The organism is Leucobacter sp. PH1c (genome assembly GCF_000633415.1).
Classification (GTDB): Bacteria; Actinomycetota; Actinomycetes; order Actinomycetales; family Microbacteriaceae; genus Leucobacter.
Genome location: NZ_AYMV01000022.1, coordinates 1 through 115,343, shown reverse-complemented (window position 1 = coordinate 115,343; position 115,343 = coordinate 1). Strand labels below are relative to the sequence as shown.

The 115,343-nt window shown below is 70.4% G+C and carries 86 protein-coding genes and 1 tRNA gene; 57 read left to right on the top strand and 30 right to left on the bottom strand.

From position 1 onward, the window contains the following. Positions 1-14 precede the first annotated feature (14 nt). The 12 genes from U874_RS0108445 (at position 15) to U874_RS0108390 (ending at position 10,984) form a co-directional block, all read left to right on the top strand. Positions 15-1,166 carry a pyridoxal phosphate-dependent aminotransferase gene (locus U874_RS0108445; protein WP_051582850.1) on the top strand — a complete coding sequence of 384 codons (1,152 nt, stop codon included), beginning with the start codon at positions 15-17 and terminating at the stop codon, positions 1,164-1,166. 69 nt (positions 1,167-1,235) lie between these two features. Beyond that, a complete protein-coding gene (locus U874_RS0108440; protein WP_025134102.1) occupies positions 1,236-2,060 on the top strand; it encodes an ABC transporter substrate-binding protein in 825 nt (274 codons plus the stop codon). Positions 2,061-2,127: 67 nt separating this feature from the next. Next, complete coding sequence (locus tag U874_RS0108435) at positions 2,128-2,901, top strand: amino acid ABC transporter permease (RefSeq protein ID WP_025134101.1); 774 nt, start codon at positions 2,128-2,130, stop codon at positions 2,899-2,901. Next, complete coding sequence (locus tag U874_RS0108430; RefSeq protein ID WP_025134100.1) at positions 2,898-3,650, top strand: amino acid ABC transporter ATP-binding protein; 753 nt, start codon at positions 2,898-2,900, stop codon at positions 3,648-3,650. The genes U874_RS0108435 and U874_RS0108430 overlap by 4 nt, the downstream gene beginning before the upstream one ends. 87 nt (positions 3,651-3,737) lie before the next feature. Continuing rightward, complete coding sequence (locus tag U874_RS0108425; RefSeq protein ID WP_025134099.1) at positions 3,738-4,478, top strand: HpcH/HpaI aldolase/citrate lyase family protein; 741 nt, start codon at positions 3,738-3,740, stop codon at positions 4,476-4,478. 104 nt (positions 4,479-4,582) lie between these two features. After that, entirely contained in the window at positions 4,583-5,599 is a 1,017-nt protein-coding gene (locus tag U874_RS0108420) for a (R,R)-butanediol dehydrogenase (RefSeq protein WP_025134098.1), read from the top strand. Between the two features lie 28 nt (positions 5,600-5,627). After that, positions 5,628-6,377, top strand: a complete 750-nt coding sequence (locus U874_RS0108415; RefSeq protein ID WP_025134097.1) for an SDR family oxidoreductase — start codon at positions 5,628-5,630, stop codon at positions 6,375-6,377. After that, positions 6,374-6,994 carry a bifunctional 4-hydroxy-2-oxoglutarate aldolase/2-dehydro-3-deoxy-phosphogluconate aldolase gene (locus U874_RS0108410; protein WP_051582853.1) on the top strand — a complete coding sequence of 207 codons (621 nt, stop codon included), beginning with the start codon at positions 6,374-6,376 and terminating at the stop codon, positions 6,992-6,994. Before U874_RS0108415 ends, U874_RS0108410 begins: the two co-directional genes overlap by 4 nt. After that, positions 6,991-7,941: a sugar kinase gene (locus U874_RS0108405; protein WP_025134095.1), complete on the top strand. Its 951-nt coding sequence runs from the start codon at positions 6,991-6,993 to the stop codon at positions 7,939-7,941. The genes U874_RS0108410 and U874_RS0108405 overlap by 4 nt, the downstream gene beginning before the upstream one ends. A gap of 46 nt (positions 7,942-7,987) precedes the next feature. Continuing rightward, positions 7,988-9,202, top strand: coding sequence for a fumarylacetoacetate hydrolase family protein (locus U874_RS0108400; RefSeq protein WP_025134094.1), 1,215 nt, complete (start codon positions 7,988-7,990; stop codon positions 9,200-9,202). 97 nt (positions 9,203-9,299) lie between these two features. Then, a complete protein-coding gene (locus U874_RS0108395) occupies positions 9,300-10,223 on the top strand; it encodes a fumarylacetoacetate hydrolase family protein (protein ID WP_025134093.1) in 924 nt (307 codons plus the stop codon). Continuing rightward, on the top strand, positions 10,220-10,984 hold the full coding sequence (locus U874_RS0108390) for an SDR family NAD(P)-dependent oxidoreductase (RefSeq protein WP_232755889.1): 765 nt from the start codon (positions 10,220-10,222) through the stop codon (positions 10,982-10,984). Before U874_RS0108395 ends, U874_RS0108390 begins: the two co-directional genes overlap by 4 nt. Positions 10,985-10,995: 11 nt before the next feature. On the opposite strand, the gene U874_RS0108385 is transcribed toward U874_RS0108390, so the two are convergent. The 3 genes from U874_RS0108385 to U874_RS0108375 all read right to left on the bottom strand — a co-directional run bounded on the left by U874_RS0108385 (position 10,996) and on the right by U874_RS0108375 (position 13,434). Continuing rightward, entirely contained in the window at positions 10,996-11,688 is a 693-nt protein-coding gene (locus tag U874_RS0108385) for a CE1759 family FMN reductase (RefSeq protein WP_025134091.1), read from the bottom strand. Positions 11,689-11,731: 43 nt separating this feature from the next. Further along, entirely contained in the window at positions 11,732-12,184 is a 453-nt protein-coding gene (locus U874_RS0108380; RefSeq protein ID WP_025134090.1) for a MarR family winged helix-turn-helix transcriptional regulator, read from the bottom strand. A 65-nt stretch (positions 12,185-12,249) separates the two neighbouring features. Continuing rightward, positions 12,250-13,434 carry a CE1758 family FMN-dependent luciferase-like monooxygenase gene (locus U874_RS0108375; protein WP_025134089.1) on the bottom strand — a complete coding sequence of 395 codons (1,185 nt, stop codon included), beginning with the start codon at positions 13,432-13,434 and terminating at the stop codon, positions 12,250-12,252. Between the two features lie 129 nt (positions 13,435-13,563). Here U874_RS0108375 and U874_RS0108370 point away from each other — a divergent pair, with 129 nt between their 5' ends. Continuing rightward, positions 13,564-14,268: an ATP-binding cassette domain-containing protein gene (locus tag U874_RS0108370; RefSeq protein WP_025134088.1), complete on the top strand. Its 705-nt coding sequence runs from the start codon at positions 13,564-13,566 to the stop codon at positions 14,266-14,268. A 38-nt stretch (positions 14,269-14,306) separates the two neighbouring features. Next, a complete protein-coding gene (locus U874_RS0108365) occupies positions 14,307-16,664 on the top strand; it encodes a YhgE/Pip domain-containing protein (protein ID WP_025134087.1) in 2,358 nt (785 codons plus the stop codon). A gap of 79 nt (positions 16,665-16,743) precedes the next feature. On the opposite strand, the gene U874_RS0108360 is transcribed toward U874_RS0108365, so the two are convergent. Next, positions 16,744-18,033: an MFS transporter gene (locus U874_RS0108360; protein WP_025134086.1), complete on the bottom strand. Its 1,290-nt coding sequence runs from the start codon at positions 18,031-18,033 to the stop codon at positions 16,744-16,746. A gap of 17 nt (positions 18,034-18,050) precedes the next feature. After that, positions 18,051-19,283: a M20 family metallopeptidase gene (locus U874_RS0108355; protein WP_025134085.1), complete on the bottom strand. Its 1,233-nt coding sequence runs from the start codon at positions 19,281-19,283 to the stop codon at positions 18,051-18,053. A gap of 108 nt (positions 19,284-19,391) precedes the next feature. Between U874_RS0108355 and U874_RS0108350 the strand changes: the two genes are divergently transcribed. Beyond that, positions 19,392-20,441: an Lrp/AsnC family transcriptional regulator gene (locus U874_RS0108350; RefSeq protein ID WP_025134084.1), complete on the top strand. Its 1,050-nt coding sequence runs from the start codon at positions 19,392-19,394 to the stop codon at positions 20,439-20,441. Positions 20,442-20,455: 14 nt separating this feature from the next. Next, positions 20,456-21,016: a TetR/AcrR family transcriptional regulator gene (locus U874_RS0108345; protein ID WP_025134083.1), complete on the top strand. Its 561-nt coding sequence runs from the start codon at positions 20,456-20,458 to the stop codon at positions 21,014-21,016. A 67-nt stretch (positions 21,017-21,083) separates the two neighbouring features. Here the strand turns inward: U874_RS0108345 and U874_RS0108340 are convergent, their stop codons facing one another. Next, complete coding sequence (locus U874_RS0108340; RefSeq protein WP_025134082.1) at positions 21,084-22,286, bottom strand: pyridoxal phosphate-dependent aminotransferase; 1,203 nt, start codon at positions 22,284-22,286, stop codon at positions 21,084-21,086. Positions 22,287-22,460: 174 nt separating this feature from the next. Between U874_RS0108340 and U874_RS14795 the strand changes: the two genes are divergently transcribed. The 13 genes from U874_RS14795 (at position 22,461) to U874_RS15895 (ending at position 42,255) form a co-directional block, all read left to right on the top strand. Further along, the gene (locus U874_RS14795; protein ID WP_025134081.1) at positions 22,461-24,872 is read left to right on the top strand and encodes a chitobiase/beta-hexosaminidase C-terminal domain-containing protein; all 2,412 of its coding nucleotides are present in this window, start codon (positions 22,461-22,463) and stop codon (positions 24,870-24,872) included. Positions 24,873-25,046: 174 nt separating this feature from the next. Continuing rightward, positions 25,047-25,119: transfer RNA gene (locus tag U874_RS0108330), tRNA-Trp, on the top strand. Positions 25,120-25,172: 53 nt separating this feature from the next. Then, positions 25,173-25,445, top strand: a complete 273-nt coding sequence (gene secE, locus U874_RS0108325) for a preprotein translocase subunit SecE (RefSeq protein ID WP_025134080.1) — start codon at positions 25,173-25,175, stop codon at positions 25,443-25,445. A 60-nt stretch (positions 25,446-25,505) separates the two neighbouring features. Continuing rightward, positions 25,506-26,327, top strand: a complete 822-nt coding sequence (gene nusG, locus U874_RS0108320; RefSeq protein ID WP_025134079.1) for a transcription termination/antitermination protein NusG — start codon at positions 25,506-25,508, stop codon at positions 26,325-26,327. Positions 26,328-26,516: 189 nt separating this feature from the next. After that, positions 26,517-26,945 (top strand): 50S ribosomal protein L11, encoded by a 429-nt coding sequence (gene rplK, locus U874_RS0108315; protein ID WP_025134078.1) that lies wholly within the window; start codon positions 26,517-26,519, stop codon positions 26,943-26,945. A gap of 11 nt (positions 26,946-26,956) precedes the next feature. Then, a complete protein-coding gene (rplA, locus tag U874_RS0108310; protein ID WP_025134077.1) occupies positions 26,957-27,646 on the top strand; it encodes a 50S ribosomal protein L1 in 690 nt (229 codons plus the stop codon). Between the two features lie 163 nt (positions 27,647-27,809). After that, complete coding sequence (locus tag U874_RS0108305) at positions 27,810-28,928, top strand: serine/threonine-protein kinase (protein WP_025134076.1); 1,119 nt, start codon at positions 27,810-27,812, stop codon at positions 28,926-28,928. Positions 28,929-28,969: 41 nt separating this feature from the next. Further along, a complete protein-coding gene (locus tag U874_RS15540; RefSeq protein WP_025134075.1) occupies positions 28,970-35,014 on the top strand; it encodes an Ig-like domain-containing protein in 6,045 nt (2,014 codons plus the stop codon). Between the two features lie 61 nt (positions 35,015-35,075). After that, positions 35,076-36,233, top strand: coding sequence for a MoxR family ATPase (locus tag U874_RS0108295; RefSeq protein ID WP_025134074.1), 1,158 nt, complete (start codon positions 35,076-35,078; stop codon positions 36,231-36,233). After that, the gene (locus tag U874_RS0108290; protein WP_025134073.1) at positions 36,230-37,492 is read left to right on the top strand and encodes a DUF58 domain-containing protein; all 1,263 of its coding nucleotides are present in this window, start codon (positions 36,230-36,232) and stop codon (positions 37,490-37,492) included. The genes U874_RS0108295 and U874_RS0108290 overlap by 4 nt, the downstream gene beginning before the upstream one ends. 104 nt (positions 37,493-37,596) lie before the next feature. Then, the gene (locus U874_RS0108285; protein ID WP_025134072.1) at positions 37,597-40,044 is read left to right on the top strand and encodes a transglutaminase domain-containing protein; all 2,448 of its coding nucleotides are present in this window, start codon (positions 37,597-37,599) and stop codon (positions 40,042-40,044) included. Beyond that, positions 40,041-40,619 carry a hypothetical protein gene (locus U874_RS0108280; protein WP_025134071.1) on the top strand — a complete coding sequence of 193 codons (579 nt, stop codon included), beginning with the start codon at positions 40,041-40,043 and terminating at the stop codon, positions 40,617-40,619. The genes U874_RS0108285 and U874_RS0108280 overlap by 4 nt, the downstream gene beginning before the upstream one ends. Before the next feature lie 136 nt (positions 40,620-40,755). After that, complete coding sequence (locus U874_RS15895; RefSeq protein WP_025134070.1) at positions 40,756-42,255, top strand: DUF5684 domain-containing protein; 1,500 nt, start codon at positions 40,756-40,758, stop codon at positions 42,253-42,255. Positions 42,256-42,468: 213 nt separating this feature from the next. Here U874_RS15895 and U874_RS0108270 read toward each other — a convergent pair whose 3' ends face one another. Beyond that, positions 42,469-46,041: a proline dehydrogenase family protein gene (locus tag U874_RS0108270; RefSeq protein ID WP_025134069.1), complete on the bottom strand. Its 3,573-nt coding sequence runs from the start codon at positions 46,039-46,041 to the stop codon at positions 42,469-42,471. A 152-nt stretch (positions 46,042-46,193) separates the two neighbouring features. Between U874_RS0108270 and U874_RS0108265 the strand changes: the two genes are divergently transcribed. Both U874_RS0108265 and U874_RS0108260 read left to right on the top strand, forming a co-directional pair. Then, a complete protein-coding gene (locus tag U874_RS0108265) occupies positions 46,194-47,102 on the top strand; it encodes a LysR family transcriptional regulator (RefSeq protein WP_025134068.1) in 909 nt (302 codons plus the stop codon). A 91-nt stretch (positions 47,103-47,193) separates the two neighbouring features. Then, positions 47,194-47,898, top strand: a complete 705-nt coding sequence (locus U874_RS0108260; protein ID WP_025134067.1) for an endonuclease/exonuclease/phosphatase family protein — start codon at positions 47,194-47,196, stop codon at positions 47,896-47,898. Between the two features lie 24 nt (positions 47,899-47,922). Here U874_RS0108260 and U874_RS0108255 read toward each other — a convergent pair whose 3' ends face one another. Both U874_RS0108255 and U874_RS0108250 read right to left on the bottom strand, forming a co-directional pair. Continuing rightward, entirely contained in the window at positions 47,923-48,687 is a 765-nt protein-coding gene (locus U874_RS0108255; RefSeq protein ID WP_025134066.1) for an HAD family hydrolase, read from the bottom strand. 31 nt (positions 48,688-48,718) lie between these two features. Beyond that, positions 48,719-49,564, bottom strand: coding sequence for a GntR family transcriptional regulator (locus tag U874_RS0108250; protein ID WP_025134065.1), 846 nt, complete (start codon positions 49,562-49,564; stop codon positions 48,719-48,721). Between the two features lie 165 nt (positions 49,565-49,729). Here U874_RS0108250 and U874_RS0108245 point away from each other — a divergent pair, with 165 nt between their 5' ends. From U874_RS0108245 to phnE, 4 genes are all read left to right on the top strand, one after another. Further along, on the top strand, positions 49,730-50,890 hold the full coding sequence (locus tag U874_RS0108245; RefSeq protein WP_025134064.1) for a TIGR03364 family FAD-dependent oxidoreductase: 1,161 nt from the start codon (positions 49,730-49,732) through the stop codon (positions 50,888-50,890). Between the two features lie 105 nt (positions 50,891-50,995). After that, a complete protein-coding gene (locus tag U874_RS0108240; protein ID WP_025134063.1) occupies positions 50,996-51,904 on the top strand; it encodes a phosphate/phosphite/phosphonate ABC transporter substrate-binding protein in 909 nt (302 codons plus the stop codon). After that, positions 51,904-52,728, top strand: coding sequence for a phosphonate ABC transporter ATP-binding protein (locus tag U874_RS0108235; RefSeq protein WP_232755888.1), 825 nt, complete (start codon positions 51,904-51,906; stop codon positions 52,726-52,728). The genes U874_RS0108240 and U874_RS0108235 overlap by 1 nt, the downstream gene beginning before the upstream one ends. Positions 52,729-52,745: 17 nt before the next feature. After that, complete coding sequence (gene phnE / locus U874_RS0108230) at positions 52,746-53,600, top strand: phosphonate ABC transporter, permease protein PhnE (RefSeq protein WP_025134061.1); 855 nt, start codon at positions 52,746-52,748, stop codon at positions 53,598-53,600. 16 nt (positions 53,601-53,616) lie between these two features. On the opposite strand, the gene U874_RS0108225 is transcribed toward phnE, so the two are convergent. Then, positions 53,617-54,183, bottom strand: a complete 567-nt coding sequence (locus U874_RS0108225) for a MarR family winged helix-turn-helix transcriptional regulator (protein WP_029988013.1) — start codon at positions 54,181-54,183, stop codon at positions 53,617-53,619. Positions 54,184-54,193: 10 nt separating this feature from the next. Continuing rightward, positions 54,194-55,888, bottom strand: coding sequence for a DHA2 family efflux MFS transporter permease subunit (locus tag U874_RS0108220; protein WP_081809948.1), 1,695 nt, complete (start codon positions 55,886-55,888; stop codon positions 54,194-54,196). A 160-nt stretch (positions 55,889-56,048) separates the two neighbouring features. On the opposite strand from U874_RS0108220, the gene U874_RS0108215 reads away from it, so the two are divergent. Next, positions 56,049-57,197 carry a 5-(carboxyamino)imidazole ribonucleotide synthase gene (locus tag U874_RS0108215; protein ID WP_025134060.1) on the top strand — a complete coding sequence of 383 codons (1,149 nt, stop codon included), beginning with the start codon at positions 56,049-56,051 and terminating at the stop codon, positions 57,195-57,197. A 36-nt stretch (positions 57,198-57,233) separates the two neighbouring features. Continuing rightward, positions 57,234-57,767 (top strand): 5-(carboxyamino)imidazole ribonucleotide mutase, encoded by a 534-nt coding sequence (purE, locus tag U874_RS0108210; RefSeq protein WP_025134059.1) that lies wholly within the window; start codon positions 57,234-57,236, stop codon positions 57,765-57,767. Between the two features lie 12 nt (positions 57,768-57,779). On the opposite strand, the gene U874_RS0108205 is transcribed toward purE, so the two are convergent. Further along, complete coding sequence (locus U874_RS0108205) at positions 57,780-58,898, bottom strand: mannosyltransferase (protein WP_025134058.1); 1,119 nt, start codon at positions 58,896-58,898, stop codon at positions 57,780-57,782. A gap of 238 nt (positions 58,899-59,136) precedes the next feature. Here U874_RS0108205 and galE point away from each other — a divergent pair, with 238 nt between their 5' ends. The 7 genes from galE (at position 59,137) to U874_RS15120 (ending at position 70,908) form a co-directional block, all read left to right on the top strand. Further along, positions 59,137-60,150: a UDP-glucose 4-epimerase GalE gene (gene galE / locus U874_RS0108200; protein WP_025134057.1), complete on the top strand. Its 1,014-nt coding sequence runs from the start codon at positions 59,137-59,139 to the stop codon at positions 60,148-60,150. Next, positions 60,147-61,538, top strand: a complete 1,392-nt coding sequence (locus U874_RS0108195; protein WP_025134056.1) for an LCP family protein — start codon at positions 60,147-60,149, stop codon at positions 61,536-61,538. The genes galE and U874_RS0108195 overlap by 4 nt, the downstream gene beginning before the upstream one ends. A gap of 79 nt (positions 61,539-61,617) precedes the next feature. Continuing rightward, positions 61,618-62,619 (top strand): glycosyltransferase, encoded by a 1,002-nt coding sequence (locus tag U874_RS0108190; protein ID WP_025134055.1) that lies wholly within the window; start codon positions 61,618-61,620, stop codon positions 62,617-62,619. Between the two features lie 52 nt (positions 62,620-62,671). Further along, the gene (locus tag U874_RS14790) at positions 62,672-64,498 is read left to right on the top strand and encodes a hypothetical protein (RefSeq protein WP_025134054.1); all 1,827 of its coding nucleotides are present in this window, start codon (positions 62,672-62,674) and stop codon (positions 64,496-64,498) included. A 116-nt stretch (positions 64,499-64,614) separates the two neighbouring features. Then, entirely contained in the window at positions 64,615-65,484 is an 870-nt protein-coding gene (locus U874_RS0108180; protein WP_029988010.1) for a glycosyltransferase, read from the top strand. 605 nt (positions 65,485-66,089) lie between these two features. Beyond that, positions 66,090-69,071, top strand: coding sequence for an FG-GAP-like repeat-containing protein (locus tag U874_RS14785; protein WP_025134052.1), 2,982 nt, complete (start codon positions 66,090-66,092; stop codon positions 69,069-69,071). Positions 69,072-69,150: 79 nt separating this feature from the next. Then, positions 69,151-70,908 carry an S-layer homology domain-containing protein gene (locus U874_RS15120; RefSeq protein ID WP_081809946.1) on the top strand — a complete coding sequence of 586 codons (1,758 nt, stop codon included), beginning with the start codon at positions 69,151-69,153 and terminating at the stop codon, positions 70,906-70,908. A 75-nt stretch (positions 70,909-70,983) separates the two neighbouring features. On the opposite strand, the gene U874_RS0108165 is transcribed toward U874_RS15120, so the two are convergent. Then, entirely contained in the window at positions 70,984-73,635 is a 2,652-nt protein-coding gene (locus tag U874_RS0108165) for a CDP-glycerol glycerophosphotransferase family protein (RefSeq protein ID WP_025134050.1), read from the bottom strand. A gap of 192 nt (positions 73,636-73,827) precedes the next feature. Here U874_RS0108165 and U874_RS14780 point away from each other — a divergent pair, with 192 nt between their 5' ends. Next, the gene (locus U874_RS14780; protein WP_025134049.1) at positions 73,828-76,956 is read left to right on the top strand and encodes a polysaccharide pyruvyl transferase family protein; all 3,129 of its coding nucleotides are present in this window, start codon (positions 73,828-73,830) and stop codon (positions 76,954-76,956) included. Between the two features lie 31 nt (positions 76,957-76,987). Here the strand turns inward: U874_RS14780 and U874_RS0108155 are convergent, their stop codons facing one another. The 8 genes from U874_RS0108155 to U874_RS0108120 all read right to left on the bottom strand — a co-directional run bounded on the left by U874_RS0108155 (position 76,988) and on the right by U874_RS0108120 (position 89,072). Then, complete coding sequence (locus U874_RS0108155; protein WP_025134048.1) at positions 76,988-80,710, bottom strand: glycosyltransferase; 3,723 nt, start codon at positions 80,708-80,710, stop codon at positions 76,988-76,990. A gap of 47 nt (positions 80,711-80,757) precedes the next feature. Beyond that, positions 80,758-81,885 (bottom strand): ABC transporter ATP-binding protein, encoded by a 1,128-nt coding sequence (locus U874_RS0108150; protein WP_025134047.1) that lies wholly within the window; start codon positions 81,883-81,885, stop codon positions 80,758-80,760. Next, positions 81,869-82,735 carry an ABC transporter permease gene (locus U874_RS0108145; protein ID WP_025134046.1) on the bottom strand — a complete coding sequence of 289 codons (867 nt, stop codon included), beginning with the start codon at positions 82,733-82,735 and terminating at the stop codon, positions 81,869-81,871. The genes U874_RS0108150 and U874_RS0108145 overlap by 17 nt, the downstream gene beginning before the upstream one ends. Positions 82,736-82,846: 111 nt before the next feature. Next, positions 82,847-85,087, bottom strand: a complete 2,241-nt coding sequence (locus U874_RS0108140) for a CDP-glycerol glycerophosphotransferase family protein (RefSeq protein WP_025134045.1) — start codon at positions 85,085-85,087, stop codon at positions 82,847-82,849. A gap of 111 nt (positions 85,088-85,198) precedes the next feature. Beyond that, the gene (locus tag U874_RS0108135; RefSeq protein WP_025134044.1) at positions 85,199-85,927 is read right to left on the bottom strand and encodes a DapH/DapD/GlmU-related protein; all 729 of its coding nucleotides are present in this window, start codon (positions 85,925-85,927) and stop codon (positions 85,199-85,201) included. Positions 85,928-86,000: 73 nt separating this feature from the next. Then, positions 86,001-87,977, bottom strand: coding sequence for a DUF6541 family protein (locus U874_RS0108130; protein WP_025134043.1), 1,977 nt, complete (start codon positions 87,975-87,977; stop codon positions 86,001-86,003). After that, on the bottom strand, positions 87,977-88,363 hold the full coding sequence (locus U874_RS0108125) for a DUF2304 domain-containing protein (protein WP_025134042.1): 387 nt from the start codon (positions 88,361-88,363) through the stop codon (positions 87,977-87,979). Before U874_RS0108125 ends, U874_RS0108130 begins: the two co-directional genes overlap by 1 nt. Before the next feature lie 13 nt (positions 88,364-88,376). Continuing rightward, positions 88,377-89,072: a glycosyltransferase family 2 protein gene (locus tag U874_RS0108120; RefSeq protein ID WP_025134041.1), complete on the bottom strand. Its 696-nt coding sequence runs from the start codon at positions 89,070-89,072 to the stop codon at positions 88,377-88,379. A gap of 57 nt (positions 89,073-89,129) precedes the next feature. On the opposite strand from U874_RS0108120, the gene U874_RS0108115 reads away from it, so the two are divergent. Beyond that, positions 89,130-90,242 (top strand): DegT/DnrJ/EryC1/StrS aminotransferase family protein, encoded by a 1,113-nt coding sequence (locus U874_RS0108115; protein WP_025134040.1) that lies wholly within the window; start codon positions 89,130-89,132, stop codon positions 90,240-90,242. Positions 90,243-90,293: 51 nt separating this feature from the next. After that, positions 90,294-92,108 (top strand): ABC transporter ATP-binding protein, encoded by a 1,815-nt coding sequence (locus U874_RS0108110; RefSeq protein WP_232755887.1) that lies wholly within the window; start codon positions 90,294-90,296, stop codon positions 92,106-92,108. 12 nt (positions 92,109-92,120) lie between these two features. Here U874_RS0108110 and U874_RS0108105 read toward each other — a convergent pair whose 3' ends face one another. The 6 genes from U874_RS0108105 to U874_RS14270 all read right to left on the bottom strand — a co-directional run bounded on the left by U874_RS0108105 (position 92,121) and on the right by U874_RS14270 (position 99,123). After that, the gene (locus U874_RS0108105) at positions 92,121-93,206 is read right to left on the bottom strand and encodes a glycosyltransferase (RefSeq protein WP_025134038.1); all 1,086 of its coding nucleotides are present in this window, start codon (positions 93,204-93,206) and stop codon (positions 92,121-92,123) included. Between the two features lie 21 nt (positions 93,207-93,227). Next, positions 93,228-94,301 (bottom strand): glycosyltransferase family 2 protein, encoded by a 1,074-nt coding sequence (locus tag U874_RS0108100; protein ID WP_025134037.1) that lies wholly within the window; start codon positions 94,299-94,301, stop codon positions 93,228-93,230. Between the two features lie 29 nt (positions 94,302-94,330). After that, the gene (locus U874_RS0108095) at positions 94,331-95,476 is read right to left on the bottom strand and encodes a hypothetical protein (RefSeq protein ID WP_198525834.1); all 1,146 of its coding nucleotides are present in this window, start codon (positions 95,474-95,476) and stop codon (positions 94,331-94,333) included. 74 nt (positions 95,477-95,550) lie between these two features. After that, positions 95,551-96,717: a glycosyltransferase gene (locus U874_RS0108090; protein WP_025134035.1), complete on the bottom strand. Its 1,167-nt coding sequence runs from the start codon at positions 96,715-96,717 to the stop codon at positions 95,551-95,553. A gap of 2 nt (positions 96,718-96,719) precedes the next feature. Continuing rightward, the gene (locus tag U874_RS0108085; protein ID WP_025134034.1) at positions 96,720-97,892 is read right to left on the bottom strand and encodes a glycosyltransferase; all 1,173 of its coding nucleotides are present in this window, start codon (positions 97,890-97,892) and stop codon (positions 96,720-96,722) included. After that, positions 97,876-99,123 (bottom strand): hypothetical protein, encoded by a 1,248-nt coding sequence (locus U874_RS14270; protein ID WP_025134033.1) that lies wholly within the window; start codon positions 99,121-99,123, stop codon positions 97,876-97,878. Before U874_RS14270 ends, U874_RS0108085 begins: the two co-directional genes overlap by 17 nt. 158 nt (positions 99,124-99,281) lie before the next feature. On the opposite strand from U874_RS14270, the gene U874_RS0108075 reads away from it, so the two are divergent. Beyond that, positions 99,282-100,238 (top strand): Gfo/Idh/MocA family protein, encoded by a 957-nt coding sequence (locus U874_RS0108075; RefSeq protein ID WP_025134032.1) that lies wholly within the window; start codon positions 99,282-99,284, stop codon positions 100,236-100,238. A gap of 543 nt (positions 100,239-100,781) precedes the next feature. Here the strand turns inward: U874_RS0108075 and U874_RS0108070 are convergent. Continuing rightward, positions 100,782-100,988 (bottom strand): DUF6752 domain-containing protein, encoded by a 207-nt coding sequence (locus tag U874_RS0108070; protein ID WP_025134031.1) that lies wholly within the window; start codon positions 100,986-100,988, stop codon positions 100,782-100,784. A 10-nt stretch (positions 100,989-100,998) separates the two neighbouring features. After that, a complete protein-coding gene (locus tag U874_RS0108065) occupies positions 100,999-102,591 on the bottom strand; it encodes a class I SAM-dependent methyltransferase (RefSeq protein ID WP_025134030.1) in 1,593 nt (530 codons plus the stop codon). A gap of 90 nt (positions 102,592-102,681) precedes the next feature. Between U874_RS0108065 and glf the strand changes: the two genes are divergently transcribed. The 7 genes from glf to U874_RS15920 all read left to right on the top strand — a co-directional run bounded on the left by glf (position 102,682) and on the right by U874_RS15920 (position 108,236). Then, positions 102,682-103,821 carry a UDP-galactopyranose mutase gene (glf, locus tag U874_RS0108060; protein WP_029987995.1) on the top strand — a complete coding sequence of 380 codons (1,140 nt, stop codon included), beginning with the start codon at positions 102,682-102,684 and terminating at the stop codon, positions 103,819-103,821. A 158-nt stretch (positions 103,822-103,979) separates the two neighbouring features. Further along, positions 103,980-104,417, top strand: a complete 438-nt coding sequence (locus U874_RS0108055) for a hypothetical protein (RefSeq protein WP_025134028.1) — start codon at positions 103,980-103,982, stop codon at positions 104,415-104,417. Continuing rightward, complete coding sequence (locus U874_RS0108050; RefSeq protein WP_157834236.1) at positions 104,414-104,911, top strand: hypothetical protein; 498 nt, start codon at positions 104,414-104,416, stop codon at positions 104,909-104,911. The genes U874_RS0108055 and U874_RS0108050 overlap by 4 nt, the downstream gene beginning before the upstream one ends. A 23-nt stretch (positions 104,912-104,934) precedes the next feature. After that, a complete protein-coding gene (locus tag U874_RS0108045) occupies positions 104,935-105,759 on the top strand; it encodes a hypothetical protein (RefSeq protein WP_157834235.1) in 825 nt (274 codons plus the stop codon). After that, the gene (locus U874_RS0108040) at positions 105,756-106,436 is read left to right on the top strand and encodes an ABC transporter ATP-binding protein (RefSeq protein WP_025134025.1); all 681 of its coding nucleotides are present in this window, start codon (positions 105,756-105,758) and stop codon (positions 106,434-106,436) included. The genes U874_RS0108045 and U874_RS0108040 overlap by 4 nt, the downstream gene beginning before the upstream one ends. Next, positions 106,433-107,575, top strand: coding sequence for an FtsX-like permease family protein (locus U874_RS0108035; protein ID WP_025134024.1), 1,143 nt, complete (start codon positions 106,433-106,435; stop codon positions 107,573-107,575). Before U874_RS0108040 ends, U874_RS0108035 begins: the two co-directional genes overlap by 4 nt. A gap of 91 nt (positions 107,576-107,666) precedes the next feature. Continuing rightward, positions 107,667-108,236, top strand: a complete 570-nt coding sequence (locus U874_RS15920; RefSeq protein ID WP_157834234.1) for a sigma-70 family RNA polymerase sigma factor — start codon at positions 107,667-107,669, stop codon at positions 108,234-108,236. On the opposite strand, the gene U874_RS0108030 is transcribed toward U874_RS15920, so the two are convergent. Next, positions 108,233-109,798, bottom strand: coding sequence for a sodium:alanine symporter family protein (locus tag U874_RS0108030; protein WP_025134023.1), 1,566 nt, complete (start codon positions 109,796-109,798; stop codon positions 108,233-108,235). The two genes, U874_RS15920 and U874_RS0108030, sit on opposite strands and share 4 nt — an antisense overlap. A 607-nt stretch (positions 109,799-110,405) precedes the next feature. On the opposite strand from U874_RS0108030, the gene U874_RS14775 reads away from it, so the two are divergent. Beyond that, positions 110,406-112,691, top strand: a complete 2,286-nt coding sequence (locus tag U874_RS14775; protein WP_051582848.1) for an S-layer homology domain-containing protein — start codon at positions 110,406-110,408, stop codon at positions 112,689-112,691. A gap of 427 nt (positions 112,692-113,118) precedes the next feature. Continuing rightward, positions 113,119-115,290, top strand: coding sequence for an S-layer homology domain-containing protein (locus U874_RS14770; RefSeq protein WP_025134020.1), 2,172 nt, complete (start codon positions 113,119-113,121; stop codon positions 115,288-115,290). Positions 115,291-115,343 lie beyond the last annotated feature (53 nt).

Below are 115,343 nucleotides of genomic sequence, written 5' to 3'. Positions count from 1 at the left end.
CATCAGAGTGGTCAATGTCGAAGCTTGCTCGCGACTATCCTGCGTCCGCCATCCGCGCGATGTTCGAGCGCGTCGCTGCGTACGACGGCGTGACGAAGCTCACCGTCGGCGAGCCCGACTTCGACACTCCCGAGCACATCGTCGAGGCGGCCATCGCTTCGCTCCGCGCCGGCGAGACCCGCTACAGCGCGAACGCGGGGATCCCGGAGTTCCGCTCGGCCATCGCCCGTCACTACGGGGAACGCTGGGGCCGCGAGCTCGACGAGCGCAACGTCATGGTTGCGGTCGGCGGGATGGAGGCGCTCCTCCTCGCGCTCAGCGTCGTCCTCGACCGCGGCGACGACATCCTCGTCCCGGATCCGGCGTACCCGAACTACCACGGCCAGATCCACATGCTCGGCGCGCGCGCCATCCGGGTCCCGCTCTCCGCTGCCGCGGGCTTCCGCCTCACCGCAGCGGACGTCGAGGCCCGGCTGACCCCGAACACCCGCGCGGTGCTCGTCAACTCCCCGTCGAACCCCCTCGGGGTGATGATCGCCGAGGACGAGCTCCGCGCGCTCGCCCGCCTCGCGGACGAGCGGAACTTCGTGCTCATCTCGGACGAGGTCTACGACCGGATCGTCTACGACGGGCGCCGTCACCTCTCGGTTGCGGCGATCGATCCGGCGTTCGACCGCTTCCTCATCGTGAACTCGCTCTCGAAGAGCTTCGCGATGACCGGGTGGCGCAGCGGCTTCGTCGTCGGCCCCGCGTCGCTCATCGAGCCGATGCCGCGCATGCAGGAGGGCATCACCTCGTGCCTCCCGGTGTTCATCCAGCGCGCCGGGATCGCGGCGCTCGAGGGGCCGGAGTCGGCCACGCAGCGGATGGTCGACGCGTACGAGCGCCGCCGCGATCTGGTGGTCGCGGGCATCCGGGCGACTCCGGGGCTCGACTGCATCGTTCCCGAGGGCGCGTTCTACCTCTTCGCCGATATCCGGGGCACCGGCCGCGGGAGCGACGAGTTCGCGAACGGGCTGCTCGAAGAGCAGCGCGTCGCGGTCATCCCCGGCACCGCGTTCGGTGAGAGCGGCGAAGGGTTCATCCGGATCTCCTTCGCGGCGAACGAGGCGACCATCCAGGACGCGCTCGCGGGCATCGGCGCGTACGCCGCCGAACTCGGCTAGCCCGCAGCTTTTCACTCCCATCCAGCACGCGCTCATCGGAGAGCGCGCACACCAGAAAAGAGAACACACATGAAGAATCGGAAGATGATCGCAGCGATCGGCATCGTCGCCGCCGCCGCGCTCGGCCTCATCGGCTGCTCGAACGCCGGCGGCGGCTCGGGCGATGCCGCTGCGGGCAACGAGCTCAACCTGCTCACCCCGGGCGAGCTTCGGATCGGCATGGACACGGTGTCGAAGCCGTTCGCCTACGCCGAGGGCGACGAGTTCAAGGGCTTCGATGTCGAGCTCATGACCCACATGGCCGAATCGCTCGACCTCACCCCTGAGTTCGTCGGCATGGAGTTCGCATCGCTGCTCCCCAACGTCGTCAACGGGCAGCTCGATACGGTGTCGTCCGCCGTGTCGATCAACGAGGAGCGCAAGAAGACCGTCGACTTCAGCGACGGCTACTTCATCGCGTACTACACCGTCATGACGACCCCCGGCACGGGGATCACCGACCAGGCGTCGCTCGCGGGGAAGAAAGTCGGCGTGCTCCAGGGCACGTTCCAGGACAAGTGGGCGACCGAGCACTTTACGGGCGCCGAGATCGTCCGGTTCACGGATCACAACCTCACCTTCGCCGCGCTGAAGAACGGCACGATCGATGCCCAGTTCTTCGATCTCGCCGTCGCGAACGACTACATCGCGGAGAACCCGGGCATGGAGCTCGAGCTCGCCTTCGACGTCCCGGCCGAGGACTCGCCCCACGGCTTCCCCGTGAAGAAGGGCAACGACGCACTGCGCGAGGCGCTCAACACCGCGCTCGCCGAGGCGATCGCGGACGGGACGTATCAGGAGCTCTTCGAGCAGTACTTCCCCGGTCAGCCGCTCGCGGAGAAGTTCCAGCCGTAGTCCGGGCGCCGGGTGACGGCGGGCCCGCGCCCGTCGTCACCCGGACCGACCGATTCCAGGAGGAATCATGAACGACTTCATCGACTCATTCTTCAACAGCGAGGTGATCTTCACCGCGCTGCCGTCGATCCTCGCGTACGGGCTGTGGAACACCCTCATCCTCGCCCTCACCTCGACCGCGATCGGCGTCGTCATCGGCCTCGTGCTCGCGGTGTTCGGCGTGAGCCGCAGCTGGATCCTCCGCGCGATCGCGCGGGTCTACACCGATGTGCTGCGCGGTCTGCCGGCGATCCTCACGATCCTGCTCGTCGGCCTCAGCCTCGCCGCCCCGCTCCGCGGAGTCACGGGCGGCAACCCGTACTTCCTCGCGATCTTCGCGCTCAGCCTCATCGCGGGCGCCTACATCGGCGAGATCTTCCGCGGCGGCATCCTCGCGATCGACAAGGGCCAGATGGAGGCGAGCCGCGCGCTCGGCATGTCCTACGGTGCCTCCATGCGGCTCGTCGTCGTCCCGCAGGCCGCGCGCCAGGTCCTGCCGAGCCTCGTGAACCAGTTCATCTCGATCGTCAAGGACACCTCGCTCGTCTACATCCTCGGCCTCATCACCACCCAGCGCGACCTGTTCCGGGTAGGGCAGGACACCGCGGTGCAGACCGGCAACCTGTCTCCGCTCGTGCTCGCGGGGCTGTTCTACCTGGTGATCACGGTCCCGCTCACCCACCTCGTGAACTTCATCGATCATCGGCTCCGGAATGGAAAGCCCGCCAAGAAGGTCCTCGATCCCGAGCAGGATCTCCGCACCGCCGCCGTCGACATCAAGGGAGAGGAGCCCGTTCGATGAACGCGCGCACCACCACCGCCCCGAACGATCTCGCGATCGAGCTCGTCGGGCTGCAGAAGAGCTTCGGGCACGTCGAGGTGCTCACCGACATCAACCTCGGGGTCCGCCCCGGCGAGACCGTCTGCATCATCGGCCCGTCGGGCAGTGGGAAATCGACCGTGCTGCGCTGCATGAACCGGCTCGAAGAGCCGAGCGGCGGTGTCGTGAAGCTCCAGGGCGAGGACGTATCGGGCGGCAACGTCGACCAGCTCCGCCGCCGCGTCGGCATGGTGTTCCAGCACTTCAACCTCTTCCCGCACAAGTCGGTCCTCGACAACATCGTGCTCCCGCTGCGCCAGGTGCGGCGGATGGGGAAGGCCGAGGCCACCGAGCTCGCGCTCGCGCGTCTCGCCGACGTCGGGCTCCGGGAGCGCGCGGACGCGCGCCCGGCGAGCCTCTCCGGCGGGCAGAAGCAGCGCGTCGCGATCGCCCGCGCGCTCGCCATGGAGCCCGAGGTGATGCTGTTCGACGAGGCAACGAGCGCGCTCGATCCCGAGCTCGTGAAGGGCGTTCTCGCGCTCATGACGTCGCTCGCCGAATCGGGGATGACGATGGTCGTCGTGACCCACGAGATGGGTTTCGCTCGCACGGTGGCCGATCGCGTCGTCTTCATGGACAAGGGCGTCGTCGTCGAGGAAGGCACGCCCGAGGAGATCTTCGACCGGCCCCGCACGCATCGGCTCCGCACCTTCCTGAGCCAGGTCCTATAGCGACCGAACTCCTCCCGCTCCGGCCCCGGGGCGGAGCGCCAGCGCCCGGCTCCGGGCGCGCACCACCACAACGAAGTGAGGACGAACATGACGACGACGGCCCCCCGATTCGGCGCGTGGATCGCGCTCCCCTCGGCGATCGCCGCGGAGCAGATCGCGCGAGAGGCGTTTGACTACGTCTGCATCGACGGGCAGCACGGCCTCCTCGGCTACGCGGAGACGCGTGACGCGCTCGTCGCGATCACCGCGGGCGGGGGCACCCCGTTCGTGCGTGTCGTCGCGAACCGGGCCGAGGAGATCGGGCGCATGCTCGATGCGGGCGCGCGCGGGATCATCGTCCCGCTCATCGACAGCGTCGCCGACGCCGAAGCCGCGGTCCGCGCAGCGCGCTACCCGGTCTCCGGGGGCGGTCGCTCCTGGGGGCCGGCGCGGGCGGGGGAGCACGCCACGGGTAGCCCCGCGCGCATCGATGGCGGCGTGACGCTGCTCGTGATGATCGAGACCCGCGCCGCGCTCGCGGAGGTCGAGACGATCCTCGACGTCCCGGGCGTGGACGGCGTCTACGTCGGACCGTACGACCTCTCGCTCGCGCTCGGCGCGAGCGCACCGTTCGAGGACGCGATCCTGCCCGCGCTCGACGCGGCGATCGAGCGGATCCGCGTCGCGGCGGAGACCCGCGGCAAGATCGCCGGGATCCACTGCGCCGACGGCAGCACGGCGGCCCGGCGCGCACGCGAGGGCTTCACGTTCGTCACCGCGGCCACCGATCTGCTCGCGCTCCGCTCGGGCCTCCGGAGCGAGCTCACCGCGGCTCGGGCGGGCGCCTGAGCGCCGAGGGCGCCCGAGCCCCGACCGGGGGCTCGCCCCGCACGACGGGAACCGCGGCCGGTTCCCGTGAGACACCAGACACTGCACCACAAAGGAGAACACGCATGCGTTCAGCGCGCTATCAGGGGGCACGGGACTTCCGTGTCGAGGAAATCGAAGCGGCGGCACCCGCTGCGGGCGAGGTGCAGATCAGGGTCGCGTACGCCGGCATCTGCGGCACCGATCTCCACATCTTCCACGGCCACATGGATGCCCGGGTGACCGCCCCGCAGGCCATCGGACACGAGATGAGCGGCACGGTCGCCGCACTCGGCGACGGCGTCACTGGGCTCGTGATCGGACAGCCGGTGACGGTGATGCCGCTCGCGCCCTGCAACGATTGCCCGGCCTGCCGCGCTGGCCACTCCCACATCTGCCAGAACCTCGACTTCATCGGGATCGAGACGCCCGGCGCGCTGCAGGAGCTCTGGACCGTGCCCGCGCACGCGGTCGTCCCGCTCGACCCGTCGCTCTCGCTGGCGCACGCCGCGCTCATCGAGCCGCTCGCCGTCGCGTGCCACGACGTGCGTCGCGCGCGACTCGCCTCCGGGGAGTTCGCGGTGATCATCGGCGGCGGCCCCATCGGGCAGCTCATCGCCCTCGTCGCCCAGGCGACGGGCGCCCGCGTCGTGCTCTTCGAGCCCAACGCTGAGCGGCGCGCGGTATCCGCAGAGCTCGGCATCGAGGCCGTCGACCCGCTCGCGCTCGATCCCGTCGCTCTCGTCGAGGAGCGCACCGGCGGAGCGGGGGCCGACGTCGTCTTCGAAGTGGCCGGTGTCGCACCGACGGCTCTCCAGAGCGTCGAGTTCGCCCGGGTGCGTGGCCGGATCGTCATCGTCGCCATCCACCCGAACCCCGTGCCGATGAACCTGCACCGCATGTTCTGGCGCGAACTCGAGATCCTCGGCGCACGCGTGTACGAGCGAGCGGACTTCGAGCGGGCCGCCGCCCTCCTCACGGCGGGGGAGATGCCCGTCGACACACTCATCACCGAGATCATCCCGCTCGAGCGCGTGCAGCAGGCCTTTGAGCGCCTCGAGCGCGCAGATGCGATGAAGCTGCTCGTCGCGGTCGCCGAGTAGCGGCACACCACCACAGGAGAGAACTGACATGAACCCCTTTGATCTGAGCGGCACCGTTGCCGTCGTCACCGGAGCGCGGCGCGGGATCGGGCGCGGCATCGCTGAAGCGCTCGCGGCGGCCGGCGCCGACATCATCGCGGCGTCGAGCCAGCAGGAATCGGGAGGCGGTGCGGTCGGCGACGCGGTGCGCGCGCTCGGCCGCAGCTTCACCGGGCACGCCGTCGACTTCACGGACCGTACCGCAGTGCGCGAGTTCGGCGAGACGGTGGCCGGAGCAGACATCCTCGTGAACAACGCCGGGACGATCCGCCGCGCTCCCGCCGCGGAGCACCCCGTCGAGTGGTGGGACGAAGTGATCCAGGTGAATCTCTCGGCGCAGTTCCTGCTGAGCCAGATCGTGGGCCGCGGCATGCTGGAGCGCGGCGCGGGCCGGGTGATCTTTACCGCGAGCCTGCTGAGCTTCCAGGGCGGCATCAACGTTCCGGGCTATACCGCGGCGAAATCCGGGGTGGCGGGCCTCGTCGCCGCCCTGAGTAACGAGTGGGTGGGGCGTGGCGTCACCGTCAACGGCATCGCGCCCGGCTACATCGCCACGGACAACACCGAGGCGCTGCGGGAGGACCCCGAGCGCTCGCGCGCCATCCTCGAGCGCATTCCGGCTGGCCGCTGGGGGACGCCGGCCGATCTCGGCGGCGCCGCGGTGTTCCTCGCGAGCCCGGCCGCGGCCTACGTCTCGGGGACGATCCTCCCCGTCGACGGCGGATGGCTCGCGCGATGACACCGCTCTCGGAGCAGCGGATCATCCCGCTCGCCGTGCCGGAGACGCCGGCCGAGGTCGACGCGCTTGGCACGGGGCTCTCTGCCGGCGGCATCGGAGCCGTCGAGATCGGCCTGCGGCACCCGGCGGCGCTCGACGCCGTGCGCGGCCTTGCCGCCGACGGACGCCTCCTCGTGGGCGCCGGGACGGTGCGCTCGGCGGCGCAGGCGGACGCCGCCGCCTTGGCGGGGGCCGCCTTCCTCGTCTCGCCCGGCCTCTCCGCGGACGTCGTGCGCCGCGCGGCCGAGCTCGACCTGCCGATCATCCCGGGGGTGGCCTCGGCGAGCGACATCATGCGCGCGGTCGATCTCGGCGTGCGCGTCGTGAAGCTGTTCCCCGCGCACCTCCTCGGGGGACTCGCCGCCCTCGACGCCTTCCACGCCGTGTTCCCCGACGTGCGCTTCGTGCCGAGCGGCGGGGTCTCGCAGGACACGCTCGCGGAGTACCTCGCGCACCCCGCGGTCGCCGCCGTGAGCGGCAGCTGGATCACCTCGGAGCGCGTGCTCGCGGGCGGTGCGGCCGCCGTCGCCGCCGCCGCGCGCCGCGCCGCCGCGACCGTCGACGAGGCAGCGCGATGAGCGCGCCGCTCCTCGTGACGGTCGGCGAGTGCCTCGGCCTGGTGAGCGGAGTCGGCGCAGGCGGGCTCGCCTACGGCACGCAGGCGGAGATCAGCTTCGGCGGCGCGGAGGGGAACGTCGCGATCTGCGCGAGCCGGCAGGGGGCGCGCGTCGCCTGGGTCGGCCGGATCGGCGAGGACCCGTTCGGCGATCGCATCGTGCGCACGCTCCGCGGCGAGGGCGTCGAGGTGCACGCCGTGCGCGACCCGAGTCGCTTCACCGCGATGATGCTCAAGGAGCGCACCGGAGCGGGCGCCACCCGGGTGAGCTACCTTCGTCACGGCGCCGCGGGCAGCGGGATCACTCCGGCGGATCTTCCCGGAGCACTCCTCGCAGCGGCGAGCGTGCTGCATGTCACGGGGATCTCGGCCGGGCTGAGCGACAGTTCGCACGAGACGGTGCGCGCGGCCGTCGCCGCCGCGCGATCCGCGGATGCGGCCGTGTCCTTCGACGTCAACCACCGGAGCAAGCTCTGGGACGCCGCGGATGCGGCGGCGAGCTATCGCGCGCTCGCGGCCGCCGCGGACATCGTCTTCGCCGGCGAGGACGAAGCCGAGATCCTCGTGGGGCGGGGGACGGTTCCCGAACTCGCCGCCCGGCTCGCGGCGCTCGGGCCCCGCGAGGTCATCGTAAAGCGCGGAGAGCGCGGCGCCTACGCGCTCGTCGACGGCGCCGTGCACGTCGAGCCGGCGGTGCCCGTGCGCGCCGTCGACACGGTCGGGGCGGGCGACGCCTTCGTTGGCGCCTACCTGACGGCGCGCATGCGCGGCGCCTCGCTCGCGGAGCGCATGGCCGCGGCCAGCGCGAGCGGTGCCGCAGCCTGCCTGCGCACCGGCGACTGGGAGGCCATGCCGAATCGCGACCAGCTGCGCCAGCTGCGCGGCGGGGGCGACCCGGTCGAACGGTAACCGCGCGGGTCGGCATCGGCCGCCCGCGCACGGAAGGAGAACACACATGAACGCACACGCTCCCGCAGCCGCGCTGCTCCCGGACGACGCCGAACGGGCGACGCTCATCGGCCGGATCTGGGATCCGGAGGTGCGCGCCGCCCGCGTCGTCGCGGTGCACGGGGCGCGGCTCGTCGATCTGAGCGAGCGGGTGGACTCGCTCGCCACGCTCATCGACCGCCCGGACGCCCGGGAGCTCGTGCGCGCTGCTGTGGCCGACCCCGAAGCGCTGAGCTGGGACCTTGACGCCGTGGTCGCCACGAGCACCGACGACGCCGGGCCGCACGCACCGCACCTGCTCGCCCCCGTCGATCTGCAGGTCGTGAAGGCGTGCGGCGTCACCTTCGTCGACTCGATGATCGAGCGGCTGATCGAGGAGCGCTGCGCCGGGAACCCGGATCGTGCGGCGGAGATGCGCGAGCGCGTCACCTCCGCGATCGGCGGCAGCCTCGCCGAGCTCCAGCCGGGGTCCCCCGCCGCGGCCGAGGCGAAGGCGGTGCTCACGGAGCAGGGCATCTGGTCGGCCTACCTCGAGGTGGGGATCGGACCGGACCCCGAGGTGTTCTCCAAGGCGCCGGTTCTCGCCTCCGTCGGCTACGGCGCCGCGGTCGGGGTGCCCGAGTTCTCCTCCTGGAACAACCCGGAGCCGGAGCTCGTGCTCGTGGTCGACTCGCGCGGCGAGATCCGCGGCGCGACCCTCGGCAACGACGTGAATCTGCGTGACGTCGAGGGGCGCAGCGCGCTGCTGCTCGGGAAGGCCAAGGACAACAACGCCTCGAGCGCGATCGGGCCGTTCGTGCGGCTCTTCGACGCGCACTTTACGCTGGAATCGGTCCGGGACGAGGAGATCTCGCTCCGCGTCGAGGGGGCGGACGGATACGTCATGACCGGGGTGAACTCGGTCGGGCGGATCAGCCGGCCCTTCGAGGAGCTCGTCGCTGCGACGCACGGGGAGCACCACCAGTACCCCGACGGCTTCGTGCTGTTCACGGGCACGCTCTTCGCACCGACGGAGGACCGTGGCGAAGCGGGGCTCGGCTTCACCCACGCCTACGGCGACCGGGTGCGCATCTCGAGCCCGCAGCTCGGCACACTGCTCAACACGGTGCGCCGCATGGACGAGCTTGCCCCTTGGACCTGGGGCATCCGCGAACACATCCAGGGCCAGCAGCGGATCGACCGCGCACGCGCCGAGCGCCGGGAATCGGCGGCGGCGCGCTGAGTCGCGCGGCCGTCGGCCCGACCCGAGACCGGCAGCGTCCCTGCCGGTCCGCTCACCGCATGAGCACGCTCACTGAACGATTGAAGGAGAGAGAACGATGAAGTTTGCACACCTCGGCCCGGTCGGCGCCGAGATCCCGGTCCTCGTGGACGACGAGGCCAGCTACGACCTCCGGGGGCTCACCCCGGCGATCACCGGAGCGTTCCTGGAGGCGGGCGGCCTCGCGGCGGCGGCGGCGGCCCACGCGGCGGGTGAGCTCCCCGTGCTCGCGGACGCGGACGCGCTGCGCGTCGGCGCCCCGATCGCCCGCCCGAGCGCCGTGATCTGCGTTGGCATGAACTACGCGGCGCACGCCGCAGAATCGGGCTCGGCCCCGCCCGAGCGCATCGTGATGTTCCAGAAGACGCCGAACACGGTGGTCGGGCCATACGACGACGTCACGATCCCGCCCGGCAGCGAGAAGACGGACTGGGAGGTGGAGCTCGGGATCGTCATCGGGAAACGTGCGAGCTACCTCCCGGATCGCGCGGCGGCCGCCGCGCACATCGCGGGCTACGTGCTCGTGAACGACCTCTCCGAGCGCAGCTGGCAGATCGAGGAGTCGGGCGGACAGTGGGGCAAGGGTAAGTCCGGCCCCGGGTTCTCTCCGACCGGTCCCTGGCTGGTGCCGGCCGACGCGGTCGACCCCGGAGCCCTCCGACTGCGCAGCTTCGTGAACGGCGAGCCCCGGCAGGACTCGAGCACGGCGGACATGATCTTCGACGTCGCGACGATCGTGCACGATCTGAGCCAGTACCTCGTCCTCGAGCCGGGAGATCTCGTCCTCACGGGCACGCCGCAGGGCGTCGCGCTCTCGGGCAACTTCCCGTACCTCCGCGCGGGCGACGTGATCGACCTCGAGATCGCGGGGCTGGGCTCGCAGCGCCAGCGCTGCGTCGCCTACGGCGGGACCACCGCGGACGCCGACCGTGCTGACGCCGACCGTGCGGACGCTGCCGAGGCGAACGGGGCCGCATCGTGAGCGGCCAGGGTCTGCCCTTCGCGGGCCTCGTCGCGATCGTCACGGGCGGCGGATCGGGCATCGGAGCAGCCGTGGTGCGCCGACTTGTCGACGCGGGGGCGAGCGTTGCCGTGTTCGACCTCCGCATCGATGCGGTCGCGGAGCCCGTGCTGGGCTGCGCGGTGGACATCGGCGACGACGCGAGCGTCCGCGCAGGAATCGCCGCGGTCGCCGAGCGCTTCGGGCGGATCGATATCGTGATCAACAATGCCGGCGCCGGTGCGCAGGGCACGATCGAGACGAACGACGACGCCGAGTGGCATCGCGTCTACGACATCAACGTGCTCGGGCTCGTGCGCGTCTCGCGTGCGGCACTGCCCTGGCTGCGCGAGTCGCCCGCCGCCGCGATCGTCAACGTGGGGTCGATCGCGGCGACTGCCGGGCTGCCGGACCGCGCGCTGTACGGCGCGACGAAGGGGGCGGTGCAGGCCCTGTCGCTGCAGATGGCGGCCGACCACCTGCGCGAGGGGATCCGGGTGAACTGTGTGAACCCGGGGACCGCGGACACCCCCTGGGTGCAGCGGCTGCTCGGCTCGGCGGCGGATCCCGTTGCCGAGCGCGCCGCGCTCGAGCGGCGGCAGCCGCACGGGCGGCTCGTCGCGCCGGAGGAAGTGGCCGAGGCGATCGTCTACCTCGCGAGTCCGCTCGCGGGCTCCACGACCGGCGCGGCCATCGCGGTGGACGGGGGCATGCAGGGTCTCCGGCTGCGCCCGCTCGGGTAGATCGGGCCCCGCTACCGTCCGCCCGTGGCGAGCCGCATCAGATCCGAGTCGAGGGTGATCCCGAGCTCGGTGCCGCCGGCGCTGCCGTAGGAGTGCTGGTACGCGTTCCACGTCTCCTCGCGGACGGCGGTGCGGAAGCCCCCGGCCACGAGGGCGACGAGCTCGGCTGCGGCGCGCTCGATCCGGGTGCCGAAATCACTGTGGTTCCAGTCGTCGGGAGCGGCGAAGAGCGCGGTGGGCACGGTCACCGTGCGCAGGTAGGCGAACAGGCCGCGCATCTGGTCGTCGACCACGAGGGCGTGGCGCGCGCTGCCCGCGGTCGCCGCGAGCACGACCGGCGTGCCGATCAGCAGGTCGTTGTCGAGCACCTGGAAGAAGCTCGTGAACAGCCCGCTCGCCCCGGCCTTGTAGACGGGGGTCGACGCGATGATCGCGTCGGCGTCGCGCATGATGTCGCTCGCCTCCTGGAGGGCGGGCGAGATGTGCTGGGAGACCATCGCCGTGGTGACGTCGGCCGCGAGGACACGCAGGTCGACCATGCGGATCTGCACGGCGATCCCCTGCCGCTCGGCGAGCGCTGCGGCCTTGTCGGCGACGCGGCGCGCGAGCATCGTCGTGGTGGACGGGTCGCTCGTGCCGGCGCTGACGATCGCGATCGACGCGGTGCGGGCGGCGGGGGTTCCGCCGTCGAAGGGGGCGTTCATGGTCGTGCGTTCCTTTCGGGTCTGTGGGGGTGTGGTGCCGCGGTCAGGCGGCCGGCGGGGCGACGAGCTTGCGCGTGAGGCGCGCGAGCTCGTGCATCTCGTCCGGGGTGAGTCGGGCGCCCACCTCGCGGGCGACGCTCTTCGCGTGGGCGCGGCCGATCTCGCGCTGCACGCGAGCACCGTCCGCGGTGAGGGAGACCCGCACGGCGCGGCCGTCCTGCTCGTCGGCGGCGCGCGCGAGGAGCCCCCGGCCGGTGAGCCGATCGATCATGCGCGAGAGCGCGGGCTGGCTCAGCAGCACGTTGCTCTGAATCTCGCAGATCCGCATCGGCTCACCGTGCTTCGCGAGCGTGTAGAGCACGTCGTACTCGCGGACACTCGCCTCCTCCCAGATGCTCTCGGCCCCGAAGCGGCCCATGAGCGTGGCGTGCGCCGTCATCAGTGCCTCCCAGGTCTCATTGCTGAGTCGGATGTCTGCGCGGGGTGCGGTGCTCATCGGGCTGCTCTTTCGTGATGGGGTGAGTGGGAGTGGCGGGTCGGGCCTGGGCGGCGGCCCCCAGCCTAGAGGCCGAAGGCAGAGCCGGGCTTCGCGGCCGAGTCCTGGTAGGGCGAGCCGCCCGTGACGTTGTCGCCGCGGTTCGCGTTGGGCCGGGGCTGACGGGGCTCGGCGTCGCCGTACTTCGCGCGCACGAGGCTCTCGTGGCTCGGCGACTCGGGCACCTCGGGATCCCGGCGGGCGGCCGTCTCGGCGCGGAGCACGGGGAGCACCTCCGAGCCGAGCAGATCGAGCTGCTCGAGCACGGTCTTGAGCGGCAGGCCGGCGTGGTCGACGAGGAACATCTGGCGCTGGTAGTCGCCGAACGTCTCGCGGAAGGAGAGCGTCTTGTCGATGATCTCCTGCGGGCTACCGACCGTGAGCGGGGTCTGCTGCGTGAAGTCCTCCATGCTCGGGCCGTGGCCGTACACGGGGGCCTCGTTGAAGTAGGGGCGGAACTGCGCCGCGGCGTCCTGCGAATTCTTCGCGACGAAGGCCTGGCCGCCGAGGCCGACGATCGCCTGCTTCTGCGTGCCGTGGCCGTAGTGCTCGAAGCGCTCCCGGTAGAAGCGCACGAGGCGGAGGAAGTGCTCCGACGGGGCGAAGAGGTGGTTCGCGAAGAAGCCGTCGCCGTAGTAGGCGGCCTGCTCGGCGATCTCGGGGGTGCGGATCGAGCCGTGCCACACGAAGGGGGGCACGTCGTCGAGGGGGCGGGGCGTCGACGTGAAGCCCTGCAGCGGGGTGCGGAAGTTGCCCTCGAAGTCAACCACGTCCTCGCGCCAGAGGCGGTGGAGCAGGTTGTAGTTCTCGAGCGCGAGGGGGAGCGCCGAACGGATGTCCTTGCCGAACCAGGGGTACACGGGCGCGGTGTTGCCGCGGCCGAGCATGAGGTCCATGCGGCCCTTCGCGAGGTGCTGCAGCATCGCGTACTCCTCGGCGATGCGCACGGGGTCGTTCGTGGTGATGAGCGTCGTGCTCGTCGAGAGCTTCAGTGTTGTCGTCTGCGCAGCGATGTACGCGAGGAAGGTGGTGGGGCTCGAGGAGAAGAACGGCGGGTTGTGGTGCTCGCCCACCGCGAAGACGTCGAAGCCGACCGCTTCGGCGTGGACGGCGATCTGGGCGAGGCCGTCGATGCGCTCTGCCTCGCTCGGCGTCGTGCCGCTGACGGGGTCGCGGGTGACGTCGCTGACCGAGAAGATCCCAAATTCCATGATGCCTGCCTCCAGTTATATGCGCTTGCATGTAAATGTAACACGGGCCGCCGGGATCTATTCCCGAGTTGACGATTCCCATTTCTCGATTTAGACTGACTAGTCAGTTTAGAAATGCGAAGGAAGACCGTGACCACACAGCACGCCGCCCCCACCTCAGCGATCGGCGCCCCCGGCGCGAGCCGCCCGCCCGTCGTGGTGCTCCGCGACGCCCTGGTGAAGGGCGAGCACGGGCCGGTGTTCGGGCCGCTCACCGCGTCGAGCGATCGGCCCATCACCGTGATCCTCGGCGTGCGCGGCAGCGGCCGCACCTCCCTGCTCCTCAGCCTGTCCGGGCGCATGCGCCTCCACGAGGGGCGCGTCGAGACGCTCGGCTCCGAGCGGCTCGCTGAGATCCGGCGCCGCTCCGGGATCGCCGGCTTCGAGGCGATCGACGCGCTCGAGCCCGCCGTGACCGTCGGCGACATCCTCCGGGAGCGGCTCTCGTGGGCGCTGCCCTGGTACCGGCGCGTGCCGCGGATCACGCAGGACCTCGCCGAGGACCTGCTCGAGCCCGCCTTCGGGGCGCTCCAGCTGCCGCCCATCGGCACGCTCGTCCGCGACCTCGACACTGCCTCGGAGCAGCTGCTCCGGATCGGCCTCGCCCTCCTCGAGGAGCCCGAGCTGCTCGTGCTCGACGACTTCGACGCGCTCCGCGATCCCGCGGACCGCGACCTCGTCGCCGAGCGGCTCCTCGCCCTCGCCGAGCGCGGCATCCGGAGCGTGCTCGCAACGAGCGACCCCGGCGACATCGAGCGCTTCGCGGCCCTCGATCCCGCCGTGATCGCCCTCTAAGCCTCACCGACACACACGAAGAGAACGAAGACCGAACCATGTCACTGTTCACCCGCGGCACCGAGCTGCAACGATTCCGCCGGGGGATGCTGCCGAAGATCTCCCTGGCCGTCCTCCTGGTCATCCCGCTCATCTACGGCGCCCTCTACCTCTGGGCGTTCTGGGCGCCGACCGACAACATGAACCACCTGCCCGTCGCGGTCGTGAACCTCGACGAGCCTGCCGAGAAGCCGGACGGCGAGCTGCTCACCGCGGGAGACGACGTGCTCGACGAGCTGCAGGCCGGGAAGGATCTCGACTGGAAGCCGCTCGGGGCGGAGGACGCCGCGACCGCCGTTGCCGACGGCGACGTGTACTTCTCGGTCACGATCCCGAGCGACTTCTCGAGGACGCTCGCGGGGCTGCAGGACGACCCGCGCGCGGGCACCCTCGAGGTGCAGTACAACGACAACAACTCCTTCCTCGCCTCGACCCTCGGGAAGCAGGCCATGGTGCAGCTCCGCGACGCGGTCGCCGAGACGACCACGCGGACCGCGGCCGAGCAGGTGCTCGTCGGCGTCGAGAAGCTGAGCGACGGCACGCGCGATGCCGCGGACGCCGCAGCCACCCTCGAATCGGGCACGAAGCAGGTCTCCGAGGGCACGCAGAAGCTGAGCGCCGGGCTTGGCGAGCTGGCCGACGGGACGGCGCAGATCGTCGAGAAGTCGCCCGAGCTCGTGAGCGGGACGCAGCAGCTGGCCGGCGGACTCGGTACCGCGCGCACCGGCAGCGCCGCGCTCGCCGACGGCAACGCGGCGCTCGCCGCGGGCGCCGGGGAAGCCGCGGAGAAGTCCGGCCAGCTGAGCGCCGGCCTGGGACAGCTCAGCGCCGGCGCGGGCGAGCTCTCCGCGAGCCTCGAACAGCTGAGCGATGGAACGGTCGCGCTGAGCAGCGGTGCGGGTGACCTCGCCGCTGGCGCTGACGCGCTCGCGGCCGGCGCGGGCCAGCTCGCGGCGGGCACGGCCACCGCGTCTCAGGGCGCAGCGAGCCTCGCCGAGAACGCCGGGGCGCTCGCCTCCGGCTCGGCCCAGGTCTCGGGTGGCCTCGGCGCCATCGCAGGCTTCGCCGCGGCGCACCCGGACGCCACGATCGCAGACCTCGAAGCGGCGCTCGCGCAGAACGGCACCTCGCTCGCGGCGGTCTCCGCCGCGGCGCAGCAGGTGTCGGCCGGCGCCGGGCAGCTCGCCGAGGGGGCGGGCCAGCTCTCGGCCGGCATCGCGGGAGCGGACACCGGGGCGCAGACCCTCGCTGGGAAGAGCGGCGAGCTCGCGGGCGGTGCGCACACGCTCGCCGACAAGACGGTGACGCTGCGCGACAGCACCGCGCTCATCTCCTCCGGCGCGGGCACGCTCGCCGAGAAGTCGGCCGTCGCGCGCGACGGCGGCGGACAGCTGGCCGCGGGCCTCGGCACGCTCGCCGACGGCACGCAGACCGCCGCGACCGGGAGCTCCGAGCTCGCCGCGGGCGTCGCGCAGGCCGCGGACGGCGCGAACCGCCTCGCGGACGGTGCCGGACAGCTCGCCGCGGGCGCGACGCAGCTGAACGACGGCGCACAGGAGGCGAGCTCGAAGTCGGGCGAGCTTGCGACGGGCGCGAAGCGGGTCACCGAGGGATCGGGCACCTTCGCGGACGCCCTCGCCGAGGGCGCGGCGGAGGCCCCCGAGTTCAGCGACGGGCAGACCGTGAAGATCGCCGAGACGATGGCCAAGCCCGTCGCGCTCGACGAGTCGACCGAGAACGCGGTGCAGGGCTTCGGCGAGGGCTTCGCCCCCTTCTTCATCGCGCTCGCCTCCTTCGTCGGGGCGCTCATCACCTGGCTGATCCTGCGCCCGCTGCCGCGGCGCCCGCTCGCCTCGAACGTCTCGGGCCTCCGCTCCGTGCTCGCAGGCTTCTGGCCGGCGGCCCTCATCGGGCTCGGCCAGGTGGTCATCATGATGCTCGTGCTGGTCTACGGCATCGGCATGCAGCCCGCGCACTGGGTGGGGATGGCGGCGTTCATGCTGCTCGTCACCCTCGCGTTCCTCGCGCTGCAGCAGATGTTCATCGCCGTGCTGGGAACGGCCGCGGGCCGCGTGGTGAGCCTCGTGCTCCTCATGCTGCAGCTCTCCTCCTCGGGCGGCACGTACCCCGTCGAGACCACGCCGAAGTTCTTCCAGATCCTGCACCCGTTCATGCCGGCCTCCTACGTGGTCGACGGGCTGCGGCAGCTGATCGGCGGGGGCATCGACGGGCGCTTCTGGGCGGCGCTCGCGGTGATGGCCGCGGTGTTCGTCGTCTCCCTCGCCATCAGCGCGATCGCCGCGCGGCGGCAGAAGGTCTGGACCATCTCCCGGCTCCACCCGAGCCTCGCGATCTGACTGCGAGCTCGACACGACGCGGGCGGCGCCCCGGACTCCTCGTCCGGGGCGCCGCCCGCGTTGCGTGGGTGCGGTCAGCCTAGAGCTCGCGCCCCTTCGTCTCGGGGAGCAGGAAGATGGCGGTCGCCGCGGAGATGAGGAGCAGGACGACGCTGTAGAGCGAGAACAGCCACGGCTGCCCGAGCTCCGCGCCGAACCAGGTCTGCAGATAGGGCGCCGTCCCGCCGAAGAGGGCGACCGCGATGCTGTAGGGCACGGCGGTGCCGACGGTGCGGATGTGCGTGGGGAAGAGCTCCGCGAACACGGCAGGCAGGATCGACATGGTGCCGGCGAGGAAGACGAGCACGACGGCCGTCGAGACGAACAGCGTCCACGGCTCCGCCGACATGAGCCCCTGCATCGGGAAGTACAGCGCGGCCGTTCCGAGCAGGCTGATCGCGAGCACCCGCTTCCGGCCGATCCGGTCGGAGAGCCTGCCCCAGAGCGGCAGCACGGCGATGAAGACGATGATGCCGCCGGCGCCGGCCCAGAGCGCGGCGCTCGGATCCATGCCGAGCGTCGCGGTGGCCACGGCGGGCGCGGTGACGCCCCAGACGTAGAAGGAGACGGTCGCGCCCAGGGTGAGGAGGATCACGAGCAGCGCCGCCCGCCGCGGCGGGAGGAGCGGCTCGGGGCGCGTCGCGGTGAGGGTCTGCACGCGGCCGGTCTCGAAGGACTCGGTCTCGTGCATGCCGATCCGCATGACGAGGACGAAGAGCCCCATCGCGGCCGCGACGATGAACGGCACGCGCCAGCCCCACGCCTGCATCGCCTCGGGGCTCATCACGCCCGTGAGCACGGCGCCGAAGAGCGTGGCGCAGAGGATGCCCGTCGTTCCGGAGACGTAAATCAGCGAGGACCAGAGACCGCGCTTGCGCGGTGCGGCGATCTCGGAGAGGTAGGTCTGCGCCGCGGGCATCTCGCCGCCGTGCGCGAGGCCCTGCACGAGCCGGGCGAGCAGGAGCAGCGCGGCCGACCAGGCGCCGATCGCGGCGTGCGTCGGGATGAGGCCGATGAGGAGGCTACCGAGCGAGGCGGCGCCGACCGCGAGGATGAGCGAGGTCTTCCGGCCCGAGCGGTCCGAGATCAGGCCGAACAGCAGCCCGCCGAGGGGGCGCGCGAGGAAGCCGACCGCGAAGATCGCGAAGGTCTGCAGGAGCGAGGAGATCGGGTTCTCCGCGTCGAAGAGCTGCGCGGCGATGAACGGTGCGAACGTGGCGTAGATCTGCCAGTCGAACCACTCGAGCGCGTTGCCGAAGCTCGTGGCGAAGACGGTGCGGAATTGGGATCGCTGCGGTGCGACCCGCGGCGCGGATGTCGTGGTGGTCATGGTGTCCTTCGGTGAGGTCACGCGCGGTCGTTGCGCGTGAGCGGGTGGGTGGGCGCGCCGTCGGCGCCGCTCAGCTCGGCGAGGCGGCGGAGCGCGAACTCCGCCGCGAGCGCGGCGCCGTCGCCGAGCACGGCGTCGTCGTACGCGGCCTGCGGGGAGTGGTTGTAGCCGCTCCCCGCAGCGGGGGTCGCATCGACGAAGACGAAGACGCCGGGCACCTCGGCGAGCACCTCGGCGAAGTCCTCCGAGGCGGTCTTCGGGTGGGGCAGCTCCTCGATCGCGTCGGCGCCGAAGCGGGCGCGGGCTGCGGCGATCGCGGTCGCCGTGTTCTCCGCATCGTTCACGAGCGGCGGGAACTCGGTGCGGAACTCGACCTCGGCCTCCTGCCCGTGCGCGGCGGCCACGCCGCGTGCGACGGCGGGGAGCACCTCGGCCGCGCGGGCCTGGCCGGCGTGCGAGAAGCTGCGCACGGTCGCGTGGAGCTCCGCGCTGTCCGGGATGATGTTCCGTGCCGTGCCGGCGTGCACCTCGCCGATCGTGACGACGACGGGGTCGAGCGCGTCGAAGCGGCGCGTCGTGGCGCTCTGGAGCGCCAGGATCGTCTCGGCGGCCGTCGGCACAGGGTCGCTCGCCAGCTGCGGGGCGGAGCCGTGGCCGCCCCGCCCGACGACGCGGACGCTGAGCGCCGCGGCCGCGGCCATCGCGGTGCCGGAGCGGACGCCGAAACGAGCGGGGCGCGGGTCGCCGGTGAACACGTGCAGGGCGAAGGCGGCTCCGACGCGGGGACCCGCGGCGTCGAGGACCCCCTCGTCGAGCATCAGGCGGGCGCCACCCCAGCCCTCCTCGCCGGGCTGGAACATGAGCACGACGTCGCCGCGCAGCTCGTCGCGCCGAGCGCTCAGCTCCCGGACCGCGCCGACGAGCATCGCCATGTGGAGGTCGTGGCCGCAGGCGTGCATCGCACCGGGCACGGCCGAGCGGGGATCCGCCGCGGGGTCCTCGCTCACGGGGAGCGCGTCCATGTCCGCGCGGAGGAGCACGGCGGGCGCCTGCGCCGGCCGCTCGGGGTGCGTGCCGCGGAGCACGGCGGTGATCGAAGAGCTCGCCGCGCCGAGGGAGACCTCGAGGGGGAGGTCCGCGATCTCATCGAGCAGGCGGCGCTGGGTGCGCGGCAGCGCGAGGCCGATCTCGGGCTCGGCGTGCAGCTCACGGCGCAGCCGGACAAGGGCGGCCTGATCAACGTGGGTCATTCGTGCTCCATTGCAGCAGGGCGGCGGCCGCTCGGTACGCAGCCGCATCGCAGTCAGTCTGATCGTTCGACACTTGCGCCCGCAGAAAAAGCAGGTTTCAATCAAGGAATGCGGGAAATTACAGGAATCGATCATCTCCATGATCCCTCCCTCCTCGACGACGAGGACCTGCGGCTCGTGCACGCGCTGCAACTCGCGCCCCGTGCCTCGTGGACGAGCCTGGCCCCGATCCTCGGTGTGCACAGCACGACGCTCGCGGCCCGCTGGCGACGTCTGAGCGAGGCGGGGATCGCCTGGATCGCGGCCCACCCGCTCGCCACGCGGCTCTGCCCCGTGACCGCGTTCATCGAGGTGCTCTGCGCCATGTCCGAGCGCGAGGCCGTGATCCGCGAGCTCTCGGCGATCCCCGACGTCGTCTCCCTCGACATCTCCGCGCGGCACCGCGACCTGCTCCTCACTGTCTCGGCCGCGTCGCTCGCGCAGCTCACCGAGCACACGCTCGCCCAGATCGCGGCGGTGCCCGGGGTCGAGCACATGGAGACCGCGTTCAGCACCCGGATGCACGTGATCGCGGACAGCTGGTCCATGCGCGCGCTCAGCGCTGAGCAGGCGCGCCGCGTCGCGCAGCTGCACCCGCGACCCCGCCCGGACGGCACGCCCCCGCGAGTGAGCCGCGCCGTGCTGCGCGCGCTCGCGCTCGACGGCCGCGCCTCGGCCGCCGACATCGCGCGTGGCCTCGGCATGAGCGAGCCGACGGTGCGCCGTCAGATCCGCGCGGCGATCGAGCACGGGCTCATCCACTTCCGCTGCGAGCTCGCCCAGGGCGTCACCGGCACCCCCGTGACCGCGCAGTGGTTCGCCTCAGTCCCGGCGACCGAGCACGAGGAGCTCGCTCGCCGCGTGGCCCAGATCCCCGGGGTGCGGCTCTGCGCCTCGACGACGGGCCGCACGAACATCCTCATCGCGGTCTGGCTCCGCTCCGTCGCCGAGGTGCCGCGCGTGGAGGAAGCGCTCGTGGGCGCCGTGCCCGGGCTGGTGATCCGCGAGAGCGCGATCGCGCTACGCATCGTGAAGCGCGTCGGCTGGCTGCTGGGCGACGGCGGCCGCGCCACGGGCGAGGTGATCGCGCCCTCGTGGGGGCACGCAGGGCCCGAGTAGGGGAAGATGGAGGTATGGCCCGCGTCAACACCAAACTGCTCATCACCGAGGCCGCGGTCCGCGTCGCCGCGCAGCACGGGATCAGCGGTGCATCCATGGATCAGATCGCGGAGGCCGCGGGCGTCGCGAAGGGCAGCCTGTACTACAACTTCGCCTCGAAGGACGCGATCTTCGAAGAGGTGATCCGCGACGGCTTCGCCCGTCTCGCCGCCGCGATCGACGAGGCGCGGGACTCTGTCCCCGCGGCCGAGGCGCCGCGCGCCGTCGCCGCGGCGACGCTCGAGACGCTGCGCAGCAATCTCGATCTCGCGAAGCTCATGGCCTCCGAGGTGTTCCGCACGGATCGCCCCTGGGCCGACACCATGACGCTCGCCCGGGGCTCGGTCACCGTGCGATTCCGCGACGTGCTGCGCGCCGCGCGCGAGGCGAACGGCGATCCCGCTGCGGCGGAGACCACCGAGACTGCGGGCGCCGCGTTCTTCGGCGCGCTCGCGGGCGCCTGCCTCGACTGGTTGCTCTTCCGGAAGGACCAGCCCGTCGAGCTCGTGCTCGACCAGGTGCTCGTCGCCTTCTGAGCGAATGACAGCGGCGGCGGCTCCCGGGAGGGAACCGCCGCCGCTGTCGTCGTGCTGAGCCGCGCGCCTACTCGGAGAGCAGCGCCTGGATCCGCTGCACGCCCTCGAGGATCGCGTCGTCGCCGAGCGCGTAGCTGAAGCGCAGGTAGCCGGAGGGGCCGAACGCCTCGCCGGGGACCGCCGCGACCTCCGCGTGCTCGAGGATCAGGTCCGCGAGCTCGAGCGAGGTGGTCGGGGTCACGCCGCGGACGGGCTTGCCGAGCGCCGCGGTGACGTCGACGTACGCGTAGAAGGCGCCCTCGGGGGTGGGGCACACGAAGCCGGGAACCTTGTTCAGCTCGCCGACGATGAGCTTGCGGCGGCGATCGAACGCGAGACGCATCTCCTCGATCGGCTCCTGCGGGCCCGTGAGCGCCGCGATGGCCGCGCGCTGCGCGATGTTGTTGATGTTCGAGGTGAGGTGCGACTGGAGGTTGGCGGCACCCTTGATGACGTCGGCGGGGCCGAGCATCCAGCCGAGGCGCCAGCCGGTCATCGCGTACGTCTTGGCCACGCCGTTCACGAGGATCGCACGATCCTGCAGGGCGGGGGTCGCCTCGACGATCGAGACCGCGCGGACCCCGTCGTAGGTGAGGTTCTGGTAGATCTCGTCGGCGATGACCCACAGGCCGTTGGCTTCGGCCCAATCGCCGATCGCCTGCGTCTCCTCCGGGGTGTACACCGCGCCCGTCGGGTTCGAGGGCGAAACGAAGAGCAGCACCTTCGTGCGCTCGGTGCGGGCGGCCTCGAGCTGCTCGACGGTCACCTTGTAGCCCTGCTCGGAGCCGGCGAAGACCTCGACGGGCACGCCGTCCGCGAGCTGGATTGCCTCGGGGTACGTGGTCCAGTAGGGGGCGGGGAGCAGCACTTCGTCGCCCGGATCGAGGAGCGCCTGGAAGGCCTGGTAGACGGCCTGCTTGCCGCCGTTCGTGACGATCACCTGCGAGGGATCGATCGCCCAGCCCGAATCGCGCGCGGTCTTTGCGGCGATGGCCTGCTTCAGCTCGGGCAGACCGGCCGCCGCGGTGTAGCGGAAATTCTTGGGATCGTCGAGGGCGGCGCGCGCCGCGTCGACGATGTGCGAGGGGGTCGCGAAATCAGGCTCGCCCGCGGCGTAGCTGATGACGGGGCGGCCCTCGGCCTGGAGTGCCTTCGCCTTGGCGTCGACCTTGAGCGTGGCAGACTCGGCGATGGCGGCGAGCTTCTTTGACAGACGAGAGTTGGTGGTCACGCGCACCAGTCTAGGCCGTGCAGCGGTCCCTCGGGGAATGCGCGCGAGCCGACGAGTGAATCCGGAGTGAAGCGGAGTTCATGCAGCTTTCACGCCGCCGCCAAAGCGCCGTCATCCTGTATCGACAACTTGGGCTGAGGCGTGCCTATCTCGGGCACCGGAGGAGAGGAATCCATGTCCAAGAGAAGGATCGTCGCGCTCGCGCTGGGCGGCGTCGCACTGCTCGGCGCGCAGGCGGTACTCCCGCCCGCCGTCGCGGCCCACGCCGCCCCGCGGACCGAGCTCGCGCCGCCCACCGCGAGCCACGAGAGCGGCCGCTACGTCGGCCCGCAGGCCGTGACGCTGGCCGCCGCCGAGGGGACCGAGATCCGCTACACGCTCGACGGCACGCACCCGACGCGCAGCAGCGCGCTCGCGACGGGCCCGATCCTGGTCGAGCGGACCGCGAACCTCACCGCGGTGGCGTTCACCGACCGCGCCGAGAGCCTCCCGCTGATCCGCGGGATTCTTGTCAAGACAGCGGAGGAGCCGCTCGCCCAGTTCGCCGTGATGAGCGACATCCACCTCTCCACGGGGACGGGCCCCGCGATGGCGAAGTGGGACGGGTACTTCGACACGCTGCGGCGGATCGCGCCGCGGCCGGACGCGCTCATCTCGAACGGCGACCAGATCAACGACAACTTCTTTAACTCGGCGGCGGACCACCAGTTCCCCCGCGCGATGCTCGAGCGGAACCTCGCGCGCACCGGGATGACGGACACGCAGGTGATGCTGTCGTTCGGCAACCACGACGACTACGTGACGCGCATGGCCGAGCAGTATCCGGACGACTGGTTCCCCGGCACGACGGGGTACTACGAGTCGACCATCGGCGAGTTCCCCGCGTTCGTCGTCAACACGGAGGCCTGGAACGCGACGCAGGCGGAGTGGCTGTACGGCAGGCTCGCGGCGCTGAGCGCCGACCCGGCCACGGAGGGCCTGCCCGTCTTCGTCTTCGGGCACCGCCCGATCCCCGCGACGGTGTGGGACGGGGCGCAGGCGTCGAACGGCGGCCTGAAGTCGAGCCTCAGCGACTTCCCGCAGGTCGTCTACTTCTCGGGCCACTCGCACCTGAACATCACCGACGAGCGCTCGATCCACCAGCAGGACTTCACCTCCGTGAACGAGGGGTCCATGTCCTACGGCGAGAACGACGGGAAGTTCCAGATCTTCGGGCCCGGGCTCGCGCGCGACGCCACCATCCCGACCGCGCAGTCCGTGGTGGTCGACGTGTACGGCGATCGGATCGAGATCGACCGGATCAACTACGCGGCGGACCCCGGGCGGACGTACACGGACGACGGGGCGTGGGCCTTCCAGGAGAACCCGCCGTTCGCGTCCTCCGGCTCGCTCGCCGGACCGAGCTGGGTGATCGCGCGCGGCGCGACCCCCGCGGAGACGAAGGCGCGGTTCACCTACACTCAGGCGAACCGCAATGCGGTGGCGCCTGAGTGGGGTGAGGAGCCGCCGAGCGTGCGCCAGACCGAGGACGGTCCCGTGCTGCGCCTGCCGCAGGCGGGGGACGACCAGTTCACCGCGGAGTACACGCTCACCGTGACCGACGTGGAGACCGGGCAGGTCACCGAGCTGGTCCCCGCGAACGGGCGCATCTACTCGGACTACGTCGTGGCGCCGAAGCCGGCGGTGCTCGACATCCCGCTCGCGGTGCGCGCGGGCAACGCAGTGGGGCGGCCGATCGACCGGACGCTCACCCTCGGGCGCGAGTACGAGGCGGTGCTCGTCGCCTACGACTCGTATCAGAACCGGAGCGCGCCGCTGAGCTTCCGCTTCGTCGCAGGCGCCCTGGACGAGCGCGCCCTGGCGGCTGCCGAGAGCCGCGCCGAGGCGGTGCTGGCGCAGCTGGACCGGGTGCTCGGCGCGACCGCGCCTGCTGAGGACGAGGACTACGCCGTGGCGATTGCGGATCGGGCGGCGGCCGAGGCCGCCGCCGCGGCGCTCCGAGCGCAGCTGGAGAGCGAACCGGCCACGCAGGACGCCGTGGACGAACTCGCGTGGGCTCTCGCGGACGGTGCGGCCGAGGTCGAGCAGCAGCTGATCGCCGTCGACCGCGGGCCCCTCCGGGCTGCGATCGGCGAGGTCGAGGCCGCGCTCCCGGCGGAGCGGGCGGAGCGGACGGAGCGAGCGGGTGCCGCGGAGGCCGGGGGCGCCGCGGGCGCCGAGCGCGCGCTCCGCGTCGAGCTGGGGGAGGCCAGGGAGCTCCGCGACACCCTGAACGTGCCGCAGGCGCAGCTCGATACCGCAACCGCCGACCTGCGCACCGCCCTCGCCGCCTGGCAGGACGCTGATGGCGGTGAGCAGCCCGGCACGGGTGGGCCCGGTGATACGGGCGGCACCGACGGGACGGGTGAGCCCGGCGGCACGGGGGGATCGAGCGACTCCGGCGGCTCGGGATCCGCGGGTTCCGCGGCCACGGCCGCGCTCGCGCAGACCGGCGCCTCCGGGGCGCCCGCGCTCGCCGTCGCCTGCGCGCTGCTCCTCGCGGGCGCCGCGGCCCTCGGGCTCCGGCTGCGGAAGCGCCGGGCGTAGCGCCCCGCTGCCGCGGCGTTCCGGAGCCCGGGCGCGCCGGAACGCCGCGGCCCCAGTTCGACAACCCGCCCGGGATCCCGTAAGGTGGTCCTCGGTAGTTGACTTCTGCCATACTTTCCTATGCCTGAAGGTTTCGGCCTCTCGGGAATGGAAGTTCGGCAAGTCAGTTTCCATAGGGCGGTGGCTCAATTGGTAGAGCAGCGGTCTCCAAAACCGCAGGTTGCAGGTTCGAGTCCTGTCCGCCCTGCCGCACTCGTCCGGCGCTTCGGCGCCGGACGAGTCTATTGAAAGGAACGGCGAGTGAGCACCAGTGAAGTTGAGGAGAGCGGCGGCGCAGCCGAGCGCGCTACCAGCGACCGCGCTGCCAAGCGCAACTGGTTCAGCCGGATCGTGCTCTTCATCCAGCAGGTCATCGCCGAGCTGAAGAAGGTCGTGACGCCGACCCGCAAGGAGCTCGTCAACTTCACGATCGTCGTGATCGCCTTCGTGGTCATCATGATGGCGCTGGTGTGGGCCCTGGATCAGGTCTTCGGCTTCATCACCGTCTTTATCTTCGGGACGCCGCTCGGCTAGTCGCGCGAGACGCGCTACTCCCGGCCCCGATTTGGTCAGTACAGAAAGCAAGAGCAGCAGATGACGAGCGAGACGAGCAACACCCCCGAGGCCGACCTCGACGCGGCCCTCGATGCGCTGGCGCACACCGCCGACCCCGTCGTCGACGCAGCCGTAGAGGACGCCCTCGACATCGACTCCGTGGAGGAGGCCGAGGCGGCCGCTTCCGCGATCGTCGACGAGGAGACCGAGGACGGCGCTGCCGAGGACGCCGAGGCGGAGACCGCCGAGGATCCCTACAAGGCCTTCAAGAAGGACCTGCGTCGCCGCCCGGGCAAGTGGTTCGTGATCCACACCTACGCGGGCTACGAGCGCAAGGTGAAGTCGAACCTGTGGAACCGTCGCGAGACGATGGGCGCGGTCGACGACATCTACGAGATCCAGGTCCCCATGGAAGAGGTCATGGAGGTCAAGAACGGTCAGCGCAAGATGGTGACGCGCGTGCGCATCCCCGGCTACGTGCTCGTTCGCATGAACCTCACCGAGACCACCTGGTCCGTCGTGCGCCACACCCCCGGCGTGACTGGCTTCGTGGGCAACGCCCACAACCCGGTGCCGCTGCGCATCAACGAGGCGTTCGAGATGCTGAAGAGCACCGTCGAGCTCGAGCCGGCCGCGACCGCCAAGGGCAAGGCCGCCGCGAACGCCGCCGCGCAGGGCAACGTCGAGATCGACTTCGAGATCGGCGAGACGATCACGATCAAGTCCGGCTCCTTCGAGGGGCTTCCCGGCACGATCAGCGAGATCAACCCGGCCGCGGGCAAGCTCACCGTCCTCGTCTCGCTCTTCGAGCGCGAGACGCCGGTCGAGCTCGGCTTCGACCAGGTCACCAAGATGGTCTGATCCGGCTCCCGGATCGAGAACGGGCCCCGCGCTTCGGCGCGGGGCCCGTTTTTCGTTCTCCCCGCGTGCAGAATCCTCGCGCGTGGGGTACGATTGTGAAGTTGTGCGTTCGCGCATAGCCACACCGCGTCCGGATCGGCCGGAACTGCGGGAGAGCGGGGCAACCCGTTCGTAGGAAAGGAAACAATCATGGCAAAGGCCAAGAAGGTTACCGGTCTGATCAAGCTTCAGATCGCTGCCGGCGCCGCCAACCCGGCACCCCCCGTGGGTCCCGCGCTGGGTCAGCACGGCGTCAACATCATGGAATTCTGCAAGGCGTACAACGCTGCAACGGAGTCCCAGCGCGGCAACATCGTCCCGGTGGAGATCACCGTGTACGAGGACCGCTCGTTCACCTTCGTCCTGAAGACCCCGCCCGCCGCCGAGCTCCTCAAGAAGGCTGCTGGCGTGCAGAAGGGCTCCGGCACCCCGCACACCGTCAAGGTGGCGAAGGTGACGGCTGAGCAGGTTCGCCAGATCGCCGAGCAGAAGCAGGCTGATCTCAACGCGAACGACCTCGACGCTGCGTCGAAGATCATCGCGGGCACCGCTCGCTCCATGGGCATCACGGTCGAGTAAGGGTACTGAAGATGGCACAGAAGTCGAAGGCGTACCGCGCCGCTGCCGAGAAGATCCAGGCAGACAAGTTCTACGCTCCCGCCGAGGCAGTCGCCCTGGCGAAGGAGACCGGTTCCACCAAGACCGACTCGACCGTTGAGGTCGCCGTCAAGCTCGGTGTGGATCCCCGCAAGGCAGACCAGATGGTGCGCGGCACCGTCAGCCTGCCCCACGGCACGGGCAAGACCGCCCGCGTCATCGTGTTCGCAGTGGGCCCCGCGGCCGAGGCAGCGATCGCTGCCGGCGCCGACGAGGTCGGCGGCGACGAGCTGATTGAGAAGGTGGCCGCAGGCTACACCGACTTCGATTCGGCCGTGTCGACCCCCGAGCTCATGGGCAAGGTCGGCCGTCTCGGTAAGGTGCTCGGTCCCCGTGGCCTCATGCCCAACCCGAAGACCGGCACCGTCACCCCGGACCCGGCCAAGGCCGTGACCGACATCAAGGGCGGCAAGATCGAGTTCCGCGTCGACAAGCACGCCAACGTGCACTTCATCGTTGGCAAGGCCTCCTTCACGGCTGAGCAGCTCTCGGACAACATCACGTCCGTGCTCGACGAGATCTCGCGTCTCAAGCCGTCGTCGGCCAAGGGCAAGTACGTGATCAAGGGCGCCGTCTCGACGACCTTCGGTCCCGGCATCCCGCTGGACGTCTCGGGCCTCTAAGCCCGTACGCCGGTCGGCGCTCCGCGTCGGCCTTCCGCACACCCCCGCTCCGTTCGGAGCGGGGGTGTGCGTCGTTTGGGGGTGTTCCGCTCGGATCTTCTATCATTGAGGGCATGACGAGCACCCCGGCGCAGCACCCCCTCTCCGGGGCCCGGGGATAGCCGTGGCCGGTGAGCGCACGCCCACCCGACCGGTGATCCCGGGGTTCAGCTACGTGCGTCCGCTCGGTTCGGGCGGCTTCGCCCAGGTCTACCTCTACGAGCAGGACTTCCCGCGGCGCGAGGTCGCCGTGAAGGTGCTCGACGCCGCGCCGGCGCAGCGCGCCTCGTTCGAGCGCGAGGCGGATGCCATGGCCGCGCTCAGCAGCCACCCGTCCATCGTGTCGATCTTCCAGGCGGGCGTCTCGCTCGCGGGGCAGCCGTTCCTCGTGATGGAGTTCTGCCCGGCCTCGCTCGGCGCACTCACGAAGCGGCGCCCGGCACAGCTCCACGAGGTGCTCGACGCGGGCGTGCGGCTCGCGGGCGCGCTGGAGACGGCGCACCGCGCCGGTGTGCTGCACCGCGACATCAAACCGGCGAACGTGCTCCTCACCTCGCTCGGGAAGCCCGCCCTCTCGGACTTCGGGATCGCGGGCGGCCACGCGGCCCTCGGCGAGGGAGTACCCACGGGGCCCGTCCCCGCAGACGAGGTCGCGATGTCCGTGCCGTGGTCCGCGCCTGAGGTCGTGGGGCTCGAGACCCGGGGCAGCGTGGCGAGCGAGGTCTGGGCGCTCGGCGCAACGCTGTTCTCGTTCGCGGCGGGCATCTCCCCGTTCGAGGACGACGTACGGGAGCGCAACACCCGCACGCTGCTCATCGAGCGCATCAGCCGGGCGCGGGTGCGCCCCATTCCGGGCGCGCAGGGCTACGAGCCGTTCGACGCCGTGCTCGCGCGCGCGATGCGGCGGAACCCGGCCGAGCGCTTCCCCACGATGGCCGAGTTCGGCGCCGCGCTGCAGGAGGTGCAGCGCGGCTACGGCTACGACGTGACGCCGCTCGAGGTGGTCGCGCAGGCCTGGACCCCCGAGACAGGTGCCATTCCCGTCGGCGTGCGCGGGCCCGTGGTGAGCGCGGTGCCGAGCCGCCGCACGCGGGCCGAGCTGCGCGACGCCGATTCCGACGGCGTCGTCGTGGAGCGCGTGCACTCCACGCGGCGAGCCGCCCTCATCGGCGCGGGCGTAGCCCTCGCAGCCGTCGCGGTGGTGGCCGGCGGGCTCTGGGCCTGGCTGGGCGGCGGCGGGTGACCGCCGCGAGGCGGGGGTGGCAGACGCGGCAGGGGCATCGCGTGTCGCGTCGGCGCTGGTGGGCGTGGGGCGCCGCCGGCGTCGCGACGGCGCTCATCGCGACCGTGGCGATCGTTTCGGGCGGCTACGACGCGCGCGACGTGCCGCGCGTGGAGCCGGGCGTGTGGGTCGCGCGCGACACGGGACAGTACGGCCGGGTGAATACGGACACGGGCGAGCTCGACACGGTGCGCTCGGCGGTCGAGCCGAGCGGCGTGGTGCAGGCCGGTGCGAGCGCGGTCGTGCTCACGAACGGCACGGGCGAGGCCTGGGCGGTGGATCCCGCGTCGCCGCGCGACCTCGGGGGTCGTGAGCGCGGCACCGGAGCGCAGGACGCCGCTGCGGATGCGGACGGGGGCGCGGCGGGCGACGCGGAAGCCGCCGTGGACACGGGCGCGGGGGCCGGCGGAGACGCGAGCAGCGGAGTCCGCATGCCCGAGGGTGCGCGCGAAGTGGTCACGGCCGGGCGCTTCATCGCCGTCCGCACCGAGCGTGGGGCCGTACTCGCGGGGGAGCTGACGGGCGAGGCGCTCGGAGCGGTGCCCGACACCGAGGAGCTCGAACGGCGCATTGCCGCGCTCGCTCCCGTGGGAGCGGATGCTCCCGGGGCGGACGGAACGGACGCGGCGGACGGATCGGACGAATCCGGCGCATCTGACGCGAGCGATCCCGAGGGCGCCGGATCCGCCGACGGGGGCAACGACGGCGCCCGCGCGCTCGACGCGGCGGCCATCGCGCTCGCCGAGGACGGCACGCTCGCCGTGTACTCGGCGGGCACGCACACCGTGCGCCGCTTCGACGTCGTCCGCGGAACGGAACGCGGCGCCGCGGCGGAGCTCCCCGGCGAGGCGGCCGCCGCGCCGCAGCTCGCGCTCGTTGGCGCAGACTGGGTGCTGCTCGATGCCGCCGACGGCAGGCTCCTCCGTGCCGGCGCCGCGCCCGTGACGATCGAGGCCGAGGGGGCGCCGCTCCTGCAGTCGAGCAGCACCGACCGCGCGGTCGCGGGAACCGGATCCGCCGCAGGCGCGGTTGCGCGCGATGCGGCGCTCATCGCGGACCAGGGTGGGCTCCTCGCGGTCGCTCCGGGAGGGGAGCCCGAGCGGATCGCGAGCACCGAGGGCACCCCGGTGCGCCCCGCCCAGGTCGCGGGTGAGCGCTATGCCGCCTGGCTCGGCCAGGGCTCGGGTGCGCTCTGGCGCAGCGGGAGCGGCGAGATGCTGCCCCTCCAGTTCGACGACGCCGTGGGCGAGGCCAGCGATCTCGCGCCGGTGATCCAGAGCAACGGTTCCCGCGCGGTGCTCAGCGAACCGCGCACGGGCATGCTTTGGACGCTGCCGGACGGCGCGCTGATCCCGCTCTCGCAGTGGAGCCTCGCCGATCCGCCGCAGGAGCAGCGCGGCGCCGTCGCGGTCGAGGAGGTCACCGAGCAGGTGCCGCCCACGGCCGTCGACATCTCGTTCGGCGCCCGCCCGGGAGCGCCCACGCCGCTCCCCGTCCTGCTCAACGACTTCGACGCGAACGTGCGCGACGTCCTCACGATCGTGCCGCAGTCGCTCGCCGATGCGCCGCTGCCCGAATCCTTCGGCACGGTCGAACTGCTGCCGGATCGCCAATCGCTCGTGCTGCAGCCCGCGCCCGGCGCGCACGGCAGCGCCTCGTTCACCTACCGCATCACCGATGGTGCGCTCGAGTCCGCCGCCGCGACCGTCACGATCCGCATCGCCGACGACGCTGAGAACGAGCCGCCCGCCTGGTGCCCGGTCGAGGGGTGCCAGCGCGAGTGGGGCGTCCCCGCGATCGTGCCGGGCGGCACGCTCGTCGCGCCGCTGCTCGAGGGCTGGGTCGATCCGGAGGGCGACGTGATGACCCTCGCGGGTGTCGCGCCGGTGCGCGCGGAGGACCCGGTGCGCGCCATCGTCACCGCCGACGGCAGCCTTGCGGTGCGGCACACGGACGCGAACGCCGGCCCCGCCGACATCGCGCTGCGCGTGACGGTGCGCGACAGCCGCGGCGCCGAGGCGGAGCGGGAGCTCGTGCTCCCGGTGCGGGCCGACGCCGCCCCCGTCGTGACGGGGACGGCTGCGACGATCGGGGTCGACGCAGCTGCGACGCTGCGCCCGCTCGACCGGGTCGCCGGGGGATCCGGTGCGTTCACCCTCGTCGACGCCGCCCCGCTCGGCGGCTCCGCCGTCGCCGTACCGCACCCCGTCGCCGGCACGATCGAGGTCACCGCGACCGAGCCGGGCGTCTCGAACTTCGCGGTCACGGTGCGCGACGCGGTGACCGGCCTCGAGACGACTGGCACGCTGCGGGTCACTGCCGTCGCGGGCGGGCCCGAACTCGTTCTCCCGCCGCTCCGCGCGTACGTGCGCCCGCTCGCGGACTCGACGGTCGAGGTGCTCGACGCGATCCCGGGCGCCGCGGCGCAGGCGCTCGCCGTGCGCAGCGCGGCGGTCGTCGACGGGGATCTGCGCGCCGAGGTCGTCGAGCACTCCCGCGTCCGCGTCGCGGGCAGCACGGCCGACGGGGCTCCCGGCCGCATCGGCGCCGCCGAGATCGCGGTCTCCGACGGCTCGGCGACCGCGCGAGGCAGGCTCACGGTGTTCCAGGTGCCCGAGACGAGCGGTTCGGGGGTGATCGCCGTGGGCGACGCCGCGACGGTGCGCGCGGGCTCGACGGTCGACATCCGGGTGCTCGACAACGACGTCGCACCGCCCGGCGAACGCCTCCTGCTCGATCCGGAAGTCACCTCCTCCGGGGCTCCGGGGGAGCTCGCGTTCGCCGCGGGCGGCACGCTCCGCTACGTCGCCCCGCGCGAGCCGGGCACCTACCGGGTCGGCTACACCGCCTACGCGGCGAGCGCCCCCGAGCTCAGCGACTCCGGCGAGGCGGTCATCACGGTCGTGGCTGCCGGACCGAACCGGGATCCCCAGCCCGGTGCGGTGACGGCGCGTGTCGCCCCCGGCGGGTCCACGACCGTGCGGGTGCCGCTCACGGGCGTCGATCCGGACGGCGACCGCGTGCGCCTCCGCAGCGTCGACCCCGGCGCGGACCCGCGCATCGCCGTCACGCTCGACCCGAGCGGCACGGGGTTCGAGGTCCGTGCGTCGGCGGCGGCCGAGCCCGGCACGAGCCGCGTCAGCTACGAGGTGAGCGATGGCCGTGGCGGGGTCGGAGCGGGGACGCTCCACGTCGTCGTGACGGGCGAGGCGGGCGGCCCGCCCACCGCGATGACGGATCAGGTGCGCCTCGTGCCTGGCGGATCCACCGTGATCCAGCCGCTCGACAACGACGTGGACCCCGCGGGCGGCGAGCTCGTGCTCGAATCCGTCGTGCCGAACACGACGGCGGCCCCTGAGAGCGCCGAGTACCGTGCACTCGCGGCGGCGATCGATGACTCGGAGCTGCGCCGCGGCCGGATCGGGATCAGCGCGGGCGAGGAGCTCGGCACCGTCTCCTACCGCTACACCGTGCGCTCGAAGCTCAGCTCGAGCACGGCTGAGGGGCTCATCGTGGTGCAGACCTCGGAGCGCGTCGGGGCGCAGGCCCCGGCCGTCCGCGACACCGTGCTCAGCGCACAGGACCGGGCGGAATTCAGCGGCGGTGGCGTCGACGTGCTCTCGGGCAAGGTGCGCTGGCCCGGCGGGGACCCCGCAGCGCTCACGCTCTCCCTCTGGGACGGGCAGCGCGGCGAGTACCGTGTGTCCGGATCCCGGATCAGCGGCGACTACGACCCGGACGGCGGGCTCGTCGTGTTCCGCGTGAGCGGAACCGACGCGAACGGAACCGACGTGTCGAGCTACGGCTTCCTCGTGATCCCCCCGCTCGACGAGCTCCGGCTCACGCTCCGCGCCGATCTCAGCCCGCTCGTGGTCGACGAGGGCGGCCGCGTCACGGCGGAGCTCGGCGATCTCGTGAGCGCCGGGCGCGAGGACCGCGTCGAGCTGCGGCAGGGGACCTTCGCGACCGGCCGCTCCGGGGCAAGCTGCGCCGCGGACGGTGCGCGCACGATCCGCTACGACGCCGGCCGCGGCGGCCCCTGGGCGGACACGTGCCGCATCGAGGTGCGGCTCGAGGGCCAGGAGCGCTGGACCACCCTGCCCGTGCCGGTGCGCGTCGTGCCGAGCGAGCCGACGGCGGAGCTGCGCCCCCTCGCCCGGACCGTCGCCCCGGGCGCGACCGCGACGATCGAGCTCGCCGACATGGTCGACTGGCAGGGCGCGACGGGTGCGCGCCCCGAGCTCCGCTTCGCCGTCGCGGGCGGGGGCGAGACCTTCGAGGTCGCCGCGGACGGCGCGCGCGTGCGCGTCACCGCCCGCGCCGATGCCCGCGCCGGTGCCCAGGAGACGGTCACGGTCACCGCGACCGGCGCGGGGGAGAGCCGCGCGCCGCTCACACTGCAGGTGGGCGAGAGCCCCCGGGACCTCCCGCGCGGCGCGACGGTCGCGCTGCGCTGCACGGTCGGCGAGGCCTGCGCGGCGGATCTCGTCGGCGTCGGCGGCGAATACGATCCCTTCGCCGGGAAGCCCGGCGGCGGCCTCACGGTGACCGCGATCGACGGCGGCGCATGCACGCTCGCCCGTTTCGCGGTCGCCGGAGAGCGCCGCGCGACGGTGAGCTGGCCGGGCTCGGGCGGCCCCGGCGGTACCTGCTCGGTCGGCTTCACGGTGCGCGACGCGCAGGGCAGGATCGGCTCCGGCACGATCGCCCTCGATGCGCAGGGCCTCCCGGACGCACCCGCGAGCATCACCCAGACCGGCTTCACCGCGACGAGCGCCTCGTTCCGCGTGGTCCTCGGGGGACGGCAGGCCCACCCCGAGGTGACGGGCGTCGAGGTGCAGGGCGCCGGGGCGCCCCGCTGCGCTCCCGCGGGTGCCGCCGCGTTCGACTGCGAGGTCACGGGGCTCACGAGCGGTGAGCGGCACAGCTTCACGGCCCGCGCGCGCAACGCGGTCGGCGAGTCGAGCCCGTCGAGTGCGATCACGGCGTGGGCGTACCGCGCCCCCGAGCAGCCGACCATCAGCGCCGTCTCGCTGCCCGACGCGGCGAACACGGACCAGGCGCGCGGCGGGCTGCGCGTCACCGCGGCGGGCTCCGCCGACACTCGCGAACTCCGGGTGAGCGTCGGCGGCGCGGACGCCGGCGTGATCTCCGGCTCCCGCGGCTCCGTCGACCTGCGCGGCCTTCCCGTCGGCGGTGCGACGGTGACGGTGACGCCGGTGACGGCGCACGAGCTGCCACCCGTTCCCGGCGGCTCGGCGACCGGCGCCTCCGCCCGCACGGACGCCCGCGTGATCGGAGCGCCGCCGCTGAGCGGTGCGAGCCTCGCGAGCGCCGAGGGGTCGACGAGCGCGACCGTGACCGCGCTCGGCGCGGGCGCGCACGCCGGCGAGGCCGTCACACTGAGCTACGCCGTCGCCCCGCGCGGATCCGCGCCCGACTGCGTGAGCGGGGGATCCGCGAGCGCGGAGTTCAGCGGCCTGACGCGCGGCGCCTGGTTCCGCGGAGCGGCCTGCGCGCGCAGCGAGTACGGCGTGAGCTCGGCGGTGTCCGACGAGATCCAGATCGGCGGGGCCATCCCCGCTCCCCGCGTGAGCTACGCGGTCGCGACCGCGCCGAGCGGCGACGCCGGCCGGGCGAGCTACGAGCTCCTCGGTGCGCCCGCCGTGGAGGGGCAGCTGAGTGGGGCCACCCTCCGCTACCAGCCCGGCGGCACGGCAGAGCTGCCCGCCGACCCGAACGACGGGACCCCCATCACCGTGCAGCAGTGCCTCGGCGAGCAGTGCTCGGCCGCGGTGCCCGTCGCGTGGAGCGGTGCCCCGCGCCCCGTGCTCGTCACCGCGAACGGCAGCTGCGTCGACCCCGCAGCGCTCGGCGATCCCGGGGCCGGAGCGCGCGCGGTGACCGTTTCGGGCGCCGCCGCCGGGAGCGCGGGCTTCGCGCTCGGCGCGCCTGACGGGGGAACCGTGCCGCTCACGGTGAGCTGGAGCGGGGACTTCGGCGGACTCGCCCCGGCAACGCTCCAGGTGCCGGTGTGCAGCCCGTGATCCCGCCCCCACAGCTCCGCCCGCTCACCCCCATCCGCCCGCTCCGACCCATCGAGGACTCATGAACGCTTCGCCCCAGGACCCGCAGCCCGGCCCCGTCGCCGACGACGATCCGACGCTCGTTCCGGCGACGCCTGCAGCCGCCGCGGCGCCTGCAGCCTCCGCGGCGCCCGGAGCACCGGGAGCGACGGCTGCACCCGCGGGAACCGGGGCGCTCCCGGCTCCCGGCGCGGCGACCGTTCCGGCCGGCGCCGACGCGCTCCGTCCGGAGCAGGCCCGCTGGGTGCAGCAGGTGTTCCACGCCTGCGCCGACGCGCTCGGCGGAGTGATCCAGGGCAAGCGCCGCGTCATCGAGCTCGTGCTCGCGAGCGCATTCGCGGGCGGGCACGTGCTCCTCGAAGACGTGCCGGGCACCGGGAAGACCGCCCTCGCGCGGGCGCTCGCCGCAGCGATCCAGGGCACGTCCTCGCGGATCCAGTTCACCCCCGACCTCCTCCCGGGCGACGTGACGGGCATCTCCGTGTTCGACCAGCGCGCGGGCGTCTTCGAGTTCCACGCTGGCCCGATCTTCGCGAACGTCGTGCTCGCGGACGAGATCAACCGCGCGAGCCCGAAGACGCAGTCCGCGCTGCTCGAGGTGATGGAGGAATCGCGCGTGACGATCGACGGCGTCTCCCACGATGTGGGCTCCCCGTTCCTCGTGATCGCGACGCAGAACCCCGTCGAGCAGGCCGGCACCTACCGGCTGCCCGAGGCGCAGCTCGACCGCTTTATGATCAAGACGTCGATCGGGTACCCGGACGCGGCGGCGATGCTGCGGATCCTGCAGCAGCACCGGGGCGCGCAGGCCCCGCTTGAGCCCGTCGTGACGACGGCGATGGTGGCGCAGGCGCAGGCGCTCGTCGACCGGGTGCACGTGAGCCCGCTCGTCGCCGACTACGCGGTGCAGCTCGTCGAGGCCACCCGCCGCGCCCGCGAGGTGCGCCTCGGGGCGAGTGTGCGCGGCGCCCTCGCGCTCGTGCGCCTCGCGACCGCCTGGGCCGCCGCGGCCGGGCGCAACTACGTCACCCCCGACGACGTGCGCGACCTCGCGCTGCCCGTTCTCGCCCACCGTCTCGTGCTCGAGCCCGAGGCGGAGTTCGACGGCGTGACCGCAGAGCAGGTGGTCGGCCAGGTGCTCCTCGACGTCCCCGTCCCGCAGGAGAACGGCACCGCGTGACCCTTCCCACCGACCCCGCTCCGAGCGCGCCCGCCCGCGCGGCGACCGCCGTGCGCGCGGCCGCCGTGCGTGCCGCGCGGGCGACCACGCCCGCCGGTCGCTTCGTGCTGCTCGGCGGCGCGGCCGCCGCGGCGCTCGGGCTGGCGCTCGGCTGGGTCGAGGCGTGGACGCTCGCGATCGCCGCTGCCGTGCTGCTGCTCGTCGCGCTGCCGTTCCTCCTCGGGGGCCGGGCCTACCGGGTCGAGCTGCAGGCGCCGCGCTCGCGGGTCGTCGCGGGCGGCTCGGTGGAGCTGAGCGTCGAGGTGGCCAACGCGAGCCGCACCCCCGCGCTCCCCGCGACGGCCGAGCTCCCCGTCGGCCCCGCTCTCCGCGAGCTCCCGGTTCCGCTCCTCGCCCCCGGGGGCGCGGTCGCGCTGCCGCTCGCCGTGCCGACGCCGGAGCGCGGAGTGATCGAGGTCGGCCCGCTCGCCCTCACGCGGCGCGATCCGCTCGGGCTACTGCGGCGCGAGCTCAGCTGGCCCGACCGCACCCGCATCCACGTGCACCCCGTGACCACCCCGCTGCCGCCGAGCAGCGCGGGGCTCGTGCGAGATCTGGAGGGCAGCGCGAGCCGCCGGCTGAGCGACGCCGATCTCTCCTTCCACGCCGTGCGCGAGTACGCCGCGGGCGATGCGCGCCGGCACATCCACTGGCGCTCGACCGCGAAGACGGGAACGCTCATGGTGCGCCAGTACGAGGAGTCGCAGACCGCGCGCATCGCGGTGCTCTTCGACGGTCGCGCCGACGAGTACGCGAGCGCCGAGGAATTCGAACTCGGGGTGAGCGTGGCCGCCTCCTTCGCCCTGCACGCGGTGCGCGAGGGACGCGAGCGCCTCATCGGGAGCCAGTGGGCGGCCGGCCGCCCGCGGGCCGCGGTCGCCGGCCTCAGCGAGCTCCCGAGCGGCACGATCCCGCAGCTCCTCGATGCCTGGTCGGAACTCCGCGCCGCTGAGTCGGGGGTACGGATCGAGCAGCTCGCCCGCGGCCTCGCGGAGTCCGGGCGCGAGCTGTCCCTCGTGGTCCTCGTGACGGGCTCGCGACCCGACCCCCAGCGGCTCGCCCGCGCGGCGATGCCCTTCGCGGGCGACGTCGCGGTGCTCACGGTCCGCTGTGAGCGGCTCGCCGATCCCGCGGTGCACCGGAGAGACCGCGGCGCCTTGCTCACGGTCGGCGCCCTGCAGGACGCACCGCAGCTGCTCATGCGGCGGGAGCGCGCATGACGGCGGCGGGAGGGGCAGCGAGAGCGGCGTCGCTCGGCTCTGGCGTTCCGGGGGAGTCGGGTGCGCCGCATCCCCCGCGCGCGGGGGGAGCCGGCGGCGGCGCGGTGCTCGCGCTCGCCGTCGCGCTCCTCGCGATCTGCTCGGCCTGGCCCATCTACGCGGACCCCTGGATCGCGGTGGTCGCCGCCGCGGGCGCCGTCGCCGCATTCCTCGCGGTGCGGGCGGGGGTGCGGTGGCGCTGGGGCGCCGGCACCGTGCTCGCCCTCGGCCTCCTCTTTGCGGCCCTCGTGGTCCCCGTCGCCGTGCCGTCCGCGCTCGGGGGCAGCCCCCGGTCGCTCCTCAGCGCGCTCGGCGACGGGCTCGCCGCCGTGGCGCTCGGGTGGAAGCAGATCCTCACCCTGGTGCTTCCGCTCGGCACCTACCAGACGGTGCTCGTGCCGCTCCTTGTCACCGTCATGGTGGCAGCCGCGATCGCGGTGCGCCTTGCCGCGGGCGGTGCCCGTGCCCACGCGTGCGCGGCGCTCCCGCTCCTCGCGCCGCTCCTCTTCGGCACCGTGCTCGGGCCCGCGACGCCGAGCGAAGCGATCGTGCTCGGCGCGGTCGAGATCGCCGCTCCGCGCGAGCTCGCGCTCTGGTGCGCCACCGCTGTGATCGTGGCCGCCTGGATCGGCTGGAGCTCGGGCCGGGCCCGGCGCGCGGCCCTCCGGCTGGGTGGCGCCGCCCCCGTCTCGCTCCGGCGCGCGCTGCGCGGCGGGCTCGGCGCCGGGCTCCTCGTCGTCGCGCTCGCGGCGGGCGCGGTGCTCGCCCCCGCCGCGGCGACCGCGCCGCGGACGCTGCCCCGCGACCGGGTCGATCCCGTGCTGATCGTCCGCGCGCAGAGCAGCCCCCTCTCGGGGTACCGGGTCTGGAAGCGCGACGCCGCTCTCGACGCCCCGATCTTCGCCGTATCGCCGCTCGACGGTGCCGCGCTGCCCGAGCGCCTCCGCCTCGCCGTGCTCGACGACGAGAACGGCGTCGACTTCGCGGTCACCGCGGAGCCCGGCACGTTCACGCGCTTCCCGAGCGGCACCGCGGCGCAGGATCCGAGCCGCGTCGCCGTCGAGCTTCGCTCCGCGGCGCCGGGGATCTGGGTGCCGCTGCCCGCAGCGCTCACGGGGCCGCCGCGCTTCACCGGGCCGCGCGCCGCCGAACTGCGCGACGGGTTCTACCTCGACCGGGAGACCGGAGCCGGCATCGCCGTGCCGACCGCTGCGGGCCTCCGGGCGGGTGACGGCTTCGAGGCCGAGGCCGGGGGCGGAGCGGATGCCGAGCTCGATCCCGCGCCAGCCCACGCGACCCCGCAGATCGACCGAACCGCCTTCCCGCAGCTCGATCGCTGGGTGCGCATGCAGCGTCTGCCGGCGACCGGGGCGGGTCTCGCGGAAGCGATCGAGCGGCTCCGCGATCGCGGCTACCTGAGCCACGCGCTGAGCGCCGAGCCGGGCGAGCGGGCGTGGCTCGATGAGCTTGCCGAGGCGCACGGCACGCGCTTCGTGGCGAGCGCGGGCGGCCACTCGAACGCCCGGATCGAGGAGCTCTTCGCGCAGCTCGCCGATCGGGAGACCGCCGCCGGGTCCGACGCGGCGGCCGCCGAGCTCGTCGCGGGCATCGGCGACGACGAGCAGTTCGCCGTGGCGGCCGCGCGGCTGGCCGAGGCGTTCGGCTACGACGCGCGCGTCGTGCTCGGTGTGCGGCTCGACCCCGAGAGCGATGGTGAGGTGCCCGGCGTGCCCGCGTGCGCGGAGGTCTGCGCCGGCCGGAACATCGGCGCGTGGGTCGAGGCCCGGGGCGCCGACGGCGTGTGGGCGCCGCTCGATGTCACCCCGCAGGTGGCCACGCCGCCCGCGGCGATCACCGAGGGCGAGCGACTGCCCGAGCACCCCACGGTGCCCGAGGAGCGCGACGCGCACGAGAGCGACCCCGAGCTCGGCGCCGGCGCGGGCGACAGCAGCGCCGAGCCGGGACCGGAGCCCGCGTCGACCCTGGCGATCGGTCCCGTGCTGCGGGCCATCGGGCTGGGGATCGCGGCGCTCGCGCTGCTCGCGCTCGTGCTGCTCTTCGTCCCCGCGGTGAAGGCGCTCCGGGCGCGCAGCCGGCGCCGGGCAGCGAGTCCGGAGCTCCGCGCACTCGGCGCCTGGGAGGAACTCGTCGCCCTGCACACTGACGCGGGGGCGCTGCCTCCCGCGGCGACGGGCCCCGGAGCACCGGGCCCCGGGGCGCCGGCCACCCGGGCCATGCTCGGGGCATCGATCCCCGGCGGGGCGGCGTTCGCGGCGCAGGTCGATCGCGCCGTGTTCTCCCGCGACGGCCTCACCGACGCCGAGGCCGACGCGCTCTGGGCCGAGGTGGACCGGGCCCGGGAACGGCTCGCGGGGGCGGGGACGCGGGGCGCGCGGCTGCGCGCGCGGTGGTCGCTCGCCTCGTTCGGGATCGCTCGGCGCGGCGGCGTCCGTGGCGGCGGCGGCATTCGTGGCGGCGCGGGCGGGGTCCGGAAGAGCGGAGGAGCACGATGAGCGAGCAGGATCGCGCGGGTGATCGCGCGGGTGATCGCGCAGAAGGCGGCTCCCGCGGGCGCGGGCAGGACGGCGCCGGAGCACGCGCCCCGGAGCCGGGCGCTCCCGGCGCGATCGCAGGGACGACGACCGGTGCGACGACCGGTACTCCCGCTCCGCCAGTTCCCGAGCCGACCGACGAGCGCTCGGCCCGCGATCTCGCGGCGCTCATGTTCAAACCCGAGCTCGATCCCGCGCGGCGGCTGCCGGAGGCCCCCGGGGGCGAGCCCTCGCCCGCCCGCGCGGGCACCCGCCCCGAGCTCCCCGTCGTGTACGGCGCCCGGCCCACCCCGCTCGACGCGGACCCGGCTGATCCCGCCCCGGCCGCAGCCGCGAGTCGCGGCGGGTCGGGGCCCCGAGGTGCGTCCGGCCCCGAGTCCGATCCCGTGGCGGAGGCCGCCGCGCGCCGCGCGGCACTGCCCTCGATTGCCCGGCAGAACGCGCGGTTCCGCACGCTCGTGCTCGTGGGCGGTCCGCTCGTACTCGTGGGGGCGGCAGCGGGAATCTGGGCGATCTGCGCCGCGCTGCTCGGCTGAGCCCTGAGCGGCCGCACTCCGCGGGCGGTGACTCCCCTGAGGGATGTGGGCGCCGCCTAGAATGGTGTACAGCGGACACTCGCGGTGCGGCGGAGCCCGTACCCAGCCCTCGAACGAACGGAACGGTGACGAAGCGATGAGTCTTGACCTCGGGAGCGGCGGAGCCACGGTCCTCGTCGCGATTCTCAGCATCTGGGGACTCGTCGCGCTCGTGCTCTTCATCTGGTACCTGTGGGCGCTGTCGAAGCTCTTCCCCTACCTCGGGCTCCCCGCCCGCGACGGCTGGATCCCGGTCTGGAACCAGTGGCGTCTGATCGGCCGAGCGGGTCTCCCCGGCTGGCTCGTGCTGCTCGGCTTCGTGCCGGGACTCGTGCTCGTCGTGGTGGTCGTGAGCATCATCGCCATCCACCGGCTGAACCGCGAGTTCGGGAAGGGCGCGGCCTACACCGTGCTCGGCGCGTTCCTCCCTCCGATCTGGGCGATGCTCCTCGCGAGCCACATCGGCGACGGCGCGTACGCGGGGGCTCGCGTGACTGACGGCGGCCCGGCCTTCCCGCCGCTCGCCCCCGCGGGCCCCAGCGCCCCCGCGGCAGCGCCCGTCGCGCCCGCAGCGACGCCGGTGGCGCCTGGTGCCGCGCCGGTCGCTCCGTCGGCCGCGCCCCTTCCCGGCGCTCCTGCTGTGCCCGGTACTCCCGCCGCGCCCGGTGCTTCCGCCGCGCCCGCGATGGGCGCCGGTGGCACTCCCGAACCGCCCGTCGAGCCCGCTCTCGAACCCGCTGCATGGCAGGGGCTCCCGCCCGTGTCCGAGCGTGCCTTCGCCGAGATGGCCGCCGAGCAGGACACCGAGCGGGTCGAGCCCCTGCGGCCCGCGCCCGTGGCGCCCGTCGCACCGCACTCGGCGGGTGCGGGGCCCGCGGCGGATCGTGCGCACGCGGTGCAGGATCCGCACGCGATGAACGACTGGGGTTTCAGCAGCACCACGATCGGCAACTTCGAGCGCCTCGCGGCGGAGGAGCTCGGGGAGCGCCCCGCCACGCCGCTCGGCGTGCGCGCGGCCCCCGAGCCGTTCGCCTGGCCGGCCCCTGCGGCCCCTGCGGCACCTGCGGCCCCGGCGGTTCCTGCGCCGGTCCCCGCAGCGGAACCCGAGGAGCTTGCGGCTCCCGCGGAGCCTGAGGCGCCCGCCGCGCCTGCTGCGCCCGCCGCGGCTGCTCCCGCCGGGCCCGAGGTGGCTGCTCCCGCCGCGCCCGCCGCGCCTGCTGCGCCTGCTGCGCCTGCTGCGCCTGCTGCGCCCGCTGCGCCCGCCGCCGAACCCGCTGCCGAGCGCTGGGGTCTCGTTCTCCCAGACGGCGACGTGCTCGAACTGCCGGGTGCGCACGTGATCGCGGGGCGGAAGCCCACGAGCAGCGAGGGCGCGGACACGCTGCTGCTTGCCGATCCGACCCGAACCGTCTCGAAGTCGCACGTGCGGCTCCGCCTCGCGGACGGGGAGTGGACGGTCGAGGATCTGAACTCCACGAACGGCCTCACGCTGGTGTCGAGCAACGGGCAGCGCGCCCAGCTGCCGCCCGGCCTTGCGTTCCCCGCGACCGAGCACATGGTGTTCGGCACCCTCGAGGTGCGCCTCCGCCGCCTCTAGCCCCCCCGGCCCGGCCGGGCCCCTGACTCCGCCACCCCCTCCGCCAGCCCCCACCCCAACGCCAAGATCGCATCGACTTTGATCCACTATCCGGGACGAATACCGGATCAAAGTCGATGCGATTTGGGAAGGGGAGGGGAGAGGGACGGGCCGGGGCGGGCCAGGAGAGGGAGGGGGAGAGGGGGACAGAGAGAAGAGTCGGGCGCGAGCCCCCTAGATCAGCCCGTCGGAGAGGTGGCTCGGCGTACCGAAGCGGTGCGCGGTGATCGAGACGGCCTGCTCGCGGAGGTGCGGCAGCAGCTCCACGCGCCCCGCCGAGACCACGGGTCCCGCGTAGACCGCGATGTCGGGGGATCCCGCCGTGGCCCGGGTGATCTCAGCCGCCTCAGCGGCGCGAGAGGCGCCCGCCACGAGTCGCACGCGCCCGCCCGCCGCGGGCCCTTCCTGCTGGGCCATCCGGCTGAGGCGCGCGGCCCACGCCGCCCCGTCCTCGCGGTGCACGCGCACGCCGGCCTGCACGAGCGCCGTCGCGACCGGCGCGGGCAGCTCCGCCGCCGAGCTCACGACGGGGAGTGCCGCCGGGGCAGCGTCGACGGCGAGTCCTGCCGCGATCGCGCGGATCGCCTCGTGGAGGGGTGCGTCCTCGGCGATCCGGATCGTCGCGCTGATCGGGTGGTAGCGCAGCAGGTTGCGCTCGACACCGAGCTGGGACGCGTCGCGCGCGATCCCGAACTCCTCGGCCCAGGCCGCGGCGTCGCTGCCGAGCGCCGCGCGCAGCCAGGCGAGCGGTTCGGCCGCGAGGCCCGAGCGCTCGGCCGCCGCGAGGAGCGGGGCCGCCGTGGGGCGGGGCGCGCGGCTCGATACCTCGACCGGTGCGTCCTCCCACGAGCCGAGACCGTGCAGGTAGTTCGGGCCGCCGGCCTTCGTGCCCGCGCCGATCGCCGATTTCTTCCAGCCGCCGAACGACTGCCGGCGCACGATCGCGCCCGTGATCCCGCGGTTGACGTAGAGGTTCCCCGCCTCGACGCGGGCGAGCCAGGTGGCGAGCTCGTCGCGGTCGAGTGAGTGCAGCCCGCTCGTGAGGCCGTAGTCGATGTCGTTCACGAGATCGATCGCCTCGTCGAGCGTCGCCGCGGTCATGATGCCGAGGATCGGGCCGAAGTACTCGGTCAGGTGGTACTCGGAGCCGCGGCGCACCCCGTCGCGCACCCCCGGGCTCCAAAGCTTCGCGGCGCCCGTCGCGTCGGTCGCGAGGGGGCTCGGGCTCGTGAGCGGCCGCGGCTCGATGAGCCACCGCTCGCCCTCGCCGAGCGTCGTGAGCCCGCGGAGCAGCTTGCCCTCGGGCGGGGCGATGATCGGCCCCATCTGCGTGCCGAGGTGCTCCGGCGTGCCCACGCGGAGCGAGCGCACGGCGTCGAGCAGCTGGCCGCGGAAGCGCTCGGACGTGGCGACCGAGCCGACCAGGATCACGAGGGAGGCGGCCGAGCACTTCTGCCCGGCGTGCCCGAAGGCCGACTGGGCGACGTCGCGCGCGGCGAGATCGAGATCCGCGTTCGGCGTCACGATGATGGCGTTCTTGCCGCTCGTCTCGGCGAGGATCGGCAGATCCGGGCGGAGCTCGCGGAAGCGCACCGCGGTCTCGTAGGCGCCCGTGAGAATGAGCCGGTCGACGCGGGGATCCGCGACGAGGCGGGAGCCGAGCTCACGATCCGCGAACTGCACGAGCTGCAGCACCTCGCGCGGCACACCCGCCTCCCACAGCGCCTCGACCATGACGGCGCCCGAGCGGGCGGCGCTGCTCGCCGGCTTGATGATGACGGCGGATCCCGCGGCGAGGGCAGCGAGGACGCCGCCTGCGGGGATGGCGACGGGGAAGTTCCACGGCGGGATCACAGCGGTGAGCGCGACGGGGCGGTACACGGCGCCGTCGACCTGCTCGAGCAGCTGGCCGAGCATGGCGTAGTAGTTCGCGAAGTCGATCGCCTCGGAGACCTCGGGGTCGCCCTGGTCGAGGGTCTTGCCGCACTCCGAGCCCATCACCTCGAGCAGCTCCGCGCGCCGGGCCTCGAGCCGCTCGCCCGCGCGGAACAGGATGCGCGCGCGCTCGTCGGCGCTGAGCGCCTGCCAGGACGCCGCTGCGGCGATGCCCTGCTCGATCCGCGCGTCGAGCGCCGCGGCATCGGGGACGACGGCCGCGGCGACGGCTTCGGTGCCGAGACGCGACTCCGGCATGCGATCCGCGATCCCGAGCCCCCAGACCCGGTTGCCCGGGAGATCCGGATCGGTGTCCGGCACGTTGGCGAACTCGCCCCGCCGCCCGGCCTCGACGCGCGCCTCCACGCGCGCTTCGACACCCGCTGGATCGGCGTCCCGGCGGTCCTGGCGCCGGTTGGGCGGCGGCACCGCCAGCCCCGCGTCCGTGCCGTCGCCCGTGATCGCGTCGAGCGCGTTGAGGGAAGCGAGGAAGCGGTCCCGCTCGCGCTCGAAGAGCGGCCGGCTCTCGCCGAGCTCGAAGACGGCGGACATGAAGTTCTCCTGGCTGGCGCCCTCCTCGAGACGGCGGATCAGATAGGCGATCGCGACGTCGAACTCCTCGGGGTGCACGACCGGCGTGTAGAGCAGGAGCGAGCCGACCTCGCGCTTCACTGCCTCGGCCTGGCCCGTCGCCATGCCGAGGAGCATCTCGAACTCGATCCCGGACTCGGCGCCGCGCGCCTTCGCGAGCAGCCAGGCGAGCGCCACGTCGAAGAGGTTGTGCCCCGCGACGCCGATGCGCACGTTGCGCACGCGATCCGGGTGCAGCGCGTAGTCGATCACGGCCTTGTAACTCGTGTCGGAGGCCTGCTTCGAATCCCAGGTCGCGGCCGGCCAGCCGTGGATCGCGGCGTCGACGAGCTCCATGGGGAGGTTCGCGCCCTTCACGATGCGCACCTTGATGGGCGCGCCCCCGCGGGCGACGCGGCCCGCCGACCACTGCTGGAGGCGGATCATGGCGCCGAGCGCGTCCGGGAGGTAGGCCTGGAGCACGATGCCCGCCTCCAGCGTGAGGAACTCCGGGCGGTCGAGGATGCTCGTGAACACCGCGAGGGTGAGGTCGAGGTCCTTGTACTCCTCCATGTCGAGGTTGATGAACTTCTGCGGCGACGCCGCGGCCGCGCGGGTGAAGAGCGGCACGAGCTGCTCCTCGATGTGGCCGACGGCCTCGTCGAACGCCCAGTGGTTGTGCGGGGCCACGGTCGAGGAGACCTTGATCGAGACGTAGTCGACGTCGGGCCGGTCGAGCAGGCGGTGCGTGCCCGCGAGGCGCCGCTCGGCCTCGTGCTCGCCGAGGATGGCCTCGCCGAGCAGGTTGATGTTCAGGCGGACGTCGTCCTGCCGGATCTTCGCGATCGCCCGGCCGAGCTTCTGATCGCTCGCGTCGATGATGAGGTGGCTCACCATCTGCCGCAGCACGCGGCGGGCGATGGGCACGACGACGCCCGGGAGCGGACCGGCGAAGGCGCCGCCGAGTCCGATCGCACCGCGGAGGGGCGCGGCCAGGAACTTCGGGGTGATGGGCGTGAGCTCCTGGAGCTTCTTCGCCGCGGCGCGCAGATCCTCCGGGCGCACGACGCCGTCGACGAAGCCGACCGTGAAGTCGAGGCCGTTCGGGTCGCGGAGCACTCCGGCGAGCCGCGCGGCGGAGGGGTCGGCGGGAATCTCCGCGGCCTCCCGGATCCAGCGCTCGACGAGCGCGATGGCCTCGGCGGCGAGGTCCTGGGGGCGAGTGGGGGCGTGCACGGTCACAGCGGGCCTTTCGTGGGGGTCGATCGGGCGGAGCTCGGCGGCGAGCGCCCGTAGTGCCAGTGTGGATCCCGGCAAGCGTGAAGTACAGCGATTGTTTCGATGGAATATCATGAAGAAAAACTGTCGCTTTGTGCCCGGAGGGAGTCGACGCCGTGCTCGACATGAAACGCCTGCGCCTCCTGTGGGAGCTCCACGCCCGCGGCACCATCGCCGCCGTGGCCGCCGCACTGAACTACAGCCCCTCCGCCGTGTCCCAGCAGCTGGCCCTGCTGGAGCGCGAGGCCGGGGTCGATCTCCTCCGCAAGAGCGGGCGCACCCTCGAGCTCACGCCAGCGGGAGCCGCGCTCGCCGCAGAGGCGGAGACGCTGCTCGCGGGCCTCGAACGCGCCGAATCGGCGCTGCACCGCGCACGCGACGAGGTCTCCGGAACCGTGCGGGTCGCGGCGTTCCAGACCGCGATGCTCGCCGTGATGCCCGAAGCGCTCCGTGCGCTCCGCGAGCGGCACCCCGCCCTGCGCGTCGAGGTGGTGCAGGTCGAGCCGGGCGCCGCGCTCCACGAGACCTGGGCGCGCGGCTTCGACCTCGTCGTCGCCGAGCAGTACCCCGGCCACTCGGCGCCGCACTTCCAGGGACTCGACCGGGAGCCGCTCACCCGGGATCCCATCCGGCTGGGGCTCCCGCCCCTCGGAGCGGGGGATCCGCGCTTCGACCGCGTCGCCGGTTTCGCCGACCTCGCCGAGCTTCCCTGGGTGATGGAGCCACACGGCGCGGCCACCCGCCACTGGGCGGAGCAGGCCTGCCGCCTCGCGGGCTTCGAACCCGACGTGCGCTACGAGACCGCGGACCTCCAGGCGCACCTCCGGCTCATCGCCTCGGGGAACGCCGTCGCCCTGCTCCCCGGGCTCGTCGGCGCGCGGAGCCCCGTGCGCCTGCTCGACCTGCCCGACCGCCCGCACCGCACGGTGTTCACGGCGGCCCGCGCGGCGAGCGGCGACCACCCGGCGCTCGCCGCGGTGCGCGCGGCGCTCGCCGCCGTCGCCGCGGAGCTGAGCTTCGCCTAGCCCGATCGAGATCCGCTGCAGACACTCAGCTTTCCGAGCGTAGGGTGGGGCTGTCGGAACGGCCCGGTGCTCCACCGGGGAAGGGCACGGTATGAAGGTCATCAGCTACAACCTGCGGAAGAACCGCGCGGTCCGCGAGATTTCAGCGCTGGCCGAGGACCACGAGGTCGACGTGCTCTGCCTGCAGGAGGCTGAGGCCGTGGCGCTGCCCTCCGAGCTCGGCGAACTGCGCCTCGTCCACGCGACCGAGCGCAACCGGCTCGGCCTCGCGATGTACGTGCGCGGCGACCGCTTCGAGACGCGCTCCGCGCACACCTTCCAGCTGAAGAAGTCGCTGCACGACCGGCTCCTCGCCCCCGCGCACGAGCGTCTGCTGGGCGCGCGCCTCCACGACCGCGAGACGGAGCGCGACCTCGTGGTCGCCTCGTTCCACGCGGCACCGCTCACGGCGCTGAACTCGCTCCGTCGCCACCAGATCCACGCCGCGCTCGGCGAACTCCGCGCGCTCGGCCCGGGACTGCCCGCACTCATGGTGGGGGACTACAACTACCCCGTGTTCAAGGGGCGGCTCGACACCGAGATGCGGGATCACGGCTACGAGCTCAGCCTGAGCGACAAGCGCACCTACACGCGCTACAAGATGTTCCGCGGGCACTTCGACTTCGCGACCTCGTCGGGCCTCGACATCGCGAGCGTGTCGACGCTCGGCCGGGGGCTCTCCGATCACCTGCCGATCCTCGTCGCGGCGGAGCTGCGCGCCGAGCTCCGCAGCGGGCTGGAATCCGCGCTCGTCTGAGAATCGGGCCCGGGTGAGCCCGCGCTAGCCGAGCCGGACCGCGGAGCGCAGCCCGGCCGCGGCCAGGAACGCGGGGATCTCCGCGACCCCGGCGAGCACCGCCGTCGCCTCCGCGGGGAAGTCGGTGCGCTCGAGCTTGCCCGTGAGCACGCCGATCGAGTGCGCGGCGCCCGAGTGCGCACCCGCCTGCACGTCGACGGCCGTGTCGCCCGCAACGATGACGGTGCGCACGTCGAGGGTGCCCGTGCGCTCCATCGCCCGCTGGATCATGTAGGGCGCGGGACGCCCTGCGAGCACCTCGTCGCCGCACACGAGCGCGTCGACGACGACGGCGTCGGCGGTGCCCGCCGGCAGCACGGGCGCAGCCGGAGCGCTCACGGCCTCGGCCTGCGGGGCGATCGTCCAGCGGAGACGGCTGAGGATCGACGCCGCCACGTCGCGCGAGAACCCGGTGGTGAGCGCCACGCGGATCCCCGAGGCCCGCAGCTCGGCGATTGCCTCGGGCACCCCGGCGAGCGCGGTGGGCGGCGCCGCCGCGTAGCGCTCGGCGAGGATCTCCTGGAAGCGGGCGAAGGCGCGATCCACCACGCCGGGCGCGGTGGGGTCGCCACCGCCGAGCTCCATGAGCGCCGTGATGGCCGCGCGCTTCTCGGTGCCCATCCAGGTCTGGAGGTCCGCCGGGGCGACGGTCGCGCCGGTCTCGGTCACGGCGGCTTCGAGCGCGCGGTAGACCTCGCCGCCGTCGTCGATCGTCGTGCCGGCCATGTCGAATACTGCGAGGGTGATCATTCGGAACTCCTGAAACGTGGGGTGGGGAAAGCTACTGCGCGGGCGCCGCTGCGGGCGCGGGTGCTGCCGCGGGCGCCGCTGCCGTCGCGGGCGCCGATACGGGGGCAGCCGGCTCGCCGAGCGGCGCCGCAGTGACGGCCTGCCGCGTGAGCGGGATCCGGTGCTCGGCGCTGTTCTCAACGGCGAAGTTCGTCATCGAGGGGAGATAGCGGTCGTCCGCCGTCTCGATGATCGCGCCGAATTCGTTGGTGGCGACGCGGCGCACGCGCAGCAGCGGGCAGCCGGGGGCGACGCCGAGCTGCTCGACCTCGAGCGGGTGCGCCGCGATCGCGTCGATCACGTGGCGGGCCCGAACGGGCACGACGCCCGCGGCCGCGAGCGCCTGGTAGATCGAGCCGCCGTCGAGGTCGGCCGAGAGCAGGTGCCGGCCGATCTCATAGGGGTAGAGCGAGCGCTCGAGCATGGCGGGCTTCCCGTCGAGCGAGCGCACGCGGATGATCTCCACGATGGGGGCGTCCGGCGCGATTCGCAGCTCGGTCGCGATCCGCTCCGTCGCGGGCCGGCGGCTCGCCTCGATGACCCGCTGCCCGGGCACGTAGCCGAGATCGCGCGCCCACTCGGTGAACGACATGAACGTGTCGAACGACTGTACGGGAGCCGTGCGCTGCACGCGCGGCGGCGTCCCTCGGCCGCCCACGATCATGCCCTCGGCGCGGAGCGCGGCGAGCGCCTGCCGCACGGGGCCGCGCGAAGTGCCGAACTCCGCGATCAGCGACTTCTCGCTCGGCACCTTGTCGCCCTGCTGCCAGGCGCCGGTGCGGATGCGACGGATCATCTCCTCGTACAGCTGCACGTGGAGGGGAGCGGAGGTTGTCATGCGGGCCAGCCTACAAGTTGTCATGACTAGCTGAGCGGTTCGCGGGTGACCGCCGCATGAACGCTCGGTGACGATCTCGGGGTGACGGCGCGATCACGGTGAACGCTCGGCGAACACCGGCGCCGGAAGTTGTGTTGACTACTTTCGGCGGTTCAGGATCGAGGCATGACATCGCAGACCCCCGCCCCCCGCATCGCCATCGTCGGTGCGGGCATCATCGGCCTCGCCCACGCCGTCGCTGCGCTCGACGCCGGCTTCCGCGTCACCGTGCTGGAGCAGGACGCCGCAGCCGTGACGGCAAGCGTGCGCAACTTCGGCCACGTGGGCGCCTCGGTGCAGTTCGGCGAGCTCGGCGAGCTCGCGGCCGCGAGCCTGCCGATCTGGCTGAGCCTCGCCGAGCGTGCCGGCGTCACCGCCCGCCGCTCCGGAACCCTTGCGGTGGCGCGATCCGCGGCCGAGGCCGCTGTGCTCGAGGAGGTCGCCGCCGAGCGTGCGCCCGAGGGGGCGCGGCTGCTGCCGGGCGCCGAGGCCGCCGCCGCGCTCGCTCTCGAAGCGGGTAGCCGCGCCGCCGCGGCGGTGCGGGCCGGCCTGCTGTTCCCCGCCGACGTGACTGCCGATCCGCGCACCGCGGTGGCCCGCATCGCCGCCTGGGTCGGTGCGCACGAGCGGGGCGAGGTGCGCTTCTCGACGACGGTCCATGCTGTCCATACCGGTCGCGTCGAGACGAACCGCGGCACTGTCGAGGCCGATCACATCATCGTCGCGACCGGGCACCTCCTCGGCCGGCTCTTCCCGGAAGTCGCGGCCGCCGCGGGCGTGCGCGAGTGCGCGCTCCAGATGGCCCGCGTGCGCCCGCCCCACGCCATGGGGCTCGGCCCGGCCGTGCTCACGGGCACGTCGATGCTGCGCTACGGCCGCTTCGCCGGGCCCGCGGCCGACGCCCTCCGCGCGGAGCTGTTCGCGGCCCGCCCCGAGTTCGCGGAGATCGCGGCGAACGTGATGTTCACGCAGCAGGCCGACGGCACGCTGCTCGTGGGTGACACGCATGCCGCCCATGACGCGGCGCCCCCGTTCCTCGACGAGCGCTGGTCCCGGATCCTGCTCGACGAGGTGGCCGCGCTGCTCGGAGCCCCGGAGCTCGAGGTGCTCGAGCGCTGGCAGGGCCTCTACGCGACGAGCGAGCTCGGCGACATCTGCCGGGCCGCCCCCGCGCCCGGCGTCTCGATCGTCACCCTGACCACGGGCGTCGGTATGACGGTCGGCCTCGGCCTCGGCGCCCGCACCATCGCCGCGCTCGTGCAGGGCGTCGAGCCCGCGACGCACTGACCTGCTGCGCACCGACCCGCGGCGCTCCCGCATCACTTTCCGCATCACTTCCCCGCACCCCGACCCACCCCGAACACCCGACGCTGGACCCACACAAGGAGAATCGTGAAGAAGAACGCTGCCCTCGCTGCCACCGCGCTGGCCGCCCTCACCCTCGGCCTCGCGGCCTGCGCGCCCGCAGGCGCGGAGAACGCGGCCGCCTCGGCGAGCTGCCCCGACGGCAAGATCCGCTTCGGGATCCTGCCGTACGAGGACCCTGAGCGCCTCGAGCCCGCCTACCAGGTGCTTGCGAAGGCCCTGTCCGAGAAGCTCGACTGCGAGGTCGAGGTCTCGATCACGGAGGACTACGCGGCCGAGGTGCTCGCCATGGAGAACGACCAGCTCGAGATCGCGCAGTTCGGCCCGCTCGGCTTCGTGTTCGCGAACGAGCGCGCGCAGGCCGAACCGCTCGCCTCCTTCGGCGACGCCGAAGGCAACCCGACGACCTACACGGGCGGCATCTGGGTGCCGAAGGACTCGAAGATCCAGTCCATCGAGGACCTCCCCGGGCACACGCTCGCGCTCGGCAGCCCCGGCTCGACCTCGGGCGACGCGCTCCCCATGTCGGCCATCACCGACGCCGGCATCGCCGACGAGGTCACCGCGGACTACGCGGGCGGACACCCCGAGGCGCTGCTGGCGCTCGTGAACGGCACCGTCGACGCCGCGCAGATCAACTCGCAGACGCTCGCGACGGCGACGGCCGAGGGAACCTTCGACACCAGCAAGTTCCGTCAGATCTGGGAGTCGGATCCGATCCCGAACGACCCGATCACCGTGCGCGGCAACCTGCCACAGGAGTTCAAGGACGCCGTCTCGGACGCGCTCCTCAGCCTCGACGCGGAGGACGTCGCCGAGGTCTCGGGCTTCCTCGGGGTCGACCCCGCGGGGCCGCTGATCCCCGCCACCACGAAGGACTACCAGCCGCTCTTCGACCTCGCGAAGACCATGGGCCTCACCGAGGCGGACGTCTGATGAGCGCCGTCACCGCACGCAGGGATCCCGCCGCCGGGGGCGCGCTCGCGCACTCCTCGGCCGCGGGAACGGCCGCGGCCGAGGAACGGGAGGTGCTGCTCGATGTGCGGGCCATCTCCAAGAGCTTCGGGGATCGCGTCGTGCTGCAGGACATGAGCATGCGCGTGCACGCGGGCGAAATGGTCGCCTTCCTCGGGGCCAACGGCTCCGGCAAGTCGACCACCCTGCGTGCGGTGAACGGCCTGATCGAGGCGGACTCGGGCGACATCACGATCGCCGGGGTCCGTCTCGCCGAGGCGAGCGCGCAGCGCCGGGCCGAGGCACGGCGCACCGCCGCGACGGTGTTCCAGAAGATCCACCTCGTCCAGCGTCGGACCGTGCTCCAGAACGTCTGCGCGGGCGGCTTCGCCCGCCTCCCGGGCTGGCGCTCGATCCCGCCGCTCTTCGGCCGGGAGCTGAAGGAGGAGGCGATGGCCTGCCTCGACCGCGTCGGCCTCGCCGACCGCGCGCACGACCGCGCGGGCAGTCTCTCCGGCGGGCAGCAGCAGCGTGTCGCGATCGCCCGAGCCCTCTGCCAGCGGCCCCGTATGATCCTGGCCGACGAGCCGGTCTCCGCGCTCGATCCCAAGGCCGCCGACGACGTGATGCAGCTGCTGCACGACCTCGCGGTGAACGAGGGTCTCGGCGTCGCTGCCGTGCTCCACCAGCCGCACCTCGCCCGCGCCTACGCGGACCGGGTGATCGGGCTCCGCGGCGGCGCGCTCGTCTTCGACGCGCCGACCGCCGACATCGACGACGCCCAGCTGGCGTCCCTCTACCTGTGAGCCCCGAGGAGCCACTCATGACCGACACCCTCACCCGCGCCGCTGGCGCCGGCGCTTCCGGCGGCGCGGCCCCGCGCGCGCTCGGTGTGCCCCGCGACCCCCGCGTGCCCTACCGCGCCGGCTCGTGGTCCGTGATCATCGTCGTGCTCGTGCTGCTGCACCTGCTCGCGTTCCAGGCGACCGACTTCCGCCCCGAGAAGCTCGTCACGGGCGCGCAGGGCATGGCGAACTTCCTCGCCGAGGCCATCCCGCCGGATCTCAGCCCCGACGTCGTGCGGGCGGGCCTCGCCGGCGCGCTCACGACGCTCTGGGTCGGCCTGCTCGGCACGACGGTCTCGGTGCCGCTCGCGCTGCTCCTCGCCGTGCTCGGTGCGCGCACGACCTCCCCGAACGCGTTCGTCTACCAGGTGGCCCGCGGGATCCTGTCGTTCTTCCGCGCCGTTCCCGACATTGTCTTCGCGCTCATCTTCGTCACCGCCGTGGGGCTCGGGCCCTTCGCCGGCGTGCTCGCGCTCATCGCGCACAACACGGGCGTCATGGGGAAGCTCTGGTCCGAGGCGATGGAGGACATCGATCCCGGCCCCGAGCAGGCGCTTCGGACGGCCGGGGCGAGCCGCTGGCAGGTGGTCGCGAACGCGACGATCCCGAGCGTGCTCCCGCAGCTCACGGGGCTCCTGCTCTACCGCTTCGATGTGAACGTGCGCTCGTCGCTCGTGCTCGGGCTCGTGGGCGCCGGGGGCATCGGACTGCTCATCAATAAGTCGATCAAGACGTTCCAGTTCGACGAGATGATGACCTACCTGATCATCATCCTCGTGGTGATCGTGCTCGTCGATCTCGCCTCGGCCTGGATCCGGAAGCGGCTCCAGTAGCGGCGGCGCGCACCGCTCACGCGGCGGGGGAGTCCTCGGGCCCCTCGCCGCGCGTGCAGCGTCCGGAGGGGGTGTCCCGCGCGACGCTGTGGTCCGCGGAGGCGTTGAAGCGGTGGAGCCCGGCACGGAGCTCCTCGAGCTCCTCCGCGCTCCAGTCGCCGAAGCGCTCGTGGTAGGCATCGGCCCACTTCACGCGGATCGCGTCGATCAGTTCCTGCGCCCGCGCGCTCCCCGTGAGGAGCACCACGCGACGATCCTCGGGTGCGGGCTCCGCCTCGATGAGGCCGAGCTCGCGCAGCTTCGAGATCTGCCGGCTCACCACGGCCTTGTCCATGTCGAGCATCTGGCTGATCCCGGTGACCGTGAGCGGCCCCTTGCGCAGGATGAGCTGGAGCACGATGAGGCCCACGCCCCGGAGATCCGGGTGCACATCCTCGGCGTAGCGGGCCCAGCGGCTCCGCGCGAATGCGATCACCTCGGAGAACTCCGCGATGATCTCGGCGATCGTGTCGCCGTTCGCGGCGTCGGCGCTGCCGCCCGCCTGCCCCGCGGGGGCGACGGACGGCAGCGTGCGATCCTCCATGGTCACGACCTTAGCGTCCGGCGCTCTCGGCGCCCGAACCGGCGGGGCGGCCGTGGCGCGTCGGGAGCGGGATCGGGCCCGTCGCATCGGCGACGACGACCGCGTCAGCGGCCCTGGCCTGATCCGCGCCCGCCTCGTCACCGTCGGCGCGCAGCTCCGCGATCTTCTCGGCGTTGCTCTTCGAGCTCAGCGGGATGTTCGGCAGGAGCACGATCGCGATGAGGGCGATGAGCGCGATCGGGGCGGCGGCGAAGAAGATGTTGCCGATCCCGTGCCCGTACGCCGACTCGACCACGAGGCGCACGGGGAGCGGCAGCTCCGACACCTTCGGCAGCACGCCGCTCGCGAGCGACTCCGCGCCGGCGAGATCCTGCGGGCTCAGCTTCGCGAGACCGTCGGTGATGTAGCTCGTCACCTGGTGGGCGAGCATCGCGCCCATCGCCGACATGCCTGCGGTGCCTCCGATCGTGCGGAAGAACGTGACGGCGGAGCTCGCGACGCCCATCTGGGTGGGGGCGACGGTGTTCTGCACGACGAGCACCAGGTTCTGCATCGTCATGCCGACGCCCGCGCCCATGACGAACATGGAGACGCCCACGTACCAGTAGGAGGTGTCGTAGCGGAGCTGGCCCATCATGATGAGCCCGGCGAACAGGGCGATCCCGCCCGCGACCATGTAGCGCTTCCACTTGCCCGTGCGGGTGATGATCTGACCCACGATCGTGGAGGAGATGAGCACGCCGCCCATCATCGGCAGGGTGAGGAGGCTCGCCTCGATGACCGATCGGCCGCGCGCGAGCTGCATGTACTGGCCGAGGAAGACGGCCGTGCCGAACATCGCGAGGCCCACCGCGACGCTCGCGATCACCGAGAGGGTGAAGGTGCGGTTCGCGAACAGGGTGAGGGGGATGAGCGGCTCATCGACGCGGAGCTCGACGACCACGGCGAGGATGAGCATGAGCAGCCCGCCGCCGACCATCGCGAGGGTCTGCCACGACCACCAGTCGAAGCTGGAGCCGCCGAGGGTCACCCAGATGAGCAGCGCCGAGAACCCGGCCGAGATGAGTGCGGCGCCGAGGTAGTCGATCGTGATCTTGCGCTTGATCGTCTGGAGGTGCAGCGTGCGCTGCAGCATGATGATGGCAACGATCGCGATGGGGGCGGCCACGTAGAAGTTCCAGCGCCAGCCGATCGTGTCGGTGATGAGGCCGCCGAGCAGCGGGCCGCCGACCGTGGCGACGGCCATGATCGCGCCCATGATGCCCATGTACTTGCCGCGCTCGAGCGGGCTCACGATCTCGGCGAGCACGATCTGGCCGAGCACGCCGAGGCCGCCGGCGCCGAGGCCCTGCAGTACGCGGAACGCGATGAGCCAGGAGGGCTCCTGCGCCGTGCCCGCGAGGGCCGAGCCGAGGGTGAAGACGATGAGGGCGACCTGGAGGAGCACCTTCTTGCTCGTGAGGTCGGCGAGCTTGCCCCAGATCGGGGTCGAGATCGCGCTGGCGAGCATGGTCGCGGTCACGACCCAGGTGAACGCGGCCTGCGTGCCGCCGATGTCGGCGATGATGATCGGCATCGACGTGCCGACGACGTTCATGGCGAGCATCGAGACGAACATGCTGAGGAAGAGGCCGGTGAGGGCCAGGCGCTTCGCGCGGCCCGAGAGGATGACGCCCCCCGGGGCTTCGGTGTGTACTGCGGTCATTCGGGTGCGGGATCCTTCGCGACGTGAGTGGGGCGCAGCGGCGGCGGTCGAACCTCGAGGGGACCGTCGACGGCGCAAGTTGTTGACGATGGTCAACTATAGGGGATTTGTTGACCGTCGTCAACTACCTGCCGGGCTCGTCGTACGGCAGAATGGAGACATGGGACTTGAGACCGGCAGCATCCGCATCGGCGTCATCGGCGGCGGGCAGCTCGCCCGCATGATGGTGCCACCCGCGATCCACCTGGGCCTGCGCATCAGCGTGCTCGCCGAGACCGAGGGATCGAGCGCCGAGCGCGCGGCCGACGCGGTCGGAGACTACCGGGACCCCGAGACGGTGTACGCGTTCGCCGAGGGCGTCGACGTGATCACCTTCGATCACGAGCACGTGCCGCAGGAGATCCTCGAGGAGCTCGAGCACCGCGGCGTCGCGGTGCACCCGCGCCCCGGCGCGCTGCAGTTCGCCCAGGACAAGATCCTGATGCGCGAGAAGCTCGGCGAGCTCGGCGTGCCCGTGCCCGCCTGGGCCGCCGTCTCCGACGCGGCCGAGCTGCAGGAATTCATCGCAGCGCACGGCGGCCGCGCCGTCGTGAAGACCGCCCGCGGCGGCTACGACGGCAAGGGCGTGCGCGTCGTGTCCGACGCCGCCGAGGTGCGCGACTGGTTCACCGCCCTCGACGAGGACGGCAACGGCGGTCGCCTGCTCGTCGAGGAGCTCGTCGACTTCACCCGCGAGCTCTCGCAGCTCGTGGCGCGTCGGCCGAGCGGGGAGACCCGCACCTGGCCCGTCGTCGAGACCATCCAGCGCGACGGCGTCTGCGCCGAGGTGCTCGCCCCGGCCCCCGTCGCCGATCCGGCCACCCTCGACGAGGCCGCGCGCATCGGCGCCGCCGTCGCCGAGGGTGTGGCCGTGACCGGCGTGCTCGCCGTCGAGATGTTCGAGACGCGCGACGGCCGGGTGCTCGTGAACGAGCTGGCCATGCGCCCGCACAACTCGGGCCACTTCTCGATCGAGGGCTCCGTGACGAGCCAGTTCGAGCAGCACCTGCGCGCCGTGGCCGATCTGCCCCTCGGGGACACCCGTATGACGGCGCCCGCCGCCGTGATGGTGAACGTGCTCGGCGGCCCGGCTGAGGGCCCCATGCCCGTGCGCTACGCCGCCGCGCTCGCCGCGCACCCCGCCGCGAAGATCCACAGCTACGACAAGCAGCCCCGGCCCGGGCGCAAGGTGGGCCACGTGACCGTGACGGGCGACGACATGGCCGCCGTGCGCGCCGCGGCGCAGGCCGCCGCCGCAGCCTTCGAGTGAACCGGGACGCCTGAGCGCGGGCGATACGATGGGGGCATGGCACAGAGCGCAGCGCCCCTCGTCGGCGTCATCATGGGATCCGACTCCGACTTCTCCGTGATGGGCGACGCCGTGCAGGTGCTGCGCGACTTCGGCATCCCGCACGAGGTCGAGGTCGTGAGCGCGCACCGCACGCCCGACAAGATGGTCGACTACGCGCGCGGCGCTGCCGAGCGCGGCATCCGCGTCATCATCGCGGGCGCGGGCGGCGCCGCCCACCTGCCCGGCATGGTCGCCTCGATGACCACGCTCCCCGTGATCGGCGTGCCCGTGCCGCTCGCGCTCCTCGACGGCATGGACTCGCTCCTGTCCATCGTGCAGATGCCGGGCGGGATCCCGGTCGCGACGGTCTCGATCGGCGGCGCCAAGAACGCCGGGATCCTGGCCGCGCGCATCCTCGGCGCGAGCGATCCGCAGCTGTCGGAGCGGCTGGCGGAGTACGCGCAGAGCCTCACCGACATGGTCGAGCTGAAGAACGCCGCCCTGCGCGCGCGCGTCGAGGCGGACGCCGAGGCGGACTCCGCCGAGTAGCGCTCGCGCGAACTACAGGTTCGCGTGCGTCTCCCAGAGCTGCCAGGCCGCACCGTTCCAGCTGAAGCCGCGCCCGCGATCGCTCGCGAGCACGGCAAGCTTGGCGATCTCCTCGGGATCCCGGATCAGGCGGCTGCACTCGGCTGCGAACGCCTCGGCGGTCTCCGCCGAGACCCCGGCATCGAGCACGAGCTCCGCTGTCGCCGGGTGGCCCGCGTGGAGCACGGGCACGGAAGCGCAGAGTGCGGCGATCGTGAGGTAGCCCGTTCCGGCGAATGACTGCGGGGCGAGCAGCACGTCGGCCCCGGCGATGATCGCGCCGATGTCGGCGAGCTCGCGGGCCTGCACGGAGAACACCCGGTCGCGCAGCTCCTCGGGGATCGGCTGCGCGCTCGCCTCGGTGCCGGCCTTCTCGCGGCTCGGCGGCGCGGGATCGACGCCCTCGAGGATCACGAGCACGCCGAGCTCGGGGTCCGCGAGCATCGCGTCGAGCAGCCACTCCAGGCGCCCGTGCTCGCCGGCCGCCGCGGTCGTGACCGCGTAGCGAGGCGGCAGCCCGAGCGCCGAGCGCCGCTCGGCCGCGTCGGTGCCCGCGAGGAACTCGCGCGGGGGTGCGAGCTGGAGCACCTGCACCGGCAGATCGCTGCCGTAGTTCTCCTGCAGCACCCGCGCCGTGGCGTGGGTGGGGGTGAGGATCACGTCCGCGTGACGCACGGCGCGGCGGGTGAACGCGCGGTAGAGCCGGGCCTGCGCGTTGCCGAGCAGGGAGGGGTCCTCCCACGCGAGGCTGTGCGTGATCGTCACCGACGTCTGCGAGCCGTCGTCTTCGCCGCGCGAGCGGAGCGGCACGAGCGGGGTGAGCGCGTGCACGAACTCGCCGTCGAGGGGGCGCGCGGTCGCGCCGTTCTGCCAGGCGAAGGGGAGCATGCCGGCCCGCATGGGGAGCTGCTCGGTGCGGATGCGCGGCGAGCTGAACTGCGGGTTCGCCGCGCCGCGCGAGACGAGGTAGCGCGCGCTGCAGCTGCGCGGCGCCGTCTCGGCGATCGCGAGCGCGAGGTCGCGCGCGGCCGCGGCCTGCGCCTCGGCCTCCCAGTCGGGGAACGGATCCGCGATGAGGGTCAGTGTTGCCACTCCCGAACCCCTTCCTGCCCTGTCTCAGGTGACATAAATCTGATGTTCACATTCTACGGAGTGCATTCACGGGAAACCCCTCTGACAAGGGGCCGCCGCGCGCGAGCGAGACCGAATCGCAACACTCCTTCCCTGGCGACCATTCGGTCGGCGTTCGGATCTGTTCGAGAATCGGGAGTTTCTCCGCTTCGGCGCGTGCTGCCGGGAAGCACTCGGGCGGGCGAAGTACGCTACCCCCATGCGTGTTTTGCTGACAGGTGGCGCCGGATACATCGGCTCGCACACCGCCCTGGTCCTCATCGAGCGCGGCCACGAGGTCGTCGTGCTCGACGACTTCTCCAACAGCAGCGCCGAGGCGGTGCGCAGGGTCGAGGAGCTCACGGGAACCGCGATCCCCGTGATCGAGGCGGATCTCGCCGACCGCGCCGCGGCGAACGCCGCCCTCACGGGGGTCGAGTTCGACGCGGTGATCCACTTCGCCGGGCTCAAAGCGGTGGGCGAGTCGGTCGCCGAGCCGACGCGCTACTACCGCGTGAACATCGACTCGACGCTCACGCTCCTCGATCTGATGCGCGAGCGCGGGGTCGAGAACCTCGTGTTCAGCTCCTCGGCCACGGTCTACGGCGACCCCGAGACCTCGCCCATCGACGAGACGCAGCGCGCGGGCGTCGGGCTCACGAACCCGTACGGCTGGTCGAAGTTCATGAACGAGCAGATCATCCGCGACGCGCAGCACGCCTGGCCCGAGCTCAGCGCGGTGCTGCTCCGCTACTTCAACCCCGTCGGCGCGCACCCCTCCGGCCGCATCGGTGAGGACCCGGCGGGGATCCCGAACAACCTCATGCCCTTCATCGCGCAGGTGGCGGTCGGCACGCGCGAGCGGCTGAGCGTCTTCGGCGACCGCTACGAGACCGCCGATGGCACGGGCGTGCGCGACTACATCCACGTGATGGACCTCGCCGAGGGGCACGTCGCCGCGCTCGAGCAGGCGGCCGCCGGCGTGCGCACCTACAACCTCGGTTCGGGAACGGGGTCGAGCGTGCTCGAGGTCGTGCGTGCCTTCGAGGAGGCCTCGGGCCGCCCGGTGCCCTACACGATCGCGCCGCCCCGCGCGGGGGACGTCGCCGAGGTCGTCGCGGATCCCGCGCTCGCGAACGCTGAGCTCTCCTGGCGCACGACCCGTACGCTCGCCGAGGCCTGCCGCGACTCGTGGGCCTGGCAGTCCGCGAACCCGGGCGGATACCCCGCATGACGCTCGACCTCGAGCGGCCGCTGCGACACCCCGACCTCGAGTCAGCGCCGCTCATGACGAAGCGGGCGCGCTGGCTCGTGGTGGTCGGGTTCCTGTTCCCCGGGAGCGCGCAGCTGCTCGCGGGGAGCCGAAAGCTCGGCCGCCTCGGGGCGATCGCCACCTCGCTCCTCATCCTGGGGGGCCTCGCCGCAGTCGGCGGACTGCTGTTCGCGCGCGTCGCGACGCTCTCCTTCTTCGCGAACAGCGCGGTGCTGCTCGTGCTCCAGATTCTGCTCGTGATCTACGCCGTGCTCTGGCTCGTACTCGGCTTCGACACGCTGCGCCTCACCCGCCTCGTCCGCGTCCACCGCGGCTGGCGAGTGCCGATCGCGATCCTCTCGGTGCTGCTCACGATCGTGCCCTCCGCAGGTGCCGCATGGGCCGCGACAACGATCAACGCGGGGCGCGAGCTCCTGAGCGGCCTCTTCAGCGGTGCGCCCGCGGTCGAGCCGATCGACGGACGCTACAACATCCTCCTGCTCGGCACCGACGCCGGCGCCGACCGCGAGGGGCTCCGCCCCGACAGCATCTCGCTCGTGAGCGTCGACGCGAAGACCGGCCAGTCGGCCATCATCGGCATCCCGCGCGAGCTCTCCGGCGTGCCGTTCCCCGAGGACTCCCCGATGGCGGAGCTGCACCCGAACGGCTTCGGTGTCGGCCCGAACGTCTACGGTGACTGGGGCGGCTGCGAAGTGGGCCGCTGCATCCTCAACGGGCTCTACGCCGAGGTCGAGCTGTTCCAGCCGGAGCTCTACCCGAACGCCACCGAGGCGGGCTCCTCGCCCGGCATCGAGGCGACGAAGGACGCGGTCACCGCCACCACGGGGCTCCAAGTGCAGTTTTACGTGCTGCTCAACATGGACGCCTTCGAGAGCATCATCGACGCGCTCGGCGGGGTGACGATCGACGTCCAGGAGCGCCTGCCGATCGGCGGCGACCAGTACGGCAACGGCGTGGAGGGCTACATCGAGCCCGGCCTCCAGAAGATGGACGGCTTCACGGCGCAGTGGTACGCCCGATCCCGCTACGGCTCGGACCGGGGCGACTACGACCGCATGGAGCGCCAGCGCGAGCTGCAAGCCGCGATCCTCGCCCAGATGAATCCGAGCAACGTGCTCATGAACTTCCAGCAGATCGCCGCGGCGGGCACCCAGCTCGTCGAGACCGACATCCCGGAGTCGATGCTGGGCAGATTCCTCGACCTCGCGACGAAGGCCAGCGGGTACTCCCCGCTGAACGTCGAGCTCGTGCCGCCGGAGGTCGATCCCGACTACCCGGACTACGACGTGATCCGGCAGCTCGTTGCGGCGGGCGTGGCGCAGGCCTCGCCGCCGCCCGAGGGGCAGTAGGGCCCGGCGCTGCGGGCGGTGTCGGAGGCGCCGTCTAGACTGTCCGAGGCCCAACATGAGTCGAAAGGGGTGTGCACGCATGCGCGTCACCGCCGTTCTGGTTGCCTACAACCGGCGGGATCTGCTGCGGGAGTCCCTCGCGGCCCTCGCGGCGCAGAGCCGTCCCGTCGACCGTCTGGTCGTCGTCGACAACGCCTCGGATGATGATTCCGCCGCGGTCGCCGCCGAGATGCTCGAGCACTGGGGCGAGCGCGGTCGCCTCATCCGGCTGACCGAGAACACGGGCGGCGCCGGTGGCTTCGCGACCGGTATCGCGGCGGCCGTCGCCGAGGAGTGCATCGACTGGGTGTGGGTCATGGACGATGACACCGTCCCGGGGCCGGACGCGCTCGCCGGCGCGCTCGCGGCGCACCAGCGCTACCGCGAGTCCGGCCAGGACGACCTCGCCGTGATGGGTTCGCGCGTCGTCTGGACGGACGGCGAGGACCACCCGATGAACACGCCGAAGGCGAAGATCCGGGCGGACGCGACCGAGCGCGCGCGTGCCGCGGCCGCCGGCGGTATGGAGATCCGCTCGATCTCCTTCGTCTCGGCATTCCTGCGCGCGGATCGCGTGCGGGATCTCGGGCTCCCCATCGCCGACTACTTCCTCTGGAACGACGACTTCGAGTACTCCGCGCGTCTCCTCCGCGGGGCGCGGGGCCTCTACGTGCCCGCCTCGGTCGTGACGCACAAGACCGCGAAGCGCGGCTCGAGCGACCAGGACCCGGGCCCGCGCTTCTTCTTCGAGGTGCGCAACAAGCTCTGGGTGTTCCGCACGAGCCGGGCTCTCTTCGGGTGGGAGACCGCGCTCTACGCAGCCGCGACGGCCCGCCGCTGGTTCCGCACGTTCCGGGCCTCCTCGGATCGCGCCCAGCTCCGCGACTGCCTGCGGCGCGGCTGGCGCGACGGCTGGCGAACGGCGCCACGGTCCACGCGCGAGGTGCTGCGCGGCGCCGGGGTCCCCGTCGACGTGATGGTCGCGGTCGAGCAGCTCTCGAAGCTCGAGGAGCGTGAGCGTTCGCGCGCAAGCGCTGAGTAGTGCCGCTGAGGGGTTACACTCAGAAGTCTCTGTAAAGACATAGGGAGACTTCATGCGCAAGCTGCTCGGCGTCCTGCTCACCGCGGGCCTCGTCCTCGGGCTCTCGGCGAGCCCCGCCCTCGCGGAGGAGGGCACGGGCGACGCGTGGATTCCGGCCGGGATCGCGGGCGATGTGGGCACAGGCGCGCTCGATCCGGCCGAGCCCGGATTCGGCGAGACGGCCGAGCCGGCGGATCCCGGTGCTCCGACCGAGCCCGGTGCTCCCACCGCGCCCGCGCCGGGGGAGTCCGATCCGGGGGATCCTGAGCCCCGTGAGCCCGGGCCGGGCGAGCCCGGTGACCCGGTCGATCCCATTCCCGCGCCGGAGCAGCTCCCCGCCGTGACCGGCACGGCTCAGGTGGGGCAGACCGTCCAGGGCACGCCGGGCCTCTGGCTCGCGCCGGACCTCGAGTTCGCGCTGCAGTGGCAGCTCGACGGCGCAGACGTTCCCGGCGCGACCGGGGAGCGCTTCCTGCTGCCGGGCGAGGCCTCGGGGAAGACCCTGCGCCTCGCTGTGACGGCCTCCCGCGCGGGCGCCGAGCCAGTCACGGCGTACTCGGCGGGGCTGCGCGTCAGCCCCGGGACGCTCCAGCCGGGCGCGCTCAGCCTCACGGGCACCGCGAGCGTGGGGCAGCAGCTCAGCGTCGCCGCGCGGGCCTCCGTGCCGAGCGGGGCTCGCGTGCAGATCCAGTGGAAGCGCAACGGAGCCGCCATCGCCGGGGCGACGGGCGTGAACTACACGCTCACGGCGAAGGACCTCGGCGCGACAATCTCCGCGACGGTCACGTCTTCGCTGCCGGGCTACACGACGGCGGCGCTCACCGCGCGCGCGGCGAAGCCCGTCGCCGCAGGCGCGCTCACGGCCCCCGCCCCGAAGATCTCCGGCTCGGCCGTCGTGGGCACGACGCTCACGAGCTCGGTGAGCGGGTGGAAGCCCGGCGGTGTCGCACTGAAGTACCAGTGGAAGCGCAACGGGGCGGCGATCGCGAAGGCCACGGGCTCGCGCTACACGCTCACCTCGGCGGACGCCGGGAAGAAGATCACCCTCAGCGTCACGGGCGCGCTCACCGGCTACACGAGCCGCACGGTCACCTCGACGGCGACCGCGACGGTGCTCCGCCCCCTCACGGCGGCCCCGACCCCCACGATCTCCGGCACGTCGAAGGTCGGTGCGAAGCTCACCGCCGCGCCCGGCGCGTGGAAACCCGCCCCCGTCGCGCTGAGCTATCAGTGGCTGCGGAACGGCGCCGCGATCTCGGGCGCGACGAAGTCGAGCTACACGCTCACGAAGGCCGACGGCGGGGCCAAGATCTCCGTCCGCGTCACGGGGAAGAAGTCCGGCTACGTGACGACCGCGAAGACCTCTGGCACGCGCAGCATCCCGAAGGTGCTCGGCGCGGCGAAGCCGAAGATCTCGGGCTCCGCGCTCGCCGGCTCGAAGCTGACGGTGAACCGCGGCACCTGGACGAGCGGCACCAAGCTCAGCACCCAGTGGCTGCGCAACGGCGCCGTGATCCGCGGCGCCACCGGCACGAGCTACACGCTCGGCGGCGCCGACATCGGGAAGCGGATCACCGTGCGCGTCGTGGGAACGAAGAGCGGCTACTCGACCGCGACGCAGACCTCGGCGGCGACGGCCGCGGTGAAGGCCCCCGCGCGCTACAACCCCGGCGGCTCCTGGAACTGCCCGGCGTGGGCGCCGATCAAGGGCAACCAGAACGGGAAGGAATGGATCTACCACGTGCCGGGCGGCGCCTACTACTCCCGCACCAAGCCGGAGGCGTGCTTCTCCTCCGCCTCGGCCGCGGTCGCCGCGGGGTACCGGGCGTCGAAGCGCTGAGCGGCCCGGGAGTCCGGCGCCCGGTGTCGGGCGTTCGGCTCCCAGCGCTCGGCGCCGTGCTCCCGGCGCGCAGCTCCGGCGCCCGGCGCCCGGCGCCGGGATAGGCTGGTGTGACTATGCCGAACCCCGCTGAGCCCGCCGTGCCGACGGCCGATTTCTCCCTGCTGCTGCCGGTCTACGCCGGAGACGACGCCGGGTTCCTGCGCCTCGCCTTCGAAAGCTCCGTCGATCGGCAGACGCTGCGCCCCGCCGAGGCCGTGATCGTCGAGGACGGCCCGGTCTCACCCGAGCTCGCACGCGAGCTCGACCGGATCGAGTCGGCGAGCCCGATCCCCGTGGTGCGGGTGCGCCTGCCGGAGAACCGGGGCCTCACGGCCGCGCTCAACCGTGGGCTGGAGGCCTGCGCGCAGCCCGTCGTCGCGCGCATGGACGCGGACGACGTCTCCGAGCCCGAGCGCTTCGCACGCCAGTGGGCGCTGATCGAGGAGGGCTACGACCTCGTCGGCACCGGCATGGCCGAGTTCGAGTCCGACCCCGGAGAGACTGCCGCGGTGCGCACGCCGCCCGTCGGCGCCGAGCGGATCCGGGCGCACGCCCGCACGCACAACCCGTTCAACCACCCCACGATGATGTATCGGATCGCGGCTCTCGACCGGATCGGCCGCTACGAGCCGTTCGGCAAGATGGAGGACTACTGGCTCGGGATCCGGCTCATCGACTCGGGTGCCCGGGTCGAGAACCTCCCCGAGCCGCTGCTGCGCTACCGCGTGGGGGCGGGCGCGTTCGCCCGCCGCGGCGGCTGGACCGAGGCGCGCACCGAGTGGCGCCTGCAGGGCGAGCTGCGCCGCATGGGCTTCATCACCCGCACGGAGTACGCGCGCAACGTCGTGATGAAGGGCGTGTACCGGCTGCTCCCCGCGGGCCTGAAGCGGGTGCTCTTCCGCGGGCTCGTGAGCCGCGGCCTTCCGGGCGACCGAGCCGAGTGAGCCCCGCCCAGCGCGGAACATGCGCGCCGGGCGGTGGCGAGCGCCGAGCGCCTCGAAGCGGGGCGTTCGCGGGGGAGCGAGCCGTGGCCGCCTAGACTGGGCACATGTTTTCGGGAGGACGCGCACGTCGGCACGCCGCGAGAACCCTGGCGATCACCCTGGGAATCACCCTGCTCTGCGGGGTCGGGGCAGTGTCCCCTGCGGGGGCAGTCGCCGGGGGGACGCCGACTCGGGGCGTGGAATCGCCCGGGCAGGATCCCGTGCCAGCTCCTGATCCGGCGACACCCCCCGTCCCGACCGGGCCGGGCGATCCGGATCTTCCGGAAGAGCCCTCCACTGAGCCCGGCACGCCAGGAACGGACCCGGGAGTCGACCCCGGAACCGAGCCGACGCCGGAACCGGGAACGGATCCCGACGGAGAGCCCGAACCGGGTACCGAGCTGCCAGAAGAAGGGATCCGCGGCGCCAACGGGGGCCTCGTATCGGATTCTCCCGGCCCCGCCGACGCGCGACCGTGGGATGGAAGCGCGATCGCTCCGCTCACGAACGCCTCGGGCCGAGCCCTGATCGGCGACAACTATCCGCAGAAGTACAAGCAGCTCCCGATGTTCCCCATCCGCTGGGATGAGTGGAACTTCGCGCATCGCCAGTGCACCTCGTTCGTGGCCTGGCGCCTGAACACCGCGAACAAGATCCCGTTCAGCAACCAGTACGGGGGCCTGGTCCGCTGGGGCAATGCGTCCGAGTGGGGAGACTCGGCGCGGAGCCTCGGGATTCGAGTGGACCGCACACCCGAGGTCGGGGCCATCGCATGGAGCGGCCCCTACTACGGTGGCGCCTCCGAGTTCGGCCACGTGGCCTGGGTCGCCGACGTGCTGAGCGACGGTCGCGTGGTCATCGAGGAGTACAACTACGGCTGGGCCGGGGCGTATTACAGCCGAACCATCCGGTCGGACGAGTTTCAGGGGTACATCCACATCGCGGATCTCACCTCCCCATTCACGAAGACGACGAAGCCGACGATCTCGGGTGCAGCAATGGTGGGCGGCACGCTGACCGCGACCGTCTCGGGGTGGACGCCGAAGCCCACGAGCTATCGGTATCGGTGGCTCCGAGACGGGGCGGTCATCCCGGGGGCGACGAAAGCGAACTACCAGCCCGTCCTGGCAGACTTCGGTACCCGCATCACCGTCGAGGCTACTGGGGATCTGCGAGGCTACCGGCCCGCTGCAACGGTGTCAGCCGCGACAGGTGCCGTTCAGATGGTGGACAGCAACGGCAATGGAATCGACGACACTCAGGAGATCCTCCCCTGGAACTCGGATGTGAACGGCGACGGTCTTCCCGACGCTGTGGGGTTCGCGAGCAACGGTGTCCAGGTTGCGCTTCGGACTCAGACGGGGTTCGGCCAAGCGAAGACGTGGGGGAGCGGTTTCGGGACCGAGACGGGGTGGACTCCTTCGCGCCATCCGCGCACGCTCGTTGACGTCAACGGTGATGGGAAATCCGACGTAGTGGGCTTCGCCGATGACGGCGTCTACGTTTCGCTCAGCACGGGCAGCGGATTCTCCGCGATGAAGCGGTGGTCTGCGCAGTTCGGCTCGGCCGATGGGTGGGCGGTGGCCCACCACCCTCGAACACTCGTCGATGTCAACGGCGACGGCCTCGCGGATATCGTTGCCTTCGCCTCCGACGGGGTCTACGTGGCTGTGAACACGGGCAAGGGCTTCGCGGGCATGAAGAAGTGGTACGACGGATTCGGGACGGCCAAGGGGTGGACTGTCGATAAGACCCCGAGATTCCTGCAAGACATGAACGGCGATGGCCGTCCCGATGTGGTGGGTATTTCGAACGCTGGGGTCTACGTTGCGCTCAATACCGGGACGAAATTCGCTGCAGCGAAGCAGTGGAGCGCGCAGTTCGCTGGCAAGGACGGCTGGGCGCTGGTTGCGCACCCGCGGGCTCTCGCAGACGTCAATGGTGATGGCCGGCCAGACCTGGTGGGCTTCGCCTCGGACGGAGTCTACGTTGCGATCAACACCGGGAGCGGTCTCCGGCCGATGACGCTCTGGCGGGGCGGCTTCGGCACGGCCGCCGGCTGGCTCGTCGGCACTCACCCGCGGGTCCTCGCTGATGTGAACGGCGACGGTCGCGCTGACGTGATCGGTTTCGACAATGACGGGGTGCTCGTCGCGCTGAGTACGGGGAGCGGGTTCGCGGCGCCGACCCGGTGGACTGGAGAGTTCGGCGCGCGAGACTGGCGGAACAACACGCTCCCGCGGCAAGTCACGGATGTCGATGGCGACGGGCGGGCTGACATCGTGGGCTTCAGCGCTGCCGGGGTGCGGATCGCCCGCAGCTCCGGCACTGGATTCGGTGCGTCGCGCATCGAGCACGCTGGGATGGGGACGAGCGCTGGCGGGTGGTTCGTCGCCGAGCACCCGCGTTCCGTGGGAATCCTTACACTCGCGCAACGCCCGACCCCGCAGATCTCAGGACAGGTGCGTGTGGGGGAGCAGTTGGCTGCGAGTCCGGGCCAGTGGCAGCCCGCACCGGTGCAGCTCACCTCTCAGTGGCTCCGGGACGGAAAAGCGATCCCTGGGGCAACCGGAACCAAGTACACGTTGACCCCGGCCGATCGAGGAACGCAGATCTCGTTCCGCAGTACCGGAGCGAAGCCCGCCCACGCGAGTGTGACCCGCGTCTCAGCGAGCCACACCGTAGCGCCGGGCGTACTGTCGACCACCTCACCGCGCATCACCGGAACGCCGTCAGTAGGGGCGACCCTCACCGCACAGTCGGGGACCTGGGGGCCGGGAACGGTCCAGCTGAGCTTCCAGTGGTTCCGGAACGGAACGGCGATACCAGGTGCGACGGGGACGAGCTATCGAGTCGCATCCGGTGACGTCGCTCGGAGGTTGACGGTCGCGGTGACTGGGACGAAGACCGGTTATACCTCCGCGGTGCGTTCCTCCGCAACGGTGAAGGTCCCCGGTACACCGGCGCCTCCGGCACAGCCGCCGTTCGCAGATGTCTCCGCGAACCACAAGTTCGCGCGGGAGATCGGGTGGATGTCCACCTCGGGGATGTCGACCGGGGTCAAGCAGCCATCCGGGAAGCCCAAGTACTTGCCGAAGGAGCAGGTGACTCGTGAAGCGATGGCGGCCTTCCTGTTCAGGCTCGCAGCAGACAAATCGTTCACCGCGCCGAAAAGCTCCCCGTTTGTGGACGTCCCCACGAACCACCAGTTCTATCGGGAGATCGCGTGGATGCACGAGACCGGGTTGAGCACGGGAATCAAGACCTCGCGGGGGCTGGTGTACGACCCGAAGGCACCGGTTTCCCGCGAAGCCATGGCCGCATTCCTGTTCCGTCTGGAGAAGCCGACGTACACGGCACCTGCGCGTTCGCCCTTTGCGGACGTAGGCCCCGGCGACCGGTTCTCCCGTGAGATCTCCTGGATGTACGATTCAGGACTGTCGACCGGGATCCGCCAGCCCGGCGGGAAGCCGAAGTACTCGCCCGCGGCCGCGGTGTCCCGTGAAGCGATGGCGGCGTTCTTGTACCGGCTCGAGACGGGCGGCTAGCGGGAATGCAGGGGGTGCGCACCGTGAGTAGTTGTGGGAGAAACCCCGCATCGGTCGGAGCGCCCTCTAGGGTGGGAGTATGAATCGGCGCCCCCGGAGTTTTCTCTACCTCACAGCAGCACTGTCAATGATTGCAGGCTTGCTGGTACCTGCGACAAGTGCTCTCGCGGTCGACGGATTCGCCGACGATCCAACCACAGAGGTTGTCGAGGAAACCCTCTTGAACGGCGAGGAAGAATCGGTGGCAGAACCGGAAGCGGAAGAAGGAAAAGCTGACGATAGCCCTGAGTCTCCTGACTCCACAGGAACGGGAGTTCCAATCCCGGCCGAGAATCTCATGGTTCCCGACGAGACTGAGCCACAAGCGACGAACGATGCCGCAACTGTCGATGATTCATGGCAGATTCGCGACGCAGAGCTACGAGCCCTGGAATCTGAGGAACGGGGCTCGCGTCTCGCCGCGCAGAACGCTCTCACTTCGAACGTGAGTTCTACCAGCGGTTTCAGAGCCGGATATATCATCTCGGATTCAAACTTCTACAACGCGAACGCAATGAGCGTGTCGCAGATCCAGGACTTCCTCAACCAGCGAGTTCCCCGTTGCACGCTGGGTGAACCTGGCAAACCGCCTGGTGGAATCTACTACTTCCCGAATGGAGACTCGACGCGACTCGCAATGAAGTGTCTTCGAGATGAAAAATTCTCGACACCGAATCAGCCTGCGAATGCATATTGCAAGGCCTACTCCGGGGGAACAGGCCAGACTGCCGCCATGATCTTGCAGAGAGTAGGGGCAGCTTGCGGTATCAGCTCAAAGGCTCTTCTTGTTCTGTTGGAGAAGGAACAGTCTCTCGTTACGGATGACTTCCCAGCGCAGCATCAGTTTGATCGTGCGACCGGGTATGCCTGCCCCGACGATAGCGCCGGTGGAGCGATGTGCGATTCGCGTTACTACGGCTTCTTTAACCAGGTCTACCTGGCAGCGTGGCAATTCAAGGCATACAAGACAAATCCAAGCAACTACAATCACGTCCCGTTCCAGAATAACCAGATCAAATGGGCGCCAGACGATAAGAATCGTGTGCCAGTCGACTGTGGACGCTCGACGGTCTATATCGAGAACCTTGCGACGGCCGGGCTCTACAACTACACGCCTTATCGCCCAAATCAATCTGCTCTTGATGCAGGTGGGGGCACCGGAAACGCGTGCTCGAGCTACGGCAACCGGAACTTCTATCGTTTTTATAAGCAGTGGTTCGGATCGCCGAACACCTTCTTCCCCGACGTCCCCCAGAGCCACCAGTTCTTCACTGAAATTGAGTGGATGGGCACGAGCGGGTTGAGTACCGGAATCAAGACGGCAGACGGGCGGGAGGCTCAGTACCAGCCCAAGACCAGGGTGTCTCGGGAGGCGATGGCCGCGTTCCTGTACCGTCTGCAGGGCGCGAACTACCGGGGACCAGCTGTCTCTCCGTTCTCAGATGTGAAGCCGGGTGACCCGTTCTACAACGAGATCGCGTGGATGCATCAGATGGGCTACTCGACTGGCATCAAGCAGCCCTCTGGCAAACCAAAGTATGCGCCGAAGGATCGGGTCTCCCGCGAGGCGATGGCTGCCTTCATCTACCGAATGGAGAAGGCGAGCTACGTTGGGCCTGCAGTTTCTCCGTTCGCAGACGTTCGCAAGGGCGACAAGTTCTACAACGAGATCGCGTGGATGCATCAGAAGGGCTACTCGACTGGCATCAAGCAGCCCTCTGGCAAACCAAAGTATGCGCCGAAGGATCGGGTCTCCCGCGAAGCCATGGCCGCGTTCATCTATCGCCTGAAGCACTGACCTGAACCAACCCACCAGAGCTGCACACAGATGGCGGGAACCGCTGAGTCGTTTCCCGCCATCCTGTGAGGAGACTTAGCTGCCGTAGGGGCGCAGTCGCGCTTCAATCTCGCCGACGATGCGGGCAGAGGCTTTCCCGTCACGTAGCGGGTACAGCCGTGCAATGCGACGACGATATGTCGGTAGCTCGGCGTGCGTGCCGGAGATCATCTCCTCAAGCGCCTGCTCAAGCGTGGCTCGCTCCTCGCAGACCGGGCCGAAACCGTCGCGAATGTAGTCGAAATACCCAGGGGACCCAATATGCCCGCCGGAGAAGAACTCTTCTCGGTCGAACTGGAAGTACACCGAGGGTGCGTTGCAGAATGCGCCTTCGAACGCCTGAGATGAGTAGTCCGTGACAACGAGTGTTGCGCCGGCGAGGATTTCCTGGACGTCGTCGCCGACATAGGAGACTCGACGGACTCCCGGAGGAACAACGAGATCTTGCCAGTGCGCATCGATGCCGGGGTGCGGGAGGAGAACCACCTCGATGTCTGGCCGTTGAGCGAGCGCTGAGAGGTACGCGCCGTTCAAGAATCGCGACCACTCGGTGACGAACTGCGAATCCGCAAAACCATCCAACTGGCTTCGTTCGGCTCCGGTATTCTCGCCGAGCAGATAGTTGCGCCACGTCGGCATGAGCACAATGCGGTGGGTGCCCTCCCGCCGCAGGGGAGCTTCCGCCATCAGCCGGAACAGGCGATCGTGGCGCGGCATGCCAGTGAGCGTGACCTCTCGTTCGGAAAGGTTGTACGGGGAGGGGCTGCCTGCAATCGACTGATGCTCAGGCAACGTTGCCGTGACTAAGTGATCTACGGTCTTCGGGTTCCACCACCGATGCAGCAGGTCCTTCGTGACCCCGTGCTGGAGGAACGAATAGCTCCAGGTCTTCTCGAGGAATCTCTTCGGGAACGGCTGCACGATGTAGTGATCGATCATGGAGGAAGCGAGCACCTGCGCCTCCTTCATGAGCGCGAAGTGCTTCTTGCTCCCGTGCGCCACGAGCCGGAAGCCATCCGCCTTCAGACGAGCCCAGTCGCTCGTTCCCTGGTCGATGACGAACCAGGCGTTGATGTCGGGTCTTGCTTCCCGAAGGTAACGGTAGAGCGCCTCGGCGTTGTCGTTGGCCTGAGTGTTTCGATCGATCAGCACCCAAGCGTTGGCGAACTGGCGGCGCCAGCCGAGGACACCGCCGAGCCGATAAGCGAGCGCGTAGGACGTCCTCAGCAGACGCTCCTGGATCGCCTGAGTGCGGGCCGACCTCTTAGCGGCCGTCCGCGCATCAGCTCGAGGTGTCAGAACTGGACGGCCTGCACGCGGAGGGGTCTTCCCGAGTGCACGCCCAGCATCACGCGTCGTGAAAACAGCTCCCCCCGCGTAAAACTCAATCTCCCGCGATGAGAACTTCACATCTCTGGCATCGCCGGAGTTCAGCGCGTCTGTAATCCAGTAGATGTTCTCGAAAACCCAGGTTTCCCCGAAGTAGTGCAGTTCTCTACTGGTCGTAAATGCCCGGGACCGGTCTTTTCGTCGAGAGGAGATGGGAACTGTGATCTCTGGCGCTCCTGAATGGAACGTGATCTTGTTCAGTCGCCGAACTGGATCATGCGCACGGAACACAGCGATTGACGTGACGAGCTCGGGATCTACGGCAGCTTCCCAAGCTGCCCGGATGTCGAGAGGCACGTTCACCACCCGGAACGAACGAATGTGGTTGATCCCGATCCTGCGAAGCACTTCCCTGGACGCTGAGTTAAACCGCTGGTTCGTGGAGTCGTCCATTGCGAACACAGATGATCGGAAACGTAGGTATTGACGGAACACCCAATACATGTCGTACAGAATGACGTTGGCGAGCCACGCGGGGCACGTGCTTCCTGCCTCGTCGAGGAGTCGGTTGTAGACCGTTTCAAACAGAGGAAGCTTGTGGGTGTAATCGGCGGAAGACGTCGCGATAATTGAGTCTGCCCGGGAATGGTAGTAGTAGTGCGCCTGGGGAACAATTGCGTACTGCGCCTGGGGGAGACGAAGCAAGAACTGCGAGATCAGCTGAGCGTCCTCAAACCCGCTGCGTAGCGTCTCGTCGTGAGTGACCCCGGTCTCTGCGACTCGGCTGAGCCGGAGGGCAATCGTTCCGCCCGCGAGATGGATCATCTCCGGATCCGATGCCAGATCGACGACAAAAGGCTCATCGTGGTTTGCGAACTTGTAGTCGAGCGGGTGCGGGACGACCTGACCCTCCTGGCTGATTCGTACCAAGCGGGTCACAAACATGTCGATCTCGGGGAACTGAAGAATGCCGCCGAAAATCTCCGAGAAGTACTGAGGCGAGAGCTCATCATCAGGTCCCGAGAAGCTCACCCATTCGCCCTGGGCTCGCTCGAGTCCGGTGTTGAGGGCCCCAGCGACTCCGCGGTTCTCTTGGACGATGAGCGACACGGCGAACTGTGACCGCGGCATCCATTCCGCGATGATCTGCTCAGATCGATCCGGGGAGCCATCGATCACGAAGAGCAGCTCGACGGACGCAGGGTTGCAGTCTTGTGCGTCCAGGCTATGGAGCAGCACCGGAAGGTACGTTTCGACGTTGTAGCAGGGGATCACGAGGCTCAGGCGAGGGGCAGAATCAGCGCTCAGTGCACGCTCATTCGTGGAGACCCGGACCTGGGCGGAGGAGTCGTGGGTCATTTCTGTTGGTTCTCCTGGAGACGCAAGCCAATGTACCTGGGTAATCGTACCGTGAACACGCGGGAAACGACCGAGGAGGCGCTTCTCAAAGGAATCAACGGGCGTCGCCGCCGGGTACTCCGGATACCCTAGTGAGCATGCGCTACGTGGATCTCACGGGCGTGAAGTGATTGATCCCGGAGGACCTGACAGATGACCGAGCCTGACGTTTCCGTCATCATCATTGGGTACAACGACGCGACGCATCTCCCCAGTGCGGTGGAGTCGGCTCTTGCGCAGACGCATCCGAGTATCGAGGTGATCATCAGCGACGATCACTCGACTGACGCGACCCCGGAGATCGTAGCTGGCTTCGTGGCACGAGACTCGCGGGTGCGTTCCCATCGGCGTGCGGAGAACTCCGGCGCTCCCGGGGCCCCGTTGAACGACGGCCTGCGGATCGCCACGGGACGATATGTCATGTTCTTGGGGTCCGACGATGAGCTGCCCACGGGAGCGGTGGCCGCGCTCTTGGCCGAAGCAGACGATAGCGGAGCGGACATCGTTTCCGGCCTGTTGACGAGAGTGCTGAGGAACGATGGAGGGCGCCGAGTCCCGTGGTTCCCCGAACTGCATGCGGAACGGCGCTATGGAGCGAGCATTGCGGCGCTTCCGGGTGAGGTGCAGGACACCCTGACGACGAACAAGCTGTACCGCAGGTCCTTTCTCGAGCGGATCGGGGCCCGGTTCCCTGAAGGGATGCTGTACGAGGATGTCGTGTTCTCGGCGACAACGCTTGCTCAAGCATCGGGAATCGTGCAGATCTCCGATGAGGTCTATCTCTGGAATGTCTATCCGAACGAGGAACGCCAGTCGATCACGAACCAGCGTCACACACGGAAGAATCTCGAGGATCGGCTCCGGTCACTCGATCTCGCCGAGGCGGCCTTCGCCGATTGCGGGGAGTCGGTTGTCGCTGCCTTCGAGGACAAGGTGATTGCGCATCACCTGCGGTTCTACCTGAACGACTTCCTCGAATCCGAGGATGAGTGGTGCAGAGAGGTTTTGGAGCTCATCCGCCCTCGGTTGGAGAAGACCTCGCTCGCCACGTTCGAACGGCGATTCTTGGGAGATCGCCTGCTCTATGCTGCGGCAGCCGGAGGAGACGTTCCAGGAGTGCGTACCGTTCTCCGAGGCAAACTGGGCGGTGCGCTCGCCGGTCGATTCTTCGGCTCTGGTGGAGGCCTCTTCTGGGCGCCCCGAGATGCAGCGAGTCGACCAACCGCGAGCATCCGGGCTCGAGAACTGAGTGGACTTGCCGATGTCTCTCGTGTGCCACGCTCCCACTCGGAGCTGATGTACTTGCACGCGATCGAGAACATCGAAGTTGATGAGCGTTCGATCCGGATCACCGGATGGAGTTCGGATCCGCTCGGTGCGCTGCGTGAGCCTGGCTCGAGGCTCAGCGTGCGGGTATCCCGATCCGGAAACTTGAGAGAGCTGGCTACCGTACATGCGGCGGCCGACGATGGCGTCACCTGGATCGCCGAGCTGCCGGTCGACGGCGAAGCGCCGCAGTTCGGCTCCTGGGAGCTCTCTGCGCTCGCGACGGATTCGCACGGACGCGCGAACTACTCGCCCGTGCAAGCGCTTCCGGATAGCGCGCTCCTCGTGACCGGGCACCGGTCAGACGTTTGGGATCTTCAGCGGGTGGCGCACGGTCCCGCACGAGTCACGGTTCGAGCAGCCGTGCCCGAGGGCGCACCGAACGTGCCCCGTGTGCTCGTGATTGGCGATGTGAGCTGGAACGGCCGCTACCACCTGGGTGATGAGGCGATGACGGAGGCCGCGATCGCTCAGCTGCGTCAGCGTGGCTGCGAGGTCACGGTGATCGCAGGAGATCCCGCGACCTCGCGCGCGCAGTACGGGGTTGCAGCCGTTCCCAGCTTCGGCTTTATTCGCGAGAAGAACCGTGCGGATCGGAAGCGTCGCCTCGACGCGCTGATCGCTGGGGCGCGCGGGCGCGCAGAGCTCGACGAGCACGACGCGCTGACTGTATCCGCGGTGAAGGACGCTGACGCCGTGATTATTGCCGGCGGCGGAAATCTGAACTCGACGGGCTCACAGCACATCTTCGAGCGGGTGGCGCTGAAGCGAATCGCCGAGTCCGCGGGCGTGCCGCTCTTCGTGACGAGCCAAACGGTCGGACCACTCCTGGTTCCCGAGGACCGCCCACTCGTGCGTGAACTCTTGGACTACGCTCTCGCGTTCGGCGCGCGAGAGCGGGCGACCGCCGCTCTCCTTCGAGAGCTGGGAGCGGGATCGGGAAATGTGGTGCAGACACTGGACGATGCGCTGCTTCTCGAACCGGCTGACTCCACTCCAGCACTGCACGAGCAGCTCCAGCTTCCGTCGAAATACGTCGTCGGCAGCTTTACATTCCACGCGTACTCGACGGGCCTTGCCCGAGAGGAGTACTACCGAGACCTTGCACGGATCCTCGATGCACTGGTCGACGCACACAACCTCGACGTGGTGCTCCTCCCTCACATGGGAGTGCTGGGGGCCGCAGAGCAGGACGGACGTGAGAACGACGTCTACGGCCATGATCGTGTGGTGCACTACACGCAGAGTGGGCGAGTGCGCTCGCTCCCCATGATTTCGGCGCGGGAAGTGCTGACGGTCACGTCGGGGGCAGAATTCACCCTGTCCACCCGTTATCACCCGTTGGTCTTCGGCGCCGCAGTCGGCACTCCCGCGGTCGGCCTGGTGACGAGCTACTACTCAGCGCTCCGGATGCGCGGAGCGCTTGCGGGGTTCGGGATGGAGTCGTTCGCCATCCCATTCGAGTACTGGACCCCGGTGCACGGCGCACCCTTGATGGATGCGCTGCGCGAGCGCCGTGACGAGTTTGCCGCGCACGTAGCCCGGTCCGGTGCCGCGCAACGTGGATTCCAAGGGCGCTGGTGGGATGCGATCGTGGAGTGTATCCGCACGCGCACGCCAGTGAGTCTCCCGGATGTGCTGGCGGCGGACCCAGTGAGCTGGTGCAATGAGCAGGAGGAACAGCTCCTGGCTCTGTCACGAGTAGCTCATGAAGCGACAAACATGTACCGAATGAACAACCTCGTCAACGTCGAAGACCACGCGGCCCGGATCTCGCAGCTCGAACGCTCAACCCAGCGGGCAGAGCAGCACTCGGAGCGGAGCTCCGTTCAACTCCGGCAGGAACTCGAAGCGTTGCGCGCCGAGATGGGTACGCTTGCGCACCGAGTACGTCCTCCCGGTGCGCGCACCCGAGACCGCATTCGGCTTGCCCTGAGGCGTATCCGGCGCGGATAGAGCCCGCAGCGGACGCCGGGCGTCCCGCAGTCTAGCGGGAGCGCTCGGGGTCGACTGCGTCGAGGAACATATCGCGCGAGCGTGCGGTGAACTGCTCCGCATCGAATTGCTCCGTTCCGCTGAGCTCACCGTCGGCGACTCGGTGAATCGCGGTCTCGAGCCCCGCCTGCGAGAGCGGCACCAGCGGGCCGAAGGCCCCGTCGTGGAGCACTGATCGCGAACCGGGAGTGTCGGTCGCAACGACCTCAGCTCCGACGGTGAGCGCTTCGAGGATAACGAGAGGTTGGCCCTCATGGAGCGAAGGAAGGATCATCGCTCCGGCGGCGCGCAAGTGCGCCTGAGGGTTCGGGACCAAGCCGCGCAGCCGAACAATGTCGGTCAGCCCCAGGTCACGGATCTGACGCTCCAGCTCCATGCGGAGCGGGCCGTCGCCAAGGCAGGTGATGCGTACCGGCCGGCTGAGCTCGTCACGGCAGGCGGCGAGTGCGGCAAAGAACTGACCATGGTTCTTCTCGGGGGAGAGACGCGCGACGATGCAGGCGTGCGCGGCGTCAGCCGCGTACCACTCGGTATCTTCTGCGGCGAGATCCGTCTGTGCGAGTTCGCGGATCTCGGCAACGTTGATCGTGTTCTCAATCGTCACATGACGATCTTCCGCTATGCCGAATTGCTCGTGCATGGTTCGTGCGTTGTAGTCGCGGACCCCATCGCTGACTGAGGCGAGGAAATCCATCTGGTCGAGGGTATGGAAGCCCGATCGCAGACGGGGGAAACGATGCTGCACTTCTTGCCACATCTCGTTGTGGAAAACGATGCCTCGCCTGCCCCCAGAGACTTGGACCCCCGAGTTGAGGAGGACGATGTTCTTTGCATCGTATGCGCTGAACTCGACGGCGGCGTGGAATGCGCTGTCTCCAAAGAGCCGATGTGCTTCGCGACGAGCGCCGGCGTCAAGAAAGCGGCGAACCATCGGGAACGGCACGTAGTTGCGCCCGGTCCCGAAGTAGAGCGCTTCACGTTCCATGCGCGTGCCCGCCACGACCCCCACTCGCGGGAGCACCTTGGCGTATCGTCGGACGTCGCGCAAGGTCTCCTGCTCCGCCCCATCGAGCGTGTTCTTCCCCGGGATGAGGTACGGAGTGTATCCGGTACCTTGCAACGAGGCGATAAGGCTTCGTGTTGACCGGGTAATGCCGTTCGGCGGCAGCCCCCCGGTGGAGAGGAGAACGCTTCGGGGGGCACGACCCGCTTCGATTGAGGCGGGGAGAATTGCCTCTCCGAAGAGGAGCTCGATCGCGTGTCGCGCGGATGAACCATCCTCTCCGGCGCTGAACCGATCGGTCTGCGCTGCATACTGCGCCGTGAACGATGCCGGGTCGGCGCATGCTGAGGTGACCAGCTCGGCCGCCTCCGCGATGCTCCGGGCGTTTGCTCCGGGCACTTCATCCGCTGAGAAGTACAGGCCTCGATCTGCCGCGTACTGCTCAAGACCATCGATCAGTTTGACGACGGGTACCCCCGTTGCCGCAGCGTCGAAGAGGACGCTGGAAAAATCGGTGACGACGGCATCTGTCGCGCCGAGGAGCTCATTCGTGTCGAACGATGCGGGAACGAGCTGGATCCCGGGGAGGTCCTCGGACTGGAAGGCTGCACTGACGTAGTGGTGTGCGCGGACCGCCACCCGCGCACCTGAGGCGCGCAGCCCACGTGCGGCCTCGAGCACCTGGGCGACCTCGCTGCTCCGATCCGCAAATGTTCCCTTCCATGTGGGCATCAGTACAACGAGTTTGTCTTCGGGGCCGACACCCAGCTCCGCTCGCATACGTGCCCGCTTTTCCGGGGAGAGATTCAGTGTGAGATCGTTGCGAGGGTAGCCGGCACGCACGAACACTTCGGGACGAAGCTCCTCGACATCGTGCCCACGAGATAGGACGTCGAGAGTGTGCGGGTCCGGCCCCAGCACGATGTCTGCATGCAGGAAGTTCCGAGCGATGTTGCCGTAGGCGAACGGTTCTGCCCGGTTGTCACGTCCCATGTGCTTCCAGGGAACGCCGTGCCAGGTGTTGAGATAGCGCTGCCCGGGGCGCTTGCAGAACTCGTGGTCGATGGTCGCATTGTTGACGATCGTTCCTGCGACTGCGAGCGCGCGGAAGTACCCAGGTGATTGCTTGGCGACGAAGCGCACGTTGGGGTGCCCGAGGAGCGCGGGGTGAATCGTGGTGCCCGGCTCGATGCTCCACACATGGGTGCGACCCGCATGCGCGGGGTCGCTGAGCAACTCCAGGCAGATGGCGAGGGGATTGCAGGAAGTGGTGCCGCCGAGCGAGGATTCGTACAGCGTGACCTCGGGGCGAAGCGGCTCGGTCTCGATCCACTCGGCGTAGTGGAGCGCGCGTTGCGCTCCCGGTGTCTCCCAGCTGCCGTCGGTCAGCGAGATGCTCGGGAGACGATCAGCCTGGCCCTGGCGAATTGCTGCCCAAGCGTCAGTCCAACGCTCCTGGCGAGCAAGAATCGAGGCGAGAGCGAGCGAAGCAGCGAGAATGAGCTCGGCGGAACTCGCGCGATTCAGAATCTCGGCAATCAGTGGCTCGGCATCGTGGGCCTGTGCCGCGGTGTAGCGTCCATGGAGCACGGGCAGCTGCGGGTCGACATCGACCGCTGCGAGCGGCGGGAGAGCCGGTGTTGAAACGCTCTCGAGGAAACGGATGACCGCCTCTTTCGTACGCCCCTCCCCGGAGAGGAGCTCGCCGGCGCGCAAGAGGAGGAGCGGTGAGCGCTCTTCCGGCGTCAAGGACTCATAGACCGCGAGGGCTTCATCGCTACGCTCGAGAAGCTCCAGCAATTGTGCGAGCTTGGGTCGGGAAGCGCTGCTCCGGTCGGTCCTGTCGAAGGCAAGGCTCAGGTGCTCCACCGCTGCTTCGGGGTGCCCCAGCCGCAGCTGGACATCGGCGCTCAGCTCGAGTGCCTTTGTCGGGCTGATGGACGAAACTCTTCCCAAGAGACGCGCGGCCTCATCAGCGCGCTGGAACGACTCGAACTGGGCCTGGGCGACCCGGAGGACGTCGAAGCCGTCAGCTCCCTCCGGTGCGAAGCGGCGGTATGCGGCGGACGATGCCTCGTGCAGTCCGAGCACGTGAGCGCAGTATCCTGCGCTCAGGATCCGCACATCATCGGAGGGAAGGCGCGCGAAATGCTGCAGGTGGTCCCATGCCTCGGAAAAGCGTTCCTGCCGGATCAGAACCTCGCCGAGCCACACGCGCCAGTACAACCGCGACGCTTCGTCGGGGGCGACGGCGATCGCGTGCTGCACCGCTTGGGCCTCGCGATGGAGGTTGCCTCGTGCGCGCTGATTCCAGGCTTCCTCATCGTAGATGCGAAGCAGGCCTGGCTCGACAGACTTCGCCTGCTCAAGGTAGCTGTCGCCGAGAGCGGTGCTGTTGGTCAGGTAGTGGAATTTCGCGATCTCGACGAGGAGGGCCGCGGAAGCCTGGGGACGTTGGGAGAGTTCTCGTGCAACTCCCTGCGCAGCATCGTACCCCTGCTGCTCCGACACCCACTGCAGGTACGGAACCGCCGCATCCGGGGAGCTGGAGAGCTTTGACTCATATCTCGTGCGCTGCGCGATGGACGCCGGGTTGTCAGGGCCACGGCTCGCGACGAGAGTGCGAAGGACGAAAAAGTCTCGCCGCCACGGACGTGCACGGTCAAAAACGAGGCCAAACCCCTGCCCGAGGGACTGGGCAAATGCACGCATGGAAACCACTCCAGGAAGTCTAGTGGGTGTCCTGATGAATGGCCTGATTATGCGGAAGGTGTGAATGAGACTCCGGTCGCAGCGTCGTATCGCGCGACGCCGTGCTGGAACTCCAGAGTCCGGTTCCCGTCAGCGACGCGACCCTTGGGCTGGCCTGAGATGAATCCCCATTCACCCATAGCGCCGCCGCGTTCCAGGTACTCCTCTAGAAACGAGCCCTGGAGGAGACCCTGCCCCTTCTTCATCGACTGCGAGTACGTGATGAGCCCGTTCTCGAACTGCTGGAACCATCCCCCGCCATTCTCCGAGATCTTCACCTCGTTGTGGAGCGGGCGACCGTAGCCGCTGCGGTTCCGTTCGTAGATCGTGCGAATGCCGCCACGAACCGTGTAGCTGACGGGGCCCGAAGTCAACTTTCCCGACTTCGGATCGACGAACGCGACGGCTTCATCGATGGGGCCATCGAAGACGATCTTGCCGCGCTGTAACACCACGCCACGCTCGCACAGCTGCTTCACCTGCCCCGCGGAGTGGCTGACGACGAACATCGTCTTTCCCTGTTCGCGCAGGAGCTGCATGCGTTCGGCGCACTTCGCGCGGAAGGCCGCGTCGCCGACGGAAAGGATCTCGTCGACGAGCAGGACATCCAGCTCGGTATGGACGGCGACAGAGAACCCGAGGCGCGAATACATCCCCGAGGAGTAATGCTTGACCTCGGTATCGATGAAATCGCCGATCTCGGAGAACTCGAGGATGTCCTCGAAACGAGCTTCAGTCTCTTCCTGACTCATCCCGAGGATAGCCGCGTTGAGATACACGTTGTCACGACCGGTGAGATTGGGATTGAACCCCGCTCCCACCTCAAGGAGACCGGCGATGCGGCCGCGGGTGCGGATCCATCCGGCATCGGGACGCATGACGCCGGAAACGAGCTTCAGCGTGGTCGACTTGCCGGACCCGTTGCGGCCGAGCAGCGCGATGGACTGCCCCTCGGGAACCTCGAGGCTGAGTCCGTCAATCGCGTTGAATGAGGAGCTGAGCTCCTTGCGCTGCAGCGTTGAGACGAAAGCCTCTTTGAACGACTGCGTGTGTTTGATCGTGAACGTCTTTCGGACGTCGTGGAGTACGATTGCCGGCTTCGACGACTGGGACTCGGGGTTAGAGGTGCTGGGCAAAGTTCCCCTCCAGCTTTCGGAACGTGAACTGCCCGATGAGCAGCGTGATGAGCGCGAGTACGAGTCCGATCCCTGCGTTGATGAGGAGGTGCTCGGGGCGCGGAGTGTGGGGGGCGAGCGGGAGCCAGAATACGTTGTGGAACAGTTCGACCGCGGTGGTGACGGGGTTCACCATGAACAGGGTGAACAGCCAGTCCGGCATGAGCTTGTGCACCATCTCCCAGGAGTAGAGGACCGGGGACGCCCAAGTGGCGAACATGAGGATCAGGTCCACGACGTTGCGGGCGTCGCGGTACGCGACGTTGATCGCTCCGAAGAACAGTCCGAGCCCCAGCGCGAAGAGGAGCACAACGACGAGGCCGACGATGAACGCGAGGACCTGCATCCAGGTGATTGTCCAACCGAGGAAGATGCACACGGCGAGCAGCACCGCGGCCTGCGGGAGAAAATGCACGAATGCAACACCGACTGCGGCGACGGGGAAGAGCTCTCTCGGGAGGTAGATCTTCTTGACGAGTGAGCCGTTGTCCGTGATCGCGTTCGTCGTGTTGCGGAGTGCCTCGCTGAAGAGGTTGACAGTGATGATGCCGGCGAACAGGTAGACGGGAAAGAAGTCCATGCCGCGGTTCGCGCCGAGCACGACCCCGATGACGAGGTAGTACATGAGGAACTGTGCTGCGGGGCGAACGTAAGACCAAACCCAGCCGAGGACAGACCCGTAGTACCGGGTGGTGATGCCCTTCTTCAGCAGGAGAGAGAGCAGGTACCGGTGTCGAAATACATCGATGAGGCCCTTGCTCTTCCCCGGAGTGTCAAACTCCGGGTCGGAAAGCGCTGCTACATATGCCACGACAGAGGAGTCTAGTGGGTATACCTGGCGGGGAGATGTCTTCGCTAATCGGCCCGAGCGAGGGGGCTTGCCATCCTGATCCCGAGACAGGGAATGGGCGTTCGCGCAGCGCTACCAGTTCCGGTGCAGATGATGCAGGTCGAGCTCTTCGATGAACGTCAGGAGGTCGACATCGGGAGAGTAAGCGGTGCTCTTGATGAGGGCTTGGCCCGTTCCTGTTTCCGGGGGATCCTTCAACACCGACGCTGCCGCAGACACAGAAGCGGCGACCAACGGGGCGACTGCCGCCCAGAAGTCTGGGTAGACCCCTCGGGCGGCTTCGAACTGCGCCTCGTCCGTGCAGTAGAGCGCAACGGGTTTTTCAGCCGCGAAGCAGTCGAAGACGATCGACGAGTAGTCCGACACCACGCTGTCCGCGACGAGGAGGAGCTCTTGGATCTCATGTCCGCTGGCGTCGATGACTGTGTGGCTGCTGTCCTGCTCCCCCTGCGTCATGTAGTTGTGGTCGTGAAAGACCAGAACGTAGTCATCGCCCATCTCTGCGAGGAACTCTCGCGCAGGCAGTGCGTAGGCGAGATCGTGCTCGTCCGCAGGTCTCGCATAGTTGTAGTCGCGCCAGGTCGGAGCGTACAGCACCACCTTCTTGTCTTCGGGGACACCGATCTGTTGTTTGATCGCCGCGCGAAGCGCTGCGTTGTTGCGGTTCTCAAGAAGATAGCGAACGCGAGGGTATCCACCTTGCACGATTCGGTCCGGCGGAAACAGAAAGGCCGAGGCAAACTTCGTGGTGGCAAAGGGACTGTCGGAAAGTAGGAAATCCCACTTCTGAATGTCCCGGTGCTTCATGACCTTGTGGTCGTTCTTCGCCTGGATGATCGAGGTTTCATTGCTATCGAATAGTACGCGCTTGAGCGGGGTCCCGTGCCAGAGCTGGAGCCAGATCGCCCCGGGGGCCTTGCGGTAGTGCAACGGAACCCAAGACTCGGCGATCACAATCGCGGCCGATGCGAGGGCGCGGTGCAGGGTCGTGCGGTCCTCAGGGTCAATACGATGCTCATCCGCGACCCGTTCGTCGTCGGTGATGAAGAGGAGCGGGTGGTCCGTGAAACGGGAATCCGCGAGCATCTGCTCGAACAGATACCGGGAATTGCCGGTGAACCGATGGTCGAACCCCAAGAAAACGATCGCCCCATCGAGTTGGAGCATGCCTTCCCCGGCGGGAGCGAGCGGCTGGGAGGCTTCCTTTCGCCGCGCCCGTGCGGCCACGCGGCGGTTCTGGGCGCGAAGCCGTTTCTTCGCTCGCTCGCGGGCGGCGGACTTCCTGCGGTTGACGCGCTGTTTCAGCGGCAGTACGCCGCTGAGCCAGGTGGAGATGACTGACTGGAAGAAGCCGTAGCGCCGGCGCGGGAAAGCCTGCGTTCGGACGAAGAGCTTCGCATATCGATTCACGGGAATGCTCGGATCGAGCACAAGCTCTACGGTGCTGAAGGCATCGACGAATCCTCGGGCGTACGCCTCTCGGTATTGCTCCGGTACTCGGCGCGAGTAATACTCCATGAACTTCTGCAGCGAATACTTGAAGAAATAGGTCAGAGTTGCGTCGGTGCGTGGTACCAACCGCTCGAGTGTTGCATTCGTGGCAGCGAGGTGCCCAACTGCATGACGGTCGGTATCGACCGCGGTCTGCGTGGTTGAGCTCATGTTCGGTTGGATGATGTAGAGCGGCGAATGTACGAGCGAGACTCGAGTCGCAAAATTTGCCGCGAGTGCATAGAAGGGAATGTCCTCGTAGACATAGCCCTCTCCGTAACGGATGCTATGACGGTCCAGGAAGTCTCTCCGGTACAGGCTTGTGACGGTGAAGAAGCTCACGGTATCCATGAGCTCATCGCACTCGTCCCCGTCGAGGACATCTCGTTTCCAAATGTTCCGGATATTGAAGTAGTTGAAGGCCTTGGGCCGGTGCGGAATGCGACTCGCGAGCTTCCAATCGAAATGCACGAAATCCGAGCGATCTCGCTCTGCACGAGCAAGGCAAAGCTCAAGCGTGAGAGGTTCGATCCAGTCGTCTGCGTCGACGAAGAGAACGTACTCTCCTGTCGCCTCGTCCAATGCCCGATTGCGGGCGACCCCTTGGCCCTGGTTCGGTTGATCAATGATGCGGAGCCTGCTGTCGGCGATCGCGTTGCGCTCGAGGATTCGCCTGCTCCCGTCACGCGAACCGTCGTTGACCGCGAGCACTTCAATGTTCTGGTGTGTCTGTTTCAGCACGGAATCGAGGCACCGTTGGAGGTACGGCTTCGCGTTGTACACCGGGATGATGACAGTCACCTTGGGGCTGATCGTACTCACCTAAAATCGTCAAGCGGGCAGTGCAGAGCCACTTTGCTGAAGAGAACCTGCAAATGTGAGCCACACAGATGATACCAAGGTTTCTGTGGGCGGGATCCCGCAGTGGATGCGCTAAGCGCGTGCGCTGACCGGCTTGAGTTCGCCGTGTGCTCGCCACCAGTGGATTGCTTCACGCAGGGTGCTCAGGTTTTCCGGAACCTCGTCCGTGCCGATGAGCATCTCGCCCGTCTCGTAGTGTGCCGCAAGCACGTCTGCGAGTGCGCGAGCGTGGCCCGCGCGCTCGACGCCAACTGCGTTGACGCCAGCGAGGCGCGGCGGGGTGCCGTAGACCTTCGCGAACGGGGGCACGTCGCGCGTGACGGGAGTGCCCATGCCGATCATGGCGCCGGGAGCGATCACCCTGCGTTGGTGCACCACGGCGTTCATGCCGATGTTCACGCGATCGCCGATCACGCAGTGCCCGCCGATGGAGACTCCGGCCGACACCGTCGCGTCGGCGCCGAGGAGCACATCGTGCGCGAGATAGGCGCGGTTCAGCACCCAGCTGCGCGCACCCACCGTGGTCTCGCGGTAGGTGCCCTGGTGGATCACGGCGCCCTCGCGGATCACCGCGCCGGCACCGATGCGGACGCCGGCGTGCTCGAGGTCGCCCGCCCACGCCGCGTTCTGCCGCAGACTCGACATCTCGGGGGGCGCGCCGATCTGGGCGCCGGGCCCGATCCACACGCCATCCTCGATCACGCACGGTCCGAGGATCACTGCGCCCGGGCCGATGCTGACGTCGTCGCCCAGGACGACGCCCTCGCCGATGAAGGCCTGCGGGCTGATCGATGCGCTCATTCTGCTCCTCGAGTCGATGGCATGATTCATGATGGTATCCGCTCGGCGGTACCCGTCAGTGGGAGGCAGCCGCTCAGCACCCGGTGATCTGGTAGAGCACGGCGTCGCCCTGGTGATCGATCTCCGTCAGGATCGGGGAGCGCTCCAAGTGCCGCATGCGCTTGAAGGGGATGCCCCGCTTCCCGGCGTCCTCGAAGATGTAGTCGGTGCCGAAGTCGAGCACGTAGTGCACGCCGAGCTCCGTTGCGACCGCGCAGGCCTCGCCCGGCGCCGGGACGAGCGAGTCGACCAGGGTGTACGCGCGCGGGTCGTAGGCGCCGCTCCCGTGCGGGAACAGCACCGCTCGGTCGGCGATGGCGTAGCTCAGCGAGCTCCCGTTGAGCGGGTTGTTCGCGATGACCTCGCCCGCGGGCACCTCGTCGGCGAGCCGGTCGAGCAGCTTACGCTCGTCGGGGTCGAGGAGGGTCGCCTGCTGCGGATCGTAGCTCGAGCGCACGATCTGGAACGCTGCTTCGGCGCCGGACTGTCCGGCGGCGATGAGGAGGAGGAGTGCGAGCGCCGCGAGGCCGCGGCCGAAGCGGCGCGGGCGGCGGGAGAGCGCGCGGGCGAAGCGGCGGAGGCCGGGGCGGAGCATCGCCCAGAGCGCCGAGGCGCCGAGCACCGCGAGCGGGAGCGCCCCGAACGGCACGAGCGCGGCGAGTCGCCGGGGATCGTTGTACCACGGGCCGACGAGCAGTGTGCGCCAGTCGGTGGTGGGGAAGCCGTCGGCCACCCAGTAGAGGAATGCGAGCGAGGCAGCCGCGCCGATCACCCAGCGGAGCGAACGGTGCCGCCAGGCCAGCACCACGCCGATGAGGACGAGCAGGGCGACGGGCCACGCGTGGCCCGGCAGGTGCGGGGTGCCGCCGATCAGCTCGAGCGCGGCGCTGCGCGGGCCGTAGAATCCCTCCCACGAATTGTCGGTGCTGCGCCCGAAGTACCAGGCCCCCGCGATCACCGCGACGAGCGCAGCGGCGCCCACGACCGCCCCGGTGCGCCGCAGCGCGAGCGGGATCGGGGATGCGCCGAGCGCGCCGGAGACGCTCGGCACGGGCCCACCGCGCAGCGCGCGGAACACGACGAAGAGAATGGGGAGCGCGGCCCACGCGAGGAGCGTGTGCAGGGCGTTCGGGTGCGCGAGCACCGAGGCGCCGAGCGCCCCGAGGAGGAGGAGCCAGCGCGTCCCCGCCGAGAGCGGCGTCGCCCGCCGCGCCGGGCCGAGGTTGAGCACCTGGAGCACCGCGACCATGAGGAAGGGGAACAGCGCGAGGGACAGGATGTTCGGGTAGATCACGCCGTAGCCCGCGAGGAAGAGCGGGAACGTGGGGAACGCCGCGCTGAGCGCGCCCGAGATGAGGGTGACGTGCGTGCTCGGGCCGGCGACGGCGCGGCCGAGCGCGACGGCGCCCACCGGCCAGATCACGGCGGAGACCGTGAAGAGCACGGCGTTCGTGGCCGCGGGGATCGAGGCACCGCTCAGCTGCACGACGAGCGCGACGAAGCCGTGCCACAGCGTCGGGTAGAACACCGGGGCTCCGGGGGTGGTGAGCTCGACGGTGAGCGGCGATGCGGATCCCGTGTCGAGGATGTAGCGCACGGCGTTCAGGTGGAAGTTCGCGTCGAAGGTCTGCGAGATGGCCTGCGGGGATCCGAGCGCTGCCGCCAGGGCGATCGCGATAACGAGCCCGCCGGCGGCTGCGGCGCCGAGGGGCAGCCAGAGCCCGCCGTGGCGCGCGGCCGCGACCGCGCGGGGCGCCCCGAGCCAGCGGCGCAGCGCGAGCAGCACGAGGGCGAGTGCGAGGGCGACGGCCCCCGCGAGGAGGATCGACCAGGAGAGCCCGAGCACGGGCCCGGCGAGGCTCGCGACCGCGAGCACCGCGAAGCTCGCGGGGATCGCGACGAGCGGGAGCGCGAGCCCGCGGAGCCGGAGGGCGAGGGCCGCGGGGAGCCCCAGTACCGCGACGATCGCGATCGCGGCGAGCACGGGGGCGGAGAACGCGAGCCAGGCCATCACGGTGCGGGGGTCTCCTCGGAGTCGGAATCATGCGGCGCGGCGGGGTTCGGCTCCGTGAGCCGCGCCTCCATGAGGGCGACCGCGCGGGCGAGATCGGTGACGCGGGCGTCGCTCCGGGCCTTCGCGCGCACGGTGGCGGTGGCGAAGATGAGCATCGCGACGATGAAGAGGTAGAGCAGCAGGTCGGTGCCGCGCCCGATCCCGAAGAAGTTCGCGATCGTCGTGAGGGCACCGGGGAACACGATCGCGAAGACCGCGGCGGCCACGAAGAGGATCGCGAAGATGCGCTTGAGGGCGAGCGAGCGCTCACCGGGCAGGAAACGGACCGCGAGCGTCGCGGCCGTGATCACCGCGGCGATGAGGAGGAGCTGGAAGAGCGTCATGAGTCGGAGTTCCCTACCGGATGATCAGGTCCACGAGGATGTTCACGGAGTTGAGGAGCGACTGCCCCTTCGCCTTCGAGTACTCCGAGTAGATCACCTCGACGGGGTGCTCGGCGTAGGGCAGGCCGGTGCGGCCCAGCTGCACGACGATCTCGGTGCCGTGGGCCATGCGATCCTGGCGCAGTTTGATCGAGCGGAGCGCGTCCGCCCGGATCACGCGGAGACCGTTGTGCGCGTCCGTGAGCCGCGTCCGCGTGGTGAGGTTCGTCACGGCGACGGCGGTCTTCAGCACGATCTTCTTCAGGATGCCCGGCTTCGTGCGGTCGTCCAGGAAGCGGGAACCGAAGACGATCGCCAGCTGCTCCTCGCGGGCGCGGGCGAGCATGGCCACCGCATCCTCGACGCGGTGCTGCCCGTCGGCGTCGAAGGTGACGACGAACTCGGCGCCGCGCTCGAGCGCGTACTCGAAGCCCGTCTGCAGGGCGGCGCCCTGGCCGAGGTTGATCGGGTGGGTCACGACGTGCGCCCCCGCGGCGCGGGCGATCGCCCCGGAGCCGTCGCGCGATCCGTCGTCGATGCAGACCACCTGGGAGAACTGCTCCAGGAGGCCGTGGACGACTTCGCCGATCACGGTCGCCTCGTTGTAGAGGGGGATCACGACCCACGTGTCGGCTGCGGCGGAGGACCCTGCCGCGGATGCAAAGGACATACGGGTATTCTGGCATGAATGGTGGGCATACCCATGTCCACGGAAGGTGTGCAGAAGATGTCAGAAGATTTCATTCCCCCGGCAAAGCCCATCATTGGCGACGAGGAGCGGGAGGCGGTCGACCGCGTGCTCCGCTCCGGCATGATCGCGCAGGGCCCGGAAGTCGCTGCGTTCGAGGCCGAGTTCGCTGAACACTTCGTGAACGGGCGTGCCACGGTCGCCGTGAACTCCGGCACGAGCGGGCAGCACCTCGGCCTGCTCGCGGCGGGGGTCGGCGCTGGCGACGAGGTCATCGTGCCCTCGTTCACCTTCGCCGCGACGGGGAACTCGGTCGCGCTCACGGGCGCGACGCCGGTGTTCGCCGACATCGACCCGCGCACGTTCACGCTCGACCCCGCCTCGGTGCGCGCGGCGATCACGCCGAAGACCAAGGGCATCATGCCCGTGCACCTCTACGGCCACCCCTACCTCGTCGACCAGATCAACGCGATCGCCGAGGAGCACGGCCTCGCGATCTACGAGGACGCCGCGCAGGCGCACGGCGCCTCCTGGAACGGCCGGCCGGTCGGCACGCTCGGCGACTTCGCCATGTTCAGCCTGTACCCGACGAAGAACATGACCTCGGGAGAGGGCGGCATGGTGTCGTGCGCGACCGAGGAGATCGCACGCAACCTCCGACTGCTCCGCAACCAGGGCATGGAGACGCAGTACGCGAACGAGGTCATCGGCTACAACGCCCGCATGACCGACATCCACGCCGCGATCGGGCGCGTGCAGCTCACCAAGGTCGATGCGTGGACCGCGCAGCGCCAGGCGAACGCCGCGGCGCTCACGGCCGGGCTCGCCGACGTTGCCGGGGTCACCACGCCCTTCGTGGCGCCCGAGGCCGTGCACGTCTACCACCAGTACACGATCCGCGTCGACGCCGCCGAGCGCGATCGTCTCCGCGACGCGCTGAAGGCGGAGCACAACGTCGGCTCGGGCGTCTACTACCCGATCCCGAACCACCGCCTGCCGTCGCTCGCGCCGTTCGCACCCGGCCTCGAGCTGCCGGAGACCGAGCGCGCCGCGGCCGAGGTGCTGTCGCTGCCCGTGCACCCGTCGCTGAGCGGCGCGGACATCGAGCGGATCATCGCGGGCGTCACCGCGGTGCTGCAGGCAGGAGCGTAAGCCCCTGCGCGCGCGAGCACGCGGAGCGGTCACGGCACTATGAAACAGATCTTGTCAGTTCTTCGGCAGCTGCTCCCGCTGCTGCCGAAGGGGGCGCAGCGGTACTTCTTCGGCTACATGATCGCGACGAGCCTCATCACCTCGCTCGACGCGCTCGGTATGGCGCTCCTCGCCGTTGTGATCGGTCCCGCGCTGAGCGGGAGCTCGATCACGCTCCCCGTGATCGGCGAGGTCGCGCCGGAGACTGCGCCGCTCTTCGTGCTCATCGCGCTCCTCCTCATGATCCTGAAGTCCGTGCTCAACGTCGTGCTGCAGTGGTTCGCCACCCGGCGCTTCGCGAAGTATGAGCTCGAGATCGGTGACCGCCTGTTCACGGCGTACATCAACTCCAGCTGGGAGGAGCGCTCGAAGCGCTCGGTCGCGGAGATCACGCGCATCGCGGACGCCGGGATCGCGAACACGATGGCGGGCTTCGTGCTCCCCATCATGCGGATCCCGAGCTCGTTCTTCACCTTCGTCCTGGTGCTCGGTGTGCTTGTGGTCGCCGATCCGGTGACCTCGGTGATCGCCTTCGTCTACCTCTCGCTCGTCATGCTGCTCGTGCACTTCGTGGTCACGAAGCGCGCGCTCGAGGCCGGTCAGGTCAACCTGTACTACGGCTACCGCGTCGCGAACCTCATGACCGAGATGATCGACGCGCTCAAGGAGCTCAGCCTCCGCAACCGCCTCGGCGAGGTCGCGGAGCTCGTCACGGCGAACCGCAGGCACAGCGTGCGGGCGCGCGCGAACGGGGCGTTCCTCGGGATCCTCCCGGGCTTCGCGTACGAGGCCGCGCTCTTCGGCGGGGTCATCCTCATCGGCGGCGTCGCCGTGTGGCAGGGCGGCATGGCGGCCGGGCTGAGCTCGGTCGCCCTCTTCGCGATGACCGGCATCCGATTGATCCCGGCGCTCACGGGCCTCCAGGGCGGCATCGTCCAGGCGACCGCGAGCACGCCGGGCGCGCAGGACGTCGTGGGCGACATGATCGCGGCGGAGCGGGACATGAAGACCTCGCAGGCCCCCGCAGATACGGCGGAGCTCGCGTCCCAGCCGACGCAGCTGCGGCTCGATGAGGTGCGGTTCCGATACCCGGGTGCGGACGACGAGGTGATCCGCGGCATGTCGCTCGAGATCCCCTTCGGCAGCTCCGTCGGAATCGTCGGCCCCTCGGGCGCCGGCAAGTCGACGCTGATCGACCTGCTGCTCGGCCTCAGCCAGCCTTCGGCCGGCTCGATCGAGATCGACGGCGAGCCCCTCCGCGCCGTACTGCGGCAGTGGCGTGGCCGGGTCGGCTACGTGCCGCAGCGCGTCGCGCTGTTCGACGGCACGATCGCGCAGAACGTGGCCCTCACCTGGGGTGACGACCTCGACCCCGAGCGGGTCGAGCACGCGCTCCGACGGGCCCAGCTCGGCTCGCTGATCGAGTCGCGGGCGGGCGGGATCCACGAGCGGATCGGCGAGCGCGGCGTCTCCCTCTCCGGCGGGCAGCAGCAGCGCCTCGGGATCGCCCGCGCGCTCTACACGGATCCCCTCGTGCTCGTGCTCGACGAGTCGACGAGCTCGCTCGACACGAAGACCGAGGACGAGGTGACGAAGTCGATCCGGAGCCTGCAGGGCGAGGTGACCCTCATCTCCGTGGCCCACCGGCTCTCGACGATCAAGGACTACGACCGGATCTGCTACCTGGACGACGGCGTGATCGTGGCCCAGGGCACCTTCGCCGAGGTCGCCCGCGCGCACCCCGCGTTCGGTGAGCAGGTCGCGCTCGCGGGCCTCGCATCGGTGCTGCACGACGCGGAGCGTGGCACCGCCGCAGCCGCGGAGTAGGGCCGCAGCCGGCTACCGCGCGCTGCGCATGATGCGGTAGCCGGCGAAGAGCGTGCGGAACGGCGCCTGCGCGTGGAATACGCGCAGCACGTTCCGGGGCAGCAGCGTCGGCAGCGACAGGTAGGCGTGGCGCGCCGACACACGCCGGAGCAGCTCCTCCGGCGAGCCGGCCGGATCCCGCAGCGCGTCGAACACCGCGCGGTCCGCGCGCGAGAGCAGCGCGCGCGATCCCGGCGCGAGGCGCTCGAAGCGATCGAGCAGTGCGAGGAGCTCCTCGCGGTTCGCGGCAAGATCCTGCCCGGTCCCGCAGCGGGTGAGGATGGCGTCGAAGACGTGGATCCGGATCAGCTTCACGACGATCGCGGTGCGCTCGGCCGCCGACGCCGCCGCGAACCAGGGGAACGCCTCGATCTCATCGAGGAAGGCGAAGTCCTGCGCGAGCGGCCGAGGCGCCGAGGTGACCCGATCGCCCGCGTCGTCGTTGATCACGTACGCGGGGCCGGCCAGATCGTAGGCGATCCGCTCGCCCGTGAACCAGACGGTCAGCGAGTAGGCGAGGTCCTCTCCCGAGGGCAGGCCCTCGGTGAGACGGAGTTCGCCGAAGCGCGCGCGGTCGATCAGCCCGAGCGGGGCGCTGCGGTACGCGAGGCGATCCCTCCGGCCGTCGAGGCCGCGGGTGCGGCGGCCCCCGCGCACGGGCGGGTACGGGTCGGTGCGGCCGTCGGCCAGCTGGATGCGCGCGAGCACGGCCTCGGCGCCCGTCTCCTCCTGCAGCGCGAGCCAGGAATCGATCGCGCCGGGGGCGAGCTCGTCGTCGGAGCCCATCACCGAGATGAACGGCGCGGTCGACGATGCGAAGCCGTGATTCATCGGACCGGCCGGCGACGGGATGCCGTCGCGGAGCTCGAGCAGTCGAAGTCGGGGGTCGTCAGCAAGTGCGCCGAGGTTCGCGCGGATGATCTCCGGATCGATGTTGTGCGCGACGACGTTCACGCGGACCGGGGCAGCGGTGTGCTCGAGCACCGAGGCTGCCGCTCGCGCGATGGGACGTTCGGCTGAGTGGACGGCGATGGTGACATCAACGCGGGGTTCGAGCATGCTGTCGATGCTACCGCGCGCTCAGGCGACCATGTCCCGGAGCGTGCGGCGCGGCCCCTGGCGATGCAGCGAGCGGAACGGGTTGCGCGTGAGCATCGCGTCGACGCCGCCCAGCCAGCGCGCCTCGAGGAGGGCGAGCACCGACTCGGGGGTGGCCTCCGGAGCGATCGCCTCCGCGATGGCCGCCCGGTCGCGCCGCGACAGCAGCGCGAGCGAACCGGGGGCGAGCCCCTCGATCCGCGCCACGAGGGCGGCGAGCTCGGCGCGGTGCGCAGCGAGCCCGCCGGAGCCGTCGCGATCCTGCAGCCGGGCGAGCACCGCGTCGAAGAAGTGCAGCCGGAACACCTTCACGCCGAACGCGCGCCGGGCGGAGCGGCTCGATCCGCGGAACCAGTCGGCCTGGGCGATCGCGTCGAGGAACGCGAAGTCTTCGCCGAGCGTGCGAGCGGCCGCGGTGACTCGGTCGACCGCGTCGTCGCGGAACCGGTACGCGGGCCCGTTCCGGTCGTACGCGATCGAGGCGCCGCTGAACCAGAGCTCCGCGGACACGGCGAGATCCTCTCCGGAGCGGAGGCCCGGGGTGAAGCGAAGCCGCTCGAAGCGTGCGCGTGAGATCAACCCGACAGGCTCGCTGCGGTAGGCGAGGCGATCCTTCACGGGGTGGAGGTCCCGCTGACGGCCGGGGCGAGTCGGCGGGAGCGGATCGGCCGCGGCTGCTTCGCCCCGCTCGATGCGGGCGAGCACAACGTCGGCCGCGGCGTCGTCCGCAAGAGCGAGCCAGGAGTCGAGCGCGCCCGGCGCGAGCGTGTCGTCGGAGTCGAGGAACGCGAAGAACGGCGCCGTCCCCTGCGCGAGCGCGTGGTTCCGCGGCCCGGCCGGTGACGGGATCCCGTCGGCGAGCTCGAGCAGTTCGACGGCCGGGTGGGACGCGTGCGCGCCGAGCGCGGCTCGGATCTGCTCGGGATCGATGTTGTGCGCCACGACGAGTACCCGCACGGGGGCCGCGGTGTGCCCCAGGACCGAGTCGACCGCGCGCGCGAGGGGCCGCGTGGCCGAGTGGACGGGGACGATGACGTCGATGCGGGGATCCAGCATGAGGCGATGGTACCGCGGGCCCGGACGGGCTACTGCGGATCGATCCAGTTCCGCAGGAGCGCCTCGGCGCTGCGCGCGCCCGAGTGGACCGCCGCCACGTACACCGGACCGGCCGCCGCCACCGCGCGTGCGCGCACCGGATCCGCGATGAGCTCGGCCACGACGTCGCCGAGCGTGTCGGGGGTTGCCTCGACGATCGGCAGCTCGAGTCCGGTGTCCCGGAGGATGCGGTCCCGCACCTCCGGAACCACATGGCCGAGCACAACCCGGCCCGCGGCCATGGCCTCGGCGGCAGCGACGCCGTAGGACCCGAGCCGGAACTGGTCGAGGACGATGTCCGCCGCCGCGAAGACGCCGGGCATCTCTGCGGCAGGCGTCGCGGTGATGAGCTCGTACTCCAGCGCGCCGGCCTCGATGAGCGGGGCGAGGGCGGGCTCGATCCGGTCGCTGCCCTTCTGGAGCGGGTTGCTCGATGCGTGGATCACGCGGGCGCGTTCGCCCTGGAGGATCGGGCGGTCGCTCGCGAAACGGGCGGCGTCGACGACCACGGGGCACCAGATCGCCCACGGGACGTCCTCGATGAGGTCGGGGGTGGAGACGAACGTGGGACGACGGAGCCTGCGGAGCAGCGCGAGGTTCTCCGCCGCATCCGCGCGGAGCACCGGGGTCCGCGGGTCCTCCGCGTACGGTGACCACGGCGTGAGCCGCATGTGGTTGTCGGGATCGCGTACGTCGGTGCCGTGGCCGAGGAACGCGACGGAGACGCCGGCCTCCTCGAGGGCGGCGACCTCCGCGGCGACGTCGCGTCCCCACTGCTTGCCGAACATCGGCCGCTCAGCCTCGATGAGCACGTGCGTGAACTCGCGCGCGGCCGCCCACTCGCCCGCAGCCCACTCCGCCGAGGCGTTCACCGCGGTGATCGGCACGAGCGTGTCGGCCGGGAACGCGTAGCCGCCGGGCAGCTCGATGGCCATGTTGCGCGCACCGACCCGCGGATCCGCGGCTTCGAGGGCGCGCGCCCACAGGAAGCCCTGCCCCGCGTAATTCGTCGGCGCGATGTAGACGCGGATCTCCGCCGCGGGCACGGTGGTGTTCGGGGCCTCTCCGCCGGAGCCCATGAGCGCGGAGCTCAGACGTCCGATCAGGCCGTCGGGGTTCCGTGCGGCGGACTCCATGAGCCGCTGCACCCACTGGGGGAGGCGGGACCGGTGAGAGACGGCCCATCCCGCGCAGCGCGCGAAAAACGCCTTCATCGGGCGCTCCCACCCCGCGTTGCGACAGCGGCGATCCGCGCGGCGACGCGTTCTGCCACGGCGCGCATCGAGTGGTGCGCGGCGGTCCACTCCGAGACGCGGGCACGGTCCGCGCCGCTCAGCGGGGCATCGGCTGCCGCGCGCATTGCGTCGGCGATCGCGTCGGCGTCGTAGGCCACCGCGGCTCCTGCGGGCACTGCTCGCGCGGCGTCGCGGAGGAACGGGCCGGTCGGGCCCGGGCCCGCGAAGATCACGGGGCAGCCCGCCGCCAGCGACGAGTACGCCTTCGAGGTGAACGCGTACTCGTAGCCGCCGCCCGGCTGCAGCGTCGCGAGACTCGCGACCGAGCGGGCGAGCTGCGGTGCGAGCTCTGCGGGCGGCACGGGCGGAGCGAACTCGACGGCGGAGCCGAGGCCGAGCGCGTCAGCTCGGGCTCGCATGCGCTCCTGCTCCGTCCCGTTGCCGATGAAGCGGAGCCGGTACCCCGGGTGCGTCTCGGTGAAGCGCGCGAATGCCTCGATCAGGATGTCAGCGCCGTGGAGGCCCGTGTACGTGCCCGCGTAGATGAAGAGCCGCTCGGTGGGCGCCTCGCGATACTTGAACTCCGTCGTGTCCGCGCCGAAGCCCGTGACCTCGACCGGGGAGGAGACCCCGAGCTGCCTGAGCCGCTCGACCACGCCATCCGAGATGGTGACGAGCTCGGCGGCGCCCCGAAGTGCGAAGCGCTCGATCCAGCGCAGCACGCGCACCACCGCGCGCGAGTCGGTCGCCTGCCCGGCCGCGTCCGACCAGATGTCAGCGGCGTCGTAGACGTACGGGATTCGGCGGAGCGCGCACACGACGCGCACGACGGCGCCCGTCGTGGGCGGCGGTTCGACGAAGACCGCTGCGGGGCGCCGCGCGAACAGCAGGCGGAACGCGAGGGGGAGATCGAAGCTCATGTACTGCACGTAGCCGCGCACGTAGCCGTTCGCGTCGCGGAGCACGGGAAAGGTGCGCACGCGCTCGCCGCGAGACGCCTCGCCCTGGCCGGGGAGCGGTTTCGCGGTGAGGACCTCGACCTCGTGGCCACCCGCCGTGAGCGCGTCGGAGACCGAGCCGAGGAACAGCGAGGCCGCGGAGGGTTCCGGGCGGTAGATCCGGGAGACGATGATGACGCGCATGCTCAGGACTCCAGGAATTGGCGCATGAGCGTGTCCCGCGAGAAGCTGCCGTCGTGGAGTCTGCGGACGTACTCCGGCCCCTGAGCGGCGATCTCGCGATAGTGATCGCGGCGAGCGGCGATGTCACGCAGTACGGCCTCAGCCGAGTCGATCGTGGTCTCCGGGATCGGCAGCGGCATTCCTGCGTGCCGCGCAACTTCGGCGCGAACCTGGTCGCTGACATGCGCGAGCACGATCCGCCCCGCCGCCATCGTCTCGCACGCGCCAACCCCGTAGTCCCCGATCCGGAACTGGTCGAGCACGACGTCGGCCTCGGCGAAGACCGCGGGCATCTCTGCGTGGGGGATCTTGTCGATCTCGACGTACTCGATGAGGCCTTCCTCGTGGAGCTGACGCGCGATCGGTGCGATATCGCCCGTGCCCTTGACGTGCTGATTCGTCGGTGCGTGGACGACGCGGATCCGCTCCCGCTGCAGGGGCGGCTCGGGGGCAGTCCAGAGCTCCGGCTCAATGATCACTCCGAGGTAGTGCGCATCCGGGAGATCGAGCAGCAGGCCAGCCGTCGACACGAATGTGGGAACGCCTAGGTCTTCGAGGAGTTGCAGGTTCTTCGCGACGGCCCGCTCCACGAGTTCCGGAGCGACCCATGCATCGGTGTGAAACATCGACCAGGGCTCGGCTGCAGCGTGCCGGGACGGGAGACGCACGTCCGTGCCGTGCCCCACAACGGCGACCTTGAGCCCTGCCGCCTGGAGCTCGGCCACCTGCCGGCGGATGTCACCGGAGAAACGGCCGCCGAGGATCGGGAAGCACGCCTCGATGAGCACGTGCGTGTAGCGCTCGGCGAGCGTCTCGAGCATGCTGCGCTGCCAGGCGCGCGAGTGCTCGGCCGTCCGCCAGGACACCGTGTAGTCCGCGGCGTAGCCGAGCGGGTTGTTCGCCTCGTGCACGTAGTTTCGCGCCGAGACCCGACCGGTCTCCTCGACGGCGCGGGCCCAGCGATACCCCTGGCCCGCATAGTTGACGGGGCCGACGAGCAGCCGGATCGGCTTCGCGGGGTCGGGCAGCGGCGGCGGGGCCGGGACCGAGCCCCGGAGCCGGTCGACGGTCGAAGCGATCGTGTCCTGCGCGATCTTCGGGGTGAGGTTCCAGAGGCGTTCAGCGACGGGGTGCACCGGCGGGGTCCTTTCGGTCGTCGGAGTGCGCATCGGGCGCGGCGAGCCAGTGCTCGCGGAGCGCCTGCGCGGCCATGCGTCCGTCGTGGACGGTACGCACGAAATCGATGCCGCGCTCGGAGAGCTCGGCGAGGGACGGTCGCGCCGCGAGCGAGCGGAGGAGGTGCTCGAGCGATTCGGGGTCGGCTTCCAACACGGGAAGCTCCAGGCCGCTCGCGGCGTGCACCGCCGCGCGCACCTGCCCGGACACCTGGCCGACGGCGAGGCAGCCGGCGGCCATCGCCTCGCAGGCGGCGACGCCGTAGGACCCCGCTCGGAACTGGTCGAGCATGACGTCCGCCTCGGCGAAGACCGCGGGCATCTCGGCGGAGGGGACGCCCTGCACCAGCCGGAACTCGATCACGCCCTCGGCCTGGAGTCGTTCGAGTACGGGGAGCACCATCGCGGTTCCCTTGTACGCTGCAACCGACGGCGCGTGGACCACGCGGAGCGGGGCGCCCGGGGAACGGTCGCGGCGCTCGGCCGCCGCCCAGCGCTGGGGGTCGACCACGACCGGGCACCAGCGCGCCTCGGGGAGGTCGACCAGGAGATCCGGCGTTGAGACGAATGCGGGGCGCCCGCTCTCGGACACGATCGCGATGTTGCGCGCCGCGAGTTGTTCCGCCCGCGGCAGGTAGACCGCCTCGTCGGCGTAGTAGGAGAGCGGGTTCCCCGCGATGTGTCGGGAGGGCAAGCGTACGTCTGTTCCGTGTGCAAGGTACGCGACACTCACTCCGCGCTCGGTGAGGGCGCGCGCCTGCCGTACGACGGAGCGCCCGAGGAGACGCCCGAACGGCGGCTCCTCCGCCTCGATGAGCACGTGGGTCGCACCCGCGGCGGCGGCGAACTGGCGGCGCTGCCAGTCCGGATCGTTGTGGTAGGTGCCCACAGGGACGAGGAGATCGGCGTCGAAGGAGAAGCCCCCGGGCACCTCGATCGCCATGTTCCGCGCCGAGATCGTCGGATCGGCGGTCTCGAGCGCGCGTGCCCAGGCGATCCCCTGCCCGGAGTAGTTCACGGGGGCGATGAGCACCCGGGTCTCTGCGGGCGCGAACTCGGTGGCCGGCACGGAGCCGCGCGGCGCCGGTCTGCCGAGGCGCCGCGCCGCGAGCCGTCCGAGCGGGCTCATCGGCGCGTCGGCAAGACGGTCGATCCCGCGGTTCACCCACGCGGGGAGGCGATTGCGATTCACGGGGCGGGGTACCCCGCAGATTCCGGTGCGGCCATGCGCGCAATCCTATCGCGCGGGCCCCGGGAAGCCGCGGGATCCCCGTGTGCGTACCCCGTACACTTAGACGGGTTCGTCTCGAAGCCTCGGGATCGGACCGAACGACACCTCGGAGGAGAAGCATGGCCAACCCGAACATTGTGCTCTTCGGAGCGGGGACGATGGGGCGCAACCACGCCCGGATCATCTCGTCCTCCTCGCGCGCCAACCTGGTCGGGATCGTCGACCCGTTCGAGCAGAACGGCCGCGCGGCGACCGATCTGTACGGCGGTGAGTGGTTCCCCGAGGCGGAGGCCGCGCTGCGGCACGCGGACGCCGTCGTGGTGGCCGCCTCCACCGAATACCACTACGACATCGCCCGCCAGGTGCTCGACGCCGGGCTCCCCGTGCTCATCGAGAAGCCGATCTGCCCCTCGCTGGAGCAGACCGAGGAGATCCTCGCCACGGCCGAGAAGCGCGGCGTCCCCGTGCAGTGCGGCTTCCTCGAGCGCTACAACGCCGGCGTGATCGCCGCCCAGTCGCTCATCGAGGAGCCCGTCTACGTGCGCGCCGAGCGCCACTCGCCGTACTGGGCCCGCATCAAGACGGGCGTCGCCTGGGACATGCTCGTGCACGACGCCGATCTCGTGTCGCGCCTCTTCGGCTCCGCCTCGCCGACGTCGGTGAGCGCCGAGCTCGGCTTCTTCCACCCTGAGTCCGTTGCCGGCGCAGAGGACGTCATCGACATGACGCTGCGCTTCCCTGGCAACGGCATCGCTTCGGCCTCGGCCAGCCGCGTGGGCCAGCGCAAGGTGCGTAAGCTCACCATCCAGTCGCTCAACTCGATGGTGGAGGTCGACCTGCTCCTCCGCAGCGTCACGAAGTACCGCCACGCGAACATCGAGAGCACCGACGGCCGCGCCGGCTTCAAGCAGATGACGGAGATGGAGGTTCCCGAGGTCTCGGGCCTCGAGCCGCTCGCCGCGCAGTTCGAGCACTTCGTCGATCTCGTGGGCGGAAGCGTCGACGCGGACGAGGAGCGCCGCAGCATCCTTCCCGCGCACCGCATCATCGCGGCCGCGCTCGCCGCAAAGGCGTAGCGCGCGATCCCGCGGGAACTGGTGGAACGGCGCTTGTGAGAGTGCCCGTTGCAGCGCCCGTTGCAGTGCCCGCAACAGCGCTTGCAACTTGGTTCGAGTTTGCTCCGGTATCGAGCGTTCACACCGGAGCAAACTCGATGCAATCTTCGCGGTGCGCAGGCTCGGCGCGCGCTGATGCTGGACCCGGCGGGGTGAAGCGGTGCAATCTGCAACTTGGTTCGAGTTTGCTCCGGTAAGCGGCGTCGATACCGGGGCAAAGTCGGCGCAATCTTCGCGGTGAGCATCGGCCGAGGCAGTGAGCATCGGCCGAGGCGGTGAGCATCGGCCGAGGCGGTGAGCATCGGCCGGGGCGGTGAGCATCGGCCGAGGCGGTGAGGGGCGGCCGAGGCGGTGAACGCCGGCCGAAGCAATGGGCTGGCCGACGCGATAGGCGCGCAGGCGGGAAGCAGACCGCGCGCAGCAGTCATCAGCCAGCGGAGCGTCGGCAGCGAGCCCCGAACCGCGCGGGACACGCCTCAGCCCATGCCAGGGGAGCCGACCCCGCTACGGCGTCAGCCGGTCCTCGATCAGGTCGAGCATCTCGGCGACGCGGAGGCTGTCGCGGCGGAGCTCGTCGAGCTCGGCTTCGAGCCGGGTGATGCGTTCGCGCTCGGCCTGGAGTTCCTCGGTGAGTCGGCTCACTCGGCCGCCCGGGAGCGCGCGGCGCAGGCGCGCGGCGACGCGCCCCGCGGTGGGTCGGTGTTCGGTCATCTCTGGCTCCCTAGCGTTCGTCGAGCGCGGTGGCGCCCTGGTCAGCGGAATCGAGTCGGGACACGGTCACCCCGGTGGGACGGCGGCCCGGCACCGTTCCCGTGGCGCGGGCGAGCGGGGTGAATGCGAGCGCGAGCCCGAAGCGCTCGGCCTCGCGCTCGAGGGCGCCGCGGCCGAGGTGCCAGCCCGTCGGATCCTCGAATTTCACGTCGGCGTCGTGGTGCGCGTGCACGGTGAAGCGCGCGCTGCCGCCGCTGCGGATCGCCATGCGGATCAATCGCCAGGCCTGCTCCCGGCCCTGCATGCCCAGCTGCTCGAGCACATGGTTCGCCACGAGGTCGAACGGACCCGTGATGCCGGCGTCGCGCGGCGCCCGGAGCGAGGTCAAGCGGTAGAGGTTCGCGTGCAGGAACTCGATCCCACCGCCGGGTGCCCGCACTGCCGCCGCGGAGGCGGCAGTGCGGGCGAGTGCGAGCGCGCGGTCGGAGTAGTCGAGGCCCACGACCCGGCGCTCCGGGCGAAGGTGCGCGAGCTCGATCGCGAGCGTCCCGTCGCCGCAGCCGAGATCGACGAGCGAAGGGGCGCTGAGCGCGTCGGACTCGCCGGCGAGCCATGCAGCGCCGAGCCGCCAGGCGCGCCCGGGCAGATCCGACTCCACGGCGCGGGCGTAGTGCTCGTCCCAGTACTCGCGGTGCAGGTTGAATGCGCCGAACCAGTTGTCGAAGCGCCGCCGTGTGGGGAGGGGGGTCTCGAGGACGTACCCGGGGATCGGGGTGCGCCAGTTCTCGTCGTAGTTGATCGTGAGCCAGTGCTCCGCGTCTGCCGGTGCGGGGAACTCCGTGCCGTCGAGCGTCACCGTGCGGAACGGGAGCAGCTGATCCGGGCGCATCTCGCCGCGCACGTGGAAGGGCTGGTTGATCTGGCCGTCCGCGCTGAAGAACGCGGCGAACACGTCGATGTAGTGCACCACTTCTCCGGCGTCGTCGCGGAAGAGGAGCTGGAGGTGCGTGGCGCTGTGGCGCCGGATCTCGTAGCCCGCGGCCGCGAGCTCCGCGCCCACCCGGAAGCCCTCGCGCGCGACGTCGGCCGGGTTCACGTACTTCGACAGGTACGCGATGTCGGCGTCGTCGTCGTGGGGGAGGAGCGATCCCGTGCGGATGCCGCCGAGGAGCGTGCCGCCGACGATGAACGGGCGCAGCCCGATCCGGCTCAGCTCGCTCACGATGTGGGCGGCGCGATCGATGATCACGCGCTGCGCGCCAGCGCCCATGGTCTCGAGGGTCGCGCCGAGCCGACCCCACTTGTTCACCACGAGCGGGCTGCCCGCCTCGTCGGCGACGCGCACGCGCCCGGGGTCCTCGGTGAACTCGATCTCCGCGGAGCCGAGCTCGATCCCGGTGGCCGAGTCGTGCACGCTCAGCCGGGTGCGTCCCACGAGGTACGGCTGCAGCGCCGCCGGCCACGGGACACGCAGGAGCTCGCCCGAGTGCGGGCGCACGTCCACCGACCAGACGCGCTGGTCGTCGAAGCGGACGTCGATCGAGGCGGTGCCCGGGGGGAGCGATGGGAGCGCGAGGGCGCTCGGCGTGACGAATGGCTGCATGGTGTGAGGGGTCCCTGAGGATCGGACACAGTCTAGCGTCAGGGTTCGCCCGTGCGGGGTTCCCCCGGTCGGGCGGGTAAGCTGGCGCACATGGATCTCCTCGTAGTTGGATCAGGTTTTTTCGGGCTCACCATTGCGGAGCGCGCGGCGAGCGCCGGCAAGAAGGTCGTCGTCATCGACCGCCGTTCGCACATCGGCGGGAACGCGTACTCCGAGGCGGAGCCGGAGACCGGGATCGAGGTGCACCGCTACGGCGCGCATCTCTTCCACACCTCCAATGAGACCGTGTGGGAGTACGTGAACCGCTTCACCAGCTTCACGAACTACGAGCACAAGGTCTACTCGAATTATCAGGGCGAGGTGTACCCCCTGCCGATCAACCTCGGCACGATCAACCAGTTCTTCCGTGCGGCCTACGGGCCGGACGAGGCGCGCGCGCTCATCGCCGAGCAGGCCGGCGAGTTCGACACGAAGGACGCGCAGAACCTCGAGGAGAAGGGCATCTCGCTCATCGGGCGCCCGCTCTACGAAGCATTCATCCGCGACTACACCTCGAAGCAGTGGCAGACGCCCACGACGGAGCTCCCCGCCGAGGTGATCAGCCGCCTCCCCGTGCGTTACACCTACGACAACCGCTACTTCAACGACACCCACGAGGGGCTCCCCACGGAGGGGTACACCGCCTGGCTCGAGAAGATGGCGGACCACCCGAACATCGAGGTGCGACTGAACACCGACTTCTTCGACGAATCGCAGCCGCTCAACAAGCGCGACATCGTCGGCACCGTCCCCGTGGTGTACACGGGACCGGTCGACCGCTACTTCGACTACGCGGAGGGCGAGCTCGGCTGGCGCACGCTCGACTTCGAGCAGGAGGTGCTCCCCACGGGCGACTTCCAGGGCACGAGCGTGATGAACTATGCGGGATCGGACGTGCCGTACACGCGCATTCACGAGTTCCGTCACTTCCACCCCGAGCGCGAGTACCCGGCGGACAAGACCGTCATCATGCGCGAGTTCTCGCGCTTCGCCGAGCGCGAGGACGAGCCGTACTACCCCGTCAACACGCCGGAGGACCGCGAGCGGCTGCTGAAGTACCGCGCGCTCACCGAGCAGGAGGACCGCGTGCTCTTCGGCGGCCGCCTGGGCACCTACCAGTACCTCGACATGCACATGGCGATCGGTTCGGCGCTCTCGATGTTTAACAACAAGCTGAACGAGCTGCTCTAGGCGCCAGCGCGCGGACGAACGGGCCCGGATCCTCCCTGCGGGGGATCCGGGCCCGTTCGTCGTACCGGGAGAATGTCACAGTTCGCGCCCGGGTGGGAAAGATCTCTGTACGGACGTGCGCGCTCTCGATGCGCACCGGAGAGAGTCGAGGACCCATCATGCACCAGACACGTCGGACCGGGTGGCGCGATCCGGCGCTCACGATCGCGCTCGGGGCAGCGCCCGTCGCTGGACTCGCCGTTCCTGCCTCAGCCGCGACGCACCGGCTGTCGGGAACACTCAGCTGCATCGGAACGCTGACGCAGTACGACACGTTCCGCGTTCACGCTCGCGGGGGCGCCTCGATCACGGTCTCCTCATTCACGTCGATCGCCGCGGGAGGGGTGAACTACGGACTTCGCTCGAAGAACGGGACGCAGGTCACACGCAGCCTGAACTTCGTTCGGTCCGAGCTCAACCGGAGCAAGCGCTTCACGACCACGCAGGGGAGCGCGACGATCCCGCAGGGCCACTTCGCGGTGAACGCTCGTCATGTGACGAAGAGCACGGGCTGCGGCTTCCCGCTGCCCTCGTGGTCCGGGAGCCTGTCCCTGTGAGCTCCCGTTCGCTCCGCCGACGAATGGCGCGCTGGTGGCTCGGAATTCTCGTTCTGATCCTCGCGGGCACCACGGCGTGCACCGGGGAGGCTCCGGGCGAACCGGGCACGGAGACGCGCTTTATCTCCGCTCGCGAGTGGACCGCCGAGTACGAGCGCACGGTCGCCTCGTTCCCGGAACGCCTTCCTGAGGGGTTCCAGTTCGCCGAGCATCCGAGTCCGCCGCGCGGGCAGATCGCCGAGTCCCTGGGCGAAGCCGAAGCATACTTCCAGTGGTACTGCGCGTGGTTGGGACTTGCGCTTGAATCGTCGGACTCCGCGGTGCGTGCCGAGGGGATGACTCAGCTCCGCCGTTTCCCCGAGACGAGCTGGGCCGTCGACCACTTGGAAGATCCCGATGGCGTCTGGGAGCAGACGCTCGAATCCGCCGAACTCGGTGACCTGGGCGGACTTGCGGAATTCCACCGCACGGACTGCGTGCTGGGCGCCGAGTGACCCGTCGATACGCGAGGCTCGCGATGGTGCTGGTGGTCGGGTTCGCCCTGAGCGCTGTGGGCTGCTCCGCTGGAGACACGCAGACGGGCGATACGGGGGTGACCGAATCGCAGGAGTCCGTTCGAGTGGAGCGGCGGGACCTCGTCGAGGGGCTCAGCCTCGAAGCGACGGTGGAAGCCGGGCAGCGCTACGCGATCACCGCACCCGCTCGGGGTTCCTTCCACACGGTCGGGGCCGAGGGGGTTCCCGCGGGCAGTATCCTGACCGAGCCGCGTGCGGTGGGCTTCAGCTTTCTCTCTGAACATGGGGAGGTGATCCCTCTCGACGTCCCCGAGACTGCGGCTCAGGTGACGATCCTCGCCCCGGAGGAGATCGTGTTCGAAGCGGGGACTCCGCTGCTCGAGATCACCGATGCGGCACTGCTCCTCCGTGCACTTCCCGACCCTGAAGCACTGCTGCGTATCGGGCAGCGTTCCCCGGCTCGGATCACCGCCCAGGTCCGGGGATCCGCCGGGCCGTTCTCCTGCGGGGTGACCGATCCACGCCTCAGCCGAATCGGTGAGGACATGGTCTTCACCTGCAGGCCGCCCGCCGAGGTGCCGGTCGTGGTCGGTGCTGAGGCTCGCATCGTCATCGTGCTCGAGGAACGGCGCGATGTGCTGGCGTTGCCGATCGAAGCGGTCGCGGGCACCCTTGAGCGCGGCGAAGTGTTCCCCCGGACGAGCCACGGACGTGCCCATTCCGTCACACTCGGAATCAGCGACGGTGCCTACGTCGAGATCGTGGACGGGCTCAGCGAAGGCATGGAGGTACTGATCCCCTCACCCACGCTTCTGGGAGCCGAATGAGCGCGGTCATCACGGTGCGCGCGGGCAACCGCACCCTTGCGGATGGGTCGCAAGTGCTCCGCGATATCGAGTTCGCCGCGCACGCGGGGGAGCACATCGCGATCACGGGCCCGTCGGGAAGCGGCAAGAGCACGCTGTTGTCCTGCATCGGGCTCACGTCGCCGTTCGACCCGGGCTCGCGTTTCGAATTCGACGGTGTCCCGATCGGGGAACTGGGCCACGCGGAGATCACCCGAATCAGGGGGCGGCGCATCGGATTCGTGCCGCAGAACTCCTGGCTCATCGACCACCTCACGGTGCGTGAGAATGTGCAACTCCCCCTCATGCACCGGAGAGATATAGCCCGTGGCCTCGCACGACTACGGACCACGAGCTTCCTGGAGCAGTTGGGAATCGGAGCCCTCGCGGGGCGGAAGCCCGGAGCGCTGTCGGGCGGGGAACGGCAGCGCGTCGCGATTGCACGCGCGCTCGTGACCGAGCCCGCGCTCGTGCTCGCCGACGAGCCGACGGGGGCCCTCGACCAGGACACCGGCGACACCGTGCTCGGCCTGCTACTTCGTCTCGTTCGCGACGCCCGCGCATGCCTGATCACCGTGACTCATGACCCGCGAATCGCGCGCGATGCCGATCGGGAGTTCCGCGTCGACCGAGGCCGCTTGAGCGAGGTACCCGCGTGAGAACGCTCGTGGTGATCTGGCAGACTGCTCGTGGCGAGCCGGTCCGGAGCCTGCTCTCGGCGCTCGCTTTGACGCTCGGCATGCTGGGCCTCGTCTCGGTCGTCGCCGCGAGCGCGGTGCTCGGCGAGACCGTGCAGCAACGTGCGTTGTTCGGTGGGGGGCCGTCCACGACTGTTCGTGTGCTCGTCGGTGGGCTGCAGTCCGCCGAGGAACTGCGGAGCTACGGCGACTTCCTCGCCGCCCGATCGGCAGCGTCTGCGGTTGCCGCTGAGGTGTGGATCCCTGAGGCAGGCCTCCGAAGCGCTCGCGGCGATGCGCTCGTCGACCTCGTGTTCGTCGACGACGCGTACATGAAGATCTTTCCGCTGGCGCTCGTCTCGGGAAACTGGGGGACTGGACTCAGTGGAGTCGCACCACGCGTGGTGGTCAATGACCGTGCGGCAGAGATGCTTCGCGGCGAACGTCGCGCCGAACTGCGTCTGGTGGCCGATCGCACCGGAGTGCACGTGTCGGGCGAGCTCCGCGACGGTGCTCCGATCCCACGGATCTACGTTCCGATAGCCGAGCCACTGTGGACCGCGCAGCGTTCGGCGCGCACGTACATTGTGCTGAGTGGCCCGACGCTCACGACAGATTCGGTGTCGCGTGCCGCCCGTGAACTCGCGTCGTTCGGGGTGCCGGGCGCGGCCGACGAAGTTGAGCGGATCGACACGGTGGGGCAGCTCGCGGAGGAACTCGCCGCGACCTCACGGGTGCTCCTCGCCCTCGGCGGGCTGAGCGTGGCCTCGACGCTGCTGGGCGCGGTGAATCTCGGACTCGCCACGAGCCGGGCCAGAGCGCGTGAATTCTCGCTCCGGCGGGTGTTCGGCGCGTCCCGGGTGCAGATCGCGCTGGTGACGCTGGGGGAGTCGCAACTGATCGCGTGCGTCTCAGCAGTGATCGCGTACGGGTGCTCCTGGGCGCTCTTCCCCGTCATCCTGGAAGCGTTCGATATCCCGGCAGGTGTTGCGGCGCCGGACTTCTCCCCGGCGATTGGGGCGGTGAGCTTCGGGGTCTCTGCGGGCGCTGCGCTTGCCGCGAGTATCGTCCCCGCGGTCAGCTCCTCGCGTCGAGACCTGTCATCCGTGATGCGGTACTAAGTAGCCCTCGACGCACCACTCACCGCGCGGCATTCACTCGTACACTGGCGACACATCTTCGGACGGATGGGGCCTGACGATTGGACCGGTCGTGGCTGCCCTCACTCGGGAACCCTCTGCGCGCCGTCGGGTCGATGGCAGATCCCACTGCGAACTGATCCGTGCGATCGAGCAGGCCCGTGGTGCCCTGCTCTGGGTCGCGCTGCGCAGTCTAGGGAATGCCGAAGATGCGGAGGACGCGGTCGGGCGCACCGCGCTCGCGGCGTGGCGTCGGCGTGAGGAGCTGGACCCGAAGTGCGCGCAGGCCTGGCTGTTCGGTGCGCTTCGGCACTCGATCGGAGCGGAGCTCCGCTCGCGTGAACGAGTGCGCTCGCGTGTCGAGCGCATGGGGCGGGAACCCGCCTCTGCCTCCGCGGAGACGTCGTGCATTGCCGCGTACGTGGAGCTCCGCGCCGCGGTTCGCGCGCTTCCCGAGGCTGAACGGGTGCTGATCTGGCTGACCTATTGGGAGGGGCTTCCGTCCACTGAGGTTGCGAGAGCGCTCGGTTGCTCTCCTGAAGCGGTGCGGACTCGGCTCGCTCGATGCCGTAAACGACTGCGCGCAGAGATCGAGTACCGTTCGGCCCCGGAGGATGTCCGGGGCCGAAGGGCACCTCGCTAGCGCCGGGGCGCCGGGAGATCGTCGGGTTCCTCGGCGTCGAGCCCGATCGCGTCGATCTGGTGCGTGGCCGGGCGCTGCGGCGAGTGTCCGCTCTGGAGGTCGAGCTCTGCCTCGCGGGCGCGCCAGGCCTGGTACCCGGGCTCGTCCGCGAGTGCCTGCTCGATCTCCGCCGAGCTGGCGCGCAGCTTCGGATCGAAGCGGAGATACGCGCGCGTCTCGCGGGCGACGAGGCCGGACAGGATGATGAGCCCGATGAGGTTCGGGATCGCCATCAGGCCGTTCATCATGTCCGAGAAGGACCACGCGATGGCGAGCTGCGTGGTCGCTCCCACGAAGACGATGAGCGAGAACACGATGCGGAACGGGGTCACGATGCGGCGGCCGAAGATGCGCACGATGTTCCGCTCGCCGTAGTAGGCCCAGCCGAGGATCGTCGAGGCGGCGAACATCACGAGTCCGATCGTCACGATCCAGTGCCCCCATTCCCCGGGGAGTCCGTTCGAGAACGCTTGCCCGGTCATGAGCGCAGGCGACAATTGCTCCCCGGTCTCCGGGTCGATGGAGGTGTACGTTCCCGTGGTGATGATCACGAGGCCCGTCATGGTCACCACGATGATGGTGTCGATGAACGTCTGCGTCATCGAGACAAGGCCCTGGCGTACGGGGTGGCTCGTCTGCGCCGCGGCCGCGGCGATCGCCGCGGAGCCCATGCCCGACTCGTTCGAGAAGATGCCGCGCGCGAAGCCGTACTGGATCGCGATGATGAACACGGATCCCGCGAAGCCGCCGGCCGCCGCCGTGCCCGTGAACGCGTCGGCGAACACGAGGCCGATTGCCGCGGGGACGTCTCCGATGTTGGCGAAGAGGATGTAGAGCGCGGCGACGACGTAGAACACGATCATGATCGGCACGAAGCCGGCGGTCACCTTGCCGATCGACTTGATGCCGCCGACGAGCACGACGAGCACGAAGACGGTGAGGACAACGCCCGTGGCCCACGTGGGGATGCCGAAGCTGTGCTCGACGTTCGCGGAGATCGAGTTCGACTGCGTGAGGTTGCCGATGCCGAAGCAGGCGAACACGGCGAAGATGGTGAACGACCAGGCGAGGATCTTCCCGAGCGGGCCGCGGATGCCCTTCTCGAGGTAGTACTGGGGGCCGCCGTTGCGCTCGCCCTTGCTGTCCGCCTGTCGGAAGCGCACGCCGAGGAACGCCTCGGTGTACTTGGAGGCCATGCCGAGGAGGCCCGTCACCCACATCCAGAACAGTGCGCCGGGGCCGCCGATGCCGATGGCCGTGGCGACGCCCACGATGTTGCCCGTGCCGACGGTGGCCGCCAGGGCGGTCGTGAGCGCCTGGAACTGGGAGATGTCCCCGCTCGATCCCGGATCCCGGCGACGGATGATGCCGAGGTTGAGGGCCGCTCCGAGTCGGAGGAACTGGATGCCCCCGAGCCGGATCGTGAGGTAGAGGCCGGTGAGGAACAGGAGCGGGATCAGGACGAATGGCCCCCAGATCACCCCTCCGATGGAATCGAGAATGCTCTGCAACTGATCAGTCACGGGAGTACCTGAGCCCTTCGCGTCGTCGCGGAGCCGGGTTGTGCCCGGCCATGGTTGCGGGCGACTGTAGCAGGAATCAGGGGCTTCCCGCAGCCCTCGCGCGGGTGGGGCGAAGAAAAGCAAGGACATAGCGTACACCTACATTGCTCGCAAAACGAGACTACACAGCGCTCTCATCAGGACTTATGCTGGGGCGCACATCTGGCCGTTGCGGTGCGGAGGGACGTGTATGCGAATCCTGCGGAGCTCACCCGGAGTCGCCCTGCTTGCGCTGGCGCTCGCCCTTGGCGGGGTCGGCGTGCCGCCGGCGCAGGCCGCGGACGGCGAGTCGGACGGACGCGTGCCCGGCACGTTGTCGGCCGCGGCGGGCACGACGGAGCCGGGGACGACGGAGCCGGGGGCGCCGGAACCTGGGACGGCGGCGCCGGGAACGGCGGAGCCGGGAACGAGTGAACCCGGACACCCGGGGACCGAACCGCCGGGGGACCCCGCGCCCGACGGAGATCCCGCCACGGGCGACCCCGACCCCGATCCCGGTCCCGCTGACCCCCGTCCCACAGAGGCCGCTGTTCCGGGCCCCGCCGACCCGGTTCCCGGAGCCGAGCCGGTGGCCGCGGACCCCGTCGCCGAGGACCCTGCGGCGCGCCTCCTGGGCGCGCTCCCCGAGGCGCTCCCGCTCGACGGGACGGTGGTGGTGGTCGCGGCGGAGGGCGGCAGCGCGCCGGTCGCAGGGGACACACCCGCGGCCGCGGCCCCGCTCGCCGAAGAGCAGCGCCTCATCGCGACGGACGTCGGCCCGATCCTCGAGCTCCCCGTCGACGGGCTCGCGGCGGCTGCGGCGGGCGAGCGTGTCACGGGCGAGCTCGTGCTCGATCCCGCACCGGAGCAGCAGGCGGCCGTGGCCACGGAAGCGGTCGCGGCGCTCGCGCCGGAGGACCTGCCCGCGGCGACGCAGCCGGAGCCGCCGCCCACGGAAGCGGGCACGGAGGAGCGCGCGCGGAACGAGCCGCTCCCGGGCGATCCGACCGCGACTGAACTGACCGCGGACGCGCTCAGCAATGACGCGCTCAGCCCTGACGAGCTCAGCCCAGACGCGCTCAGCCCAGACGCGCTCAGCCCAGAAGCCACCGCCGCAGTGACGGTCGCGGCCCTGAACCTCGGAGGCAACGTCACGATCGGGGGTCTCGTCATCCCCGGCTCGGGCACTGGCAGCGGCACGGCACCGCGCGCCCATACCGCCGACGTGGCCTTCTACACCGGGGGCGGAGCGCCGTCCACCGCTGAGCTCACGCAGCTGGTGCGCGACGCGGGAGACTACTGGGCGGGCCAGACGAACGGCGCGGTCAGCGGGATCACCGTCAACGCGGTGAAGCGGGTCGCCACCTTCGCCGGGGACCGCGCAGCGCGCTGCGACCCGAAGTACCTGCAGCGGCTCTGGAGCGACGCAGCGCAGCAGTTCGGCCGCAGCACGAGCAGCTACATCGGATCGGCGCGGCACTTGATCGTGCTCGTCGACGACGGCTGCGGGGCGCTGTCGCAGCACTCGAGCGGGTGGGGGAGCTACGGCACGCTGCACAGCGGCGGGCTGAGCTGGGTCGACCTCGGCGCGCGCCACCGCGCGGGCTTGCCGCTGAGCGCCGCGACGGGAATGGTCGCGCACGAGATTGGCCACAATCTGGGGCTCGGCCACGGGAAGTCCCGTGTCTGCTCGGGCAGCGCGACGGATGCGGCGGTGCGCGGCGGCGCACCGGTCGCCCCCTGCGCGGACGTCGAGTACGGCGATCCCTTCAACGTCATGGGGATCGGCGCCTGGTCGGGCGGTCGCCGCCCGCCCGCCCTCACCGCGGCGCAGCGCGATGCACTGGGGGTCGTGCCCGCCGGGGCGATCCGCGCGGTGCGCGCCTCGGGTGGGGCGACGCAGACGATCACGCTCGCGGCAGCGGGGAGTGCGACCGGGGTGCGCGGGCTCCGGATCGAGGGGGATCGCGGCGGCACGTTCTACGTCGAGTACCGGGCGATGACGGGCCAGGATGCGAGCATGGGCCTCGCCGCGGGGCGGGTGTACGCGACGGGGCTCGCTCCGGGCGAGCACTATACGGCGGCGGGGGTGCGGATCGTCAAGGGGGACGCCGACTCCGGCCGCAACGCGGATGGCACGCACCGCTTCGGCAGCACCGTCGTGTCGGTGCGGGACGCGCAGCTCGGGGCGACGGGGCTCTTCCAAACCGCCCGCGCCGGCCGGACGGCGAGCCCGTGGAACAGCTCGGTGCGCGTGAGCGTCGTCTCCACGAGCGCGGCGAGCGCGCGGGTGAAGATCGAGTTCATGCCGTTCGTAGATGTGGCGGCCTCTGCACCATTCGCTACGGAGATCGTGTGGATGCACTCGAGCGGGCTCAGCACGGGGGTGGCGGCGGGGGGAGGCGCGCGCGCCTACCAACCGAAGGCCCCAGTGTCGCGCGCGGCCATGGCTGCCTTCCTGTTCCGGCGGGCGGCCCCCAGCGGCTACGCGGCACCTGCGGTGTCGCCGTTCGCCGATGTGCCGGTCTCGCACCAGTTCTATCGAGAGATCGCGTGGATGTATGAGCGCGGTATTTCAACGGGGATCACGCAGCCCCGGGGCAAACCGAAGTATCTTCCGAGTCGCCCCGTCTCGCGCGAAGCCATGGCGGCGTTCCTCGCGCGGTCGGAGGGAGCAGCGCTGAGTGCTCCTCGGTCAGCTCCATTCCAGGACGTCCCGGCCAATCATCGGTTCGCACGCGAGATCTCATGGATGCGCGAGCGCGGCATCAGCACTGGGAACGCGCTTCCTGGTGGGCAGCGGGGCTACGCGCCTCAGGCGAGTGTGACCCGGGAAGCAATGGCCGCGTTCCTCTACCGCTTGGATGCGCGCTGAGCGCTCGCCAGGGGGTGCCCCGGACGTTCGTGTGGCGTGAGGAGTTGGGCTCGCGAGCAGCGAAGAGCGTGCGATGTTTCCTCGCGGGTTTCTGAAAGAACGCCGTGAGCGCATAGGGTAATTCCGGGTAAACCCGACCCCCTCGAAAGGAAGCTCTGTGCGTTCACCTCTGAAAACCCTCCTCGGAGTGGCTCTCGCGATCGGGGTAGCGCTCAGCGCGAGTCCCGCCGTCGCGGTGACCGGGCCACTCGCACCCCCGTCTCCCGATGCGCTCATTCAGGACCCCGCGAATGACCCGAGTGCGACCGAGCCCGGCGAGACCGCCCCGGAAGGAACTGAGCCGAACGGCGAGACTCCCCGGCCTGACGAGACCGGGCCTGATCCCGCAGATCCGGGCGGAGCGGGCACTGGTGAGGGAACTTTGCCCGTGGACCCCGAGGATTCCGAGGGAGAGGGCGATCCTGCAGAGCGTGAAACCGCTCCGGCAGGGGAGCTGCCGACCGAGGACGATGACGCCGCAGAATCCGAGAGCGAGCTGCTGACAGAAGTTCCGGAGATCCTGCCGGTATCCGGCACCCTGGCGATCGTCTCGAGCGAGGGTGCGCACCCTGGCTTCGGCGAGTCGGCGTGGAGCACCGGGGGGAGCGCGGAACCTGAGGAGGAGCACGAGGGGGCCGAGCTCACGCCGGGACGCGTGCTGGTCGCGACGGACAGCGGTCCGCTCGTGGAGATTGATCCCGCACTCGTCGGCGCGGAGGCACTGAGCGGTGATCGCTTCGAAGGGACGCTGACGCTGGACGCCACGGCGCAGGCCGCGGTGGAGGCCGAGATCTCCGAGAGCGGGCCGGTCGCAGTAGAGGACGCGATCGAGGCGGCGACGCAGGCGGAGGCCGGGGCCGGGCCGGTGGCAGGGGTGGTCGGCAGCGCGCTGCCGAACGCGGATGTCGCAGCCGCTCCCGCGAAGAAGTCGCACGGCGTCGACCTCATCTTCTTCACGGGCGGCGGGAATCCCTCGGATGCAAGCCTCAAGAAGCTGGTCGCAGACACGAGCATCTACTGGAACGGTCAGAGCAACGGGGCGATTTCCGGAATGCCGCTGAGCGCGCAGAAGCGCAAAGCCCCCACCGGGAACAGCCGGACGCTGCGCTGCGACGCGCGGTACACCGACAACCTCTGGACGCAGGGTGCACGGGCCTTCGGGAAGAATCCGGATTCGTACCTGAAGTCCGGCCGTCACCTCGTTGTCGTCGTCGACGACGACTGCGGCGCGCTCTCCGGCAACGTTGCAGGCTGGGGGACGATCGGGTCGCTGCACTCCGGCGGTCTCGTCTGGATCGACACGGGCGTGCGCGATGGGGGAGACGTTTCGCTCACCACGGGTCTCCTGGCTCACGAGATCGGGCATAACCTCGGCCTGGGACACGGGAACTCACGAATCTGCACGGGGAACGTCACCGATGCGCAGATGCGCAACGGCCGCCCGGTGTCTCCGTGCTGGGATGACGAGTACGGCGATGTCTACAACGTGATGGGCAAGGGCTCATCGTTCGGCGGTTCGAAGCCGGTCGCGCTGGCGATCTCTCAGAAGCACCAGCTCGGAATCGCACCCGCGGGGTCGGTCCGGACCGTGCAGGCGTCGGGCGGGCGTTCTCAGACGTTCACGCTGCAGCCCGGCGGAGGGAACTCCGGGCTGCGCGGGCTGAAGGTGGAGAGCCCGACCGGGGGCACCTTCTATGTCGAGTATCGGAACCGGACCGGGCAGGACGCGGGCTTCTACACGGTGCCAGGCGCGAGTTACTACTACTACGGGCTGAACTACCACCAGGAACGCGGCGTGCGCGTGCTGAAGCCCTTCGCGCAGGGCTACGGTGCCTCCGCGGCCAAGGCCAGCACGGTGATCCCGATCTGGGACACGGTCTCCGGAACCAAGGGGCGATTCCAGACCATGCGCGCGGGGACCAACTCGACGCCCTGGTATAACACCGCGCGGGTCTCCGTTGTGTCGGTGGGGAGCACCGCGGTGGTTCGCGTCGACTTCACCCCGTTCATCGATGTGCCCTACGCGCACAAGTTCGGGAAGGAGATCAACTGGATGAGCTCAGCGAAGCTCTCGACGGGCATCAACGCCGGTGGTTCGCTGCGCAAGTACGATCCGAAGAGCAACGTCACGCGCGAGGCGATGGCCGCGTTCCTCTACCGCCTGGAAGCCCCGAAGAACTACCAGGCGCCCAAGAAGTCGCCGTTCACGGATGTCCCGACGAGTCACAAGTTCTACAAGGAGATCGCCTGGATGTACACGTCCGGGCTGTCGACGGGTATCAAGACCGCGGGCGGACGCACCTACGCTCCCAAGTCCAGTGTGACCCGCGAGGCGATGGCGGCGTTCATCTACCGGCTTGAAGGGTCCCGGTACGCGGGCGCGAAGACGTCCCCGTTCGCCGACATGAAGCCCGGGCAGAAGTTCTACAAGGAGGTCACTTGGATGTACTCCTCGGGCCTCTCCACCGGGATCAATAAGAACGGCAAGCGGATCTACAACCCGAAGGGGAAGGTCACTCGCGAGGCCATGGCCGCATTCATCTATCGCTTGAAGCACTAGCGGGGTGGGGCCTGCACCGCAGTGCGGCCCGCACAAGACCAAGAACGTCCCGG

Excerpts from the sequence above, each read along its gene's own strand:
- U874_RS0108445 (WP_051582850.1), top strand. The coding sequence starts at position 15 with ATGTCGAAGCTTGCTCGCGACTATCCTGCGTCCGCCATCCGCGCGATG.
- U874_RS0108440 (WP_025134102.1), top strand. The coding sequence starts at position 1,236 with ATGAAGAATCGGAAGATGATCGCAGCGATCGGCATCGTCGCCGCCGCC.
- U874_RS0108435 (WP_025134101.1), top strand. The coding sequence starts at position 2,128 with ATGAACGACTTCATCGACTCATTCTTCAACAGCGAGGTGATCTTCACC.
- U874_RS0108430 (WP_025134100.1), top strand. The coding sequence starts at position 2,898 with ATGAACGCGCGCACCACCACCGCCCCGAACGATCTCGCGATCGAGCTC.
- U874_RS0108425 (WP_025134099.1), top strand. The coding sequence starts at position 3,738 with ATGACGACGACGGCCCCCCGATTCGGCGCGTGGATCGCGCTCCCCTCG.
- U874_RS0108420 (WP_025134098.1), top strand. The coding sequence starts at position 4,583 with ATGCGTTCAGCGCGCTATCAGGGGGCACGGGACTTCCGTGTCGAGGAA.
- U874_RS0108415 (WP_025134097.1), top strand. The coding sequence starts at position 5,628 with ATGAACCCCTTTGATCTGAGCGGCACCGTTGCCGTCGTCACCGGAGCG.
- U874_RS0108410 (WP_051582853.1), top strand. The coding sequence starts at position 6,374 with ATGACACCGCTCTCGGAGCAGCGGATCATCCCGCTCGCCGTGCCGGAG.
- U874_RS0108405 (WP_025134095.1), top strand. The coding sequence starts at position 6,991 with ATGAGCGCGCCGCTCCTCGTGACGGTCGGCGAGTGCCTCGGCCTGGTG.
- U874_RS0108400 (WP_025134094.1), top strand. The coding sequence starts at position 7,988 with ATGAACGCACACGCTCCCGCAGCCGCGCTGCTCCCGGACGACGCCGAA.
- U874_RS0108395 (WP_025134093.1), top strand. The coding sequence starts at position 9,300 with ATGAAGTTTGCACACCTCGGCCCGGTCGGCGCCGAGATCCCGGTCCTC.
- U874_RS0108385 (WP_025134091.1), bottom strand. The coding sequence starts at position 11,688 with ATGAACGCCCCCTTCGACGGCGGAACCCCCGCCGCCCGCACCGCGTCG.
- U874_RS0108380 (WP_025134090.1), bottom strand. The coding sequence starts at position 12,184 with ATGAGCACCGCACCCCGCGCAGACATCCGACTCAGCAATGAGACCTGG.
- U874_RS0108375 (WP_025134089.1), bottom strand. The coding sequence starts at position 13,434 with ATGGAATTTGGGATCTTCTCGGTCAGCGACGTCACCCGCGACCCCGTC.
- U874_RS0108365 (WP_025134087.1), top strand. The coding sequence starts at position 14,307 with ATGTCACTGTTCACCCGCGGCACCGAGCTGCAACGATTCCGCCGGGGG.
- U874_RS0108360 (WP_025134086.1), bottom strand. The coding sequence starts at position 18,033 with ATGACCACCACGACATCCGCGCCGCGGGTCGCACCGCAGCGATCCCAA.
- U874_RS0108355 (WP_025134085.1), bottom strand. The coding sequence starts at position 19,283 with ATGACCCACGTTGATCAGGCCGCCCTTGTCCGGCTGCGCCGTGAGCTG.
- U874_RS0108350 (WP_025134084.1), top strand. The coding sequence starts at position 19,392 with ATGCGGGAAATTACAGGAATCGATCATCTCCATGATCCCTCCCTCCTC.
- U874_RS0108345 (WP_025134083.1), top strand. The coding sequence starts at position 20,456 with ATGGCCCGCGTCAACACCAAACTGCTCATCACCGAGGCCGCGGTCCGC.
- U874_RS14795 (WP_025134081.1), top strand. The coding sequence starts at position 22,461 with ATGTCCAAGAGAAGGATCGTCGCGCTCGCGCTGGGCGGCGTCGCACTG.
- nusG (WP_025134079.1), top strand. The coding sequence starts at position 25,506 with ATGACGAGCGAGACGAGCAACACCCCCGAGGCCGACCTCGACGCGGCC.
- rplK (WP_025134078.1), top strand. The coding sequence starts at position 26,517 with ATGGCAAAGGCCAAGAAGGTTACCGGTCTGATCAAGCTTCAGATCGCT.
- rplA (WP_025134077.1), top strand. The coding sequence starts at position 26,957 with ATGGCACAGAAGTCGAAGGCGTACCGCGCCGCTGCCGAGAAGATCCAG.
- U874_RS0108295 (WP_025134074.1), top strand. The coding sequence starts at position 35,076 with ATGAACGCTTCGCCCCAGGACCCGCAGCCCGGCCCCGTCGCCGACGAC.
- U874_RS0108280 (WP_025134071.1), top strand. The coding sequence starts at position 40,041 with ATGAGCGAGCAGGATCGCGCGGGTGATCGCGCGGGTGATCGCGCAGAA.
- U874_RS15895 (WP_025134070.1), top strand. The coding sequence starts at position 40,756 with ATGAGTCTTGACCTCGGGAGCGGCGGAGCCACGGTCCTCGTCGCGATT.
- U874_RS0108260 (WP_025134067.1), top strand. The coding sequence starts at position 47,194 with ATGAAGGTCATCAGCTACAACCTGCGGAAGAACCGCGCGGTCCGCGAG.
- U874_RS0108255 (WP_025134066.1), bottom strand. The coding sequence starts at position 48,687 with ATGATCACCCTCGCAGTATTCGACATGGCCGGCACGACGATCGACGAC.
- U874_RS0108250 (WP_025134065.1), bottom strand. The coding sequence starts at position 49,564 with ATGACAACCTCCGCTCCCCTCCACGTGCAGCTGTACGAGGAGATGATC.
- U874_RS0108245 (WP_025134064.1), top strand. The coding sequence starts at position 49,730 with ATGACATCGCAGACCCCCGCCCCCCGCATCGCCATCGTCGGTGCGGGC.
- U874_RS0108235 (WP_232755888.1), top strand. The coding sequence starts at position 51,904 with ATGAGCGCCGTCACCGCACGCAGGGATCCCGCCGCCGGGGGCGCGCTC.
- phnE (WP_025134061.1), top strand. The coding sequence starts at position 52,746 with ATGACCGACACCCTCACCCGCGCCGCTGGCGCCGGCGCTTCCGGCGGC.
- U874_RS0108225 (WP_029988013.1), bottom strand. The coding sequence starts at position 54,183 with ATGGAGGATCGCACGCTGCCGTCCGTCGCCCCCGCGGGGCAGGCGGGC.
- U874_RS0108220 (WP_081809948.1), bottom strand. The coding sequence starts at position 55,888 with ATGACCGCAGTACACACCGAAGCCCCGGGGGGCGTCATCCTCTCGGGC.
- U874_RS0108215 (WP_025134060.1), top strand. The coding sequence starts at position 56,049 with ATGGGACTTGAGACCGGCAGCATCCGCATCGGCGTCATCGGCGGCGGG.
- purE (WP_025134059.1), top strand. The coding sequence starts at position 57,234 with ATGGCACAGAGCGCAGCGCCCCTCGTCGGCGTCATCATGGGATCCGAC.
- galE (WP_025134057.1), top strand. The coding sequence starts at position 59,137 with ATGCGTGTTTTGCTGACAGGTGGCGCCGGATACATCGGCTCGCACACC.
- U874_RS0108195 (WP_025134056.1), top strand. The coding sequence starts at position 60,147 with ATGACGCTCGACCTCGAGCGGCCGCTGCGACACCCCGACCTCGAGTCA.
- U874_RS0108190 (WP_025134055.1), top strand. The coding sequence starts at position 61,618 with ATGCGCGTCACCGCCGTTCTGGTTGCCTACAACCGGCGGGATCTGCTG.
- U874_RS14790 (WP_025134054.1), top strand. The coding sequence starts at position 62,672 with ATGCGCAAGCTGCTCGGCGTCCTGCTCACCGCGGGCCTCGTCCTCGGG.
- U874_RS0108180 (WP_029988010.1), top strand. The coding sequence starts at position 64,615 with ATGCCGAACCCCGCTGAGCCCGCCGTGCCGACGGCCGATTTCTCCCTG.
- U874_RS14785 (WP_025134052.1), top strand. The coding sequence starts at position 66,090 with ATGTTCCCCATCCGCTGGGATGAGTGGAACTTCGCGCATCGCCAGTGC.
- U874_RS15120 (WP_081809946.1), top strand. The coding sequence starts at position 69,151 with ATGAATCGGCGCCCCCGGAGTTTTCTCTACCTCACAGCAGCACTGTCA.
- U874_RS0108165 (WP_025134050.1), bottom strand. The coding sequence starts at position 73,635 with ATGACCCACGACTCCTCCGCCCAGGTCCGGGTCTCCACGAATGAGCGT.
- U874_RS14780 (WP_025134049.1), top strand. The coding sequence starts at position 73,828 with ATGACCGAGCCTGACGTTTCCGTCATCATCATTGGGTACAACGACGCG.
- U874_RS0108155 (WP_025134048.1), bottom strand. The coding sequence starts at position 80,710 with ATGCGTGCATTTGCCCAGTCCCTCGGGCAGGGGTTTGGCCTCGTTTTT.
- U874_RS0108135 (WP_025134044.1), bottom strand. The coding sequence starts at position 85,927 with ATGAGCGCATCGATCAGCCCGCAGGCCTTCATCGGCGAGGGCGTCGTC.
- U874_RS0108130 (WP_025134043.1), bottom strand. The coding sequence starts at position 87,977 with ATGGCCTGGCTCGCGTTCTCCGCCCCCGTGCTCGCCGCGATCGCGATC.
- U874_RS0108125 (WP_025134042.1), bottom strand. The coding sequence starts at position 88,363 with ATGACGCTCTTCCAGCTCCTCCTCATCGCCGCGGTGATCACGGCCGCG.
- U874_RS0108120 (WP_025134041.1), bottom strand. The coding sequence starts at position 89,072 with ATGTCCTTTGCATCCGCGGCAGGGTCCTCCGCCGCAGCCGACACGTGG.
- U874_RS0108115 (WP_025134040.1), top strand. The coding sequence starts at position 89,130 with ATGTCAGAAGATTTCATTCCCCCGGCAAAGCCCATCATTGGCGACGAG.
- U874_RS0108105 (WP_025134038.1), bottom strand. The coding sequence starts at position 93,206 with ATGCTCGAACCCCGCGTTGATGTCACCATCGCCGTCCACTCAGCCGAA.
- U874_RS0108100 (WP_025134037.1), bottom strand. The coding sequence starts at position 94,301 with ATGCTGGATCCCCGCATCGACGTCATCGTCCCCGTCCACTCGGCCACG.
- U874_RS0108095 (WP_198525834.1), bottom strand. The coding sequence starts at position 95,476 with ATGGAGTCCGCCGCACGGAACCCCGACGGCCTGATCGGACGTCTGAGC.
- U874_RS0108090 (WP_025134035.1), bottom strand. The coding sequence starts at position 96,717 with ATGCGCGTCATCATCGTCTCCCGGATCTACCGCCCGGAACCCTCCGCG.
- U874_RS0108075 (WP_025134032.1), top strand. The coding sequence starts at position 99,282 with ATGGCCAACCCGAACATTGTGCTCTTCGGAGCGGGGACGATGGGGCGC.
- U874_RS0108070 (WP_025134031.1), bottom strand. The coding sequence starts at position 100,988 with ATGACCGAACACCGACCCACCGCGGGGCGCGTCGCCGCGCGCCTGCGC.
- U874_RS0108065 (WP_025134030.1), bottom strand. The coding sequence starts at position 102,591 with ATGCAGCCATTCGTCACGCCGAGCGCCCTCGCGCTCCCATCGCTCCCC.
- glf (WP_029987995.1), top strand. The coding sequence starts at position 102,682 with ATGGATCTCCTCGTAGTTGGATCAGGTTTTTTCGGGCTCACCATTGCG.
- U874_RS0108055 (WP_025134028.1), top strand. The coding sequence starts at position 103,980 with ATGCACCAGACACGTCGGACCGGGTGGCGCGATCCGGCGCTCACGATC.
- U874_RS0108045 (WP_157834235.1), top strand. The coding sequence starts at position 104,935 with ATGGTGCTGGTGGTCGGGTTCGCCCTGAGCGCTGTGGGCTGCTCCGCT.
- U874_RS0108040 (WP_025134025.1), top strand. The coding sequence starts at position 105,756 with ATGAGCGCGGTCATCACGGTGCGCGCGGGCAACCGCACCCTTGCGGAT.